Annotated in this window: 82 protein-coding genes (1 of these 82 cut by a window edge); 38 read left to right on the top strand and 44 right to left on the bottom strand. The window is 66.4% G+C overall.

From position 1 onward, the window contains the following. A partial coding sequence (locus BM115_RS27160) for a transposase (RefSeq protein ID WP_143093928.1) occupies positions 1-292 on the bottom strand: 292 nt, incomplete at its 3' end. Positions 293-382: 90 nt separating this feature from the next. Then, the gene (purM, locus tag BM115_RS21600; RefSeq protein ID WP_092298963.1) at positions 383-1435 is read right to left on the bottom strand and encodes a phosphoribosylformylglycinamidine cyclo-ligase; all 1053 of its coding nucleotides are present in this window, start codon (positions 1433-1435) and stop codon (positions 383-385) included. A gap of 184 nt (positions 1436-1619) precedes the next feature. Between purM and BM115_RS21595 the strand changes: the two genes are divergently transcribed. The 9 genes from BM115_RS21595 to BM115_RS21555 all read left to right on the top strand — a co-directional run bounded on the left by BM115_RS21595 (position 1620) and on the right by BM115_RS21555 (position 9259). After that, on the top strand, positions 1620-2690 hold the full coding sequence (locus BM115_RS21595) for an AI-2E family transporter (RefSeq protein ID WP_092298960.1): 1071 nt from the start codon (positions 1620-1622) through the stop codon (positions 2688-2690). A 51-nt stretch (positions 2691-2741) separates the two neighbouring features. Then, on the top strand, positions 2742-3449 hold the full coding sequence (gene hda, locus BM115_RS21590; protein ID WP_092298957.1) for a DnaA regulatory inactivator Hda: 708 nt from the start codon (positions 2742-2744) through the stop codon (positions 3447-3449). A gap of 105 nt (positions 3450-3554) precedes the next feature. After that, positions 3555-4229: a histidinol-phosphatase gene (locus tag BM115_RS21585; RefSeq protein ID WP_092298953.1), complete on the top strand. Its 675-nt coding sequence runs from the start codon at positions 3555-3557 to the stop codon at positions 4227-4229. Position 4230: 1 nt separating this feature from the next. Then, entirely contained in the window at positions 4231-5808 is a 1578-nt protein-coding gene (gene pcnB / locus BM115_RS21580; protein ID WP_092298950.1) for a polynucleotide adenylyltransferase PcnB, read from the top strand. Position 5809: 1 nt separating this feature from the next. Further along, the gene (gene folK, locus BM115_RS21575; RefSeq protein WP_092298947.1) at positions 5810-6328 is read left to right on the top strand and encodes a 2-amino-4-hydroxy-6-hydroxymethyldihydropteridine diphosphokinase; all 519 of its coding nucleotides are present in this window, start codon (positions 5810-5812) and stop codon (positions 6326-6328) included. A gap of 32 nt (positions 6329-6360) precedes the next feature. Beyond that, positions 6361-7002 (top strand): deoxynucleoside kinase, encoded by a 642-nt coding sequence (locus BM115_RS21570; RefSeq protein ID WP_092298944.1) that lies wholly within the window; start codon positions 6361-6363, stop codon positions 7000-7002. A 52-nt stretch (positions 7003-7054) separates the two neighbouring features. Further along, positions 7055-7876 carry a 3-methyl-2-oxobutanoate hydroxymethyltransferase gene (gene panB, locus BM115_RS21565; RefSeq protein ID WP_092298941.1) on the top strand — a complete coding sequence of 274 codons (822 nt, stop codon included), beginning with the start codon at positions 7055-7057 and terminating at the stop codon, positions 7874-7876. A 10-nt stretch (positions 7877-7886) separates the two neighbouring features. After that, positions 7887-8585, top strand: a complete 699-nt coding sequence (locus BM115_RS21560; RefSeq protein ID WP_092298938.1) for an ABC transporter permease — start codon at positions 7887-7889, stop codon at positions 8583-8585. Further along, complete coding sequence (locus BM115_RS21555) at positions 8582-9259, top strand: energy-coupling factor ABC transporter ATP-binding protein (RefSeq protein WP_092298936.1); 678 nt, start codon at positions 8582-8584, stop codon at positions 9257-9259. The genes BM115_RS21560 and BM115_RS21555 overlap by 4 nt, the downstream gene beginning before the upstream one ends. A 24-nt stretch (positions 9260-9283) precedes the next feature. Here BM115_RS21555 and BM115_RS21550 read toward each other — a convergent pair whose 3' ends face one another. From BM115_RS21550 to BM115_RS21535, 4 genes are all read right to left on the bottom strand, one after another. Further along, positions 9284-11155, bottom strand: a complete 1872-nt coding sequence (locus BM115_RS21550) for a chorismate-binding protein (protein ID WP_092298933.1) — start codon at positions 11153-11155, stop codon at positions 9284-9286. 115 nt (positions 11156-11270) lie between these two features. Continuing rightward, positions 11271-12404, bottom strand: a complete 1134-nt coding sequence (gene dnaJ, locus BM115_RS21545) for a molecular chaperone DnaJ (RefSeq protein ID WP_092298930.1) — start codon at positions 12402-12404, stop codon at positions 11271-11273. 173 nt (positions 12405-12577) lie between these two features. Then, positions 12578-14524: a molecular chaperone DnaK gene (gene dnaK, locus BM115_RS21540; RefSeq protein ID WP_092298927.1), complete on the bottom strand. Its 1947-nt coding sequence runs from the start codon at positions 14522-14524 to the stop codon at positions 12578-12580. 193 nt (positions 14525-14717) lie between these two features. After that, on the bottom strand, positions 14718-15272 hold the full coding sequence (locus BM115_RS21535) for a cob(I)yrinic acid a,c-diamide adenosyltransferase (RefSeq protein WP_092298924.1): 555 nt from the start codon (positions 15270-15272) through the stop codon (positions 14718-14720). 140 nt (positions 15273-15412) lie between these two features. On the opposite strand from BM115_RS21535, the gene BM115_RS21530 reads away from it, so the two are divergent. From BM115_RS21530 to BM115_RS21490, 9 genes are all read left to right on the top strand, one after another. Beyond that, positions 15413-16831, top strand: coding sequence for an FAD-binding oxidoreductase (locus BM115_RS21530; RefSeq protein WP_092298921.1), 1419 nt, complete (start codon positions 15413-15415; stop codon positions 16829-16831). Between the two features lie 15 nt (positions 16832-16846). Further along, positions 16847-17737, top strand: a complete 891-nt coding sequence (locus tag BM115_RS21525) for a LysR substrate-binding domain-containing protein (RefSeq protein ID WP_092298918.1) — start codon at positions 16847-16849, stop codon at positions 17735-17737. A 195-nt stretch (positions 17738-17932) separates the two neighbouring features. Beyond that, positions 17933-19441 (top strand): FAD-linked oxidase C-terminal domain-containing protein, encoded by a 1509-nt coding sequence (locus BM115_RS21520; protein ID WP_092298915.1) that lies wholly within the window; start codon positions 17933-17935, stop codon positions 19439-19441. A 60-nt stretch (positions 19442-19501) separates the two neighbouring features. After that, the gene (locus BM115_RS21515; protein WP_092298912.1) at positions 19502-20464 is read left to right on the top strand and encodes an ion transporter; all 963 of its coding nucleotides are present in this window, start codon (positions 19502-19504) and stop codon (positions 20462-20464) included. A 40-nt stretch (positions 20465-20504) separates the two neighbouring features. Next, positions 20505-21611: a glycolate oxidase subunit GlcE gene (glcE, locus tag BM115_RS21510; protein ID WP_092298909.1), complete on the top strand. Its 1107-nt coding sequence runs from the start codon at positions 20505-20507 to the stop codon at positions 21609-21611. A 28-nt stretch (positions 21612-21639) separates the two neighbouring features. Next, positions 21640-22890, top strand: a complete 1251-nt coding sequence (glcF, locus tag BM115_RS21505) for a glycolate oxidase subunit GlcF (RefSeq protein WP_092298905.1) — start codon at positions 21640-21642, stop codon at positions 22888-22890. Positions 22891-23075: 185 nt separating this feature from the next. Continuing rightward, positions 23076-23465 (top strand): CidA/LrgA family protein, encoded by a 390-nt coding sequence (locus BM115_RS21500; protein ID WP_092298902.1) that lies wholly within the window; start codon positions 23076-23078, stop codon positions 23463-23465. Continuing rightward, positions 23462-24187, top strand: coding sequence for an LrgB family protein (locus tag BM115_RS21495; RefSeq protein WP_092298899.1), 726 nt, complete (start codon positions 23462-23464; stop codon positions 24185-24187). Before BM115_RS21500 ends, BM115_RS21495 begins: the two co-directional genes overlap by 4 nt. A 112-nt stretch (positions 24188-24299) precedes the next feature. Continuing rightward, positions 24300-24992 (top strand): helix-turn-helix transcriptional regulator, encoded by a 693-nt coding sequence (locus BM115_RS21490; RefSeq protein WP_092298896.1) that lies wholly within the window; start codon positions 24300-24302, stop codon positions 24990-24992. 23 nt (positions 24993-25015) lie between these two features. On the opposite strand, the gene BM115_RS21485 is transcribed toward BM115_RS21490, so the two are convergent. The 3 genes from BM115_RS21485 to BM115_RS21475 form a co-directional block, all read right to left on the bottom strand. After that, the gene (locus tag BM115_RS21485; RefSeq protein WP_092298893.1) at positions 25016-25510 is read right to left on the bottom strand and encodes a glutathione peroxidase; all 495 of its coding nucleotides are present in this window, start codon (positions 25508-25510) and stop codon (positions 25016-25018) included. A gap of 61 nt (positions 25511-25571) precedes the next feature. Further along, positions 25572-26711, bottom strand: coding sequence for a PilT/PilU family type 4a pilus ATPase (locus BM115_RS21480; RefSeq protein WP_092298890.1), 1140 nt, complete (start codon positions 26709-26711; stop codon positions 25572-25574). A gap of 15 nt (positions 26712-26726) precedes the next feature. After that, on the bottom strand, positions 26727-27770 hold the full coding sequence (locus tag BM115_RS21475) for a type IV pilus twitching motility protein PilT (protein ID WP_092298887.1): 1044 nt from the start codon (positions 27768-27770) through the stop codon (positions 26727-26729). Between the two features lie 65 nt (positions 27771-27835). Between BM115_RS21475 and BM115_RS21470 the strand changes: the two genes are divergently transcribed. Together BM115_RS21470 and proC are read left to right on the top strand one after the other, a co-directional pair. Then, positions 27836-28525, top strand: a complete 690-nt coding sequence (locus tag BM115_RS21470; RefSeq protein ID WP_092298884.1) for a YggS family pyridoxal phosphate-dependent enzyme — start codon at positions 27836-27838, stop codon at positions 28523-28525. Between the two features lie 82 nt (positions 28526-28607). Next, entirely contained in the window at positions 28608-29438 is an 831-nt protein-coding gene (gene proC / locus BM115_RS21465) for a pyrroline-5-carboxylate reductase (protein ID WP_092298881.1), read from the top strand. A gap of 43 nt (positions 29439-29481) precedes the next feature. On the opposite strand, the gene ubiA is transcribed toward proC, so the two are convergent. The 5 genes from ubiA to recG form a co-directional block, all read right to left on the bottom strand. Beyond that, the gene (ubiA, locus tag BM115_RS21460) at positions 29482-30375 is read right to left on the bottom strand and encodes a 4-hydroxybenzoate octaprenyltransferase (RefSeq protein WP_092298878.1); all 894 of its coding nucleotides are present in this window, start codon (positions 30373-30375) and stop codon (positions 29482-29484) included. Between the two features lie 88 nt (positions 30376-30463). Further along, a complete protein-coding gene (locus tag BM115_RS21455) occupies positions 30464-30949 on the bottom strand; it encodes a Dps family protein (protein WP_092298875.1) in 486 nt (161 codons plus the stop codon). A gap of 90 nt (positions 30950-31039) precedes the next feature. Next, the gene (locus BM115_RS21450; RefSeq protein ID WP_092298872.1) at positions 31040-31234 is read right to left on the bottom strand and encodes a hypothetical protein; all 195 of its coding nucleotides are present in this window, start codon (positions 31232-31234) and stop codon (positions 31040-31042) included. A gap of 201 nt (positions 31235-31435) precedes the next feature. Then, positions 31436-32392 (bottom strand): LysR substrate-binding domain-containing protein, encoded by a 957-nt coding sequence (locus tag BM115_RS21445; protein WP_092298869.1) that lies wholly within the window; start codon positions 32390-32392, stop codon positions 31436-31438. Positions 32393-32502: 110 nt separating this feature from the next. Further along, positions 32503-34689 carry an ATP-dependent DNA helicase RecG gene (gene recG / locus BM115_RS21440; RefSeq protein ID WP_092298866.1) on the bottom strand — a complete coding sequence of 729 codons (2187 nt, stop codon included), beginning with the start codon at positions 34687-34689 and terminating at the stop codon, positions 32503-32505. Between the two features lie 151 nt (positions 34690-34840). On the opposite strand from recG, the gene queA reads away from it, so the two are divergent. The 5 genes from queA (at position 34841) to secF (ending at position 40679) form a co-directional block, all read left to right on the top strand. Beyond that, entirely contained in the window at positions 34841-35893 is a 1053-nt protein-coding gene (gene queA, locus BM115_RS21435) for a tRNA preQ1(34) S-adenosylmethionine ribosyltransferase-isomerase QueA (protein ID WP_092298863.1), read from the top strand. 15 nt (positions 35894-35908) lie between these two features. After that, the gene (tgt, locus tag BM115_RS21430) at positions 35909-37039 is read left to right on the top strand and encodes a tRNA guanosine(34) transglycosylase Tgt (protein ID WP_092298860.1); all 1131 of its coding nucleotides are present in this window, start codon (positions 35909-35911) and stop codon (positions 37037-37039) included. Positions 37040-37250: 211 nt separating this feature from the next. Continuing rightward, entirely contained in the window at positions 37251-37577 is a 327-nt protein-coding gene (yajC, locus tag BM115_RS21425) for a preprotein translocase subunit YajC (protein ID WP_092298857.1), read from the top strand. 237 nt (positions 37578-37814) lie between these two features. Then, positions 37815-39680, top strand: coding sequence for a protein translocase subunit SecD (secD, locus tag BM115_RS21420; protein WP_092298854.1), 1866 nt, complete (start codon positions 37815-37817; stop codon positions 39678-39680). 24 nt (positions 39681-39704) lie between these two features. After that, positions 39705-40679: a protein translocase subunit SecF gene (secF, locus tag BM115_RS21415; protein ID WP_092298851.1), complete on the top strand. Its 975-nt coding sequence runs from the start codon at positions 39705-39707 to the stop codon at positions 40677-40679. Between the two features lie 67 nt (positions 40680-40746). Here secF and BM115_RS21410 read toward each other — a convergent pair whose 3' ends face one another. The 8 genes from BM115_RS21410 to purB form a co-directional block, all read right to left on the bottom strand. Beyond that, positions 40747-41745, bottom strand: a complete 999-nt coding sequence (locus tag BM115_RS21410; RefSeq protein WP_092298848.1) for a response regulator — start codon at positions 41743-41745, stop codon at positions 40747-40749. Then, on the bottom strand, positions 41742-42875 hold the full coding sequence (locus tag BM115_RS21405) for a hybrid sensor histidine kinase/response regulator (protein ID WP_092298845.1): 1134 nt from the start codon (positions 42873-42875) through the stop codon (positions 41742-41744). The genes BM115_RS21410 and BM115_RS21405 overlap by 4 nt, the downstream gene beginning before the upstream one ends. A 7-nt stretch (positions 42876-42882) precedes the next feature. After that, positions 42883-44271: a sensor histidine kinase gene (locus tag BM115_RS21400; RefSeq protein ID WP_255370932.1), complete on the bottom strand. Its 1389-nt coding sequence runs from the start codon at positions 44269-44271 to the stop codon at positions 42883-42885. After that, positions 44243-45634 (bottom strand): class I SAM-dependent methyltransferase, encoded by a 1392-nt coding sequence (locus BM115_RS21395; protein WP_092298842.1) that lies wholly within the window; start codon positions 45632-45634, stop codon positions 44243-44245. Before BM115_RS21395 ends, BM115_RS21400 begins: the two co-directional genes overlap by 29 nt. 334 nt (positions 45635-45968) lie before the next feature. After that, complete coding sequence (locus BM115_RS21390) at positions 45969-46559, bottom strand: YceI family protein (protein WP_092298839.1); 591 nt, start codon at positions 46557-46559, stop codon at positions 45969-45971. A gap of 79 nt (positions 46560-46638) precedes the next feature. Beyond that, positions 46639-47214, bottom strand: coding sequence for a YceI family protein (locus BM115_RS21385; protein WP_092298836.1), 576 nt, complete (start codon positions 47212-47214; stop codon positions 46639-46641). A gap of 33 nt (positions 47215-47247) precedes the next feature. Beyond that, positions 47248-47832: a cytochrome b gene (locus BM115_RS21380; protein ID WP_092298833.1), complete on the bottom strand. Its 585-nt coding sequence runs from the start codon at positions 47830-47832 to the stop codon at positions 47248-47250. Between the two features lie 256 nt (positions 47833-48088). Further along, entirely contained in the window at positions 48089-49465 is a 1377-nt protein-coding gene (purB, locus tag BM115_RS21375) for an adenylosuccinate lyase (protein WP_092298830.1), read from the bottom strand. A 398-nt stretch (positions 49466-49863) separates the two neighbouring features. Here purB and BM115_RS21370 point away from each other — a divergent pair, with 398 nt between their 5' ends. Next, entirely contained in the window at positions 49864-50481 is a 618-nt protein-coding gene (locus BM115_RS21370) for a glutathione S-transferase C-terminal domain-containing protein (protein ID WP_092298827.1), read from the top strand. 54 nt (positions 50482-50535) lie between these two features. Here the strand turns inward: BM115_RS21370 and mnmA are convergent, their stop codons facing one another. From mnmA to BM115_RS21345, 5 genes are all read right to left on the bottom strand, one after another. Beyond that, positions 50536-51615, bottom strand: coding sequence for a tRNA 2-thiouridine(34) synthase MnmA (gene mnmA / locus BM115_RS21365; protein ID WP_092298824.1), 1080 nt, complete (start codon positions 51613-51615; stop codon positions 50536-50538). Beyond that, entirely contained in the window at positions 51612-52118 is a 507-nt protein-coding gene (locus BM115_RS21360) for an NUDIX hydrolase (protein WP_092298821.1), read from the bottom strand. Before BM115_RS21360 ends, mnmA begins: the two co-directional genes overlap by 4 nt. Then, positions 52099-53070 (bottom strand): 4-hydroxy-tetrahydrodipicolinate synthase family protein, encoded by a 972-nt coding sequence (locus BM115_RS21355; RefSeq protein WP_092298818.1) that lies wholly within the window; start codon positions 53068-53070, stop codon positions 52099-52101. The genes BM115_RS21360 and BM115_RS21355 overlap by 20 nt, the downstream gene beginning before the upstream one ends. Beyond that, positions 53057-53413 carry a hypothetical protein gene (locus tag BM115_RS21350; protein WP_092298814.1) on the bottom strand — a complete coding sequence of 119 codons (357 nt, stop codon included), beginning with the start codon at positions 53411-53413 and terminating at the stop codon, positions 53057-53059. Before BM115_RS21350 ends, BM115_RS21355 begins: the two co-directional genes overlap by 14 nt. A 131-nt stretch (positions 53414-53544) precedes the next feature. Beyond that, the gene (locus tag BM115_RS21345) at positions 53545-54303 is read right to left on the bottom strand and encodes a TorF family putative porin (protein ID WP_092298811.1); all 759 of its coding nucleotides are present in this window, start codon (positions 54301-54303) and stop codon (positions 53545-53547) included. A 345-nt stretch (positions 54304-54648) separates the two neighbouring features. Between BM115_RS21345 and BM115_RS21340 the strand changes: the two genes are divergently transcribed. The 5 genes from BM115_RS21340 to BM115_RS21320 all read left to right on the top strand — a co-directional run bounded on the left by BM115_RS21340 (position 54649) and on the right by BM115_RS21320 (position 59445). Further along, complete coding sequence (locus tag BM115_RS21340; protein WP_092298808.1) at positions 54649-55770, top strand: Re/Si-specific NAD(P)(+) transhydrogenase subunit alpha; 1122 nt, start codon at positions 54649-54651, stop codon at positions 55768-55770. A 75-nt stretch (positions 55771-55845) separates the two neighbouring features. After that, positions 55846-56211, top strand: coding sequence for an aspartate 1-decarboxylase (gene panD / locus BM115_RS21335; RefSeq protein WP_092298805.1), 366 nt, complete (start codon positions 55846-55848; stop codon positions 56209-56211). Positions 56212-56335: 124 nt separating this feature from the next. After that, positions 56336-56659 (top strand): NAD(P) transhydrogenase subunit alpha part 2, encoded by a 324-nt coding sequence (locus BM115_RS21330; RefSeq protein WP_092298993.1) that lies wholly within the window; start codon positions 56336-56338, stop codon positions 56657-56659. Next, entirely contained in the window at positions 56656-58131 is a 1476-nt protein-coding gene (locus tag BM115_RS21325) for an NAD(P)(+) transhydrogenase (Re/Si-specific) subunit beta (protein WP_092298802.1), read from the top strand. Before BM115_RS21330 ends, BM115_RS21325 begins: the two co-directional genes overlap by 4 nt. Positions 58132-58395: 264 nt before the next feature. Beyond that, on the top strand, positions 58396-59445 hold the full coding sequence (locus BM115_RS21320) for a response regulator (protein ID WP_092298799.1): 1050 nt from the start codon (positions 58396-58398) through the stop codon (positions 59443-59445). Between the two features lie 22 nt (positions 59446-59467). Here BM115_RS21320 and BM115_RS21315 read toward each other — a convergent pair whose 3' ends face one another. The 9 genes from BM115_RS21315 to BM115_RS21275 all read right to left on the bottom strand — a co-directional run bounded on the left by BM115_RS21315 (position 59468) and on the right by BM115_RS21275 (position 69297). Continuing rightward, positions 59468-60742, bottom strand: a complete 1275-nt coding sequence (locus tag BM115_RS21315; protein WP_092298796.1) for a THUMP domain-containing class I SAM-dependent RNA methyltransferase — start codon at positions 60740-60742, stop codon at positions 59468-59470. 80 nt (positions 60743-60822) lie between these two features. Beyond that, positions 60823-61428, bottom strand: coding sequence for a 2-hydroxychromene-2-carboxylate isomerase (locus BM115_RS21310; protein ID WP_092298793.1), 606 nt, complete (start codon positions 61426-61428; stop codon positions 60823-60825). Positions 61429-61476: 48 nt separating this feature from the next. Continuing rightward, on the bottom strand, positions 61477-61899 hold the full coding sequence (locus tag BM115_RS21305) for a CopD family protein (RefSeq protein WP_092298790.1): 423 nt from the start codon (positions 61897-61899) through the stop codon (positions 61477-61479). 49 nt (positions 61900-61948) lie between these two features. Further along, positions 61949-63229: a glutamate-5-semialdehyde dehydrogenase gene (locus BM115_RS21300; RefSeq protein WP_092298787.1), complete on the bottom strand. Its 1281-nt coding sequence runs from the start codon at positions 63227-63229 to the stop codon at positions 61949-61951. A gap of 100 nt (positions 63230-63329) precedes the next feature. Beyond that, positions 63330-64400, bottom strand: a complete 1071-nt coding sequence (gene holA, locus BM115_RS21295; RefSeq protein WP_092298784.1) for a DNA polymerase III subunit delta — start codon at positions 64398-64400, stop codon at positions 63330-63332. A gap of 28 nt (positions 64401-64428) precedes the next feature. Further along, positions 64429-64935: an LPS-assembly lipoprotein LptE gene (lptE, locus tag BM115_RS21290; RefSeq protein WP_092298781.1), complete on the bottom strand. Its 507-nt coding sequence runs from the start codon at positions 64933-64935 to the stop codon at positions 64429-64431. A gap of 29 nt (positions 64936-64964) precedes the next feature. Next, positions 64965-67586, bottom strand: coding sequence for a leucine--tRNA ligase (gene leuS / locus BM115_RS21285; RefSeq protein WP_092298777.1), 2622 nt, complete (start codon positions 67584-67586; stop codon positions 64965-64967). Between the two features lie 183 nt (positions 67587-67769). Continuing rightward, complete coding sequence (gene dapB, locus BM115_RS21280; protein ID WP_092298774.1) at positions 67770-68567, bottom strand: 4-hydroxy-tetrahydrodipicolinate reductase; 798 nt, start codon at positions 68565-68567, stop codon at positions 67770-67772. A 94-nt stretch (positions 68568-68661) separates the two neighbouring features. Beyond that, a complete protein-coding gene (locus BM115_RS21275; protein ID WP_092298771.1) occupies positions 68662-69297 on the bottom strand; it encodes an outer membrane protein assembly factor BamE in 636 nt (211 codons plus the stop codon). Between the two features lie 127 nt (positions 69298-69424). Here BM115_RS21275 and fur point away from each other — a divergent pair, with 127 nt between their 5' ends. Continuing rightward, a complete protein-coding gene (gene fur / locus BM115_RS21270; RefSeq protein WP_092298769.1) occupies positions 69425-69856 on the top strand; it encodes a ferric iron uptake transcriptional regulator in 432 nt (143 codons plus the stop codon). A 512-nt stretch (positions 69857-70368) separates the two neighbouring features. On the opposite strand, the gene BM115_RS21265 is transcribed toward fur, so the two are convergent. The 3 genes from BM115_RS21265 to BM115_RS21255 all read right to left on the bottom strand — a co-directional run bounded on the left by BM115_RS21265 (position 70369) and on the right by BM115_RS21255 (position 72615). Continuing rightward, complete coding sequence (locus BM115_RS21265) at positions 70369-70962, bottom strand: peptidoglycan recognition protein family protein (protein WP_092298766.1); 594 nt, start codon at positions 70960-70962, stop codon at positions 70369-70371. 9 nt (positions 70963-70971) lie between these two features. Beyond that, positions 70972-71454, bottom strand: coding sequence for an Hcp family type VI secretion system effector (locus BM115_RS21260; RefSeq protein ID WP_092298763.1), 483 nt, complete (start codon positions 71452-71454; stop codon positions 70972-70974). 162 nt (positions 71455-71616) lie between these two features. Further along, on the bottom strand, positions 71617-72615 hold the full coding sequence (locus tag BM115_RS21255) for a LysR family transcriptional regulator (RefSeq protein WP_092298761.1): 999 nt from the start codon (positions 72613-72615) through the stop codon (positions 71617-71619). A 271-nt stretch (positions 72616-72886) separates the two neighbouring features. Between BM115_RS21255 and BM115_RS21250 the strand changes: the two genes are divergently transcribed. After that, a complete protein-coding gene (locus tag BM115_RS21250) occupies positions 72887-73498 on the top strand; it encodes a flavin reductase family protein (RefSeq protein ID WP_092298758.1) in 612 nt (203 codons plus the stop codon). A 53-nt stretch (positions 73499-73551) separates the two neighbouring features. On the opposite strand, the gene gap is transcribed toward BM115_RS21250, so the two are convergent. Together gap and tkt are read right to left on the bottom strand one after the other, a co-directional pair. Beyond that, positions 73552-74550 (bottom strand): type I glyceraldehyde-3-phosphate dehydrogenase, encoded by a 999-nt coding sequence (gene gap, locus BM115_RS21245; protein WP_092298755.1) that lies wholly within the window; start codon positions 74548-74550, stop codon positions 73552-73554. Positions 74551-74632: 82 nt separating this feature from the next. Continuing rightward, positions 74633-76669, bottom strand: a complete 2037-nt coding sequence (gene tkt, locus BM115_RS21240) for a transketolase (protein ID WP_177219983.1) — start codon at positions 76667-76669, stop codon at positions 74633-74635. 130 nt (positions 76670-76799) lie between these two features. Between tkt and BM115_RS21235 the strand changes: the two genes are divergently transcribed. Genes BM115_RS21235 through BM115_RS21220 form a run of 4 tightly spaced genes read left to right on the top strand, consistent with a single transcriptional unit; the run spans position 76800 to position 79541 of the window. Continuing rightward, positions 76800-77654 (top strand): spermine/spermidine synthase domain-containing protein, encoded by an 855-nt coding sequence (locus BM115_RS21235; protein WP_177219982.1) that lies wholly within the window; start codon positions 76800-76802, stop codon positions 77652-77654. A gap of 36 nt (positions 77655-77690) precedes the next feature. Beyond that, the gene (locus tag BM115_RS21230) at positions 77691-78122 is read left to right on the top strand and encodes a VOC family protein (protein WP_092298749.1); all 432 of its coding nucleotides are present in this window, start codon (positions 77691-77693) and stop codon (positions 78120-78122) included. A gap of 7 nt (positions 78123-78129) precedes the next feature. After that, positions 78130-78882, top strand: a complete 753-nt coding sequence (locus tag BM115_RS21225; RefSeq protein WP_092298746.1) for a 16S rRNA (uracil(1498)-N(3))-methyltransferase — start codon at positions 78130-78132, stop codon at positions 78880-78882. A gap of 26 nt (positions 78883-78908) precedes the next feature. Continuing rightward, positions 78909-79541, top strand: coding sequence for a YidB family protein (locus tag BM115_RS21220; protein WP_092298743.1), 633 nt, complete (start codon positions 78909-78911; stop codon positions 79539-79541). Between the two features lie 72 nt (positions 79542-79613). On the opposite strand, the gene BM115_RS21215 is transcribed toward BM115_RS21220, so the two are convergent. The 3 genes from BM115_RS21215 to BM115_RS21205 form a co-directional block, all read right to left on the bottom strand. Continuing rightward, on the bottom strand, positions 79614-80222 hold the full coding sequence (locus tag BM115_RS21215) for a barstar family protein (protein ID WP_092298740.1): 609 nt from the start codon (positions 80220-80222) through the stop codon (positions 79614-79616). Then, complete coding sequence (locus BM115_RS21210) at positions 80219-80614, bottom strand: guanyl-specific ribonuclease (RefSeq protein WP_092298737.1); 396 nt, start codon at positions 80612-80614, stop codon at positions 80219-80221. The genes BM115_RS21215 and BM115_RS21210 overlap by 4 nt, the downstream gene beginning before the upstream one ends. A gap of 359 nt (positions 80615-80973) precedes the next feature. Next, the gene (locus BM115_RS21205; RefSeq protein ID WP_092298734.1) at positions 80974-83298 is read right to left on the bottom strand and encodes an NADP-dependent malic enzyme; all 2325 of its coding nucleotides are present in this window, start codon (positions 83296-83298) and stop codon (positions 80974-80976) included. 234 nt (positions 83299-83532) lie between these two features. Between BM115_RS21205 and thiL the strand changes: the two genes are divergently transcribed. Further along, a protein-coding gene (thiL, locus tag BM115_RS21200) for a thiamine-phosphate kinase (RefSeq protein WP_092298731.1) crosses the window boundary here: on the top strand, positions 83533-83753 show its start. Its footprint extends 757 nt past the window's final position; the window shows 221 of its 978 coding nt (coding positions 1-221); its start codon is at positions 83533-83535; its stop codon lies beyond the right edge, outside the window.

Below are 83753 nucleotides of genomic sequence, written 5' to 3'. Positions count from 1 at the left end.
GTTCCCAAATGCCAATCGCACCGAAGTTGCGAATATCGAACCATGCTGCGACTTCGCGATGCGACAACCGCTGGCTTCGCATCCGCTTCAGCACGGCAAGCTTGAACTCGGCGCTGTAGTGCGTGTACTTCCGTTTGATGCTCGCCGCGCCATGCAGGCGGTATCCCGCCACCCAGCGCCGTACTGTTCCGCTGTCTCTTTCATGGCGTTTGGCGATCTCACCATAGCCTGCCTGACCGTCCAGGTAGCTCTGGATAACTGTCAGCCTGAACTGCTCCGAGTACCGATACATGAAAACACCCCAAAAGTTGGTGTCCAACTTTTGGGGTGCAGTTCAGTTGCCATCGGGCGTTTTGCCATCCTGCGAGGGATTGGACCGCGCTCAGACCACCACGGTCTGAGCCTGGCCTTCCTCGCGTTCGCGGATTTCGCCGATCTGCCACACGGCTTCGCCAGCCGCCTGGAGGTGACGGATCGCGCGTTCGGCGTCTTCCTTCGCCACGATCACGACCATGCCGATGCCGCAGTTGAACACGCGGTGCATTTCCGCATCGGCCACGCGGCCTTGCTCCTGGAGCCACTGGAACAGCGGCGGCAGCGTCCAGGCATCCTTCTGGATCACGGCGGTGACGTTGTCGGCCAGCACGCGCGGCACGTTCTCGGTCAGGCCGCCGCCGGTGATGTGGGCCATGCCCTTGACCGGCAGCGTCTCGATCAGCGAGAGCAGCGGCTTCACGTAGATGCGCGTCGGCGCCATGATGGCGTCCTGCAGGCGCTGGCCGTGGAAGTCGGCGTTCAGGTCCGGCTTGGCCACGTCGATGATCTTGCGCACCAGCGAGTAACCGTTCGAATGCGCGCCCGACGAAGCCAGGCCCAGCACCACGTCGCCCGGGATAATCGTGCTGCCATCGATGATCTTGCGCTTTTCCACCGCGCCCACCGCGAAGCCGGCCAGGTCGTACTCGCCGTCCGGGTACATGCTCGGCATTTCGGCGGTCTCGCCGCCGATCAGCGCGCAGCCGGCCAGTTCGCAGCCATGGGCGATGCCCTGGATCACGGTAGCGGCCGTGTCCACGTCCAGCTTGCCGCAGGCGAAGTAGTCGAGGAAGAACAGCGGCTCGGCGCCCTGCACCAGGATGTCGTTGACGCTCATCGCCACCAGATCCTGGCCCACGGTGTCATGGCGGTTCAACTGGAAGGCCAGCTTGAGCTTGGTGCCCACGCCGTCCGTGCCGGACACCAGCACTGGCTCCTGGAACTTCTTCGAGAGTTCGAACAGCGCGCCGAATCCGCCGATGCCGGCCATCACGCCTTCACGCATGGTGCGCTTGGCGAACGGCTTGATGCGGTCTACCAGCGCGTCGCCGGCGTCGATGTCAACACCGGCATCGCGGTAGGAAAGGCCTGCCTGGCCGGCGTTCTGGGATGCGCTCATGAGATCCTGCTTGTCTTTGACGAGGTAAAGTGTGGATTACGGCGCCCGGCGCCACGGAGGGCGGGCGCGAGTCCGTTAGAATCGCGATTTTAACGGATACAGGCTCCCGGCTACCAGTTTCGCGGCGACACCCGGTCACCAGACCGGCCAAAGTGCCCCGCCCGGCGGTTTCCGGACCCTTTCGATGAACGCTCCCCTGCTCTCGCCAGACTCCAAACGTATCCTGATCTGGATCGTCGTGGCCGCCGGCCTGTTCGCCGCCATCGTGGCGCTGGCGCCGGTGCTCACGCCCTTCCTGTTCGCGTTCATTTTTGCGTACATTCTCACGCCGGGCGTGGACTGGCTGCAGCGCCGCCGCGTGCCGCGCTTTATCGGCGTGACGCTGATGATCGGCCTGCTGACCATTATCGTGGTGCTGCTGGTGCTGCTGCTGATCGCCGTGCTCCAGCGCGAGATCCCGCAGATCCGCGAGCAGGTGCCGCTGCTGTTGCAAAAGCTCAACAATGTGGTGTCGCCCCGCCTGGCAGAACTGGGGGTGCGCGTGCGCTTTGACTTCCCCGGCCTGCGCAACATGCTCCAGGACCGCTTCGCGGCGAGCCCGGAAGACCTGTTCCAGGTGCTGCTGAATTATGCGAAGGTGTCCGGCTCGGCCCTGATCAGCGTGTTCGGGATGCTGTTCATCATCCCCATCGTCATGTATTACCTGATGATGGACTGGCATATGGTCATGCGGCGTATCGAGCGGCTGGTGCCGCGCCGCTGGGTGCCGAAGGTGCGCGAGCTGTCGAATGAGACCGATGCGCTGCTTTCCCAGTACCTGCGCGGCCAGATCCTGGTTATGGTGATCCTTGCTGCACTTTATTCGATCGGGCTGACCATCGCCGGGTTCGAGGTGGGCGTTCCGGTGGGCGTGTTCACCGGGCTGGCCGTGTTCATCCCGTACATCGGTTTCGGGCTGGGGCTAGCGCTGGCGATCCTGGCTGCGCTGCTGCAATTCGGCAATTTGTACGGGCTGGGCGCCGTGGCCGTGGTATACGGCATCGGGCAGTTCGTGGAAAGCTTCTACCTGACGCCGCGCCTGGTGGGCGAGCGCATCGGGCTGCACCCGCTGGTGGTGATCTTCGCGCTGCTGGCATTCGGCCAGTTGTTTGGCTTCTTCGGCGTGCTGCTGGCCCTGCCGACCTGTGCGGTGCTGCTGGTCGGCGCGCGGCAGATCCGGCGCGTTTACATGGCTAGCGATCTGTATCGCAACTGATTGAAGCCCACAGAAACTGATGGAACCGAGGTAGGAAGTTACGAAAACGTCATGTCATCGCGTCATAAGCAGCTTTCGCTCGAGCTCGGCAGCCCGCCGCCGTCCACGTTCGAGAACTTTTTCGTGGCTTCGAACCGGGAGCCGGTGCAGCGCCTGCGCGAGCTGCCGGCCGCCATCGCCCAGGAACACGCCAACGACCGGCTGATCTACCTGTGGGGCGAGGTCGGCTCGGGGCGCACCCACCTGCTGCACGCAGTGTGCGACGCGGCGCTCCATACCGGCCTGAACTGCCGCTACCTGAGCCCGCACCACGCGCTCGCCGACTTCAATTTCGACCCGTCCTGCCGGCTTTACACCGTCGATGATGTGGAATTGCTCGACGAAGCGCGACAGATCGCCGTGTTTTCGCTGTATAACGAGGTGCGCGCCCACGTGCGCACCGCGCTGGTGGTGGCGGGCGGCCTGGCGCCGCGTGCCATGCCGGTACGTGAAGACCTGCGCACCCGGCTCGGCTGGGGGCTGGTCTACCAGGTGGCCTCGCTGTCCGATGACGACAAGATGGCCGCCCTGCTGCAGGCCGCGCGCGAGCGTGGCTTGCAGTTATCGCCCGAAATCCCCCACTGGCTGGTCACGCGGCATTACCGCGACATGCCCAGCCTGATGGCCCTGCTGGACGCGCTGGACACGTATTCGCTCGAGCGCAAGCGCGCGGTCACCCTGCCGCTGCTGCGCGAGATGTTTGCGGAATTCCGCGAATAAATCGCGAATCCGCGCCGAAGCTGGCACGAAATCCGCTCCCAAAATGGTCCTGGCGCGCCAAGCCGCGCCAACCGCCATGTGTACCTTAATGTAAAATCGCCGCCCATGAATCTGGCACTGTTTGACCTCGACCACACCCTGATCCCCACCGACAGCGACCACGAATGGGGCCGCTTCCTGGTCCGCATGGGCGTTGTCGACGAGGAATCCTATCGTCGCAAGAACGACGAGTTCTATGGGCAATACAAGGCGGGCACCCTGGATATCCAGGCGTTCCTGCGCTTCGCGCTGGCCCCGCTGGCTGCCAATCCGCGTGACCGGCTGGACGCCTGGCGCCAGCGCTTCATGCGCGAGGTGATCGACCCGGTCATCACCCCGCAGGCCAAGGCGCTGGTCTACAAGCACCTGGAGGCGGGCGACCTGTGCGCCGTGGTGACGGCTACCAACAGCTTCGTCACCGCGCCGATCGCCCAGGCCTTCGGCATCAAGCACCTGATCGCCACCGAGCCGGCCACGTCCGACGGCAAGCCGGAAAGCGCCTTCACGGGCGAGGTCTTCGGCGTGCCGAGCTTCCGCGAGGGCAAGATCGCCCGCGTGGAGCAGTGGCTCAAGGGCCTCGGCACCCAGTGGGAAGACTTCGGCACCACGACGTTCTATAGCGATTCCGCCAACGACCTGCCGCTGCTGGAAAAGGTCAGCGAGCCGATCGCCGCCAATCCCGACGACCGCCTGCGCAACCATGCGGCCGCGGCCGGCTGGCGCATCATGGACCTGTTCTGACGTGATCAAGAAGCTCATCAACCGGCTGCTCGGCAAGCCTGGCCCCAAGCTGCGCCGCACCGGGCGCGCCCATACGCAGCGCATCGTCAACGTGGACGAACACCAGATCGACCCCACGCTGCTCTCGCGCAACGCGGTCAAGGTCACCGCCACGCTCCAGCAGGCCGGTTTCCAGGCCTTTATCGTCGGCGGCGCCGTGCGCGACGTGCTGCTCGGCATCAAGCCGAAGGACTTCGACGTGGCGACCAACGCCACGCCCGAAGAGGTGCAGGCACTGTTCCGCCGCTCGCGCATCATCGGCCGGCGCTTCCAGATCGTGCACGTGACCTTCTACGGCGGCCGCGAGCAGGAAATCATCGAGGTCTCGACGTTCCGCGCGCTGGTGGACGCCATTGCCAGCGAGACGCTGCCCGAGGGCCGTCGCCTGAAGCGCGCCGAGCTGGACAGCAAGACGCACGCGATCGACGCCAGCGGCCGCGTGCTGCGCGACAACGTTTGGGGCTCCCAGGCCGAGGACGCCGAGCGCCGCGACTTCACGATCAACGCGATGTACTACGACCCGGCCGCGCAGACCGTGCATGACTACCATCACGGCATGGAAGACATCCGCGCGCGCACGCTGCGGATGATCGGCGACCCGGTCACGCGCTACCGCGAAGACCCGGTGCGCATGCTGCGCGTGGTGCGCTTCGCGGCCAAGACAGGTTTTTCGATCGACGAAGCGACGCGCGAGCCCATCGCCGAACTGGCCCCGCTGATCCACAACGTGCCGAGCGCGCGCCTGTTCGACGAAATGCTGAAGCTGCTGATGTCCGGGCACGCCTGGGCCTCGCTGCAGGAGCTGCGCAAGGCCGGCCTGCACAAGGGCCTGCTGCCGCTGCTGGACGTGGCGCTGGAGCAGCCGATGGGCCAGCGCTTCGTGCAGCTGGCGCTCGACAACACCGACCGCCGCGTGCAGGCCGGCAAGCCGGTGTCGCCCGGTTTCCTGTTCGCCGCGCTGCTGTGGCACCACGTGCTGCAACGCTGGAACAAGCTGCGCGACGAGGGCGAGCACGCGATTGCGGCGCTCAACACGGCCATGGACATGGTGCTGGAGAAGCAGACCGGCCAACTGGCCATCCAGCGCCGCTTTGTCACCGACATGCGCGACATCTGGGGCATGCAGCCGCGCTTCGAGAAGCGCGTGGGCCGCATGCCGTTCCGCCTGCTGGAATCGCCGCGCTTCCGTGCCGGCTATGACTTCCTGCAACTGCGCTGCGAATCGGGCGAACAGCCGGCTGAAATCGGCCAATGGTGGACCGACTTCCAGAACGCGCCGCCCGATACGCGCGAAGACATGATCGAGGCCACCCGCCAGAAGCGCGGCAAGGGTGGCTCGGGCGCCGCCGGTAGCCAGGGCGGCCAGGGTGCCGACGAGGGCGAAGGCTTCGCGGGCGTCGATGGCGAGGGCCCGGCGCGCAAGAAGCGTCGTCGGCGCGGTCCGCGGAAATCGGATAAAGTTTCTTCCCGGGGCGACACGGACGCGGCGGAGGGGGGTCAAGCCGCATCGGAGTCCGGCCGCGCCCAGCCGGAGGAATAACATGACACTTGCCTTTATCGGCATCGGCGCCAATCTCGGCGATGCCCGCCAGGCACTGAAGGACGCCATCGTGTGCCTGGCCCAGCAGGTCGGCATCACGGTATTGGCCAAGTCCTCGTTCTACCGCACCGCACCCGTCGACGCCAGCGGCGACGACTACTTCAACGCCGTGGTGAAGGTGGAGACGTCCTTCACCGCGCCGCAGCTGTTGCGCATCTGCCACCACATCGAGGACCAGTTCGGCCGCGAGCGCCCGTTTCACAACGCGCCGCGCACGCTGGACCTCGACCTGCTGCTGTTCGGCGCCGACCGGATCGACTCCGAGGCGATGACCGTGCCGCATCCACGCATCACCGAGCGCGCCTTCGTGCTGGTGCCGCTGGTGGAGCTGGACGGCGAACTGGTCATCCCGGGCCGTGGCCGCGCGGCGGACTTCCTGCCCGGCGTGCGCGACCAGCGCATCGAGAAGTTTTCCTCATGCAAATGCCCCCGCCTTCAGGAAGGCGGCACGCAGGCGTGATCCACGCCTGATCCATCGGCACCCCACGAGCCATGCTCGACCATCTGCGCCGCATCGTCGTCGAAGGGCCCGTCGGCTCCGGTAAGACCTCGCTGGCGCAGCGCCTGGCCCGCACGCTCCAGGCCGGCGAACTGCCTGACGGCGCACGCCAGAACCCCTTCCTCGAACGCTTCTACCGCGAGCCGCAGCGCTATGCACTGCCGATGCAGTTGCACTGCCTGGACCAGCGCGCCACCCAGATCCAGCAATGGCAGGCCGCGCTGCTGGCCGGCCAGCGCGTGATCGGCAATTTCCTCTACGCACGTGACCGCCTCTATGCGGCGCTGACCCTCGAAGCCGACGAACTCGCGCTCTACGACGCGCTCGCCGCCCGGCTCCAGGTGCCGGCCCAGCGCGTGGACCTGGTCATCATGCTCCAGGCCACGCCGTCGCTGCTGCGCGAGCGGATTGCGCGACGCGGCCTGCCTGGCGAGTCCGGCATCGACGAAACCTACCTCCAGCGGCTGACCGACGCCTACGGCGAACTGTTCCACCGCTACGACGAGGCGCCGGTCCTGATCGTGGACACCGCGCGCTTCAATCCGGTGGACAACGACGGCGATTTCCGTACACTACTGTCGCGCATCGAGAACATGCGGGGCCGCAAGGCCTTCCTGAATCTCGCGGCCCCCTGACCGCCCTGCCCGCCTCAGGCCCAGGCAGCCACACACCCCCACGGGCACTGCCATGAGTTACCTCCTCGACCCCTCCCGCAAGACCGTCACCATTCCCAAGCTCCAGGCCATGCGTGCCGCGGACGACAAGATCGTCATGCTGACTGCCTACGACTCGAGCTTCGCCGCACTGCTCGATTTCTGCGGCGTGGAAGTCATCCTCGTCGGCGATTCGCTCGGCAACGTAATGCAGGGCCAGCAGACCACGCTGCCCGTCACGCTGCCGCACATGGTCTATCACACCGAATGCGTGGCGCGCGGCAACCAGACCGCGCTGCTGGTTTCGGACCTGCCGTTCGGCACCTACGGCACGCCCACGCAGGCCTTCGAGAGCGCCGCCGCGCTGATGCGCGCGGGCGCGCAGATGGTGAAGCTGGAAGGCGGCGACTGGCTCGCTCCCACCGTGAAGTTCCTGGTCGAGCGCAGCATTCCGGTGTGCGCCCACATCGGCCTGACCCCGCAGTCGGTGCACGCGCTGGGCGGCTTCAAGGTGCAGGGCAAGACCGATGCCGGCGCCGCGCAGCTCAAGCGTGACGCGCTGGCGCTGCAGGCCGCCGGTGCGCAGCTGATCGTCATGGAAGCCGTGCCGGCCGCGCTGGCTGGCGAGGTCACGGCACAGCTGACGATTCCGACCATCGGCATCGGCGCCGGCGTGGACTGCTCCGGCCAGGTGCTGGTGCTGCAGGACATGCTCAATATCTATCCGGGCCGCAAGGCCAAGTTCGTGCGCAACTTCATGGACGGCCAGACCTCGATCGAGGCCGCCGTGCGCGCCTATGTCGCCGCCGTGAAGGACGGGAGCTTCCCGGCCGTCGAGCACACGTTCTCCGCCTGAGCGCGCCCACGTGGAGATCGGCACGGCCACGCTGGACGCTTTCCGCCTGCTGGGCAGCGGGGACGGCGCGCTATGGTTCATCGTCTGGACCTCGCTGATGGTGGCGGTGCTCGGCCTGGCGCTGGCTACCGTGCCGGCCATCGGCGCCGCCTACCTGATCGCCACCCATGCCTTTCCCGGCCGGCGCGTGGTGGTGGTGCTGGCGCAGGCCTTCCTGTCGTTCCCGACGGTGCTGGTTGGCCTGGTGCTCTACCTGCTGTTCACGCGGCAGGGGCCGCTGGGTAGTTTCTCCCTGCTGTTCACCCCATCCGGCATGGTCTTCGGGCAGGCCGTGATCGGCTTTCCCGTGGTGCTGGCGTTCTCGCTCGCGGCCATGCAGGCGGCGGATCCGCGCCTGCGCGAGACCGCCTGGGTGCTCGGCGCCGGCCGCTGGCGCACCTTCTTCACCGTGCTGCGCGAACTGCGTTTCGGCCTGATGGCGGCCGTGGTGGCCGGCTTCGGGCGCGTGATTGCCGAGGTGGGCTCGGCGCTGATGATCGGCGGCAATATCGAAGGCTCCACGCGCACCATCACCACGGCCATCGCGCTGGAGACCAGCAAGGGCGAGTTCGCGCAGGGCATCGCGCTCGGCATCGTGCTGGTGGCGCTGGCGCTGGCCGTCAACATCATGCTCGCCTGGCTGCAAGGCGCGGGAGGGTTCCGGCGATGACCAGCGCACTGCTGACGGTGCGGGGACTGGCGCGGCGCGTCGGCGCTCGCCAGTTGTTCGACATCCCCGAACTGGTATTCCCGCGCGCCGCCGCCGTGGCGCTGACCGGCGTGAACGGCGCGGGCAAGTCCACGCTGCTGCGGATGATGGCCGGGCTGGAGCCGGCACCGGGCGCGACCGTGGCGTGGCAAGACGAAGGCGGCAAGCACCGCGAGGCGCCGCTGACGCCGCTCCCGCCCGCGCTGCGCCAGCGCGTGGCCTATATGCACCAGCATCCCTACCTGTTCCGCACCTCGGTACGCGACAACATCGCCTATGGCCTGCGGGCCCGGGGCGTGGCGCACGACGAGATCGAGCGACGCGTGGGCGCGGCGCTGGGCTGGGCCGGCATCGTCCATGTGCAGGACACCGCGCCGGAGAAGCTGTCCGGCGGCGAAGTCCAGCGCGTGGCGCTGGCGCGAGCCAAGGTGCTGGAGCCGGAATTGCTGCTGCTCGACGAACCGACCTCCAACCTCGACGGCCACGCGCGCGAGCAGGTGATTGCGCTGATCGGGGAACTGGCGGCGGAAGGCCGCTCCGTGGTGATGGTCTGCCACGACCGGGAACTGATCAACCTGCCCGGGGTGGTCAGATGGAAACTGGGGGACGGCCGGCTCGATACGCGGCATCGGTAGGCGGCTGGCGCCTACGCTTCCTATTTAGCGCAGCCGCGCCCGCATCGTCCCGCGCAGCGCATTGGCGACGACGATGGCCTCGGCGTGCCGCACCATCTCACGCGTGACCACGGCCTGTTCGATCGGGCCGTCGATCAGTGCGTCGCCCGCTTCGAGCACCACGGCGCGCATCACGCCCGGCAGGATGTCCGCCGACAGCGGCGGCGTCAGCCAGCGCCCGCCCACCTTCACGAACACCGAACTGCGTCCGCCTTCGAGCAACTCGTCGCGCGTGTTGAAGAACAGCGCGTCGAAGCCGCCCTCGCGCTCGGCCGCCTGCCAGCCGGCATCGAACGTGGCGCGGGCGCTGGACTTGTGGCGGCGCATCGGGTCGGCCACCGGCAAGGGCGTCGCGGCCAGGTCGAGTAGCGCCACCGGCTCGGCGCGCGGCGCCAGCGGGCCGCTCGCGAAGGCCAGCGCGCCGGCCTTGTCGACGGCCATCCGCAGCCGCCAGTCGCCATCGCCCAGCCGCCCTGCCTCGGCCTGCATGGCCGCCCGCGCGGCGGGCTGGTCGAACGCGAAGCCGAACACGGCCGTGGAATGCGCCAGCCGCGTCAGATGGCGCTCGCGGTGCAGCACCACGCCATCGCGCGCGTGCATGGTCTCGAACAGCGTGAAGCCGGGATCGTGCGCAGTCAGGAAGCGCGCCTTCCAGCCGCACTCGGCGAATTCGTCGGCGGCCACGCTGTCATGGACGATGCCGCCGCCCACCCCCATCTCGCCCCGGCGCAGGCCGTCGTCACCCTGCGGCCCCAGCACCAGCGTGCGGATGGCCACGGACATGCCGAAGGCGCCGCAGGGCTGGCCATCGGCCGGCGCATCGAGCCAGCCGATGGCGCCCGTGTAGAGGCCGCGCGGCGCGGTTTCCAGTTCGGCGATGATCTGCATGGTCCGCCGCTTGGGCGCGCCGGTGATCGAGCCGCATGGGAACAGCGCCGCCATCAGCGCGCCGAAGCCGGTGCCGGGCCGCGCCGTGGCCGTCACGGTGGAGGTCATCTGCAGCACGCGGCCGAATGGCTGGACCACGAAGCGGTCGGGCACGGCCACGCTGCCGGGCTGGGCGATGCGGCCCAGGTCGTTGCGCAGCAGGTCGACGATCATCACGTTTTCGGCCCGGTTCTTGGCGTCGGCAGCCAGCCGGCGCGCGGCGCGGGCATCCTGCTCGGCGTCCCCGATGCGCGGCGCGGTGCCCTTCATCGGCCGGGTCACCAGATGCCCGGCGCCGTCGTGTTCGACGAACAGCTCGGGCGATAGCGACAGCACCCAGCCATCGCCGGGTAGCCAGGCCAGCACGCCGAACGGCACCGGCTGCGCGGCCCGCAGCGCGGCGTAGAACGTCACCGGGTCGCCGAAGGCGGAGAAGCGGAGCCGCTGCGTGAAATTCACCTGATAGGTATCGCCGGCCTCGATATAGGCGTGGATGCGCGCGATGGCGTCCGCGTAGACGGCGTGCGACGGCTCGGCGCGTACGTCCATCGCCCCGGCCGGGGAGGATTCTGCCCGCGCGGCCAGCCATGCGCCTACGGCGTCGCCGTCAAGCCGGGCCAGGTCGCGGAACCAGAGCAGTTGCAGCGCGCCGTCATGGAACGGCAGCGCATCGCCGCAATGGACCGGCGCCCCGACCATCGCCCCGCCGTACTCGTACGGCGCGAACAGCGTGGCATGCAGCCCGTGGCGCCAGCCGGCGGCCAGCAGCGCATCCAGCGTGGCGGGATCGGTGCCGGCGGGCAGGACATCGGCCTGGACAAACCCCGTATAGAGGCGCGACGCCGCCACGCCGGGTGCGGCGGCGGCATCGTCAAGCAGGACGAAGGGGTCGAAACTGGCGCTGGAGGGGGCGGGGGACGGCGGAACCACGGCAACTCGGCAGGGTGCATCAATGCCGCATTATCGCCGCGCCGGGCATGAAAAAACCGGCCACGCTGGTCACGTGGCCGGTTTCATCGTCCTGCCTGCCGGGCAATCCGGCGATTTAGCTGAAGAAGCTTTTCACCTTGTCCAGCCAGGACTGCTCCTGCGGGCTGTGGCGCGAGCCGCCCTCGTGCACCGAGCGGTCGAATTCACGCAGCATGTCCTTCTGGGCCTCGGTCAGCTTGACCGGCGTTTCCACGTTCACATGGACGTAGAGGTCGCCGGGATAGCCCGACCGCACACCCTTGATGCCCTTGCCACGCAGCCGGAACGTCTTGCCGCCCTGCGTGCCTTCCGGCACCGGGAAGCTGGCGCGGCCGCCCAGCGTCGGCACTTCCAGTTCGCCGCCCAGCGCCGCCGTGGCGAAGGAGATCGGCATCTGGCAGTGCAGGTCATCGCCATCACGCTCGAATACCTCGTGCGCCTTGATGTGCACTTCCACATACAGGTCGCCCGGGGGGCCGCCGTTGATGCCCGGCTCGCCATTGCCCGACGAGCGGATGCGCATGCCTTCGTCGATGCCGGCCGGAATCTTCACTTCCAGCGTCTTCTGCGACTTCAGCTTGCCCTGGCCATGGCACTTCACGCACGGCTTGGGGATGAACTTGCCGCTGCCGTGGCACTTCGGGCAGGTCTGCTGCATCGTGAAGAAGCCTTGCGACACACGCACCTGGCCCACGCCGTTACAGGTCGGGCAGGTTTCCACCGACGATCCCGGCTCGGCGCCATTGCCGTGGCAGTGTTCGCAGTCTTCCCAGTGCGGCACGCGGATCTGCGCCTCGTGGCCATGCGCGGCCTGCTCCAGCGAGATTTCCATGCTGTAGCGCAGGTCGGCGCCACGGTAGGCCTGCGGGCCGTTGCCGCGACGCTGGCCGCCCTGCTGGCCGAAGATGTCGCCGAAGATGTCGCCGAAGGCTTCGGCAAACCCGCCGTAGCCCTGGCCGCCGCCGAAGCCGCCAGCCATGTTCGGGTCCACGCCGGCGTGGCCATACTGGTCGTAGGCCGCCTTCTTCTCGGGGTCGGAGAGCATCTCGTACGCTTCCTTGCCCTCCTTGAACTTGTCTTCCGCTTCCTTGCTGTCCGGATTGCGGTCCGGGTGGTACTTCATCGCGAGCTTGCGATAAGCCTTCTTGATCTCTTCGTCGCTCGCGTTCTTGCCTACCCCGAGCACTTCGTAATAGTCACGTTTTGCCATGGTGGCTCTTACCTGATTGGCCTGCCCGGCAAAGAATCACCGGTCGGGCGAATAGCAAAAAAGCCGAGCGAGGTGTTCGACCACGGTTTCTCACCCTGTGTCAGAACACCATCGCCCGGCGTCGGGGCGGGAGTGGCGCTGGATGCACCTGCGCCGCTCCCGCTGATTCCCGCTTACTTCTTGTCGTTCACTTCCTTGAACTCGGCGTCCACGACGTTATCGTCCTGCGGCTGCGCCTGGGACTGCTGCTGGCCGCCCGCGGCACCGGCCGCACCGCCGGCTTCACCGGCCTTGGCCTGCATGTCGGCGTAGACCTTCTCGCCCAGCTTCTGGCTCGCTTCGGACAGCGCGTTGATCTTGGTTTCGATCTCGGCCTTGTCGCCGCCGCGTGCGGCGTCTTCCAGTTCCTTGATCGCGACTTCGATCTTTTCCTTCTCGCCGGCCTCGAGCTTGTCGCCATGCTCGATCACGGCCTTGCGGGTCGAGTGGACCAGCGCATCGGCCTGATTGCGGGCATCGGCCAGCTCACGGGCGCGCTTGTCTTCCTCGGCGTTGGCCTCGGCGTCCTTCACCATGCGCTGGATCTCGTCTTCCGACAGACCCGAGTTCGCCTTGATAGTGATGCGGTTTTCCTTGCCGGTGGCCTTGTCCTTGGCGCCCACGTGCAGGATGCCGTTGGCGTCGATGTCGAACGAGACCTCGATCTGGGGCGTGCCACGCGGCGACGGCGGAATGCCTTCCAGGTTGAACTCGCCCAGCAGCTTGTTGCCGCTGGCCATCTCGCGCTCGCCCTGGAACACCTTGATCGTCACCGCCGGCTGGTTGTCGTCGGCCGTCGAGAAGACCTGTGCGTGCTTGGTCGGGATGGTCGTGTTCTTGCTGATCATCTTGGTCATCACGCCGCCCAGCGTCTCGATGCCCAGCGACAGCGGCGTCACGTCCAGCAGCAGCACGTCGGTACGGTCGCCGGACAGCACCGAGCCCTGGATCGCGGCACCGACGGCCACGGCTTCGTCCGGGTTCACGTCCTTACGCGCTTCCTTGCCGAAGAACTCGCGCACCTGCTCCTGCACCTTGGGCATGCGGGTCATGCCGCCGACCAGGATCACGTCGTCGATATCGCCCACCTTGACGCCCGCATCCTTGATGGCGGTGCGGCACGGGTCGATCGTGCGCTTGATCAGGTCTTCCACCAGCGCTTCCAGCTTGGCGCGCGTGATCTTCAGGTTCAAGTGCTTCGGACCCGAGGCATCCGCCGTGATGTACGGCAGGTTGATCTCGGTCTGCTGCGAGCTGGACAGCTCGATCTTGGCCTTTTCAGCGGCTTCCTTCAGGCGTTGCAGCGCCAGCACGTCCTTGGACAGGTCAACGCCCTGGTCCTTCTTGAACTCGCCGATGATGTAGTCGATGATGCGCTGGTCGAAGTCCTCGCCACCGAGGAAGGTGTCGCCGTTGGTCGACAGCACTTCGAACTGCTTCTCGCCGTCCACGTCCGCGATCTCGATGATCGAGATGTCGAACGTGCCGCCGCCGAGGTCATACACGGCGATCTTGCGGTCGCCCTTCTCGTTCTTGTCCATGCCGAACGCCAGCGCGGCGGCAGTCGGCTCGTTGATGATGCGCTTGACGTCCAGGCCCGCGATGCGGCCGGCGTCCTTGGTCGCCTGACGCTGCGAGTCGTTGAAGTAAGCCGGCACGGTGATCACGGCTTCGGTCACCGGCTCGCCCAGGTAGTCCTCGGCGGTCTTCTTCATCTTGCGCAGCACTTCGGCGGACACCTGCGGCGGGGCCAGCTTCTGGTCACGCGCGCCCACCCATGCGTCGCCGTTATCGGCCTTGACGATGGCGTAGGGCATCAGGCCGATGTCCTTCTGCACTTCCTTTTCTTCGAACTTGCGGCCGATCAGGCGCTTCACGGCGTACAGCGTGTTGCGCGGATTCGTGACCGCCTGGCGCTTGGCCGGCGCGCCGACCAGGATCTCGCCATCTTCCATGTAGGCGATGATCGACGGGGTGGTGCGCGTGCCTTCGGCGTTCTCGATGACCTTCGGCGTGTTGCCTTCCAGGATCGCAACGCAGCTATTGGTGGTACCCAAGTCGATACCGATGATCTTACCCATTTGTGTTCTCTCCTATTGAGCCCTGCTTTGGCGCAGCGGCTGCAATTCAACCTGAGTGCGAAATGTGGCCGTCCGGGGGCATTTCAAGGGCAGAACCCGCAATTCCGAGTAATTTTCTCGGTTTTGCGGGGTAGCACCGTGCCTGCGTCGGGAGCGGCCAAAAAGTGGCTTATTGTTATCTTTTTTGCGGATATCAGGACTGCCGCTCGCGCTGCCAGAGCACGTCGGTGCCGCCGCCGGCCCGATTCAGCACCCGGGCGAGCACGAACAGCAGGTCCGAGAGCCGGTTCAGGTACTGGCGCGGCGCCTCGTTGAGGGCCTCGGTGGCGCCCAGCGCCACCAGCGCCCGCTCCGCCCGGCGGCACACCGTACGGCAGACGTGGGCCTGGGCGGCGGCGCGGCTGCCGCCCGGCAGGATGAACTCCGCCAGCCGGGGCAGGTTCGCGTTGTAGTGCGCCAGCCAGTCGTCCAGCTGGATCACCTGCGCTTCCTTGAGCAGCGTGTAGCCCGGAATCGACAGCTCGCCGCCCAGGTCGAACAGGTCGTGCTGGATATGGAGCAGGGCGGCGCGCACGTCATCCGGCAGGTCCGGCTCGGTCAGCAGCAGGCCGATGTGGGAATTCAGTTCGTCCACGTCGCCGATGGCGGCGATGCGCTCGCTGTTCTTGCCCGTGCGGCTGCCGTCGCCCAGCCCGGTGGTGCCGGCGTCACCGGTGCGGGTGGCGATCTTGGACAGGCGGTTACCCATGCCGGTCTCCCTCGTCTTGGTTTGAAGTGGCGCAATTATGGCCCCGAACCCGGGCTTCGGGGCGGGTTCCGGGCGCCGCGATGCGGTCCGCCGCGTGACGCGGACGGCGTAGAATGGCGAGATTCGCCGGAGACAAAAGCATGAACCACCCCACGCCCGCCGCCGCCCTGGCGCGCCGTCCCCTTCCCGTTGCCCTGGCCGAGACACTGGCCGCCCGCTTCGGCGAACGGTTTTCCACCTCGGCCGGCGTCTGCGCCCACCATGGCCGCGACGAATCCCCGTTCCCGCCCGCCGCCCCGGACGCCGTGGTCTTCGCCCACACCACCGAGGAAATCGCCGAACTGGCCAGCCTCTGCAACCAGCATGGGGTGCCGCTGATCCCCTACGGCGCCGGATCGTCGCTCGAAGGCCACCTGCTGGCCGTGGCCGGGGGCATCAGCCTGGACCTCTCCCAGATGAACCGCGTGCTGGCGGTGCATCCCGAGGACCTGACCGTGACGGTGCAGCCGGGCGTGACCCGCAAGCAGCTGAACCAGGAAATCAAGGACACCGGGCTGTTCTTCCCGATCGACCCGGGCGCCGATGCCTCGCTGGGCGGGATGTGCGCCACGCGCGCCTCCGGCACCAATGCGGTCCGCTACGGCACGATGCGCGAGAACGTGCTGGCCCTGACCGTGGTCACGGCGGACGGCCGCGTGATCCGCACCGGCACCCAGGCGCGCAAGTCGTCGGCCGGCTATGACCTGACCCGGCTGTTCGTCGGCAGCGAAGGCACGCTCGGCATCATCACCGAGGTCACCGTGCGGCTCTACCCGCAGCCGGAAGCGATCTCGGCCGCCGTGTGCGCGTTCCCGAGCATGGGCGACGCAGTGCGCGCCACGATCCAGACCATCCAGCTTGGCGTGCCGGTGGCCCGCGTGGAGTTCGTCGATGCGCTGGCCATCCGCGCGATCAACCGCCACGACAACCTCACGCTGCCGGAAACCCCGCACCTGTTCTTCGAGTTCCACGGCACCGAGGCCGGCGTGCGCGAGCAGGCCGAAACCGTGCAGCAGATTGCCGACGAGCACGGCGGCCAGGGCTTCGAATGGGCCACGCGCCCCGAAGACCGCAGCCGGCTCTGGAATGCGCGCCATACGGCCTACTTTGCGATGCTGCAGCTCAAGCCCGGCTGCAAGTCCGTGACAACCGACGTCTGCGTGCCGATTTCCCGCCTGGCCGACTGCGTGACCGAGACCGAGCGCGACCTGAACGCCTCGCAGCTGCCCTGCCCCATCGTCGGCCATGTCGGCGATGGCAACTTCCACGTGGCGATCCTGGTCGACCCGGCCAAGCCCGAGGAAATGGCCGAGGCGGAGGACATCAACCGCCGCATCGTCGAACGGGCGCTGGCCATGGGCGGCACCTGCACCGGCGAGCACGGCGTGGGGCTGCACAAGATGGGTTTCCTCGTGCAGGAGCACGGCGAGGACGCACTGGACCTGATGCGGGCGATCAAGGCGGCGCTCGATCCCAATCAGATTCTGAATCCGGGCAAGATCTTCAGCGCGGCGCGCTGACCGGGGGCCCGCGCCATGGCATCGGTGTTCCACCGCGTCCCGCCCCTGCACCTGCTGATCGCGTTCGAGGCCGCCGCGCGGCTTGGCAGCTTCGCGCGTGCGGCGGAAGAACTGTCCGTCACGCCCAGCGCGGTCTCGCACCGCATCAAGAATCTGGAGGAATTATGGGGCGACGACCTGTTCGTGCGCTCCAACGCCGCGCTGCGGCTCACCGCCGCCGGCACGCGCTACCAGCGCAATGTGCAGGACGCGCTGAAGTCCCTCAACGAACTGGCCCGCCCCGAGTACAACAAGCTGCGCACGCGGCTGCGGGTGGCCATTCCGCCGACGTTCGGCCGGCAGCACCTGGTGCCGCGCCTGCCCGAGTTCGGCGCGCTCTACCCCCATATCGACCTGGAACTGCACCTGTCCGTGCCCTTCCTCGATGTGAAGGCCGAGGACACCGATGTCGAGATCCGCTACGGCACGGGACGCTATTCGGGCCTCAAAACCACGAAACTGCTAGTCGAACCGGTGTTTCCGGCGTGCGGGCGGGAGTACTACGAGCGGGTCAACGGGCGCGCCATCGCCAAGCCAGACGACCTGCACAACCTCGTGCTGCTGCGCAGTCCGCTGGAGCCGTGGCGGCCGTGGTTCGAGACCGCCGGGCTCGACTGGCCGGAGCCCCAGACCGGCCCGCAATTCAACGATATCGGCCTGATGCTGGAAGCCATCGTCTCGAACCAGGGCGTGGGACTGGTGCGCCAGCGCATGGCGCGCCAGTGGCTGGCCGCCGGACAGATGGTCAAGCTGCTCGATGTGGAATCGGTCTCGCCGCACGGCTACTACATCGTCGAGCGCGAGCAAGCGCCGCTCCAGCCAGAGGCGCGCTACTTCGTCGACTGGCTGCTCGGGCTGGACTGGTAGCGTCCGGGCCACTAGGCTGGAGAGAGAAGCGCGCGCCAGCCGGACCGGGGCGCATGGCATGAGCAGTTTTGATCGGCTTGCCATGCCGAATTCACGTGGGCGAAGGCTCCCGTGGCAGGGGGCCTGCGCTATAGTCTGCCGTCCCGGCCGGGTGCGTGAAGCGATGCGCGGCGGCCGGCTCGTCAAGGAGTTGCCATGAACGCCCCGCAAGACGCCCACACCCTGGCCGGCGCTGCCACGCAGGCCGACGGCCCCCGCGCCGCGCTGCTGGCCGGCCTGGCCCGCATCCTCCCGCCTGCCGCCGTGCTCTGGAAGGCCGAGGACACCGTGCCGTACGAGTGCGATGGCCTGGCCGCCTACCGCCAGGTGCCCGACGCCGTGGTCCTGCCCGACACCGAGGAACAGGTCTGCGCCATCCTGCGCCTGTGCCACGAACTCGGGGTGCCGGTAGTGCCGCGCGGCTCCGGCACGAGCCTCTCGGGCGGGGCGATGCCCATCGCCGGCGGGCTGGTGCTGTCGCTGGCCAAGTTCAAGCGCATCCTCTCGGTCGATTCCTACTCGCGCACCGCCGTGGTCCAGCCCGGCGTGCGCAACCTCGCCATCTCCGAGGCCGCCGCGCCGCACAATCTCTATTACGCACCCGACCCGTCCTCGCAGATCGCCTGCTCCATCGGCGGCAACGTGGCCGAGAACTCGGGCGGCGTGCACTGCCTCAAGTACGGCCTCACCGTGCACAACGTGCTGCGCGTGCGCGCCGTGACGATGGAGGGCGATGTGGTGGTCTTCGGCTCCGAGGCGCCCGACGCGCCGGGACTGGACCTGCTGGCCACGCTGATCGGCTCCGAGGGCATGCTGGCCGTCGCCACCGAGATCACGGTCCGGCTGATTCCCAAGCCGCAGCTCGCGCAGGTCATCATGGCCAGCTTCGACGATGTGGAAAAAGGCGGCAACGCCGTGGCCGACGTGATTGCCGCCGGCATCATCCCGGCCGGCCTGGAGATGATGGACAAGCCCGCCACGGCCGCCGTGGAGGAGTTCGTCAAGGCGGGCTACGACCTCGACGCCGCCGCCATCCTGCTGTGCGAATCGGACGGCACGCCCGAGGAAGTGGCCGAGGAGATCGAGCGGATGAGCGAGGTGCTGCGCCGCTCGGGCGCCACGCGGATCACGGTGTCGCAGAGCGAGGCCGAACGGCTGCGCTTCTGGAGCGGGCGCAAGAACGCCTTCCCGGCCGCCGGGCGCATCTCGCCCGACTACTACTGCATGGACGGCACGATCCCGCGCAAGCACATCGGCACGCTGCTCAAGCGGATCGAGGCGATGGAACGCAAGTACGCCTTGCGCTGCATCAACGTCTTCCATGCCGGCGATGGCAACATGCACCCGCTGATCCTGTTCAACGGCGAGGACCTCGACGAATGGCATCGCGCCGAACTGTTCGGTGCCGACATCCTGGAGTCCTGCGTGGAACTGGGCGGCACCGTCACCGGCGAGCACGGCGTGGGCGTGGAGAAGCTGAATTCGATGTGCGTGCAGTTCTCGCCGGCCGAGCGCGATGCGTTCTTCGGCGTGAAGGCCGCCTTCGACCCGGCCCGGCTGCTGAACCCGGACAAGGCCATCCCGACGCTGGCGCGCTGCGCCGAGTACGGCAAGATGCACGTCAGGCGCGGCCTGCTGCCGCATCCGGACCTGCCGCGCTTCTGAGCGCGGGCGGGTACCGGGCGGGCCACGCGCCCCACCGCTACCCGCTCACCATCGCCACCCATGCCCAACCCCAACACCCACCAACGGGACGCCCGCCAGGAGCGCTTCCTCAACGCGCGCACCCGGCAGCGCCTGGGCCAGCCCGAAGCCGGCTGGCGCCAGCGCTGGTACACGATCATCTTCGAGGCCGACACGCGCCAGGGGCGCCTGTTCGACATCGTGCTGCTGATCGCCATCGTGACCAGCGTGGCCATCGTGATGCTGGACAGCGTGCCGTCGATCAACGCGCGCGCCGGGCTGGCGTTCACGCTGCTGGAGTGGATGTTCACGCTGCTGTTCACGGCCGAGTACGTGATGCGGCTGCTGGTGGTGCGCCGGCCGCTGCGCTACGCGTTCAGCTTCTTCGGCATCATCGACTTCATCTCGATCATCCCGACCTGGGCCGCGTTCTTCGTGCCAGAACTGGCCTTCCTGATCGACGTGCGGCTGCTGCGGCTGCTGCGCGTGTTCCGGATCCTCAAGCTCACGGTCTATTTCGAGGAAGCCCAGATCCTGGCCATGGCGCTGTCCAACAGCCGCCGCAAGATTTTCGTGTTCCTGGGCACCGTGTTCATCATCACGATCATCCTCGGCACGATCATGTACGTGGTGGAAGGCCCGCGGCACGGCTTCACCAGCATCCCGGTCAGCATGTACTGGGCCATCGTCACGCTGACCACGACCGGCTTCGGCGACATCGTGCCGCGCACGCCCATCGGGCAGTTCATCACCTCGCTGACCATCCTGCTCGGCTACGGGATCATCGCCTTCCCGACCGGCATCGTCGGCGCGGAACTGGCGGCCAGCATCATCCGGCGGCCGCTGACCACGCGCTGTTGCGAGCACTGCCTGACCGAGGGGCACGACCCCGACGCGGGCTTCTGCAAGCATTGCGGGACGGTGCTGCCTCCCTATCAGGTCGAGAACCCGACGGGGTTCGAGGATCTCGGCGGCCCCGGCAAGACGCCGCCGCGCCAGCCCTGATTCGACGACAACCCAACAAAAAACGCCAAGGGTCCCCCATATGGAAGCCACACTCGACGCCTTTCGCGATGCCATCCGCCAGGCCGGCGACAGCCGCGCCCCGCTGCGCCTGCGCGGCGGCGGCAGCAAGGACTTCTACGGCCAGGCGCTGGTCGGCACCGTGCTCGACACCCGCCCCTACGCCGGCATCGTCGACTATGACCCGGCGGAGCTGGTGGTCACGGCACGCTGCGGCACGCCGCTGGCCGAGATCGAGGCCGCGCTGGCCGAACGTCGCCAGATGCTGGCCTTCGAGGCGCCGCATTTCGCCGCGCCCGGCATCGCCACGCTGGGCGGCGCCGTGGCGGCCGGGCTGTCCGGCCCGCGCCGGCAGTCAGTGGGCGCGCTGCGCGATTTCGTGCTCGGCGTGCAGCTGATGGACGGACGCGGCGAGGTGCTGCATTTCGGCGGGCAGGTGATGAAGAACGTGGCCGGCTATGACGTCTCGCGGCTGCTGACCGGCTCGCTCGGCACGCTCGGCCTGATCCTGGAGGTCTCGCTGAAGGTGCTGCCGATACCGTTCGACGACGCCACGCTCCGCTTTGCGCTGCCGCAGGCCGAAGCCATCGAGCGCCTGAACCGCTGGGGCGGCCAGCCGCTGCCGATCGCGGCGTCGGCGTGGCAGGACGGCGTGCTTGACGTGCGGCTCTCGGGCGCCACGGCGGCCGTGCGCGCCGCGTGCGAGAAGCTGGGCGGCGATCGCGTCGAGCCCGGCGAGGCGCTCGCGCTCTGGGCCGCGCTGCGCGAGCAGTCGCACCCCTTCTTCGCCCCGGCCCACACCAAAGACCATGGCCGCGCACTGTGGCGCATCGCCGTGCCGCCCATCGCCCCGCCGCTGGACCTGCCCGGCACGCAGCTTGTGGAATGGGGCGGCGGCCAGCGCTGGTGGCTGGCGCCCGAGGGCGACCCCGCCACGGTCTCGGCCGATTCGGTGCGCGCCATCGCCCAGGCTGCCGGCGGCCACGCCACGCTGTTCCGCAACGGCGACAAGGCAGTTGGCGTGTTCACGCCGCTGTCGGCCCCGCTGGCCGCCATCCACAAGCGGCTGAAGGCCACCTTCGACCCCGCCGGCATCTTCAATCCGCAGCGCCTGTACACCGGCCTCTGAGCCGCCCACCGCCCAAGCCCCCCGAACCATGCAAACCACACTGGCCGAATTCCTGCGCAACACGCCCGAAGGCGAAGAAGCCAAGTCCATCGTCGGCAAGTGCGTGCACTGCGGCTTCTGCACCGCCACTTGCCCCACCTACCAGTTGCTCGGCGATGAGCTGGACGGCCCGCGCGGCCGCATCTACCTGATGAAGCAGATGCTCGAGGGCCAGCCCGTGACGGAAAGCACGCGGCTGCACCTGGACCGCTGCCTGACCTGCCGCAACTGCGAATCGACCTGCCCGTCCGGCGTGAAGTACGGGCGGCTGGTCGACATCGGCCGGAAGGTGGTGGATGAGCGGCTCGAGGCGCAAGGCATCCACCGCCCCGCAAAAGAGCGGATGGCGCGCTGGCTGCTGCGCGAGGGGCTGACCCGGCCGAAGCTGTTCGGCCCGGCGCTGAAGCTCGGCCAGATGATGCGTCCGATGCTGCCGGTGGCGCTGCGCAACAAGCTGCCGGCGATCACCTCGCCGACGGGGCCGTGGCCGCGCACCACGCACACCCGCAAGATGCTGCTGCTGGACGGCTGCGTGCAGCCGGCGATGTCGCCCAACATCAACGTGGCCACCGCGCGCGTGCTGGACAAGCTCGGCGTGCAACTGGTGGTGGCGAGCGAGGCCGGCTGCTGCGGCGCGATCCGCTTCCACACCGGCGACCACGACGGCGGGCTGGACAATATGCGCGCCAACATCGACGCCTGGTGGCCCTATATCGAATCCGGCGCGGAGGCCATCGTCATGACGGCCTCCGGCTGCGGCGTGATGGTGAAGGACTACGGCCACCTGCTGCGCCACGACCGCGCCTACGCGGAGCGCGCGGCACGGGTTTCGGCGATGACGCGCGACCTGTCCGAGATCCTGCCCGACTTCGCCGACGACCTGCACAAGCTGGCCGGCGCCGTGCCGCGCGAGGGCCGGCGCGTGGCTTACCATCCGCCCTGTACGCTTCAGCACGGCCAGCAGATCCGCGGCAAGGTGGAGGCGCTGCTGACCGGCCTGGGCATCGAGGTGCGGCTCTGCGCCGACAGCCACCTGTGCTGCGGCTCGGCGGGTACGTACTCGGTGCTGCAGCCGGAGTTGTCCTATCCGCTGCGCGACGACAAGCTCGCCAAGCTCCAGGCCTCCTCGCCCGATGCCATCGTCTCGGCCAATATTGGCTGCATCACGCACCTGCAAAGCGGCACCGACACGCCGGTGATGCACTGGGTGGAACTGGTGGAGCGCATGGTCTGCGCGTAGGGAGTTCTCCCCTCGCCCGCTTGTTGGAGAGGGGTCGGGGGAGAGGGATTGAGCGAACTGCGCGGTGACGCTTCGTGGATGCGCCTGCCCTCTCCCCCAGCCCTCTCCCAAAGGGAGAGGGGAGCAAAACACGGCCCGCGCCATCGGAGTACCATGTCGGCACATTTCGACCCTGATGCGCCCCCATGCTCCAGACGTTTGCCATCCTGCTGGTCTTCCAGACCGTGGGCGAGGTGATCAGCTACGCGCTGCGCCTGCCCGTGCCCGGTCCTGTGATCGGCATGCTCCTGCTCTTCGGCTGGCTGGTCTTCGACAACCGCCTGCTCCCCATCATCCAGAACACCACCAGCGAGCTGCTCAAGCACCTGTCGCTGCTGTTCGTGCCGGCCGGCGTCGGCATCATGGTCCACGCCAACCGGATTGGCGGCGAATGGATGCCGATTGTCGTCGCGCTGGTCATCTCCACCTGGCTGGCCATCGTCGTGACCGCGCTGGTCACCCGGGCGCTGATGCGCAAGCCGGCGCCGCCCCAGGCCGAAGCCGCCGAAGCTGCCGATAGCGGGGCGCAGCCATGATGTCGCCGCGTCTGAACGAGATCTGGGTCTACCTGTCGGCCAGCCCGCTGATCGGGCTCACCGCCACGCTGATCGCCTACGTCTTCGCGTTCCGGATCTACGAGCGCGCGCGGTACTCGCCGCTGGCCAACCCGGTGATGATCTCGGTGGCCATCCTCGTCACCGTGCTGACCGTGACCGGCACGCCGTACAAGACCTACTTCGACGGGGCGCAGTTCGTCCACTTCCTGCTCGGGCCGGCCACGGTGGCACTGGCGGTGCCGCTCTACACCCAGTTGCCGAAGCTGCGCGCGCACGTCTTCCCGCTGCTTTGCGGGCTGGTGGCGGGATCGCTGGTGGCCGTGGTGTCGGCGGTGGGCATCGCCTACGCGCTGGGGGCGTCGCCCGAGGTGGTGCGCTCGCTGGCGCCCAAGTCGGTCACGATCCCGATCGCCATGGGGGTGTCCGAGAAGATCGGCGGCCTGCCCTCGCTGACGGCCGTGCTGGTGATGGCCACCGGCATCATCGGCGCGGTCAGCACCACCGGCCTGCTCAACATGCTGCGCGTGCGCGACTACGTGATTCGCGGCTTCGCCACCGGCGTGGCGGCCCACGGCATCGGCACGGCGCGCGCGTTCCAGGTCAACCAGGAGGCCGGCGCCTTCGCCGCGCTGGGCATGGGCCTGAACGGCGTGCTGACCGCCATCGTGGTGCCGGTGCTGGCGGCATGGATGCCCCACTGACCGGGGCGGGTTCCCCTGCCACCCCTGACACCCTCCTGACAGTACGCTGTCAGGAGCCGGCGGGCATGATGCGCCCATCCGGCCCCCCGCCTCCTTCATTCTTCCCCAGCCCATGAGCCGCCGTGCCGACCGCCTCTTCCAGATCGTGCAGGTCCTGCGTGGCCGCCGGCTGACCACGGCGGCATTGCTGGCGCAGCGGCTGGGCGTGTCCGAGCGCACGGTCTACCGTGACATCCAGGCGCTGTCGCTGTCGGGGGTGCCTGTGGAGGGCGAGGCTGGCATCGGCTACCGGCTGCGGCCGGATTACGATGTGCCGCCGCTGATGTTCACCGCGATGGAAGTGGAAGCGATGGTCGCCGGCCTGCGCCTGCTCAAGGCCTGGGGCGGCGGCGCGCTGGCCGCGGCGGCGGATCCGGCGCTGGAGAAGCTGATGGCCGCCCTGCCGCCCCCGCGCCGCGTGGCGGCGCAGCAGAGCCGGATTTTCGCGCCCGAGTACCTCAACCATCCGGCCGTGCGCGAGGCCTTCGACACCGTGCATGGCGCCATTGGCGCGCAACGGCTGCTGCGGCTCGACTATATCGATGCCCAGCAGCGCGTCACCGAGCGCGTGGTGCAGCCGCTGGGGCTGTTCTTCTGGGGCAATGTCTGGCTGCTGGCGGCGTGGTGCACGGCGCGGTCCGACTATCGCAGCTTCCGGCTGGACCGCTGCCGCACCATCGAGATCCTCGACGAGCAATTCCACGAGACGCCGGACCGCTCGCTCAACGGCTTCCTGCGCGCGGTGCAGTCCGATATGCCGGGCTGAGGCAGTCAGGCCCGGCTGACCCATCAGGCTGCCGGATCGCTCAGCAGCGTCTCGATATCCGCGCGGATGTCCTCGGGCTTGGTCGTCGGTGCGTAGCGCTTGAAGACCGTGCCATCGCGGCGCAGCAGGAACTTGGTGAAGTTCCACTTGATGCCCTGGGTGCCGAGCACGCCGGGCTTTTCGGAGGTCAGCCACTTGTAGAGCGGATGGGCACCGGCGCCGTTGACCTCGATCTTCTCGAACATCGGAAACTTGACCTGGAAGCGCGTCTCGCAGAACTGGCCGATCTGCGCCGCGTCGCCCGGCTCCTGCTTGCCGAACTGGTTGCAGGGGAAGCCGAGCACCGCCAGGCCGCGCGGCTCGTAGGCCTCGTGCAGCGCCTCCAGCCCGGCGTACTGGGGCGTGAAGCCGCACTCGCTGGCCGTGTTGACGATCAGCAGCACCTTGCCGTGGAAATCGGCCAGCGGCACCGGCTGGCCGGACAGGGACTTCGCTTCGAACTGGTAGACGTTGCTCATGGCGGCTCCGGAGAATGCATTGCAGACAACCGCGAGCATACCGCGCCCGCCGGTCGTCCGATCAAATGACGTTCAGGTGCTCGGTGCCGGCACCCAGGTCGGCGTCGCGGTGGCGGGCGCTGTGGAGCTTGATCATCAGGCGCAGGTCATTCAGCGAGTCGGCGTTCTTGAGCGCGTCCTCGTAGGCGATCTTCTCTTCCTCGTACAGTTCGAACAACGCCTGGTCGAAGGAGATCATGCCCTGCTCACGGGACTTCTTGATAACTTCCTTGAGCTCGTGGATCTCGCCCTTGAAGATCAGGTCGGCCACCAGCGGCGTTCCGATCATGATCTCCACGGCCGGCACGCGGCCCTTGCGGCCGGCGCGCGGCAGCAGCCGCTGCGAGATCATCGCCTTGAGGTTCAGCGACAGGTCGATCAGCAGCTGCTGGCGCTTCTCCTCGGGGAAGAAGTTGATGATCCGGTCGATGGCCTGGTTGGCGTTGTTGGCGTGCAGCGTGGCCAGGCACAGGTGGCCCGTCTCGGCGTACTGCATCGCGTATTCCATGGTGTCGCGGTCGCGGATTTCGCCGATCAGGATCACATCCGGCGCCTGGCGCAGGGTGTTCTTCAGCGCCACGTGCCACGACTCGGTGTCGATGCCGACCTCGCGCTGCGTGACGACGCAGTTCTGGTGCGCGTGCACGTACTCGATCGGGTCCTCGATCGTGATGATGTGGCCGTACGAGTGCGCGTTGCGGTGGTCGAGCATGGCCGCCAGCGAGGTGGACTTGCCCGAGCCCGTGGCGCCGGTCACGATTACCAGCCCGCGCTTGGCCATGACGATCTCATGGAGCGACGTGGGCAGGTCCAGGTCTTCCACCGACGGAATGCGCGTGTTGATCGTCCGCACCACCATGCCGGCCTTGCCCTGCTGGATGAAGGCCGAGACGCGGAAGCGCCCGGCGTTCGGCGCGGTAATCGCGAAGTTGCACTCGCGGCTTTCGTCGAATTCCTTCACCTGGCGCTCGTTCATGATCGAACGGACCAGGCCCAGCGCCTGCGCCGGGTTGAGCGGCTGCTGCGAGACGGGCGTGATCTTGCCGTCCACCTTGATGGCCGGCGGGAATTCGGACGTGATGAACAGGTCCGAGCCGCGGTTGTTGACCATCAGCTCCAGCAGGTCGTTGATGTACTTCGCGGCGGATTCGCGGTCGAGCATGGCGTCGGCCTCCCCTTAGCCCATGAAGGCGTCGGGATTCTTGGCAATCGCCCGCGCGTCGTTGTAGTTGATCATGCCGCGCTTGATCAGGTCGCTCAGGCACTGGTCGAGCGTCTGCATGCCCATACCGCTCGACGTCTGCATCATCGAGTACATCTGCGCGATCTTGTTCTCGCGGATCAGGTGGCGGATGGCGGGCGTGGCGATCATGATCTCGTGCGCCGCGGTCCGGCCGTTGCCGTCGCGCGTCTTGAGCAGCGTCTGGGAGATCACGGCCTCGAGCGATTCCGACAGCATGGTCCGCACCATGTCCTTTTCCTCGGGCGGGAACACGTCCACGACCCGGTCGATGGTCTTGGCGGCGGAACTCGTGTGCAGCGTGGCGAAGACCAGGTGGCCGGTTTCGGCGGCGGTCAGCGCCAGCCGGATGGTTTCCAGGTCACGCAATTCGCCCACCAGGATCACATCCGGATCCTCACGCAGCGCCGAGCGCAGCGCGTTCGAGAACGAATGCGTGTGCGGGCCCAGTTCGCGCTGGTTGATCAGGCTTTTCTTGGAGGTGTGGACGAATTCGATCGGGTCTTCCACCGTGAGGATGTGACCCATGTCGTTGTCGTTGCGGTGATCGACCATGGCCGCCAGCGTGGTCGACTTGCCCGAGCCGGTCGGCCCGGTCACGAGCACGAGACCGCGTGGCTTGATGCAGAGGTCCGCGAACACGGCCGGTGCATGGAGGTCATCGAGCGTCAGGACTTTCGACGGAATGGTCCGGAACACGGCGGCGGAGCCGCGCTGCGTGGTGTAGGCATTGACCCGGAACCGTGACAGGCCGGCAATCTCGAACGAGAAGTCGACCTCGAGGCGTTCTTCGTAGCTCTTGCGCTGAACGTCGCTCATGATGTCGTACACCATGGCGTGGACGTCCTTGTGGCCCATGGCCGCCACGTTGATCCGCCGCATATCCCCGTGAATACGCACCATCGGCGGCATGTCTGCCGAGAGGTGGAGATCGGATGCCTTGTTCTTGACCGCAAAAGCCAATAGCTGCGCGATGTCCATCTATAATGACCCCACCCTAATATACGACTTGTTGTTGTGTACTTCTTTGGTATGTCCGCCGGATTATGTCTGTAATCGCCGCCAACTTGCAAGCCGTGCTAAATGACATCGCGGCGGCTGCACAACAAGCCGGCAGGGACCCGTCCGCGGTCACCCTGCTGGCCGTCTCCAAGACCGTCGCGCCGGCCACCGTGCGGGCGGCTTTCCAGGCCGGGCAGGCCGCTTTCGGGGAAAACTACGTCCAGGAAGGCCTCGACAAGATCGCCGCCCTGGCCGACCTGCGCGACCGGATCGCCTGGCATTTCATCGGCCCGCTGCAAAGTAACAAGACCCGGCCGGTGGCCGAGCAGTTCGACTGGGTCCACGCCATCGACCGGCTGAAGATCGCCGAGCGGCTGTCGGCCCAGCGGCCGGTGGGCATGGCGCCGCTCCAGGTCTGCATCCAGGTCAATATCAGCGAAGAGGCCAGCAAGAGCGGCGTGGCGCCGGCCGAGGTACTGCCGCTGGCGCAGGCCATCGCCGCCCTGCCGAACCTGCGGCTGCGCGGGCTGATGGCGATTCCGGCGCCGGCCGACGACCCGGAGGCCCAGCGCCGGCCGTTCGCGGCGCTGCGCGGGTTGCTTGATCAACTCCGGCAATCCGGTCTACACGTAGACACGCTCTCGATGGGCATGTCCGCGGACATGGGCGCGGCCATCACCGAGGGCGCCACACTGGTGCGCATCGGCACCGCGATTTTCGGCGCGCGCGCCTGACGGCGCAGCGCCCCCCCCCACCCACAAGAACGCCGGGCGACACGCATCGACCCGGCAACATTCGGAAAAGACAAGGAAAGACATGCTCGATACGCTCACCTTCGGCTTCCTCGGCGGCGGCAACATGGCCTCCGCCCTGATCGGCGGCCTGGTGGCCCGCGGCGTGCCCGCGCGCGCCATTTGCGTCATCGATCCGTCGGACGATGCCCGCCAGCGGCTGGAACAGACGCTCGGCGTCCGGACCCAGGCCGCGCCGGACGCCCGCTTCGGCGCCAGCCACGTCATCGTGCTGGCGGTCAAGCCGCAGCAGTTCCGCGACGCCGTGGCGCCGCTCGTGCCGCATCTGGGCGCCAGCCAGGGCAATCTGATCATCAGCGTGGCGGCCGGCATCCGGCTCCAGGACATGGGCCGCTGGCTGGGCACGTCGCGCCTGGTGCGGGCGATGCCGAACACGCCGGCGCTGGCCGGCATGGGCATGACCGGCCTGGCCGCCGCGCCGGGCCTGAGCAAGGCGGACCGCGCCATCGCCACGGCTGTGGCGCAAGCCGTGGGCCAGTGCGTCTGGGTCGATGACGACAACCAGATCGACGCCGTGACGGCCCTCTCGGGCAGCGGCCCGGCCTACGTCTTCTACTTCATCGAAGCCATGGAGCGCGCGGCGAAGGAGATGGGCCTGACCGCCGAACAGGGCCGCCAGCTGGGCGTGGAGACGTTCCGGGGCGCGGCCGCGCTAGCTGCCGAGTCGTCGGAGCCGGTGTCCCTGCTGCGCGAGCGCGTGACATCGAAGGGCGGCACGACCTACGCGGCGCTGACGTCGATGGACGCGGACAAGATGCAGGACGCCTTCGTCCGCGCCATGCACGCGGCGGCGGCCCGGGGCCGCGAGATGGGCGCCGAGTTCGGCAAGGACTGAGGAATAGTCCGGGCGGGAGTCCGGACCAACGCTGAACGGCCGCTTACTTCAGCCAGTAGGCGAGCGCCGTTCCTGCGAACACCACCCCGCCCAGCCAGTTGTTGTGCCGGAACGCCGCGAAGCACTTCATGCGGTCGCGGTCACGGATCAGCGTGTAGTGGTAGCCGGCCAGACCGGCCGCCCCCACCAGCCCGGCGTAATACGGCCAGCCCAGCCCCAGCAGCGCGCCAGCCCAGGCCATCAGGCCCAGGAAGCCGGCGTAGCAGAGCATGATCGCTGCCACGTCGAAGCGACCGAAGGTGATCGCCGAGGTCTTGATGCCGATCAGCAGGTCGTCGTCACGGTCGACCATCGCATAGGCGGTGTCGTAGGCCACGGACCAGAAGACGTTGGCCAGCAGCATCAGCCACGCCACGGGGGGCACCTCCCCCTGCACCGCCGCGAACGCCATCGGAATCCCAAACCCGAAGGCAATGCCGAGGTAGGCCTGCGGAATCGCGAAGAATCGCTTGAAGAACGGATAGGTGCCGGCTACCACGGCCGCCACCACGGCCAGCGCCTTGGTCAGCCCGTTCAGCGGCAGGATCAGCGCGAACGCCGCCAGCGCCAGCACGGCGGCCACCACCAGCGCCTCCCAGCCGGCGATGTAGCCAGCGGTCAGCGGCCGCTCCTTGGTGCGCTTCACATGCTTGTCGAAGTCGCGGTCGGCCCAGTCGTTCATGGCGCAGCCCGACGAGCGCATCAGGAACGTGCCGACGAAGAAAATCCAGAAAATACCCCAGGCGGGCGGCCCTTCGGCAGCCATCCACAGCGCCCACAGCGTGGGCCACAGCAGCAGCAGGGTACCGATGGGCTTGTCGATCCGCACCAGCCGCGCGTAGAGCGCGAGGCGTCCGGGACGGCGGGGTTGCGGCGGGGCGGCGGAATGTTCGGACATGGGGACTGCGTTCACTTCTGGCGAGACAAAACAAAAAACGCGTCGCGGCGTGGATAGCCGTGACGCGTTGTGCGCTGGTCAGACAGACTCAGGCCAGCATCGCGCGCAGCATCCACGCGGTCTTTTCGTGCGTCTGCATGCGCTGGGTCAGCAGGTCGGCCGAGGGCTCGTCGCCCGCTGCATCGATGGCCGGGAACAGCGAGCGCGCGGTGCGCACCACGGCTTCCTGGCCTTCCACCAGCTTGCGGATCATCTCGGTCGCGTCGGGCACGCCTTCTTCCTCGGCGATCGACGACAGCTTCGCGTACTCCTTGTACGTGCCCGGTGCCGGGTAGCCCAGCGCGCGGATCCGCTCGGCGATGGCGTCCACGGCCAGCGCCAGCTCGGTGTACTGCGTCTCGAACATCGTATGCAGCGTGTTGAACATCGGCCCCGTCACGTTCCAGTGGAAGTTGTGGGTCTTGAGGTAGAGGGTGTAGGTATCCGCCAGCAGCTTGGACAGGCCTTCCGCAATCTTCTTGCGGTCCTTGTCGGACATGCCGATGTTCACGCTCATCTCATTCTTCTTTGCCATGGTCGTTCAGCTCCGTTTGTAGCCACGAGGAATCCAGCCCACGCCATTCAGATTGTCGGGGGGCAGTCGGCGGCCATTATCGCATTAGCTTTATGTGCCGAGGAAGGCAAAACCCTGCGCCGCGTGGAAGAACATCGCCATCGCGCCCAGCGCCACGATGGCCATGCCGATCTCCTTGCGCACCACCTTGCGGCGCAGGCGGCTGGCTTCCTCGGTGCGCGGACCCTCGTCGGCGGCCGTGCGCAGTTGCTGGAATTCGGTCACGAACAGGTCGAGCATCGTCATGGTGTTTCTCCGCTTCAGTCGGTGGATGCCCCGCAGGCGGGGTGTCGATGAGTGAAGTATAGGAAAATCTATCGAACTTCACATTCGATAATATCAACCTATTGCATAGCGATTGGCTATGTCTCAATGCGGCGCAAACAAAAACGGCAGGGAAGCGCCCCTGCCGTGATCGATGTCGACGTGGATGTCGTGAGAATCCGCTCAGGCGGCCACCGCTTCCACGGACGCCGCGTCGCCAATCCGGCTCACGCCGGCCAGGTCGCACGCCGCCACCGCATTGGCCAGCGCCTCCATGGCGGGCAGGCGCGTGAAGCTCTTGCGCCACGCCAGCACCACGCGGCGGTCCGGCACCGGATCGGCGAAGGGCACGTAGGCGAGCATGTCGTTGCGCGGCTTCAGGTCGGGCACCGAGGTGCGCGGCAGCACGGTAATGCCCACGCCGCTGGCCACCATATGGCGAATCGTCTCAAGCGACGACCCTTCGAAGGTCTTCTGGATGCCGTCGGCGGCCTGCGAGAAGCGCGACAGCTCCGGGCACACGCCCAGCACGTGGTCGCGGAAGCAGTGCCCGCTGCCCAGCAGCAGCATGGTCTGCTGCTTGAGTTCGTCCGGATCGACACTGCGCTGCTCGGCCAGTTGATGGCCGCGCGGCACGGCCACCACGAAGGGCTCGTCGTACAGCGGGCGCACGGTCAGGCCCGAATCCGGGAACGGCTCGGCCATGATCGCGCAGTCGATCTCGCCCTGCTTGAGCAGTTCGATCAGCTTGTTCGTATAGTTTTCCTGCAGCATCAGCGGCATCTGCGGCACCGTGCCGATCATCTGCTTGACCAGCATCGGCAACAGGTACGGCCCGATCGTATAGATCACGCCCACGCGCAGCGGCCCGGCCAGCGGGTCCTTGCCCTGCTTGGCGATCTCGCGGATGGCCATGGTCTGCTCCAGCACGCGCTGGGCCTGGGCCACGATCTGCTCGCCAATGGCCGTCACCGACACCTCGGAGGTGCCGCGCTCGAAGATCTGCACGGTCAGCTCGTCTTCCAGCTTCTTGATGGCCACCGACAGCGTCGGCTGCGAAACGAAGCACGCCTCGGCCGCCCGGCCGAAATGGCGCTCGCGCGCCACGGCGACGATGTACTTGAGTTCGGTGAGCGTCATGACTTATCAGGTTCGGTTAGGCGATAGATTTTAACTTCGATTGCGCCTTCTGTCAGATCGGCACTGTAATGTATCGTCTTAGGCACATATAAGGCTTGTCTTATGCGCCGTCACGCCTTCAAAAAGTGCTCCCGCCCCCCCAGCCAGCGCAGAAGATGCGCTTCCACGGCCTCGGGGAAGCGCGCCAGCATCAGTTCGGCAGCTTCCTGGGCATAGTCCACCAGCCAGGCATCGGTGTTGAGGTCGGCAAAGCGCAGCATGGCCTCGCCCGACTGGCGCGCGCCCAGGAATTCGCCGGGGCCGCGGATCTGGAGGTCGCGCCGGGCGATCTCGAAGCCATCGGTGGTCTCACGCATCGTGGCCAGCCGCTCGCGCGCCGTGGGCGAGAGCGGCGCCTGATACATCAGCAGGCAGACCGATTCCGCGCTGCCCCGCCCCACGCGCCCGCGCAGCTGGTGCAGCTGGGCCAGGCCGAAGCGCTCGGCATGCTCGATCACCATCAGCGAGGCGTTCGGCACATCCACCCCCACCTCGATCACCGTGGTCGCCACCAGCACCTGGAGCCGGTTGGCACTGAAATCGCCCATGACCGCAGCCTTCTCGGCGGGCGGCAGGCGGCCGTGGACCAGCCCCACGCGCAGGTCCGGCAGCGCGGCGATTAGCGTTTCATACGTCTCGACTGCAGTCTGTAGCTGGAGCGCCTCCGATTCCTCGATCAGCGGGCACACCCAGTAGACCTGGCGGCCCTCGGCGGCGGCGTGGTGCACGCGTTCGATCACCTCGTCGCGCCGCGCGTCGTTGACGAGCCGGGTCACGATTGGCGTGCGGCCCGGCGGCAGTTCGTCGATCACGGACACATCGAGGTCGGCGTAGTAGGTCATGGCCAGCGTGCGCGGGATCGGCGTGGCCGACATCATCAGTTGATGCGGAACCTTGTCCGGCGCGGCTTTCGTGTCCGCCTCCCCCGCCTTGCCGCGCAGCGCCAGCCGCTGCGCCACGCCGAAGCGGTGCTGTTCATCGACCACGGACAGCCCGAGCCGCGCAAAGCGCACGGTGTCCTGGATCAGCGCGTGGGTGCCGATGACCAGCTGCGCCTCGCCCGATTCCACGCGCGCAGCGGCCTCGCGCTTCTCCTTCGCCTTGAGGCTGCCGGCCAGCCAGACCACGGGCACGCCCAGCGGCTCCAGCCACGCGGAAAGCTTGCGGAAGTGTTGCTCGGCGAGGATTTCAGTGGGTGCCATCAGGGCGGCCTGATAACCGGCGTCGATGGCCTGGCAGGCGGCCAGCGCGGCCACGATGGTCTTGCCGCTGCCCACGTCGCCCTGGAGCAGGCGGTGCATCGGGTGCGGGCGCGTCATGTCGGCGGCAATCTCCTCCACCACGCGCTCCTGCGCCCCGGTCAGCCGGAACGGCAGCGCGGCCAGGAAGCGCGTGAGCAGCCCGTCCGCGTGGCGCGGCATCGACGGCGCGTTCTTCTCGCGCCGCGCGGCCTGCGAGCGCCGCAGCGAGATCTGCTGGGCCAGCAATTCGTCGAATTTGATCCGCTGCCAGGCCGGGTGCGAGCGGTCCGCCAGCGCGGCCTCGCTCTCCTGCGGCGGCGGGTTGTGCAGCAGGCGCAGGCAATCGGCCAGCGGCGCCAGCTTTAGCTGGGCAACCGGGCCCTGCAGCACGGCCTGCGGCAGCGTCTCGGGCATCGGCGTGCGGGACATCGCCCCGCCAATCGCCTTGCGCAGATAGGCTTGCGAGATGCCGGCCGTGGCGGGATAGACCGGGGTCAGGCGGTCTGGCAGGGCCTCGCCGGGCACCACGGGGCGCACCTGCGGGTGGACCATCTCGGCGCCGAAGAAGCCGCCGCGGATCTCGCCGCGCACGCGCAGGCGCACGCCTTCGGCCATCTGCTTGGTCTGGCTGCCATAGAAATTGAGAAAGCGGAGCGTCAGCTCGCCGGTGTCGTCGGCGATCTTGACCACCAGCTGGCGGCGCGGCCGGAAGGTAACCTCGTTCGAGATGACCTCGCCCTCCACCTGCGCGGCCAGGCCCATGCCGGCGCGGCGGATGGCCTCGCCGATGGTTTCCAGCGCGGTTTCGTCCTCGTAGCGCATGGGCAGGTGCAGCACGAGGTCCACCGGGCGGCGCAGCCCCAGCTTGGCCAGGCGGGCCACGGCCGACGACGGCTTGGCCGGCGCGGCCGGCTTGCCCTTCGGGGCGCGCTCGACGGACGTGTCGTTGCGGTCGCTGGGTTCGCTGTTTTCGCTATCGTCGCGACGGTCGAGGGAGTCGGTGGCGGTGCCTGGCATCAGCGCGTGAATATGGGCGGTAAACGGGGGACTGGCCGATGCGCGGACGTCCCAAGCCTTACAATGTCGGATTCGCCGATTGTACCCATGCCTGTGACGACGCCCCAACCCGGTGCCGCCACCCGCTTGCCGTGCCCGCTATTCTGAAGCAATGTTGACGCTATCCGACTTCGATTTTCCCCTGCCGCCCGAGCTGATCGCGCAATCCGCCCTGCCCGACCGCAGCGCCAGCCGCCTGCTCGTGGTGGAGCGGACCGCGCCGGAAGACCGTGCCGACGCCGTGCGCTTGGTCGACCGCGCGTTCAGCGACATCCTGGACTACCTCGGTCCCAACGACCTGCTGGTCTTCAACGACACCCGCGTGATCAAGGCGCGCTTCTTCGGCCAGAAGCCGAGCGGCGGCCGGGTAGAGGTGCTGGTGGAGCGCGTGGTCGACAGCCATACGGTGCTGGCGCAGGTGCGCGCGTCGAAAACGCCCGTTGAGGGCAGCCAACTGCACTTGGCCGACGATGCCTTCGCCGTGACGGCGGGGCCGCGCGTCGACCAGTTCTTCACGCTGCGCTTTCCCGCGCCCGCGCTGGACCTGATCGAGCAATACGGCCGCCTGCCGCTGCCGCCCTACATCACGCACGATCCCGACGCCTACGACGAAACCCGTTACCAGACCGTCTATGCCCGCAACCCGGGCGCCGTGGCGGCGCCGACGGCCGGGCTCCATTTCGACGACGCGCTGTTCGCGCGGCTCGATGCCAAGGGCGTGCGCCGCGCGTTCCTGACGCTGCACGTGGGCGCCGGCACGTTCCAGCCGGTGCGGACGGAGAACCTCGCCGAACACAAGATGCACGCGGAGTGGTACGCCATCACGCCCGAACTGGCCGAGGCGGTGCGCGAGACCCGCGCGCGCGGCGGCCGGGTGATCGCCGTGGGCACCACCTCGCTGCGCGCGCTCGAATCCGCCGCGGCGGCGGACGGCACGCTGGCCCCGCACAGCGGCGACACCGACATCTTCATCACGCCGGGGTACCGCTTCCGGCTGGTCGATGCCCTGATCACCAACTTCCACCTGCCCAAGTCCACGCTGCTGATGCTGGTCTCGGCGCTGGCCGGCGTGGAGGCCATCCGCGCCACCTATCGCCACGCCGTGGATCAACGCTACCGCTTCTTCAGCTACGGCGACGCCATGCTGTTGACCCGCCTGGACTGACCTGAGACCCGCCAAATGCTCGATTTCGAACTGCTGACCACCGATGGCAACGCCCGCCGCGGCCGCGTCACCCTGAACCACGGCGTCGTGGAGACGCCCATCTTCATGCCCGTGGGCACCTATGGCTCGGTCAAGGCCATGTCGCCGCTCGAACTGAACGAGATCGGCGCGCAGATCATCCTCGGCAACACCTTCCACCTGTGGCTGCGCCCCGGGCTGGACGTGGTGGAGGCGCATGAGGGCCTGCATCGCTTTGTCGGCTGGGACAAGCCCATCCTGACCGATTCAGGCGGTTTTCAGGTGTTTTCACTCGGAGAACTACGCAAGATCACCGAAGATGGGGTCACGTTCGCGTCGCCGGTGAATGGCGACAAGCTGTTCCTGTCGCCCGAGATCTCGATGCAGATCCAGCGCACGCTGAACTCGGACATCGTCATGCAGTTCGATGAGTGCACGCCTTATGAGATCGATGGCCGCCCCGCCACGCACGACGAGGCCGCGCGCTCGATGCGCATGAGCCTGCGCTGGGCCAAGCGCTCGCGCGACGAGTTCGAGCGGCTGGACAACCCGAACGCGCTGTTCGGCATCGTCCAGGGCGGCATGTTCGAGGATCTGCGCGACGAGTCGCTGGCCGGGCTGTCCGAGTTGGACTTCCACGGCTACGCCATCGGCGGGCTGTCCGTGGGCGAGCCCAAGGAAGACATGATGCGCGTGCTGGAACACGTGGGCCCCCGCCTGCCGGCCAACAAGCCGCACTACCTGATGGGCGTGGGCACGCCGGAAGACCTGGTGGCCGGCGTGGCCTCGGGCGTGGACATGTTCGACTGCGTGATGCCGACCCGCAACGCCCGCAACGGCTGGCTGTTCACCCGCTTTGGCGACGTGAAAATCCGCAACGCGGCCCACCGCAACGACCCGCGCCCGCTGGACGAGACCTGCGGCTGCTACACCTGCCGCAATTTCTCGCGCGCCTACCTGCACCACCTGCACCGCGTGGGCGAAATCCTCGGCGCGCGCCTGAACACGATCCACAACCTCTATTACTACCTGGAACTGATGCGCGAGATGCGCACGGCTATCGAGGAGCACCGCTTCGAGCCGTTCCGGCGCCAGTTCGCCGAGCACCGCGCGCGCGGGACCAAGTAGGCGCCGCTTGAGAATGTTCTGAAAACCAGACAACCGAATGAACTTCGGGCGGTGGCATGGTCGAATGTTGGCGGGTGTCTGCAACGTCTGGAAAAGGACGTGCAAATCACCCCGAACAAACCCGCAATTCGAACCTAGAATGCTCTGGCGGGACAAACACGGGTGATAGAATGCCCGATTCCCTGATTGACCTTTGTGACGGAGAAGTAACGTGCTGATTTCCAACGCTTTTGCCCAGACTGCCAGCGCCGGTGGCGCGGCGGGTGGCCTGATGAGCTTCCTGCCCATCATCCTGATGTTTGCGGTGCTGTGGTTCATCATGATCCGCCCGCAAATGAAGCGCCAGAAGGAAGCCAAGGCGATGATGGAAGCGCTGGCCAAGAATGACGAAGTCGTCACCGCCGGCGGCATCCTGGGCCGCGTGGTCAAGGTCAACGAGCAATACGTGGTAGTGGAAATCTCCGAAGGCACCGAAGTCACCGTGCAGAAGAATGCCGTGACCACGGTGCTGCCGAAGGGCTCGCTGAAGTCGCTCTGACCGGGCCCGCCGGGCGCCACGCATGCGGCGCCTGAACCCGCCTGATTTTCCCGGCATGTTCGTCAGCACGGCTGTTCATCTTGCCGTGCGCATGCCCCAGCAGCCGCCTGAACCAGCCCGCGGGTCCATACCAGACCCGGCCAGGGCTGCCAGGCGGCTGTTTGCCAACCGGTCCGGCCGGATCGGCGCGCCCCCCGCGCGCCCGTCGGCCACGCCAACCGCAATGACTGGCCAGAGATGAATCGTTATCCGCTTTGGAAGTACATCGTGATCCTGGTGGCCCTGGCCATCGGCATCATCTACACCCTGCCGAACTTCTTCGGCGAGGCCCCGGCCGTGCAGGTCTCGTCCGCCAAGGCCACCGTCAAGGTCGACCTGTCCATGCAGAAGCGCGTGGAAGAGGTGCTGGCGCAGAGTCAGCTCCAGCCTGACGGCGTGTTCTTCGACGTGTCCGGCCAGTCCGGCTCGGTCAAGGCGCGTTTCCGCACCACGGACGAGCAGCTCAAGGCCAAGGATGCGCTGACCCGGGCGCTGAACCCGGATCCGGCCGACCCGACCTACGTGGTGGCGCTGAACCTGCTGTCCGGTTCGCCGCGCTGGCTGACCGCGATGCACGCGCTGCCAATGTACCTGGGCCTGGATTTGCGCGGTGGCGTGCACTTCCTGCTCCAGGTGGACATGAAGGGCGCGGTGGACAAGAAGCTGGACAGCCTGTCCGGCGATGCCCGCACCCTGCTCCGTGACAAGAACATCCGCCATGGCGGCATCGACCGCGATGGCGCCCGCCTGATCGTGCGCTTCGGCAGCGCCGCCGATGGCGACCGCGCGCGCGCCGTGCTGGCCGACAGCCTGCGGGAACTGTCGTTCACGATGGACGGCAACAACGTGGTCGGCACGTTCACCGACGCAGCCCGCAAGGCCGTGCAGGACGCCGCCGTCAAGCAGAACATCACCACGCTGCACAACCGCGTGAACGAACTCGGCGTGGCCGAGCCGGTGATCCAGCAACAGGGCGCGGACCGCATCGTGGTGCAGCTGCCCGGCGTGCAGGACACCGCCAAGGCCAAGGACATCATCGGCCGCACGGCCACGCTGGAGGCCCGCCTGGCCGACAACGACGCGCCGCGCAACCCGCGTCCGGGCGACCCGGTGCCGTTCGGCAGCGAGCTGTTCACCCAGGGCAACGGCGCGCCGGTGGTCCTCAAGAAGCAGGTGATTTTCACCGGCGACCGCATCGAATCCGCCTCGGCCGGCTTCGACCAGAACCAGCGCCCGTCCGTCAACATCAAGCTCGACGCCCAGGGCGGCCGCGTGCTGCGTGACGTGTCGCGCGAGAACATCGGCAAGCCGATGGGCATCGTGCTGTTCGAGAAGGGCAAAGGTGAAGTCCTGACCGTGGCGACGATCCAGTCGGAACTGGGTTCGAGCTTCCAGATCACGGGCTCGTACTCGACCGAGGCGGCCAATGACCTGGCGCTGCTGCTGCGCGCCGGCTCGCTGGCGGCTCCGATGGACATCATCGAGGAACGCACGATCGGCCCGTCGCTGGGCGCGGACAACATCCAGAAGGGCTTCGACTCCGTGGCCTATGGCTTCGGCGCCATCGCCGTGTTCATGGTGCTGTACTACATGCTGTTCGGCATGTTCTCGGTGGCCGCGCTGGGCGTGAACCTGCTGCTGCTGATTGCCGTGCTGTCGATGCTGCAGGCTACGCTGACGCTGCCGGGCATCGCCGCTATCGCGCTGGTGCTGGGCATGGCCATCGACGCCAACGTGCTGATCAACGAGCGTATCCGCGAGGAGCTGCGCTCGGGGGCCTCGCCGCAGATGGCCATCGCGGTCGGTTTCGACCGCGCGTGGGCCACCATCCTGGACTCCAACGTGACCACCCTGATCGCCGGCCTCGCGCTGCTGGCCTTCGGTTCGGGCCCGGTGCGCGGCTTCGCGGTGGTGCACTGCCTGGGCATCCTGACCTCGATGTTCTCGGCGGTGTTCTTCAACCGCGGCCTGGTCAACCTCTGGTACGGCCGCAAGAAGAAGCTCCAGAGCGTGGCCATCGGCCAGATCTGGAAGCCGGACACCGAAACGCCGGTCGCCAAGTAAGCACGGACACATCAGGACAACATCATGGAATTTTTCCGCATCAAGCGCGACATTCCGTTCATGAAGCACGCGTTGGTCTTCAACGTGATTTCCTTCCTGACGTTTGCCGCGGCTGTCTTCTTCCTCTGGCAGAAGGGCCTGCACCTGTCGATCGAGTTCACCGGCGGTACGGTGATGGAGGTGACCTACTCGCAGGCGGCCGACCTTGAGAAGATTCGGGGACAGGTCGGCAAGCTCGGCTACACCGACGTGCAGGTGCAGAACTTTGGCACCTCGCGCGACATCATGATCCGTCTGCCGCTGCAGAAGGGTCCGGACGGCAAGCCGGTGACCTCGGCCCAGCAGAGCGAGCAGGTCATGGGCGCGCTGCAGGCCGCCACGCCGGACGTGAAGCTCCAGCGCGTGGAGTTCGTCGGCCCGCAGGTGGGCAAGGAACTGGCCACGGATGGCCTGCTGGCGCTGCTGTGCGTGGTGGCCGGCATCGTGATCTACCTGTCGTTCCGCTTCGAGTGGAAGTTCGCGGTGGCGGGCATCATCGCCAACCTGCACGACATCGTGATCATCCTGGGCTTCTTCGCGTTCTTCCAGTGGGAATTCTCGCTGTCGGTGCTCGCGGCGGTGCTGGCGGTGCTGGGTTACTCGGTCAACGAGTCGGTCGTGATCTTCGACCGGATTCGCGAAAACTTCCGCAAGTACCGCAAGATGACCACGCACGAGGTCATCGACAACGCGATCACCAGCACGATGTCGCGGACCATCATCACGCACGGTTCGACCGAAATGATGGTGCTGTCGATGTTCTTCTTCGGCGGCCCGACGCTCCATTACTTCGCGCTGGCCCTGACGGTGGGTATCCTGTTCGGTATCTATTCGTCGGTGTTCGTGGCTGCGGCGCTGGCGATGTGGCTGGGCGTGAAGCGCGAGGACCTGATCAAGGGCGAGAAGAAGCCCGGCGATACCAACGACCGCAACGACCCGAACTTCGGCGCGCAGGCCTGACGGCTGCTGGCACGCTGGAAACGAAAAAGGCGCCCGAGGGCGCCTTTTTCGTTGCTATGCCGCAGGCTTAGTCCGACAGCTGCTCGATCCACACCGCGAGGCGGTCCGAAGCGAACGTCTCGGTCCGCACGCCGGCGCGTGCCGAGATGGCATCGGCCTCGCGCTGCAACTTCAGCGCGCCACCGGCTTCCTCGATCCATAGCAGAACGGCCAGCCAGTCGGCGTGCCCGGCCGAAACCACCTCGCCCACCGGGTTGCCAACGAACTCGCCGAGCGCCGACGGGGCCAGCCAGGTCACAGTATCGCCGTCGCGCCGCACGGCGCCGTCGCCCAGCGTTTCGGCGAGGACCGCCACCGCGTCGGCGGCACCCTTCCCGGCCAGACGACCTCGCAATTCGATGAGCCGCTTGCCCACTGCGTGGCCGAACGTGCCGCTGCGCTGGCTCTCCGCGCCGACCAGATCGGCGTAGTCCAGGCGTTGCCAGTCAGGTTCCGCGTTGCGCGCGCCAGCCAGCGAGGTGCCGGCGAGATAGGTTTCCACCGGCTGGAAGCGGCCCGGGCCGATCAGGCTCGCGCACAACGCCTGCACCATGCCGACGCGCGTGGCCACGGTCTGCTTTTGCAGCACCGACAGCTTCTCGCGCAGCAATTGGTCACGCTCCTTGCGCAGCCCGGCCAGCTCCAGCGCCTGCTTCAGCTCCATGCGCAGCGCGGTGATATCCCACGGCTTCTTGATATAGCGATGGATCTGGCCCTGGTTCACCGCTTCCACGGTCTGGTCCAGTTCCGAATAGGCCGTGGTCAGGATGCGCACAATGTGCGGGTAGCGCTCGCGCGCGTAGCGCAGCAGTTCATTGCCATACTCGCCCGGCATGCGCTGGTCCGAAACCAGCACGGCGAGGCTATCGGCATGGGCGTCGAGCAGGGCCTTGCCCTCCTCCACCGAGCCGCCGGTTACCACCGGAGCCAGCTGGCCAATGGCGCGCTGGAAGTATTTGACGGCCGTGGCCTCGTCATCGACGAACAGAATCGCCGGGGGTGCCTGCGTAGTATTCAGTTCGCTCATCGATCACTCCTGTGCATACGATTCTTGAAATTTGGGAAATCGAGGGTAACGGTGGTGCCGGCCCCGGTTGCCGAGGCAATGCGGATGCCGCCGCCGAACGACTGCATCACGCGGTTGCAGAAAATCATGCCGAGGCCGCTGCCGCCGGCCGCCGCGTGCGTCGTGACCGGGTCCACAAGCAGCCGGTCCATCACTTCCGGGGGAATGCCGGGACCATTGTCAGCAATACGGATCTCGGGGCGCTCGCCAGCCACCACCACGAAGCGCAATGCCGGCGTGGGCACGTCGCCCAGCGCCCGCAGCGCGTTGCTCATGACGGACGACAGCACCAGCGCCACGCAATTCGGCAGCGTCGGCACCGGAAAATCGCCATGCAGCTCAACTTGCACCCAGTCACGTTGGTTATCGGCAAAAGGATAGGTATCCAGTAGCGATGCCACCAGCGCGCCCGCGCTGACCTCCTGCCCAACACCCGGCTTGGGCGCCACCGTGCCCGCGCTGCTGCGCACGGACTGCAGGAACGACGACAGCACTGCCAGGCAATACTGGGCGTTGTCATGCATCGCACCGGCCGCATGGCCGATCTCGGCGTTGCGCTGCGGGCTGTACTCGCCCGCCACGCGCGAGCCGATGCCGCGCGCGAAGTTGGCGATGGCCGCCAGCGGGGTGTTCAGCTCATGGGCCAGGAACGCCAGCGTCTCGTCGATGGCCATCAGGCGCTGCTGACGGACCGCGCGTTCCCGGTGGCGCTCGCCGGCCAGCCGCAGCACGTCGCGGATCTCGGCCACGGCCAGCGGCTTTTCCAGGATGCGGAAGACCTCGCCGCTGTTCACGGTCTTCAGCAGCATGTCCTTGTCGGCATAGGCCGTCACGAGCAGGCGGACGATATGCGGGTATTCCTGCGCCACCTGGCGCAGCAAATCACCGCCATCACGCCCCGGCATGCGGAAATCGGTTACTAGAATGGAAATCTGCGCGTGATGTGCGTGCAGCACCGCCATGGCGGCATCGGCGCTGGTGGCCGACAGCACCTCATATTCGTTGCCGACGGCCCGCGCGAAGTATTTGCACGCCATCTCTTCGTCATCGACGTAGAGCACGGTCGGGCGCGGCTGGCTGGTATCGCTCATTGCCCCCTCACTCCGCGCGCGGCAGGTCGAAGCTGAACGCGGCCCACTGGCCCAGTTCGCTCTCGGCAAACAGCACGCCGCCGTGGCGCTCGACAACCGCGTAGCTGATCGACAGCCCGAGGCCAAGCCCCTGGCCCACCTCGCGGGTGGTGAAGAACGGCTCGAACACGCGCGCGAGATGCTCCGGCGCGATGCCCGGCCCGTTGTCGCGTACGGCCACGTGCATCCGCCCATCGGTCCACTTCACCGTGGTGTGGATGGCAGGCTGCTGCGTACCGGCCTTTCGCATGGCCAGCGCGGCATTCGAGAAAAGGTTGATCAGCACGCCGATAATGGCCGCTTCGTCGCCCATCACCAGCGTATCGTCGGGCAATTCGCGCGTGACCTTTACGCCGCGCAACTCGTGCGCGGTCAGCCGGACCGATGAGTCGAGCGCCTTCTCGAACAGGAACGGGGTGCCCTCCACCTCGGCCCCCGGCTTGCGGTAGGCGAATGTCTTCAGGTCGGAGACGATATGCTGGATGCGCTGCATGCCCTGCTTGGCATCGACCAGGCATTCCTCGAGGCCCGGCTCGTTCTTGGTGACCGGTTCCTCCATGGCCACCTCGATCGCCATCAGGCAGAAGTTCACCGGATTGTTGACTTCGTGCAGCAACCCCGCCGCCAGCGTACCGATGGCCGCCATCTTCTCCTGCTGGAGCATCTGGCCCTTGATATCGACCAGCTTGCGGTTGATGACCTCGAGTTCGGTGTTCTTGTCAGCCACTTCGGCCTTCAGGCGGAACAGCATGAAGCGCGCCCGTTCATTAAAGAACGTGTACACGCCACTGGCCGCCGCGGCAAAGAGCAGGAACAGCGAATTGACGATGAAAGTGCCCATCGGCTCGACGCCGCCCGAGTGCAGCAAACACGCCGCGGCGTAGAGCAGGTACGAGAGCACGCCGAAGACGAGGTTCTGCCAGAGCCCGAACGGCAGCGCGATACCCGAGGCGAAGATCGCCAGGTTCAGGCCCACGTAGTACGGCGACTCCACGCCTTCGGTCTGCGAGATCATCCACGCGATCATGACCTGCGGCAGCAGCAGCCACGACATCGTCAGCCACGGCGCGAAGCGGCGGCCGGCGTTGCTGTACAGCGCGACGATCACCCCGGCGATCAGCAGCGACACCACGATCCGCGCCACGGCGAATGGCAGCTGCTTGTCCGGATACTGGCCGTAGTCGAGCCCTACGCCCAGCAGCACCAGTACGATGGCCGTGTAGGCGCCGCCCCGGCTGAACGCCAGGCGGAAGTCGGCCAGTTCGGACTGGTAGCCGGCGTACAGCTCGTTGCCACGCGCGGCCGGGGCGGACGGCGCCGCCTCGGCGTCACTGGATAGCGGCTTCGGCGAAGACATTGACGCCGGTTTCATCGACATAGAGTCGGTGGGCATTCGAGTTCTCCGGCAGCAGCGAGGCCATACTGGCCTCGTCGCGGTAGATCAGGTACCACTCCAGCAGGTGCTCCATCCCGAACTTCTCGGGGTTGTCGGAGTGGACATTCGTAACCAGCAGGTTGCCGCCCGGGCGCGTGCGCGAGGCGAAATAGGTCAGCAGCCGCGCGCAGACCTTGTCCGACAGGTAGTCGAACAGCCCGGCGCAGTACACGGCGTCGAACGTACGCGTGGTGGGGTCGTCGGGCGAGATGCGGCGCTTGAGCAGGTCATGCACCGACTGGTGGACCATGTCGACGGACACCTTGTGCCCGGCCGAAGCCGCCGAGCGCTCGATGGAACTGCGCGTGTAAGCGAGCGTTTCCTCGCTGAAATCCACGAGCTGGAACGACAGCAGTTCCGGATTCGGATACTCGCGCACGAAGCGCTGGATCTCGAACGCCGGCCCGCAGCCCACGTTCAGCACGCGGAACGGCCGGCCTTCGGCGCGCGCGCGCTCGGCCTGGCGGGTCAGGTAATCGACCAGCAGGTCGATCCGGTTGCGGTGCGCGGTGGCCACCGCCGCCTTCAGAAACGCTGTGTTGACGATCTGGAAGTACGTGGTCGGCCCCTGTTGCGGGTCGCTCAGGATCTGGTTGACCATCTCGTAGTCGCCGGCATAGCCGAGCGGCTTCGTAAATGTCCGATAGACGAACGGGGCTCGCAGCAGCAGCGGGTGCAGGGCCGCCTGGGCGTAGGTACGGTGCACCGGGGCGATCTCGGGGTCCACCTGCTGGGCCTCGCCCTCGAGCCAGTCCAGGTAGACCTTGACCTTGCCCATCAGCGGCACGGCCAGCTCGTAGAACACGTCCTCGCGCAGGCGCCCCTCGGTCTTCGGCAGCGACTCGGTCAGGTCCACCTGCTCGACCCAGCGCGACACCTCCGAGAGATACGCGCGCATCTCGTTGACCACGATCTGGTAGTCGCGGCGGATATTGAAACGGGTGTCCCAGTCCTGCACGAAGAGCTCGGCTTCGCGCGCGACCGATTTCGGTGCGTCGTTGACGTCGGTCAGCTCGCGCCATTCGTCGATCAGCGTCAGGGAGACCACGGCGGTCAGGCCGGTATTCACCAGGCTCATGACCACGGCCTTGCCGAGGTAGGCGTTCTTCGCCCCCATCCGCACGCTCAGCTCACTGAGCACCTCGCTGACCTGAACGATCGAGTAAGGATTGTAGATTTCCATCACCAGCGACTTGCGCTGGAGATTGATGATCGTGCCCCGCACCTGCTCGCCCTGCGAGTTGCGGAAGCTAACTACCGGATCGATTTGCGTTTTGGAGTACACGGTATCGCGCCAGGGAAATCCAGGGAACGCTGCGGGCCGGGGCACCCGAAGGGGCCGGCCGGGTACAGCTCAGGCAAGAAGCTTGCGGCGGGGATACCGGAATCAGGGAATGCAGCCAATACTCATAACAATGCGCGTGACCGGTTATGGGGCAGACGCACGCCAGGAATGGCAGGCGCGGCGCCCCCGAAGGTGGGACTGCGGCGAGCCATTGTACTGTGGCTGTCGGAAACCATACAACATTGCTTCCGCGCCATGAAGAGGGGTATCGGCAGGAACGAAAAAAAGGGCCGGCGTGTTGCCGGCCCTTCGCGTCTTGTAACAAACGCCTGACTTAGTCCGCCTTGACGGCTTCCACCTGGATCGCCAGCTTGACGTCCTGTTTGAAACCGTACTTCGCGCCGTAGTCGATGCCGAAGTCCGCGCGGTTGAACTGGCCCACCGCATCGGCGCCGCATGCCTCGCGCTTGAGCATCGGGTGTTCGATGCACTTGAACTGGCGGATTTCCAGCTTCACCGGCTTGGACACGCCGCGCAGCGTCAGCACGCCATCCACTTCGGTCGGCACGTCGCCCTTGAACTTCGAGAACTTGCCCTTGTACGTGGCTTCCGGGAAGGCCTGCACGTCGAACATTTCCGGGCCCTTGGCATGCTCGTTCAGCTTGGCGTTGCCGAAGTCGATCGACGACGGGTCGATCTTGATCTCGACCGTGCCGGCCTTGGCCGCGCGGTCCAGCGTGACCACGCCGGTCGACTTGTCGAACTTGCCGCGCCAGTTGGACAGGCCACCCAGGTGGTCGGCCTCGAAGCTCGGGTAGGTGTGGGTCGGGTCCACGTTGTAGGTCACGGCATTGGCCATGGCGGCGCCGGCGGCCAGCGTGGCGGAGGCAGCGGCAACAGCCGCGAACAGGGTGCGCATCTTCATGTCTAGGTCTCCCGTCAAAAGGTTGGAGAGGAAAGTCGAAATACAGCGAGGAAATCGATGGGCGGGCACGCGGCCTGCCTCAGCCCTTCTTCGCCGGGGTTACGATGTGGAACTTGATCTGCACGTCGTCGGCCACCACGGAAGTGTCCTTCCATTCGCCGTCGCCGATATTGAACACGGTGCGCTTGATCGGCAGCACACCGTCGAACACCTGCCCTGCCGCGTCCTGCTTGTACGTGGCAGGCACCACCACGTCCAGGGTCTTGCCCTTGATGGTCAGCTTGCCAGTCACATCGTACTTGCCCGCCGCGCCGGCCTTGATGGCGGTGGACTGGAACACGGCCTTGGGATACTTGGCAGCGTCGAACCAGTCCTTGCCCTTGACCTCCTTGGTGGTCTCGGCATCGCCGATCTCGAAGCTCGACACGTCGATTTCCACCTTGGCGGACGACGTGGCCAGCTTGGCCGGGTCGAAATCGACCGTTGCGTCGAATTTCTTGAACTTGCCTTCCATCGGCACGCCGATCTGCCGCGCCGTGGCGGTGACGGTGCTCTTGGCTGTGTCGATCTGCGCCCAGGCCAGGTTGGCGGCAAGGCCGGCCGTGGCCAGCGCGGCGGCCACGACGATGGCGCCAGGACGGGTCATGCGTTTCATCGGTGCACTCCTCTCAGGAAAATACGATGTCATTCAGCGCAGGAACGGAATCATCCGGGCGAGCGTGCCGTCGCGGTCGATCACCTGGTGCTTGATGGCGGCGGCCGCGTGCAGCAGCACGATACCTGCCATCAGGTAGTTGAGCCAGGCGTGGGCGGCCTGCAGGATCGGCTTGAGCGTGGTATTGGCCTCGATCAGTACCGGCATCTTCCAGAGACCCAGGTAGACCACCGGCACGCCGGCCGATAGGCTATAGAAGTAGCCGGTCAGCGGCACCACGATAATCAGCACATACAGCAGATGGTGCGCGGCGGCGGCGGCGCGGGCCTGCCAGGCCGGCGTGCCGGCCGCCACGGGCGGTGCGGCGTGGGCAGCGCGCCACAGCACGCGCAGCACGGCCACGGCGAAGATCGTCACGCCGAGCCATTTATGCCACGAGAAGAGCTTGAGCTTGGTCGGCGTCAGGCCCGGAATGCCGGTCATGTACAGGCCTAGCCCGAACGCCGCGAAAATGCCGAACGCGATCAGCCAGTGCAGGCCGATAGCGGTCGCCGTGTAGCCATTGGCACCATTGCCGCCGCGACTGCGCGCGACGCTGTGCACCCCGTATGAAGTCATGTCTGTGAATCCCTTCGATTTTTCTTATAGCGATCGTCCGGACCGGCCATCGGCCAGCGGGGGCTTGTGTCGCCCTACCCTGCTGGCAGGAATTCTCGCATTATTGGCATTCGTCCGTGCGCTATGAGATGCGGAACTTCATGAAGTCGTTCAAATGATTTGATGTGACGCATTGCCGCAGGGGCGAAAAAAAGGGCCAGCGCAACGCCAGCCCTTCTTCCTCATCGCTTCAGACCCTTCCGGGTCCCCTGCGCCCTTAGATCTTGTTCGCCAGTTCCACGGCCTTGCCGATGTAGCTGGCCGGCGTCATGTCCAGCAGCAGTTGCTTGGCATCGTCCGGAATCGCCAGGCCCGACACGAAGGTCTGCAGCGCCTCGCGCGAGATGCCCTTGCCGCGCGTCAGCTCCTTGAGCTGTTCGTACGGGTTCGGCACGCCAAAGCGGCGCATCACGGTCTGCACCGGCTCGGCCAGCACTTCCCAGCAGTTGTCGAGGTCTTCGTTCAGGCGTTCCGGATTGGTTTCCAGCTTGCCCAGGCCGCGCAGGCAGGCCTCGTAGGCCAGCAGGCTGTAGCCGAACGCCACGCCCATGTTGCGCAGCACGGTGGAGTCCGTCAGGTCACGCTGCCAGCGCGAAACCGGCAGCTTTTCCGAAAGGTGGCGCAGCACGGCGTTGGCCAGGCCGAGGTTGCCTTCCGAGTTCTCGAAGTCGATCGGATTGACCTTGTGCGGCATCGTCGACGAGCCGATCTCGCCGGCCTTGGTCCGCTGCTTGAAGTAGCCCAGCGAGATATAGCCCCACACGTCCCGGTTCAGGTCCAGCAGGATCGTGTTGGCGCGCGCGATGGCGTCGAACAGCTCGGCCATGTAGTCGTGCGGCTCGATCTGGATGGTGTACGGGTTAAAGCTCAGGCCCAGGCGCGACTCGATCACCTGCTTCGAGAACGCTTCCCAGTCGAACGTCGGGTAGGCCGACAGGTGGGCGTTGTAGTTACCCACCGCGCCATTCATCTTGCCGAGCAGTTCCACGCGCTGGATGCGCTCGATGGCGCGCGCCAGGCGGGCGGCCACGTTGGCCATTTCCTTGCCCAGCGTGGTCGGGCTGGCCGGCTGGCCGTGCGTGCGCGACAGCATCGGCTGGGTAGCGTTGGCCTTGGCCAGTTCCACCAGGCGGGCCTGCACGCGCTGGAGCGTGGGCACCAGCACGCCGTCACGGGCGCCCTTGAGCATCATGCCGTGCGAGGTGTTGTTGATGTCTTCCGAGGTGCAGGCGAAGTGGATGAACTCGCTCGCGGCCTCCAGCTCGGCGTTGCCCTTGACCTGTTCCTTGAGCCAGTACTCCACGGCCTTGACGTCGTGGTTGGTCACGGCCTCGATGTCCTTGATGCGGGCGGCGTCGGCTTCGGTGAAGTTCTCCACCAGTGCCTGCAGCTTCGCCTCGGAATCGGCCGAGAACTTCGGCACGTCCGGCAGGCCGGCCTGGGCCAGGGCGATCAGCCAGTTGACCTCGACCTTCACGCGATTACGCATGAAGGCCGCCTCGGAGAGCCACTCGCGCAGCGCGTCGGCCTTGGCGGCATAACGGCCATCGATGGGAGACAGTGCGGTGAGCGGCGAAAGGGATGGGGTGGACATGCTGGCAACCGGGAGAAAGAGGGAAGACGGGTTTCCGCGGGGGCGCGGTAACCATGCGAAGACTGGCGAGGCGGGCGGCTTCAAGCGACCGATGCGCCGCACGGGGCGAGCCGCCGGGCGCGCCATCGGACCTGCCGCCGGCACGCCACAAAGGGCTGGCCGGCATCGCGCAACGCGGGATTTTACCATCGCCCACCGCGCCTGTGCGGCGCGCCATGGGTCAGGCGACACAGAGCGTGCGAAGCGCCGCATTGACACGGCATCCGCGGGCCGGCGCGGGTATACTCGCGCTCGCCGTTCCAGTAGCCTGTTATGAAGTCCATCGACATGCCGCCCGCCAGGGCGCCATGGCAGCCACAGAGCGCCGATGCACTTCATAACAAGCTCAAGGGGAGAACATGAAGCTGTATGCGTCCCACACCAGCCCGTACGCGCGCAAGGTGCGCGTCGTGCTGGCGGAAAAGAAGGTCGACTACCAGATGATCGAGGAGAACGTCTGGTCGCCCGCGACCATCATCGGCCAGTTCAACCCGCTCGGCAAGGTGCCCTGCCTGGTCATGGAGGATGGCGGCGCGGTCTTCGATTCGCGCGTGATCGCCGAATACGCCGATACGCTGTCGCCAGTCGGCCGCCTGATTCCGCAAGGCAGCCGCGAGCGCCTCGAAGTGCGCTGCTGGGAAGCCCTGGCCGATGGCCTGCTCGACGCCGCGCTGCTGGTCCGCCTGGAAACCACCCAGCGCGAAGAGGGCCAGCGCAGCGAATCATGGGTCAAGCGCCAGCGGACCAAGATCGACGCCGCACTGGGCGCGATGTCTTCCGGCCTGGGCGACCGCCCGTGGTGCACCGGCATCCATTTCACCCTGGCCGATGTGGCCGTGGGCTGCGCGCTGGCCTATCTGGATTTCCGTTTCCCGGACATCGCCTGGCGCGAGCAGTACCCGAACCTCGCCGCGTTCCAGGAAAAGATCGAGAAGCGCCAGTCGTTCATCGACACCGCCCCGCCTTCGGCGGGTTGAGCGGTAGATTGGGCACGCCGGCGCCTCCGTGCGCCGATGTGCCTCATCAGACAATTACTGGATGATGCCGCCGCCCAGGCAGACGTCGCCGTCGTAGAGAACGGCCGACTGCCCCGGCGTCACCGCCCACTGCGCTTCGGCGAAGGCCAGCTTCAGCGCCTCGCCGTTGGCCGCTTCCACGCGGCAGGCCGCATCGCTCTGGCGATAGCGCGTCTTGGCCGCCATCTCGGCGCCGGCCGCAGGTGGCTCACCCGCCACCCAGGACAGGTCCGCCGCTTCCAGCACCGGCGTCAGCAGCCACGGATGGTCGTGCCCCTGCACCACGTAGAGCGTGTTGGCGGCCATGTCCTTGCGCGCCACGTACCAGGCGTCGCCGCTGCCTTCGCGGCTGCCGCCCAGGCCAATGCCCTTGCGCTGGCCCAGCGTATAGAACGCCAGCCCGATGTGCTCCCCCACCACCTTGCCCTCGGGCGTCTTCATCGGCCCCGGCTTGGTCGGCAGGTAGCGATTGAGGAAGTCGCGGAACGGCCGTTCACCGATAAAACAGATCCCGGTCGAATCCTTCTTCTTCGCGTTCGGCAGGCCGATTTCGGCGGCAATCTCGCGCACGCGCGTCTTCGGCATCTCGCCCAGCGGGAACAGCGTGCGCGACAGCTGCGCCTGGTTCAGCCGGTGCAGGAAGTAGCTCTGGTCCTTGGTGTGGTCGAACGCCTTGAGCAGCTCGAAGCGCCCGTTGTCCGCCTGCCGCACGCGCGCATAGTGGCCCGTGGCGATGGTCTCGGCGCCGAGCGACATCGCGTGGTCCAGGAACGCCTTGAACTTGATCTCGGCATTGCAGAGCACGTCCGGATTGGGCGTGCGCCCGGCCGAGTATTCGCGCAGGAAATCGGCGAACACGCGGTCCTTGTACTCGGCGGCGAAGTTCACCGCCTCCACGTCCACGCCGATCAGGTCGGCCACGGACACCACGTCGAGCCAGTCCTCGCGCGTGGAGCAGTATTCGCTGTCGTCATCGTCCTCCCAGTTCTTCATGAACAGGCCGATGACTTCGTACCCCTGCTGCTTGAGCAGCCACGCGGTGACCGACGAATCGACCCCGCCCGACATACCCACCACCACCCGCTTGCCGCTCACGATGCGTCTCCGGTGCTGACCGCCACGCTTGTGGGATGCGTATAAAGCACATCCAGCGCGAAGCGCTTGCCGGCGAGGTAATCGTTCACGCAGGCCATCAGCAACGGGGTGCGATGGCGCTCGGGGCAGGCGCGCAGTTCCTCGGCGGTCATCCACAGCGTGCGGATGATGCCGGTATCGAGCTGGCGGCCTTCATCGAGCGTGCCGAGGTCGCCCGTGAAGGCGAAGCGGATATAGGTGGTGTCGCCCTGGTCGCGCGAGGAGAGCCCCCGGCTCATATAGCAGCCGATCAGCGCGCGCGGCTCGAAGGTGTGGGCGGTTTCCTCGAGGGTCTCGCGCACGACGGCGCGGATCAGGCTCTCGCCCGCTTCCAGGTGGCCGGCCGGCTGGTTCAGCCGCAGGCCGTCGCGCGTTTCCTCTTCAACCAACAGGAAGCGGCCGCCGCGTTCGATGACAGCGGCAACTGTGACGCTGGCGTTCCATTCACGTGACATGATGCACATTTTTTAAGCAATCCGGCATTTTACCGGTTGCTGTCGGAATGTGCAGGGATGAAGGCGGAAAGGGCGGAAACACCGCGGGCGGCAGCAGGGCCATGGCCGCTTCCAGGCGGGCCGTCAGCGCGCGCGTGGCCGGCGTGAGCGGCTGGCGCACCTCGGCGCGGGCCAGGCCTGCCAGCGCCAGCGCGGCCTTGACCGGCGCGGGGTTCGGCTCGGCGAACATCAGGTCGATCAGCGGCGAGAGCTGGCGGAACAGCGCGCGCGCCGCTTCGTCGCAGCCGGTGCGGGCCAGTTGCAGCAGCCGGACGAACAAGTCCGGGCGGATATGGGCGGCAGCCGGCACCACGCCTGCGCCGTCGGCCAGCAGGTGGTCGAGCATGGCGGCATCCTCGCCGCAGAACACGCGCAGGGCATCCTGCCCGGCCAACGCGCGCAGCCCGGTGCGGTCGCATTCCTTGATCGCCACGACCTGCGGATGGTCGGCCAGCCGCAGTGCCAGCGCGGGGGAAATCGTGGAGCCGGTGCGCTTCGGCACGTTGTAGAGCATCAGCGGGCGCGCCGTCTGGCTGGCCACGCGGCGCACGTGCCAGGCGATGCCCTCGTCCGACACGCGCAGGTAGTACGGCGGCGGGACGAGGTAGCCGGCGAGGTCGAATCGATCCAGCGTGCGCACCTGCTCGCAGACCGAGCGCGTGTCCACGCCGCCCACGCCCGCCATGACCGGCATGCGGCCCTGCGCCACCTCAAGCACGGCTGCGGTGACCATCAGCCGCTCTGCCTCGGTCAGCAGGCCGCCCTCGCCCGTCGTGCCGAGCACGATCAGGCCATCCACACCGGCGCCAGCATAGTGCGCGGCCAGTTGCTGGGCGGCGCGCAGGTCGGGCGCGCCGTGGCGCAGCGGCGTGACCAGCGGCAGCCACAGGCCATCGCCGATGACCGAATCAGTGCGCGGCATGATCGCTCCCCAGCATCGTCGTGATGCCGAACTCGGCGGCCGGCAGCGCGGTCATGATGGCGTGCATGGCGGCGTCGCGGCCGGCGCGCTCCACTTCCACATGGAGCGTGGTTTCCCCGTGCCGATGGTCCACCTCCACCACATACACACGGGCGAGCTTGCCGATGGCCACGTGCAGCGTCTGGCGCAGCATGAAGACCTGCGCCGAGGCCACCGCCAGGCGCAGGCGGATCCAGTGGCCATCGCTGGCGGCGGAGGCTGGCAGGGCGTCACGCCCGGCGCGGCGGCGCGGGACGGTGGCAAAGGCAACGGCGAGGCTCGAGGACTGTCGCGACTGTCGCATTACGCTTGAATCCGCGCGGGGCGGATCGTCTGTGGAACATGGCTCCATGCTAGGGAGCGGCGTCTCAAATTGATGCAGCAATCGCGGCGCCGGGTATCAACAACGCATCAACGCCGCGTCGTCGAACCCGGTCAGAACGTCTTTGTGATGGACGCGAGCGCGGTCGCCTTGCCCATGTAGCGGCCATGCGAATTCGTATAAGTGCCACGCTTGGCGTTGGTGTCGAGGTAGGCTACGGCCACGCTCAGGCCCTTGCCGAAGTCCTTGGTCACGCCGATTTTCCAGTCGGTATACGAGGCGTCGCTGAGGTTCTTCACGCCCTGGTAGCCCACGTGCGCGTTGACCGTCAGGTCCCACACATTGAGCGGCACGTTGGCCGTGAGGTCGATGTAGTAGCTGTTCTTGGTGTCGCCAAATCCGAACAGGTTGGTCAGCGCGTGCGAGTACTTGAGGAACACTGGGCCGTAGCCGATGCCGGCATAGACCTCGGTGGTGTAGGGACGCGTGAAGCCACTCGGATAATCGCCAGGGTAGTAGTACTCGAGCACGCCGAGGTCATAGTTGAATTCGGCGTCGGCCAGCTTGAACGTGTTGCGGAAGCCGCCGTAGAAATCCATCTCCACCGGGGCGGAGACTTCCGCGTTGCTGTCCGAAAGCCAGCTGATGCTTGAGTTCCAGTTGCCGAGGTAGAGCCCGCTCGCGTGGGTGTAGTCGAACCCGCCCTGGATGGCCGGGCGGCGGTCGGACTGCATCAGGCCCCGGTAGCGGTATTCGCTGGCCAGCGTGACATTGGCGGTGAAGGTGTGGGGCGAGGCTTCCGCCTCCTGGGCGAGCGCGGTGGCGCACGGGGCGGCAAGGAGGACGAGGGCGGTAAGGCGGGTAGCGATCATGGATGCTGGATGCGTAACGGGTGTTTGGAGGCGCCCTTCCCCGAAAAAGAGGGAAAGCGGCGTACCCGTCACGATACGGAGCGGCGCATCAAATCGGCATCAAGATTGGGCGCCCCGGCAACATGTTCGAATCAAGAGGGAATCCTGCCTGCATTAAACGAGTCGTTTCATGCGTCGCAAAAATGAGTCGTGGCGACCGCACAAATCGTCGACCGGGCAGTCACCACCGAACGTAAGTTTCGGGTAAGCTGCGCAAAAATTGGTGCGCCGCGCCGCGGTGGACCAACGGGCCAGGACGTCAGCCCGCCCAATCAGATACGACGCCAGCTAAAGGAGAAATTGACGATGCATATCGGCATCCCGCAGGAAACGCGGGCAGGCGAGGCACGCGTCGCCGCCACCCCGGAGACCATCAAGAAGTACGTTGCCCAAGGGCATCAGGTCACGGTGCAGGCTGGCGCAGGCGTACGCGCCAGCATTCCCGACGCGGCGTTCGAAGCCGCCGGCGCACGGATCGGCACGGCTGCCGATGCCTTCGGCGCCGAGCTGGTGCTGAAGGTGCGGGCACCGGACGATGCCGAGCGCGCCCAGATCAAGCCGGGCGCCGTGCTGGTGGGCATGCTCAATCCCTTCGATATCGAGAACAACGCGCGCATGGCCAGTGCGGCCATCACCGCGTTCGCGCTCGAGGCCGCGCCGCGCACCACGCGCGCGCAGAGCATGGACGTGCTGTCGTCGCAGGCCAACATCGCCGGCTACAAGGCCGTGCTGGTGGCCGCGCACCACTACCAGCGCTTCATGCCGATGCTGATGACGGCCGCCGGCACGGTGAAGGCCGCGCGCGTGCTGATCCTTGGCGCCGGCGTGGCCGGTCTCCAGGCGATTGCCACGGCCAAGCGGCTGGGCGCCGTGATCGAGGCCTCGGACGTCCGCCCCGCCGTAAAAGAGCAGATCGAGTCGCTTGGCGCCAAATTTCTCGACGTACCGTTCGAGACCGACGAGGAACGCGAGATCGCCCAGGGCGTGGGCGGCTACGCCCGTCCCATGCCGGCCGACTGGATGCGCCGCCAGGCGGAACTGGTGCACCAGCGCGCCACGCAGGCCGACATCGTCATCACCACCGCGCTGATCCCGGGCCGCAAGGCGCCCGTGCTGCTGCAGGAAGACACTGTCAAGCAGATGAAGCCCGGCTCGGTAGTGGTCGACCTGGCCGCCGCCCAGGGCGGCAACTGCCCGCTGACCGTGGCCGACGAGGTCGTGGAACGCCACGGCGTGGTCCTGATCGGCTACACCAACCTGGCCGGCATGGTCGCCGCGGACGCCTCGGCGCTCTACGCGCGCAACGTGCTCGACTTCCTCAAGCTGATCGTCGACAAGGATGCGCGCTACACGCTCAACCTTGAGGACGACATCGTCGCCGCCTGCCTGATGTGCAAGGACGGCCAGCTCGTCAGGCAGGCCGCCTAGATTCCCAACCGGAGCCGCCACGCCAGGACACACCGGCGGACGGCCCACCCAGCCTCAACCAAGGACGTATCACCCATGCAACGCAACATGCTCCGCGCCAAGCTCCACCGTGTCACCGTGACGCAGGCGGACCTCCATTACGAGGGATCGTGCGGCATCGACGAGAATCTTCTCGACGCTGCCGACATGAAGGAGTTCGAAAAGATCGAGCTGTACAACGTACAGAACGGCGAGCGCTTCTCCACGTACATCATCAAGGGTGCACGCGGTAGCGGCGAGATCTCGCTGAACGGCGCCGCCGCGCGCCGCGCGCACCTGGGCGACCACCTGATCATCTGCACCTACGCACCGATGAGCGACGAGGAAGTGAAGACCTATAAGCCCAAGGTCATCCTGGTGGACGAGAAGAACCGCATCAAGGAAATCAAGAAGATCGACTGATCTTTCTGGATTTTTTTGCGATAGCCGCGCCCGGGGCGAGCCGCCCGGCGCGGTGGCGGTGCCGGCCCTGCAGTCCCACATCGATACGAAGCACGAAGAATTCGAAAGCAACGAGGAGAAGTCGATGGAGATGGTGAACCACACGGTGATCAACCTGATCATCTTTGTGCTGGCAATCTACGTGGGATACCACGTGGTCTGGACGGTAACGCCGGCCCTGCACACCCCGCTGATGGCCGTGACCAATGCGATTTCGGCCATCATCATCGTCGGCGCCATGCTGGCGGCCGGCCTCACGGAAGGCAGCGTGGGCCGCATCATGGGCACGCTGGCGGTGGCGCTGGCGGCCGTCAATGTGTTCGGCGGCTTCCTCGTGACCCAGCGCATGCTGGAGATGTTCAAGAAGAAGGAACCGAAGAAGCTGGCTGGCAAGGAGGGGGCACGATGACCGGACTCGTCAGCATGAACCTCGTCACGCTGCTGTACCTCGTGGCCTCGGTCTGCTTCATCCAGGCGCTCAAGGGCCTGTCCCACCCCGCTTCGGCCCGCAAGGGCAACACCTTCGGCATGATCGGCATGGCCATCGCCGTGGTGACCACGCTGGCGCTGATCGTCAAGCTCAAGGAGGAGTTCCTGGCGGCGGGCACGGCCCAGTCGTCGGTGGGCACGGGCCTGGCGCTGATCTTCGGCGCGCTGGTCGTCGGTGGCGGCATCGGCGCCTATGTGGCGCGCAAGGTCGAGATGACCAAGATGCCGGAACTGGTGGCGGCGATGCACTCGCTGATCGGTCTCGCGGCGGTGTTCATCGCCGTGGCCGCCGTGGCGGAGCCGGCTGCGTTCGGCATCGCGCCGGCTGGCTCGCACCTGATTCCCACCGGCAACCGGATCGAACTGTTCATCGGCTGCTTCGTCGGCGCCATCACGTTCTCGGGCTCGGTGATCGCCTTCGGCAAGCTGGCGGGGCGCTACAAGTTCCGGCTGTTCCAGGGCGCCCCGGTGGTGTTCCCGGGCCAGCACTGGCTGAACCTGCTGCTGGCCGTGGCGATGTTCGGCTTCGGCATCATCTTCTTCCTATCGCAGGCGTGGCTGCCGTTCCTAATCATGCTGGCGCTGGCCTTCGTGCTGGGCGTGCTGATCATCATCCCGATCGGCGGCGCGGACATGCCTGTGGTGGTCTCGATGCTGAACTCGTACTCGGGCTGGGCGGCGGCGGGCATCGGCTTCTCGCTGAACAATCCGATGCTGATCATCGCCGGCTCGCTGGTCGGCTCGTCCGGTGCCATCCTCTCGTACATCATGTGCAAGGCGATGAACCGCTCGTTCTTCAACGTGATTCTGGGCGGCTTCGGCGGCGACGCGGCGGCAGCCGGCCCGGCCGGCGCGCAGGCCCAGCGCAACGTGAAGTCCGGCTCGGCCGACGACGCCGCGTTCCTGATGGGCAATGCCGAAACCGTGATCATCGTGCCCGGCTACGGCCTGGCGGTGGCCCGTGCTCAGCATGCACTTAAAGAATTGACCGAGAAGCTGCACGACAAGGGCGTGATCGTAAAGTACGCGATCCACCCCGTGGCGGGCCGCATGCCGGGCCATATGAACGTGCTGCTGGCGGAAGCCGAGGTGCCGTACGACCAGGTCTTCGAGATGGAGGACATCAACAGCGAGTTCGGGCAGGCCGACGTTGTGCTGGTGCTGGGCGCCAACGACGTGGTCAACCCGGCCGCCAAGACCGATCCGAAGTCGCCCATCGCCGGCATGCCGATCCTGGAGGCGTACAAGGCCAAGACCATCATCGTGAACAAGCGCTCGATGGCGGCCGGGTACGCGGGCCTGGACAACGAGCTGTTCTATATGGACAAGACCATGATGGTGTTCGGCGATGCCAAGAAGGTGGTCGAGGACATGTTCAAGGCCGTGGAATAAGGCCGGACACCGCGGAACGCAAATCCGAATCGGAATCGGAATCCGACTGACAATCAGGCCGGAAACCCTCGGTGATTAAAGCGGCGTGAAGACCTGAAATCAACGAAATCGAAGACATGCGGCCGGCAACCAACGCCGGCCGTTTGCTTTTGGCCTCCTTTGGTGCGGCAACATTGCGTGGACCCATCCGCGCGCTATACTGGCTTGCCACGGCCCCCAAACCCTCGCTCTTCATTCGCTGCCGGCCGCAGCGTAGATCGCACCATGACATTCAGCCCGCATGACAGGAACCTGTCGGTCTTCCATCACCCCGTCCTGACGGTGCTGGTGGACGACAGCAAATCGTTTATCGACAGCCTGGCATTCCAGATGGACGCGTCGCGCGCCGTGGTGAGCTTCACCGACCCGCGCGAGGCACTGACATGGATCCGCGAAGCCTATGCCACCCGGCATCCGGCCTTCCTGCCCGTGCGCGTGACCCACGACGACCTGACCTTCCTGAGCGAGCGGCGCACCGTGCAACTCGACGTGGACCGCATCTATCGCCAGGTCCACGACATCCATCGCTTCATGCAGCCCGGGGTGATCGTGGTGGACTACTCGATGCCGCAGATGGATGGCCTCGAGTTCTGCCAGGCGCTGCAGGACCTGCCGTGCAAGACCATCCTGCTGACCGGCACCGCCGACGAAAGCATTGCGGTGCAAGGCTTCAACCATGGGCTGATCGACCGCTATGTGAAGAAGCACGATCCGAACATGGTGGCGCGGCTCGACCAGGAAATCGACGCACTCCAGCAACAGTATTTCGCGGCAATCTCGCGCACGCTGCGCGACCTGCTCACGCGGCACTCGTACGCGTTCCTGTCCGATCCGGTGATGGCCGACCGCGTGCGCCAGACCGCCGCGCGCTATGGCTTCGTCGAGTACTACCTGTATCCGAATCCGGTGGGCATCCTGCTGCTGACGGCGCAGGGACATGCCACGCTGATGGTGATCGAGACGCGCGCCGGGCTGATGAGCCAGGTGGAGTCGGCCGAAGCCTACGAGGCGCCGGCCACGCTGATCGAAGGGCTGCGGGAGGGCCGCATCGTGCCGTTCTTCTGGCCCGGCAACGGCATGTACACGCCGGCGTGCGCCGACTGGGAGCAATACTGCCTGCCGGCCGAGCGGTGCGAAGGGCGCGAGGAATATTTCTACGCGCTGTTCGACCTGCCGCGCCACCTGCTCCAGGAGCCGGTGGTGAGCCTGCAGGGGTTCCTGAGCGATTTCGCCCGCAACCCCGAGGCGCTGACGGGCCGGAACAAGCAGGCATAAGCCTGACCGTCCCGCATCCCCCTTATTCCTTCGGCGCTTCCCCGCCTTCCTTGCGGTTGCCGCCGCGCACCATGTCGAAGCGGAACAGCCGGCATTCGATATTGCCGTTGTAGAGCGGCGTGCGGCGCGATTCCTTGAGCCGCAGGCGCTTCGGCATACTCAGGTCGCCCGTGAACACCCACGCCTGCCAGCCCGCGAAGTGTTGCTTCAAGGTGGTAGCGAAGGCGCTGGCGAACTGGTTCGCGGCGGCCTCCTCGGCCTCGTCGCGCGGGGCCTCGGGCAGTGCGCCCCGGCGCTGCTCGCCGCGCACGGCAATCCGCTCGCCATAGGGCGGATTCATCAGCATCACGCCCGGCGTGGCGAACGGTGGCTGCACAAAGCGCGCATCCACCTGCTTCAGGGGCACCTCGCCCGGCAGCCCGGCGCGCTGCCAGTTGGCGTCCGCCATGGTCAGCATGTCCGTGGAAATGTCCGATCCGGCGATCTCCAGCGCCGCCACGCCCTTGGCCGCCGCCTCCTTGGCGCGTTGCGCATCGGCGCGCAGGGCCTGCCAGGCCTTGTTGTCCATGCCCTTGAGCCATTCGAACGCGAAGGTCCGCGCCCCGCCCGGCGGGAGGCCCAGCGCCACCTGCGCCGCCTCCACCAGGAACGTGCCGCTGCCGCACATCGGATCAAAGAACGGGCGGTCGGTCTGGCCCTGCACCCATCCCGCCAGCCGCAGGATGCCGGCGGCGAGGTTTTCCTTGAGCGGCGCCTCGCCCTTCTCCATGCGCCAGCCGCGCTTGAACAGCGGCTCGCCGGTGGTGTCGAGGTAGAGCGTGCAGTCGAACTCGGTCAAATGCGCATAAATCCGCACATCCGGGCTGACCGTATCGACGCTGGGACGGTCGCCGAGCGCCTCGCGCATGGCATCGCAAACACCGTCCTTCACGCGCAGCGCGGTGAAGTTCAGGCTGTGCAGCGGTGACTTGTGCGCGGTGATGTCCACCCGCAGCGACTCATCCGGCGAAAACCACTGATCCCAGCGTTGCTGGCGGGCCAGCGCGTAGACATCGTCCTCATGCCGGTAGCCGCGCTGCGCCACGCGCAGCAGCACGCGGCTGGCGATGCGCGAGTGCAGGTTGACGGCATAGGCCGCCGCCATCTCGCCCGAGAACGGCACGCCGCCCGGCACCTCGCGATGCACCTGGAACGGCGCGGCGGCCACCACGGCCGGATACTGGGCGATTTCCCGCAGTTCCTCGGCAAGGGCGGATTCCAGGCCACGCGGGCAGGGAGCAAAGAAGGCTTGGGTCATGGGAAGAGCATCCTGCAAACAAAAACGTCCGCCGTGGCGGACGGGAGTGAGACTAGCGTAGCGGACCGCGCGGCGGACCGCTAGTCGGCGGCCAGGGCGCGGTCCAGGAAATCGAGGCGGTCCTGGCCCCAGTACGGCTGGCCATCCAGCACGAACCACGGGGCGCCGTACACGTTGGCGGAGAGCGCGTCCTGCGTATTCTGCGCGTAGGCGGCCTGCACGGCCTGACCCTCGCTGGCCTTGAGCAGATTGGCGCCGTCCAGGCCGGCCTCGTCCGCGATCAGCGCCAGCGTGGCCGCATCGGCGATATTGCGCTGGTCCGCCCACACGCCCCGGCAGATGGCGCCGGTCAACTCCAGCGCGCGCGCCGTGCCGTGCGCCAGTTGCGCGGCGATGATCAGCCGGGCGGCGGCATCGCCGGACACCGGGAAGAACGTCGGATGCAGATGCATCGGCATGTTCAGGAACTGGCTCCAACGCTCGAGTTCCACCAGCCGGTATGCCTGGCGCTGCGGCGGACGCTGCGCCAGCGGCACGCCGCCGGACACCGCGAACACCTTGCCAAGATCCACCGGCTTCAGCAGCACCTGGGCGTTATGGCGGTTGGCGATGTCGACGAAGCGGGCATGTCCGAGGTAGGTAAACGGGGACTGCGGCGCCAGGAAGTACTCGACCTGCTTGCTCATCATGACCTCATGTAAGGCTTTGGGGGAGAACGCTGAATCGTAGATCGCTTAAAACGGCTTCACGACCACGAGGATCACGATAGCCAGCAGCACCAGCACCGGCACTTCGTTGAACCATCGATAGAACGTGTGCGAGCGCGCATTGGCGCTCCGCTCGAACTTGCGCAACAGCACGCCGCAGCCGTGGTGGTAGCCGATCAGCACCAGCACCAGCGCCAGCTTGGCGTGCATCCAGCCCTGCCCCGTGCCGCGTCCGATGCCATAGCCGAGGTACAGCCACAGCCCGAACACCACGGCCGGCACGGCCAGCATGGTCATGAACCGGAACAGCTTGCGCGCCATCAGCAGCAGCCGCTGCACGCCGGCCGGATCGGTCTCCATCGCCAGGTTGACGAAGATGCGCGGCAGGTAGAACAGCCCCGCGAACCACGACACGACAAAGACGATATGGAACGACTTGACCCAGAGCATTGGTGGTGGACGTTGTTTTGGCGTATTTAAGAAGCGTGGCCGGCAATCCTCAGGTCCGGATTTCCCCGTGCCCGAATACGACGTATTTCAACGAAGTCAGCCCCTCCAGCCCGACCGGGCCGCGTGCGTGGAGCTTGTCGTTGGAAATGCCGATCTCCGCGCCCAGGCCGTATTCGAAACCATCGGCGAAGCGCGTGGAGGCGTTGATCATCACGCTGGCCGAATCCACCTCGCGCAGGAATCGCATGCCGGCGGTGTAGTTCTCGGTGATGATCGAATCGGTGTGGGCCGAGCCATAGGTATTGATATGGTCGATGGCCGCGTCGAGCCCGTCCACGGTGCGGATGGCCAGCACCGGCGCCAGGTATTCGAGGCGCCAGTCCTCCTCGGTGGCATCGACCAGCTTGCCGAAGCCGGCCGCTTCCAGCGTGGCGCGCGTGGCGGCGCAGACGCGCAGCTCCACGCCTTTCTCCTGATAGATGCTGGCCAACGGCGGCAGCACGGCGGCGGCGATGTCGCGCGACACCAGCAGCGTTTCCATCGTGTTGCACGGCGCGTAGCGCTGCGTCTTGGCGTTGTCGGCCACGCGGATGGCCTTGTCCAGGTCCGCATCGGTGTCGATGTAGACGTGGCAGATGCCGTCCAGGTGCTTGATCATCGGCACGCGGGCCTCTTCCATCAGGCGCGCGATCAGGCTCTTGCCGCCGCGCGGCACGATCACGTCGACATATTCCGTCATCGTGATCAGCCGGCCCACGGCGGCGCGGTCGGTGGTCTCGATGACCTGCACGGCCTCGGCCGGCAGCCCGGCCGACGAAAGCCCTTCCGCCACCAGCGCGGCCAGTGCCGTGTTCGACTCGATGGCTTCGGAGCCGCCGCGCAGGATCGTGGCGTTGCCGGACTTCAGGCACAGTGCCGCGGCGTCGATGGTCACGTTCGGGCGCGACTCATAGATGATGCCGATCACGCCCAGCGGTACGCGCATCTGGCCGACCTGGATGCCGGTCGGGCGGAACTTCATATTGGTGATCTCGCCGATCGGGTCCGCCAGCGCGGCGATCTGCTCCAGCCCGGCCGCCATCGTGTCGATGGCCTTGTCGGACAGCGTCAGGCGGTCCACGAACGCGGCGTCCTGGCCGTTGGCCCGGGCACGCTCCACATCGCGCGCATTCACGGCCTTGAGCTTGTCGGCATCCCGGCGGATGGCGGCGGCGATGGTCAGCAGCGCGCGGTTCTTGTCGGCCGTGGTGGCCCGCGCCATCGCGCGCGACGCCGCGCGGGCCTGCTGGCCAACGCGGTCCATGTAAGCGTTGAGATCGAACTCGGTCATGATGGTGTCCAGGCGTTCCTGGCTCGACTGCGTAGTAGTGTCTCGGGGGCCCGGGGGCCGGTGTCGTGCGGGTAGGTCAGGCGACCGGTCGATCGGAAACTCAGGCCGGGCGCGCGATCATCAGCGCCAGTTGCAGCAGGCCATCCCATGGCTCGGCCGGGAGGCTGCCGCCCAGGCCGCCTGCGCCTGGCAGGTCGGACAGGCCCTTGACCTGCCGGTCCAGCCGGGCGGCCATGGCCAGCGCGGCTTCCAGCTGCGGCAGCGCCAACCGCTGCGCGGCCTGCGGCACCAGCCGCTCGCGTGGGCCCCAGACGCGCAATTCGCGCATCAGCACGCCCGCCGGCTTGCCGGCCGCCAGCCCTTGCCGGACTTTGGATAATACGCGAATTTCCTCGGTCAGCGCCCAGAGCACCAGCACCGTGGCCTCGCCCTCGCCGCGCAGCCCTTCGAGCATGCGCGTGAGGCGCGGCACGTCGCCGCCGAGCATCGCCTCGGACAGCTTGAAGACGTCGTAACGGGCCACATTGAGCACCGCGTCGTGCACCTGGTCGAAGGTAAGCACGCCGGGCGGGTACAGCAGGCCGAGCTTCTGGATTTCCTGGTGGGCGGCGAGCAGGTTGCCTTCCACCTTGTCGGCGATGAACTGGAGCGCCCGGCGCCCGGCCTCGCCCGGTTCCACGCGCTGCTGCTGCAATCCCAGCCGCTCGCCAACCCAGGCCGGCAGCCGCGTGCGGTCCACGGCATCGACCTTGATCGAGACCCCGGCGGACTCCAGCGCCTGGAACCACGCCGACTTGGACGTCGCGAAATCAAGCCGGGGCAGCGTGACGAGCATCACCACGTCCGGCGACGGCTGGGCCGCCACGGCGCGCAGCGCCTCGCCGCCATCCTTGCCGGGCTTGCCGGTCGGGATCCGCAATTCCACGATTTTCCGGTCGCCGAACAGCGACATCGACTGCTGGGCCTCGACCAGTTGGCTCCAGTGAAAGCCGCGCTCGGCCACGAGCACGTCCCGCTCGGAAAAACCGGCCTCGCGCGCGGTGCGGCGCAGCCGGTCTACCGCTTCGAGCACCAGCAGGTGTTCGTCGCCATGCACGACGTACAGCGGCGCCATGCCCTTGGCCTGGGCCTGCTTCAGGTGCGCGTCGAGTCCGTCGAGCTTCAGTTGCATCGCGGTGCGGGGCGGAGTCTAGCCGCTCTCAGATGGCCTTGACCGAGGCCAGGCGGCGCATCAGCTGCTGGACGATATCGCGCTGCATGTCGCGATAGAGCTGCTGCTCCTCGTAGTCCTTGGCCAGCGTGTTGGCTTCGTTGTAGGTCAGGTCGCGGGTCAGGACCAGTTGCGACGGCGGAATCAGTTCCTTGCCGGCCGGGTCGCGCAGGCGGAAGCTGAACCGCTGCGTCAACCGGTATTCGCGCACCACGCCCTCGGTCGTGATCGACAGGATCGACTTGCCGCGGGTGTCACCCAGCACATCGAGAATCGCGTCGGCTTCCTTCAGATCATCGACGATCTGCGTGTCCGAGCCATTGCGGATGTTGCGGCGCAGGTCCGATCCCATCAGCGAATTGGCCGGAAGCCCAATATAGAGTCGCTTGAACGCGAAGTCGGCGTTGCCGCGCATGTGAAAGCCGCAGCCGGCCAGCAAGCCGGCTGCCGCCATCGCGGCCAGCACCCTGCGACGTCCTGTGTTGATTCCGTCCATGCTTCGCAATTCCCTTGTTTCCGGGCGCCTCAGAGCACCACGTTGACGAGTCGGCCCGGCACAACCACGATCTTCTTGGGCGCGGCGCCGGCGGCGAACTTCGCCACAATCTCGCTCGCGGCGGCCGTGGCCTCGATGGCGGCGCGATCGGCATCGGCCGGCACCGTCAGGCTGCCACGGACCTTGCCGTTCACCTGGAGCACCAGTTCGATCTCGCTACGCACCAGCGCGGCTTCGTCCACCTGCGGCCAGGCGGCGTCCAGCAGGTCGCCGCCCTGCTCGGCGTAGCCCAGCTCCTGCCACAGCGCGTGCGTAACGTGCGGCACCACCGGGTACAGCACGCGCAGCAGGATGCCGAAGCCCTCGCGGCGCGCGGCCGGCGAGGCGCCCTTAGCGTCTTCCAGCGCGTTCAGCATCTTCATCGTGGCCGAGACCACGGTGTTGTACTGGATGCGCTGATAATCGTAATTCGCTTGCTTCAACACGCCGTGCAGGTCGCGGCGCAGCGCGGCGTCATCGGCCGTGAACGCCGTGCCGGCGCCGTCACGAATCGCCTGCGCGTTGGCATGGGCGAAGTTCCACACGCGGCGCAGGAAGCGCGACGCGCCTTCCACGCCCGAACCGCTCCACTCGAGCTGCTGCTCGGGCGGCGCGGCGAACATGACGAACAGGCGCGCCGTGTCGGCGCCGTACTGGTCGATCAGCGCCTGCGGATCGATGCCGTTGTTCTTCGACTTCGACATCTTCTCCACGCCGCCGATCACCACCGGCTGGCCGTCCGCCTTCAGCGTGGCACCCAGCGGGCGGCCGCGCTCGTCGGTCCGCACGTCCACCTCGGCCGGGTTGTACCAGTGCTTCTTGCCCGAGGCGTCCTCGCGGTAATAGGTCTCGTTGAGCACCATCCCCTGCGTCAGCAGGTTCGTGAACGGCTCGCTGAACTTGACCAGGCCCATATCGCGCATGACCTTGGTCCAGAAGCGGGCGTACAGCAAATGCAGGATCGCGTGCTCGATGCCGCCGATGTACTGGTCCATCGGCATCCAGTAGTCGTTGCGGGCGTCGACCATCGTCGGGGCGTCCGGGCACGTGTAGCGCATGTAGTACCAGCACGAGTCGATGAACGTATCCATCGTGTCCGTCTCGCGGCGCGCGGGCTTGCCGCAGGACGGGCACGTGCAGTTCAGGAAGCGCGGGTCCTTGTTCAGCGGATTGCCGGTGCCGTCCGGCACGAGGTCTTCCGGCAGCACCACGGGCAGGTCCTGCTCGGGCACCGGCACCACGCCGCAGGCATCGCAATGGATCAACGGGATCGGCGTGCCCCAGTAGCGCTGGCGCGAGATGCCCCAGTCGCGCAGGCGCCAGGTCACCTTCTTCTCGCCCAGGCCCTTGGCGGCGAGGTCGGCCGCGATGGCGTCCACGGCGGCCTGATAGCCCAGGCCATCGTACTTGCCGCTGTGGACCAGCTTGCCGGCTTCCTTGTCGCCGTACCATTCCTGCCACGCTTCGGTGGAGAACGGCTGGGCCTTGACGTCCACCACCTGCCGGATCGCCAGCTGGTACTTGTTCGCGAACGCGAAGTCGCGCTCGTCGTGCGCCGGCACGCCCATCACGGCGCCGTCGCCGTAGCTCATCAGCACATAGTTGCCGACCCAGACGTCCACCGGCTCGCCGGTCAGCGGGTGCTCGACCTGGAGCCCGGTCGGCATGCCCTTCTTCTCCATGGTCGCCATGTCGGCTTCCATGACCGAACCATGCTTGCATTCGTCGATGAAGGCGGCCAGCGTCGGGTTGTTCGCCGCGGCCAGGGTAGCCAGCGGGTGCTCGGCGGCCACGGCGCAGAACGTCACGCCCATGATCGTGTCGGCACGGGTCGTGAACACGTACAGCTTGCCGTCATTGACGAGCTTGCCGTCCGAGCCCGAAATCTTGTGCGGGAACGCGAAGCGCACGCCGGTGCTCTTGCCGATCCAGTTCTGCTGCATGACCTTGACGCGCTCGGGCCAGCCCAGCGCATCCAGATCACCGAGCAACTCGTCCGCATAATCGGTAATCCGCAGGTAATACATCGGAATTTCGCGCTTTTCCACCACCGCGCCCGAGCGCCAGCCGCGCCCGTCGATGACCTGCTCGTTCGCCAGCACGGTCTGGTCCACGGGGTCCCAGTTGACCGTGCCGGTCTTGCGGTAGGCGATGCCCTTTTCCAGCATCTTCAGGAACAGCCACTGGTTCCAGCGGTAGTAGTCCGGGCTGCAGGTTGCCACCTCGCGCGACCAGTCGATCGCCAGGCCCATCGACTGCATCTGCTTCTTCATGTAAGCGATGTTGTCGTAGGTCCAGGCGGCTGGCGCCACGTGGTTGTTCAGCGCGGCGTTCTCGGCCGGCATGCCGAACGCGTCCCAGCCCATCGGCATCAGCACGTTGTGGCCGTTCATGCGCAGGTAGCGCGCCATTACGTCGTTGATCGTGTAGTTCCGCACGTGACCCATGTGCAGCTTGCCCGACGGGTACGGCAGCATCGAGCAGGCGTAGAACTTCGACTTCTCCTTCCCGTCGGGACCCACAGCGTGCTCGGCCACCTTGTAGGCTTCGGTGGCCTGCCAGTGCTGCTGGGCGGCTTGTTCAACGGCGGAAGGAAGATATTTGTCTTGCATGTTTGGTACGACGGATCAGGACGTCGGATCGGGGACGGCGTTCCGCGCGCACCTGGGGTGCCGGGCGGACCGATTTGCGAAAGAGCCGATTATAACCGTGGCGGACACCCGCCACGGACGGCGAAAAGTCTGAAAATGGCCACGCGGCGGGCCATTTTCGGCAATTTTTGGCGTGTGCCGGGCTTACTTCAGGCCCAGCACGTCCTGCATGTCGAACAGGCCGGCCGGCTTGTCGGCCAGGAAGCGCGCCGCGCGCACGGCGCCATCGGCGTACGACTGGCGGCTCGACGACTTGTGGCTGATCTCGATGCGCTCGCCAATGCCGGCGAACATCACGGTGTGATCGCCGACGATATCGCCGCCGCGCACGGTGGCAAAGCCGATGCTGTTGGCGTCGCGCGGGCCGGTATGGCCTTCGCGGGCGTAGACGGCGCAATCGTCCAGGCTGCGGCCCAGCGCGCCGGCAACCACCTCGCCCATGGCCAGCGCCGTGCCCGATGGCGCGTCCACTTTATGACGATGGTGGGCTTCGATGATCTCGATGTCATAGCCGGTCGAAAGTAGCTTTGCCGCCACTTCCAGCAGCTTGAAGGTGGCGTTCACCCCCACGCTCATGTTCGCGGCGAAGACGATGGCGATCGACTTGGCAGCGTCCGCCAGCGCCTGCTTGCCGGCGGCGTCGAAGCCCGTGGTGCCGATCACCATCTTCTTGCCGAGCCGGCGCGCCGCCGCCACGTGGGCCAGCGTGCCTTCGGGGCGCGTAAAGTCGATCAGGCAGTCGGCGGCGCCGAGCACGGCGTCCACATCGGACGAAATCGTCACACCCGTGGCGCGGCCCAGGAATAGCCCGGCATCCTGGCCCAGCGCGGCGGCGCCGGGCACGTCGAGCGCGCCGGTCAGCGTCACGCCGTCGGTATTCAGCACATGTTCGATGAGCATGCGGCCCATGCGGCCGGAAGCGCCTGCGATTGCAATATTCATGGTGTTTGTGCGATGTCGGGGAAGGGGCGCCGCCCGGCCGGGGCGGCGAGGCGGCATGGCATCCGGGCGCGGCCCGCAACGGGCCGCGTGCCGGTCAGCTTGCCGGTTTGGCGGACGTGTCGGGCGTGGGCGTGGCTGGCGGGGTGGCCGGAGCCGGGGCGGCTTCGGGGGCCGGCGCGGCGGTCGGCGGCACGGGGGCGGCACTATCGGCAGCGCCTGCCGGTGCGGCCGGTGCCGGCGTGGCCGGGGCGTCAGCCGGTGCGCTGCTCGAACTCGTCACGATCTTGCCCGGCGTCTGGTTGCGCAGGGCTGCCTTCATCCCGTCGATTTCGGCGATCAGCTCATATTCGGACGGCAGTTCGTCCCCGCCAAACTTGACCAGCTTGTCGCCATCGAAGAACACCGTGTAGCGGCGCTGCTGCACGACTGGCGTGCTGCCGCGGCGGAACGAGAACACGTAATCCCAGCGATTGCCGTGGAAAACGTCGGTCAAGAGCGGCGTGCCCAGCAGGAAGCGGACCTGATCGCGCGTCATGCCTTCGCGCAGTTGCGACGCCGCCTCGCGCGAGACGAAATTGCCCTGTACGATATTGATACGATACGGCGTGATGGCGTCGGCCACCTTGCGCGACGTGCTGTCATAGGCCGAGCAGGCGCCGGCCAGCACGGCGGCCGCCAGCAGGGAAGACACCAGCGGCAGGCGCATGGCGGTCGTACGGAATGAACGCATGGATCTCGCTTTCAGACGGGAAAGGATAGTGCCGGGTCCGGTACAGGCCGTGGCACCGGGGCGACTTTTGTCGCCAAAACCCTTATGATTCAACTATCCAGACATTGTACTCTAGGGAGTCACGCCTATGCCGAGTCCGGCGGACCTCAAAAACATCGGCCTGAAGGCGACCGTCCCCCGCCTCAAGATCCTCGAGATCTTCCAGACCAGTGAACAGCGCCACCTGAGCGCCGAAGACGTGTACCGCATCCTGCTCAACGAGCACATGGATATCGGTCTCGCCACGGTATATCGCGTCCTGACCCAATTCGAGCAGGCGGGTCTGCTGTCGCGCAACAACTTCGAATCAGGCAAGGCGATCTTCGAACTCAACGAAGGCAAGCACCATGATCACCTGGTGTGCCTCGATTGCGGCCGGGTCGAGGAATTCTTCGACTCCGACATCGAGCAACGCCAGCAAAGCATTGCGCGCGAGCGCGGCTTTGCACTGCAGGAACACGCATTGTCGCTGTACGGCAACTGCACCAAGAACGACTGTCCCCACAGACCCAAACGATAAGCCGCCGCGGGCCACGGCCCAGCGAGCAGGCAACAAAAACCGGCGCCTCGGCGCCGGTTTTTTTATTTGGGAGGCTAGATCGAGTCGTTGCCCCCTCGCCTCCCCTCGGCCGCGCTATTGCTCCGGCCCATCGTACATGCCTCGAAATGGGTCGCTCCACCCATTTTTCTCGTGATATAGCACGACCCGCCCGCTTAGGTTCCACGTCAACTCGGCGATGCCACTGGACGTCAGGATCCACCGCCCCGCATTTCCGTCGGAAAATTCCACAGAGCCTTTCGCATGGCACGGAGAATAGAATTTATTAGTCGACCAGAATCCGTCAACTGGATAAGCTCTTGAGAAATACGCCCGGATCTGAGAAGCGGTTGGCTTAAACGCTTTGCAGGCCTCCTCGGCAACCCCCTCTATATCGCTCAGGCCGACGCTCTCCACAACGACCTTCTTAACATCTCTAGCGTAAGAATGAGTTGCTAGCCCACTCAAGAGACATAGCGCTAGTGCGGCGTTTCTCAGTCCTGCCATTTCGCCGACCTCGCTTCCGACGGCTTTTTGTAGGATATGTCGGGGTGCTTGTGCACTTCGCGCATCGACACTCCCAACGTTTCGGCGAGCTCCCTGACTAGCCAACGCAACGATCTATTTTGCGCTTCGTTGACGGCCTCATATCCCTCGACTTTACCGATTTCCCGGCCAACGATTTCAATTCCGATTGAGTCATTGTTGCCCGGATATCGCGCTGGAGACTCTTTCTTGTGCTCATACGCGGAGAGCTTCTTGATCCCCTTGATTCTCTGCGCATCCCGAAATTCGGCAGGCGCACACTGGCTGGTTTCCAGGCAGCGTGATTTAAGCCAGCCAACATGGTTGGTACGCTTATACACGGATGCGGTCTGGTATATCGTCCCATCCTTGTCGATCAGAAAATGCGCGCCATGCGCTCCCGCCTTCTGATAATGCGCGAACGTACTGCCCGATGTGGAAGAGTTCGTTTGGTGGACCACTATCCCGTTGACCTTGAGCATGGGGGTTCTCTCCAATCCTGGAAAGATCTTCACCTTGACCCGCTCGGCGTCAACGATGCCGCTCTTCGATATAAGCAACATGACCTCTCCTCAAATCACCGCATTGGCCTTGACGTCATACCCCACCCCTACCGTCCCCGCACTGCCGCCGCTCGCGTTCTGCACGACGTACTCCTGCCGGAATCGCGAAAACGACAGCGCCACGCGCTCCCTCGGCACGCGCATGGTGTTGTAGTAGACGGGAGCCACCTGCGTGACCAGCACGTCCTCCATCGTCATCTTCAGATATTCGAGTGGTGATCCGCCCGCCTTCCTCATGACGAGGATGGCGCGGGCAATATGCTTGCCGGTGAGGCAGTACTGGACAAGATTGGGCGAGGCCCGATCCGTATAGTGGTCAAACGTCAGATCCTCGACGGCGCACTTGCCGGCGCCGCCCCCGCTGCCTGCGTGCATGTTTGCGGGTTGCCTGACGGACCACGCCCACTCGAGCACTTCGATATCACCGGTATGCGTCGCGTCGATGGACTCGCCCGCGATGCCGCTGAGGTTCAAGAAAATGTCCTGCGCCATTCATTGCTCCCTGGGTTGGTTGCGAATGGCGACGCTAGCAGGGCATCACCTGGCCGGATATGAGACATGTCCGAAACTGCTGGCACTTTGCGATGGCACAAATAAAAACGACTCGGGCGCACAAGGCGCCCGAGTCGTTTAACTGCTTGCTGCAGAGTCCGATTACGGCTGCGGAATATCCTGATCCTGTTCTTCCACCACGCGCAGGCCGCGCGGGGTGACGGCCTGGACGCCGACGAACTCGGCTACCACTTGCCGGAACAGGCCACGCGCCCATACCAGCATGGGGTGCGTGTTGCGGCTGCGGTGCCAGAACATGTTCAGGCCCAGCAGCGTGTTGAGTTCAGCTGGTAGCGGGAAAGCCTTGAGGCCGTAGGTCTCGCAGGCCATGTCCTTGGTCAGCGCGTTGACCGTGAAGATCATGTCGGTCTGGGCAGCCAGTTCGGCCTGAGCACGCCACGAATGTACCGTCAGCGTCGCATTCCGCTTGAGGCCTCGTTGCTGCAGGGCGTAATCGAGCGGAATCAGCGACGGAGCCGGACGGCCGGCGCCGCCCGAGTGCGCCATGAAGATATGGCTGCAATCGAGGTATTGCTCAAGCGTCAAATCGGTCTTGAGCAGCGGGTGGTCCTTGCGGGCGCAAACCCAGAGGTTCAACGACGTCACCATCTCCTCGACGATCTCCGGATGCCGGGTCGGGAATGGCGAAAATGCGAGGTCCAGCTCGTTGGCGCGCATCGAAGCGACGTCCGATTCCCACGAATGGGATTCGACCAGCCGGATGTGCAGTTCCGGCGCCATCTGCTTGATACGGAGAATGAAACGATTGAAGACCGTGTCGCCCAGTTCGGCGGCAAAGCCGATATTCAAGGTGCCGGTCGCGATAGCCGGGTCGAAGTCGTCGACTTCACCTTCATTGATGGACGACCAGAGATCCAGCATGTCGCGGATCTTGGGGCCCAGTTCCAGCGCGCGCGGCGTCGGCGTCAGGCCGTGAGGCACGCGGATAAAAAGAGGATCGTCGAAGATCTCGCGCAGGCGGCCAAGCGAATGCGAGACCGCAGGTGCGGTCATATGCATCTTTTCCGCCACATATGTGGCGTTTCGCTTGCTCAGCAGCTCGGTGAAAATCACCAGCAGCTTGGTATCCACATTCACCATGATCAGGCCCGGTTGTTATGCCCACGCTTAGATGGCCCCACCACTTTCACTGGCTGCACATCAGAGTTCAACAGATTCTTCCGAGTGTAAGAGAAAAAAACTACCGGGAAAAGCAAATTCATCATTTCTCGCACTACGAGGGCTCGGATTGGGCGGGATTTGACTGGATAGCGACAGATAATGTCAAAAGACGCCCCGGTAGCCTTTGCGCCGACGGCGTATAGTGAGCGGAAGCCCGCATCTTTCACTCAGAATCGTCCGATTTCGCGCCATGACGTCCCACCGCCTTCCCGTCGAACTCGCCAAAGCCTACCGGCTGCTCAACCATGGCCCGACCGTGCTGGTCAGCGCCGCGCATGGCGGCCAGCGCAACATCATGGCGGCGGCCTGGGCCATGCCGCTGGACTTCGCACCGCCGAAGGTGGCCGTGGTGCTCGACAAAGCCACGTGGACGCGCCAACTGCTCGAGGCCAGCGGTGAATTCGCGCTGCACGTGCCGACGGTGAGCCAGGTGGATGTCACGCAAGCCCTCGGCTCCAGTTCTGGCCTGGCCATCTCCGAGCAGCAAGGGATCGACAAGTTCGCCGCCTACGGACTGCAGACTTTCCAGGGCGATGTCGTCGGTGCGCCGTTGCTCGAGGGCTGTGCCGCGTGGCTCGAATGCCGGCTGCTGCCGGAACCTGCCATCCAGGCCGGCTATGACCTGTTCCTCGGCGAAGTGGTGGCCGCGCATGCCGACGGCCGCGTGTTCAGCGAGGGCCGCTGGCACTTTGCCGGCCACGATGCACTGCGCACCATCCACCATGTGGCCGGCGGCCATTTCATTGTCGATGGCGACGGCGTCGACGCCCAGCCGCTACCGCCACTCGCCTCGCAGCCATAAAAAAACGCGCCCGAAGGCGCGTTTTTTATCGTACTTCGTCCAGCCTGCGACGATTACTTGGCCACCACGCGTGCCATTTCCAGGCACTTGTTCGAATAGCCCCACTCGTTGTCGTACCAGCTCACGACCTTGATGAAGGTGCCATCCAGCGCGATGCCGGCTTCGGCGTCGAAGATCGAGGTGCGCGCGTCGCCACGGAAATCCGTCGCCACGACCTTGTCTTCGGTGTAGCCCAGCACGCCCTTCAGCGCGCCCTGGCTCTGTGCCTTCATTTCGGCGCAGATTTCATCGTAAGTTGCCGACTTTTCGAGTTCGACGGTCAGGTCGACCACGGACACATCCGAGGTCGGCACGCGGAACGACATGCCGGTCAGCTTCTTGTTCAGCTGCGGAATCACCACGCCCACGGCCTTGGCAGCGCCAGTCGACGAAGGGATGATGTTTTCCAGGATGCCGCGGCCACCGCGCCAGTCCTTGTTCGACGGGCCGTCGACGGTCTTCTGCGTTGCCGTGGCGGCGTGCACCGTGGTCATCAGGCCGCGCTTGATGCCCCACTTGTCGTTCAGCACCTTGGCCACCGGGGCCAGGCAGTTCGTCGTGCAGCTGGCGTTCGAGATGATCGCCTCGCCCTTGTACGAGGCGTGGTTCACGCCGTACACGAACATCGGAGTGTCGTCCTTCGACGGCGCCGACATGATCACCTTCTTCGCGCCCGCGTCGATGTGCTTCTGTGCGCCTTCCTTGGTCAGGAAGATGCCGGTCGATTCGATGACCACGTCCGCGCCCACCTCGCCCCACTTCAGCTCGGCCGGGTCCTTCACGGCGGTCAGGCGGATCTTCTTGCCGTTCACGACCAGCGTGTTGCCGTCCACGGCCACTTCGCCGTCAAAGCGGCCATGCACCGAGTCGTACTTGAGCATATAGGCCAGGTAATCGGGCTCGAGCAGGTCGTTGATGGCGACCACTTCAACGTCCTTGAAGTTGGCCACGGCGGCACGGAACACCATGCGCCCGATGCGGCCGAAGCCGTTGATGCCGATCTTGATGGTCATGTCTATCTCCTAGAGTGCGATCGATGAAAGCGGGGCCGGCGCCGCAACCGGCGCGTCGCACCGGCTGCCGCGCGGGCGGGAATTACTGGGCGAGCGTGGCGCGCACGGTATCGGCGACGTTTTCCACCGTGAAGCCGAAGTGCTTGAACAGCACGCCGGCCGGGGCGGATTCGCCGAAGGTGTCGATGCCGACCACCGCCTGGACCTGGTACTTCCACCAGAAGTCGCTGACGCCGGCCTCCACTGCCACGCGCGGCACGCCAGCCGGCAGCACGCTGACCTTGTAGGCGGCGTCCTGCTTGTCGAACACGGTCGTCGCCGGCACCGATACCACGCGCACGTGCACGCCATCGGCAGCCAGCTGCTCGGCGGCGCCCACGGCCAGGCCCACTTCGGAGCCCGTGGCCAGGATCACCGCGTCCGGACGCTTGGTGCGCGGGTTGGTGCCATCGCGCAGCACATAGCCGCCGCGTGCGATATTGGCGCGCGTGACGTCATCGCGGCGCTGGAACGGCAGGTTCTGGCGGCTGAAGATCAGGCAGCTCGGGCCGTTCTCGCGGCGGATCGCCTCGGCCCAGGCCACGGCGGTCTCGGTGGTGTCGGCGGTACGCCAGACATCCATGTTCGGAATCAGGCGCAGGCTGGCCACGTGCTCGATCGACTGGTGGGTCGGGCCGTCTTCGCCCAGGCCGATGGAATCGTGCGTGAACACGAACAGCGAGCGGATCCGCATCAGCGCGGCCATGCGCAGCGCGTTGCGGCTGTAGTCCGAGAAAGTCAGGAACGTGGCGCCGTAGGGGATGTAGCCGCCATGCAGCGTGATGCCGTTCATGATGGCGCTCATGCCGAACTCGCGCACACCGTAGTTGATGTGGTTGCCCCAGGCGTCCACGCGCACGGCCTGGCTGCCCGACCAGTTGGTCAGGTTCGAGCCGGTCAGGTCGGCCGAGCCGCCCAGGAATTCGGGCAGCACCGGGCCGAAGGCCTCGATGGTGTTCTGGCTGGCCTTGCGCGTGGCGATCGTTTCGGCCTTTTCCTCGCACTTGGCGATGAAGGCGTCCACGGCGGCGTCGAACGCGCCCGGCAGCTCGCCGCGCATGCGGCGCGTGAATTCGCCGGCTTCATACGGATGCACTTCGGCGTACGACTCGAACAGCGCGTTCCAGGCGCGCTCCAGCGCGTTGCCGTTGGTCTTGGCGTCCCAGGCGGTGTAGGCGTCCTGCGGGAGTTCGAACGGGGCGTGCGTCCAGCCCAGCGCCTCGCGCGTGGCCAGCACTTCGGCGCCGCCCAGCGGGGCGCCGTGCACGTCGTGGCCGCCTTGCTTGTTCGGGGCACCCTTGCCGATGATCGTACGGCAGCAGATCAGGGTCGGCTTGTCGCTGGCCTTGGCCTGCGCGATGGCGTTGTCCACGGCCACCACGTCATGGCCGTCCACGCCACGAATCACGTTCCAGCCGTAGGCTTCGAAGCGCTTCGGGGTGTCGTCGGCGAACCAGTGCACCACGTCGCCGTCGATCGAGATGCCGTTGTCATCCCACATCGCAATCAGCTTGTTCAGCTTGAGCGTGCCGGCCAGCGAGCAGGCTTCGTGGCTGATGCCTTCCATCAGGCAGCCATCGCCCAGGAACACATAGGTGTGATGGTTGACGATGTCGTAGCCGGGGCGGTTGAATTCCTCGCCCAGCAGGCGCTCGGCCAGCGCCATGCCCACCGCGTTGGTGATGCCCTGGCCCAGCGGGCCGGTGGTGGTTTCCACGCCCGGCGTGATGCCGTACTCGGGGTGGCCGGCGGTCTTGCTGTGCAGTTGTCGGAAGTTGCGCAGTTCCTCGATCGGCAGGTCGTAGCCGGTCAGGTGCAGCAGCGCGTAGACCAGCATCGAGCCGTGGCCGTTGGACAGCACGAAGCGGTCGCGGTCGGGCCAGTGCGGGTTCGTGGGGTTATGCTTCAGGTGCCGGCCCCAGAGCGCCACGGCGATATCCGCCATGCCCATCGGTGCACCGGGGTGACCGGAATTGGCTTGCTGGACGGCGTCCATGGCAAGCACGCGGATGGCGTCCGCCATCAATTTGGCGGGCTGCGAGGCGAAAGGGCTGGTGGCGGGATGGGCGAGGGCAGACATGCGGCGAGAACCTGAGCGCGGGAAAACCGCAATTTTAGCAGAAGCAGAGGGTATTTCCGGACGCCCGGGCACGGCTCGAAGGGGTCGTCAAAGCTGGACCGAATGGCTGGCACCCGGCGTAGGCGCCACATTGGGCGATATCCATGTGGTTGCGGCGTCACGTTCCGCCCATCAACAGATCGAAATTGGCGACAGCGCCCAATTTGGCCGCATCTTCCGGCTCGATGGCCGCGTGATGAGCACCGAAGCGGACGCCTGGATCCAGCATGAATTGATGGTCCATCCCATGGCCGCGGCGCACGGCAGCCCGCGCAGTGCGCTGGTGGTGGGCGGCGGTGACGGCGGCTCGGCCTTCGAACTGCTGCGCATTCCCACGATCCGCGAGGTGCTGGTGGCCGAACTGGACGCCGAGGTGGTCCGCCTGGCGCGCGAATGGCTGCCGGGCATCCATCAGGGCGCCCTGAGTGCGCCCGGCAAGCCCGACGATCCGCGCCTGCACATCGCCATCGGCGACGCGCTCGGGCTGATGGAAGCCTTCGGCCGCGCCGGCCGGCGCTTCGACCTGATCGTCTTCGATCTGACCGAAGCCGACGATGGCAGCCCGGCCACCGCCCTCTTCTCCCTCCACGGCCTGCAGGCCGCGCGCCGCTGCCTGGCGCCGGGCGGGGCGATGTCGATCCACCTCGGCCCGCCGCTGCACCGGCCCGACACAGCCCGGCTGCTGCTGGCGCGCCTGCGCGAACTATTCGCCCATGTGGCGCCGCTCGCCACGTTCATCCCGGCCTACGGCGCGCTGTGGGGGATCGCGCTGACCAGCGACGCACTCGACATCGCCGCCTGCCCCGCGAGCCAGATCGCCGCGCGCCTGCGCCAGTGGCAGCTTGCGTCCGCGCTGCGCTGCTACCACGCCGATCTCCATCCGACGCTGTTCACGCACCCGCGCCATCTGCAGGCGATCTTCGACAGCGCCGGCGGCTCCAAGTAACATGCACCGGAAACGCCTGCCCATCCGGAGACCATCATGCCCAGACCGTCCAACACGCCCTGGCTGACCCCGTACCTCACGGTGGCCAGTGGTCGCGCCGCGCTCGACTTCTACAGCCGCGCGTTCGGCTTCACCGCCGGCCATGTGCTCGACGAAAACGGCGTGCCGACCCACGCCGAGATGCACTACCAGGGCGAACTCGTGGTCATGTTCGCGCCTGAAGGCGCCTGGGGCAGCACCGCCCGCACGCCGCGCTCGCTCGGCGTGGAGGCCCCGCAGACCTTCTATGTCTACTGTGGCGACGTGGACGCCATCTACGCCCAGGCCCTCGCCGCCGGCGCCATCAGCGTGATGCCGCCCGCCGACCAGTTCTGGGGCGACCGCTACTGCATGGTCGAAGACCCGGATGGCTACCGCTGGGGCTTCGCCACCCGCCTCGACCCGGCCAAGGCGCCCGCCAACTCCTGACTGACTGATGCCCCCTCGCTTTTTCATTGACTCGGCACTGACTGCCGATGCCGTGCTCGACTTGCCCGACGCCGTGGTGCGTCACATCCAGGTGCTGCGCCTCGCCCCGGGCGACGCCATCACGCTGTTCGACGGCCGCGGCGGCAGCCACGCGGCCACGCTGGCGGACATCGGCAAGCGGCACGCCACCGCGCAGGTGGCCGGCCACGACCCGGCCGAGGCCGAACTGCCCTACCGCGTGACGCTGGCGCAGGGGCTGGCCGGCGGCGACAAGATGGACTGGCTGATCGAGAAAGCCGTCGAACTCGGCGTCACCGAGATCCAGCCCCTGCAGGCTGCGCGCTCGGTCGTGCGGCTGTCGGGCGACCGCGCCGCGCGCCGCCAGGCGCACTGGCAGGCCCTTGTGCAGGCCGCGTGCGAGCAATGCGGACGGAACCGCTTGCCGGACGTGGCGCCGCTGGCTACCTTGGAAGCGTGGCTGGCGGCATCGGCCCAACCGGCTGGAGGTGCGCCGCGGCTGCTGCTTTCGCCACGCGCGTCGGCGTCGCTGCCCGAGTTGGCCGCCGCGCACCGCGATGCCTGGCGCGAACAGGGCGTAACGCTGGTGATCGGCCCCGAAGGCGGGCTATCTCCCGAGGAAGAGGCGGCGGCGATCCGCGCCGGATTCACGGGCGTGTCGCTGGGGCCGCGCATCCTTCGTACCGAAACCGCCGGGCTGACCTGCCTGGCGGCCCTGAACGCCGTACTTGGCGGATTCTGACCTTCCAAACTCCAAAGGAGTCGATGATGGGACTACTCGATAGCGTGCTGGGCGGCGTGCTCGGCCAACTGGGCGGGCAACGCGAAGATGGCCAGCCCGGCGGGGGCGGCATGAATCCGAAGCTGATGATCGCGCTCGGCCTGCTGGCCATGATGGCGATGCGCAACAAGACACAGGGCGCCGATGGCAGCGTGGCGCCGGCCGACGCGAGCGATCCGGGCGCGGCGGGCGGGCTTGGCGGACTGGGTGGACTTGGAGGATTGGGCGGGATGCTCGGGGGCATGCTCGGGGGCGGCAGTGCGCCGGCGCCCGGCGGTATGGACCTCGGCTCGCTGCTCGGCGGCCTGCTGGGCGGCCAGGGCGAGGCCACCGGCAGCGCGCAGGCGATGGGTGCGGCCACGGGCGGCATCGGCGCGCTCCGCGACATGCTCTCGCAGGCCGGTCTCGGCCAGCAGGTGGATTCGTGGATTGGCGGCGGCGCCAACGAGCCGGTCAGCCCGGCGGACCTGAGCGGCGCACTCGGCGGCAGCGGCGCGCTGCAATCGCTGGCGGAAACCACGGGCATGTCGCAGGACGACGTGGCGGCCAGCCTCAGCGAGGGCCTGCCCGAGCTGATCGACCGGCTCACGCCGAACGGCCAGTTGCCGCCATCGGCCTGACCTGCCCCGTCCGAACCTGCAAAAAGAAAATGCCCGCTGCAACAGCGGGCATTTCTTATTCAGCAGGCGGCTTCAGGCGAACGAGTAGAACACCCGGAACTGGACCTTGCGCTCGGCCCAGAACTCGGCCGCGTCGCGGAAGACGTCGAGCAGCACCTCACGCCCCTCCTTGTCGAATTTCTGCGCAATCGGCAGTCCTTCCAGCACGATCACGAAGCCCGGCTGCGGGCCGGCCTTGTGGATCATGTCCGTCAGGCAATCAGACAGCGCATCGAAATTCTTGCCGAAATGCTTCGGGAAGGTGAATTCCGTGGCAATCGTCTCAAGGATCTCCGCCTTGCTCGCGCAATGGGCGCAATTGGCGTACAGGAAATGCTGGTTCAGCGCGGCGGCCGCGTGGGCCAGCTCAGGCACGCGGAACGCGCGAATCGACTGGACGATGTTCGGACGCACCGTCTTGAACAGGTTCATGGCTCCCTCGCTGGTGCCGTCGTCGGCCCAGGTCACCATGGCGGGCGCGCATGCGGGCGGAAGTCTGTGCGTGAGCTCCTGTCGGGGCATCATGAGCACGTTGTCATAAAGGTTCTGGGCCTGATGGTGGGCCCGTTGCCAGCCATCTCCGGCGCCGCGCTCCTCGCGGGCGGCAAGGGCGTCGCCCAATCCGAAAATGTCAGTCATCATTTGGTTATCCGTTTGAAACTGTTGTAGTGGTCTTCCGTGTAATAGCAGTCGTTGGCGGCGCGCTGATCCCCACCACAAACGATCCGCCTGGCTCCCCGATTCCGGCTTTTGGTGTTGCTGTTCTTGACGGTGTATTCGCGGTAATACCCGCGCGGCTGCTGCGGCAGGATGCGTTCGTAATTACCGAACCGCGAACCATCCTTGTCGAACGGAAACGGCCCGCCGGACTCGATGCGCTCCAGTGTCTGGCGCGCATCGTTGGGCAACTGCTGCGTGGCGATGGTTCCCGCCATGCCGTCGATGCTGGCGCCCAGATCCTGCGTCGCCTGCCGAGCCACCGCAACCTGCGCACCGGTGGCGATGGCCACCGACAGCGCCGCGCCCGCCAACACATGGCCCAGGCGTCGTGCCAGGCTCAGGGACTGCCAAAGTGACTGCCGCTGCGTCTGGTTCGGGGAAATCCTGGATCCCACGTTATCGAAATATTGGTTGGACGGTCATTCCGGCGCGCGAAACCTGCTCGCGGGCACCGGCGCGCCCGGGACGAGCGCCTGCATTCAAAGGCGTAAGGTTACGCGCATGTCCACCAATAATCAATCCCTGCGCGCCGCCGCGCCGGAAATCTTCAATTGTTTCAATATGTTATTTGGATGTGGGCGCATACTAACCTTGCATACGATGCCCCGAACGGCTGCATGAAAAAAGCCGGGCGAACCCGGCTTTCCTGATACCGCGTGGCAAATACCCGACTTCAGCGCTTGGCCGCCGCATCCACCACGACCAGCGAGGTCATGTTGACGATACGCCGCACCGTGGCCGACGGCGTCAGGATGTGCACCGGCTCCTTCACGCCGAGCAGGATCGGGCCGATGGCCACGTTATTGCCCGCCGCCACCTTGAGCAGGTTGTACGAGATGTTGGCTGCGTCGATATTCGGGCACACCAGCAGGTTGGCCTCGCCCACCAGCGCGCCGTCCGGCACCAGCGAATCACGCAGCTTCTGGTCGAGCGCGCTGTCGCCGTGCATCTCGCCATCCACCTCGAGTTCCGGTGCGCGTTCGCGCAGGATGGCGAGCGTATCGCGCATCTTGCGTGCCGAAGGCGCCTCGGACGTACCGAAGTTCGAATGCGACAGCAGGCCCACCTTCGGCTCGATACCGAAGCGCTTGAGTTCTTCCGCCGCCATCATCGTGATCTCGGCCAGTTCCTCGGCGGTCGGGTCGATGTTGACGTGGGTGTCCACCAGGAAGATCTGGCGGCCCGGCAGGACCAGCCCGTTCATGGCCGCGTAGACCTTGTTCGTGCCGCCCAGCACCTGGTCGATGTAGCGCAGGTGCGCGGCCGTGGTGCTGACCGTGCCGCAGATCATGCCATCGGCCTCGCCCTTCTTGACCAGCATGGCGCCGATCAGCGTCGTACGGCGGCGCATCTCCAGCTTGGCGTACTGCTGGGTGATGCCCTCGCGCGCCATCATCTTGTAGTAGCTTTCCGAATAATCCCGGAAACGCTCGTCGTGCTCGGGGTTGACCACGGTGAAGTCCACGCCCATGCGCAGACGCAGGCCGAAGCGCTCGATGCGGTGCGTCAGCACGGCCGGACGACCGATCAGGATCGGGTTGGCCAGCTTTTCGTCGACGATGACCTGCACTGCGCGCAGCACGCGCTCTTCCTCGCCCTCGGCGAAGACGATGCGCTTCTTCTCCATCTCGACCTTGCGCGCTGCCGCGTAGATCGGCTTCATCAGCGTGCCCGAGTGGTACACGAACTGCTGGAGCTGGAGGCGGTAGGCGTCCATGTCCTCGATCGGACGCGCGGCCACGCCGGACTTGGCGGCGGCCTCGGCCACGGCCGGGGCGATCTTGACGATCAGGCGCGGATCGAACGGCTTCGGGATCAGGTATTCCGGACCGAAGGACAGGTCCTGGATGCCGTAGGCCGTCGCCACGATGTCGCTCTGTTCCTGGCGCGCCAGTTCGGCCACGGCGTGCGCGGCGGCCACTTCCATTTCACGCGTGATCGTCGTGGCGCCGCAATCGAGCGCGCCGCGGAAGATGAACGGGAAGCAGAGGACGTTGTTGACCTGGTTCGGGTAGTCGGTACGGCCCGTGGCGATCACGGCGTCCGGACGCACTTCCTTGACCAGCTCCGGCATGATTTCCGGATTCGGATTGGCGAGTGCCAGCACCAGCGGCTTGTCGGCCATGCGCTGGACCATGTCCTGCTTCAGCACGCCGGCAGCGGACAGGCCCAGGAAGATGTCGGCGCCATCGATGACTTCGGCCAGCTTGCGCTTGTCGGTCTTCTGCGAGAAACGCGCCTTTTCCGGGTCCATCAGCTCGGTACGGCCTTCGTAGACCACGCCGACCAGATCGGTCACCCAGATGTTTTCGATGGGCAGGCCCAGGTCCACCAGCAGGTCCAGGCAGGCCAGCGCGGCCGCGCCGGCGCCCGAGGCGACCAGCTTGACCTCGGAGATGTCCTTGCCCACCACCTTCAGGCCGTTGATGACCGCCGCGCCCACCACGATGGCGGTGCCGTGCTGGTCGTCGTGGAAGACGGGAATCTTCATCCGCTCACGCAGCGTGCGCTCCACGTAGAAGCATTCCGGCGCCTTGATGTCCTCAAGGTTGATGCCGCCGAAGGTCGGCTCGAGCGAGGCGATGATATCGACCAGCTTCTGCGGGTCTTTTTCGTCGATCTCGATGTCAAACACATCGATACCGGCGAATTTCTTGAACAGGCCGGCCTTGCCTTCCATGACCGGCTTCGAGGCTGCGGCGCCGATGTCGCCCAGGCCCAGCACGGCCGTGCCGTTGGTGATCACGGCAACGAGGTTGCCACGCGCGGTGTAGCGGAAGGAATTGGCCGGATCGGCAACGATCTCCTCGCAAGCGGCGGCAACACCTGGCGAATAGGCCAGGGCCAGGTCGCGCTGGTTCGAGAGCGGCTTGGTCGGGGTGACGGAGATCTTGCCCGGGGTCGGAAACTCGTGATACTCGAGCGCGGCCTTGCGCAGCGCCTCACGCTGCTGTTGTTTCAGATCGTCTTGGGACGGGGACTGCTGAGGACTGGTCATCTGCGCATCTTCCGATCGGTGGAGCCGCACTGAAATTCGCGGAAAACCGAGCGGGCCGGCTCCACGTACCCGCTGTCTCTGCTTTTTGAACTGCGCATTTTATATTGTGAAATATTATTTCACAATAAGCGTTTTGCGCGGGGCAGCTTTGCGTTTCGGTACAATATGCCGCATGCCGAAGGGCTTGACCACCGGTAATCTCCCACGGCTTTTTTCGCCAAACGCCCATCCCCCATGCCGGACCCCGCCAGCGCCCCGCTTTCCGAATTCGACCTGATCCGCCAGTTCTTCACCCGCCCGGTCCACAAGGCCGCGTTGGGCGTAGGCGACGATTGCGCGCTGATCGAGGGCCGTCCGGGCCATCAACTGGCCATTAGCACCGACATGCTGGTCAGCGGCCGCCATTTCTTCCCCGATGTGCCCCCGCGTGCGCTCGGCCACAAGGCATTGGCGGT

The sequence above is a fragment of the Cupriavidus sp. OV096 genome (assembly GCF_900115455.1).
Lineage (GTDB): Bacteria > Pseudomonadota > Gammaproteobacteria > Burkholderiales > Burkholderiaceae > Cupriavidus.
This window is presented reverse-complemented; position numbering and strand designations above follow the sequence as displayed.

Excerpts from the sequence above, each read along its gene's own strand:
- purM (WP_092298963.1), bottom strand. The coding sequence starts at position 1,435 with ATGAGCGCATCCCAGAACGCCGGCCAGGCAGGCCTTTCCTACCGCGAT.
- BM115_RS21595 (WP_092298960.1), top strand. The coding sequence starts at position 1,620 with ATGAACGCTCCCCTGCTCTCGCCAGACTCCAAACGTATCCTGATCTGG.
- hda (WP_092298957.1), top strand. The coding sequence starts at position 2,742 with ATGTCATCGCGTCATAAGCAGCTTTCGCTCGAGCTCGGCAGCCCGCCG.
- BM115_RS21585 (WP_092298953.1), top strand. The coding sequence starts at position 3,555 with ATGAATCTGGCACTGTTTGACCTCGACCACACCCTGATCCCCACCGAC.
- folK (WP_092298947.1), top strand. The coding sequence starts at position 5,810 with ATGACACTTGCCTTTATCGGCATCGGCGCCAATCTCGGCGATGCCCGC.
- BM115_RS21570 (WP_092298944.1), top strand. The coding sequence starts at position 6,361 with ATGCTCGACCATCTGCGCCGCATCGTCGTCGAAGGGCCCGTCGGCTCC.
- panB (WP_092298941.1), top strand. The coding sequence starts at position 7,055 with ATGAGTTACCTCCTCGACCCCTCCCGCAAGACCGTCACCATTCCCAAG.
- BM115_RS21555 (WP_092298936.1), top strand. The coding sequence starts at position 8,582 with ATGACCAGCGCACTGCTGACGGTGCGGGGACTGGCGCGGCGCGTCGGC.
- dnaJ (WP_092298930.1), bottom strand. The coding sequence starts at position 12,404 with ATGGCAAAACGTGACTATTACGAAGTGCTCGGGGTAGGCAAGAACGCG.
- dnaK (WP_092298927.1), bottom strand. The coding sequence starts at position 14,524 with ATGGGTAAGATCATCGGTATCGACTTGGGTACCACCAATAGCTGCGTT.
- BM115_RS21535 (WP_092298924.1), bottom strand. The coding sequence starts at position 15,272 with ATGGGTAACCGCCTGTCCAAGATCGCCACCCGCACCGGTGACGCCGGC.
- BM115_RS21530 (WP_092298921.1), top strand. The coding sequence starts at position 15,413 with ATGAACCACCCCACGCCCGCCGCCGCCCTGGCGCGCCGTCCCCTTCCC.
- BM115_RS21525 (WP_092298918.1), top strand. The coding sequence starts at position 16,847 with ATGGCATCGGTGTTCCACCGCGTCCCGCCCCTGCACCTGCTGATCGCG.
- BM115_RS21520 (WP_092298915.1), top strand. The coding sequence starts at position 17,933 with ATGAACGCCCCGCAAGACGCCCACACCCTGGCCGGCGCTGCCACGCAG.
- BM115_RS21515 (WP_092298912.1), top strand. The coding sequence starts at position 19,502 with ATGCCCAACCCCAACACCCACCAACGGGACGCCCGCCAGGAGCGCTTC.
- glcE (WP_092298909.1), top strand. The coding sequence starts at position 20,505 with ATGGAAGCCACACTCGACGCCTTTCGCGATGCCATCCGCCAGGCCGGC.
- glcF (WP_092298905.1), top strand. The coding sequence starts at position 21,640 with ATGCAAACCACACTGGCCGAATTCCTGCGCAACACGCCCGAAGGCGAA.
- BM115_RS21500 (WP_092298902.1), top strand. The coding sequence starts at position 23,076 with ATGCTCCAGACGTTTGCCATCCTGCTGGTCTTCCAGACCGTGGGCGAG.
- BM115_RS21495 (WP_092298899.1), top strand. The coding sequence starts at position 23,462 with ATGATGTCGCCGCGTCTGAACGAGATCTGGGTCTACCTGTCGGCCAGC.
- BM115_RS21490 (WP_092298896.1), top strand. The coding sequence starts at position 24,300 with ATGAGCCGCCGTGCCGACCGCCTCTTCCAGATCGTGCAGGTCCTGCGT.
- BM115_RS21485 (WP_092298893.1), bottom strand. The coding sequence starts at position 25,510 with ATGAGCAACGTCTACCAGTTCGAAGCGAAGTCCCTGTCCGGCCAGCCG.
- BM115_RS21480 (WP_092298890.1), bottom strand. The coding sequence starts at position 26,711 with ATGCTCGACCGCGAATCCGCCGCGAAGTACATCAACGACCTGCTGGAG.
- BM115_RS21475 (WP_092298887.1), bottom strand. The coding sequence starts at position 27,770 with ATGGACATCGCGCAGCTATTGGCTTTTGCGGTCAAGAACAAGGCATCC.
- BM115_RS21470 (WP_092298884.1), top strand. The coding sequence starts at position 27,836 with ATGTCTGTAATCGCCGCCAACTTGCAAGCCGTGCTAAATGACATCGCG.
- proC (WP_092298881.1), top strand. The coding sequence starts at position 28,608 with ATGCTCGATACGCTCACCTTCGGCTTCCTCGGCGGCGGCAACATGGCC.
- ubiA (WP_092298878.1), bottom strand. The coding sequence starts at position 30,375 with ATGTCCGAACATTCCGCCGCCCCGCCGCAACCCCGCCGTCCCGGACGC.
- BM115_RS21455 (WP_092298875.1), bottom strand. The coding sequence starts at position 30,949 with ATGGCAAAGAAGAATGAGATGAGCGTGAACATCGGCATGTCCGACAAG.
- BM115_RS21450 (WP_092298872.1), bottom strand. The coding sequence starts at position 31,234 with ATGACGATGCTCGACCTGTTCGTGACCGAATTCCAGCAACTGCGCACG.
- BM115_RS21445 (WP_092298869.1), bottom strand. The coding sequence starts at position 32,392 with ATGACGCTCACCGAACTCAAGTACATCGTCGCCGTGGCGCGCGAGCGC.
- recG (WP_092298866.1), bottom strand. The coding sequence starts at position 34,689 with ATGCCAGGCACCGCCACCGACTCCCTCGACCGTCGCGACGATAGCGAA.
- queA (WP_092298863.1), top strand. The coding sequence starts at position 34,841 with ATGTTGACGCTATCCGACTTCGATTTTCCCCTGCCGCCCGAGCTGATC.
- tgt (WP_092298860.1), top strand. The coding sequence starts at position 35,909 with ATGCTCGATTTCGAACTGCTGACCACCGATGGCAACGCCCGCCGCGGC.
- secD (WP_092298854.1), top strand. The coding sequence starts at position 37,815 with ATGAATCGTTATCCGCTTTGGAAGTACATCGTGATCCTGGTGGCCCTG.
- secF (WP_092298851.1), top strand. The coding sequence starts at position 39,705 with ATGGAATTTTTCCGCATCAAGCGCGACATTCCGTTCATGAAGCACGCG.
- BM115_RS21410 (WP_092298848.1), bottom strand. The coding sequence starts at position 41,745 with ATGAGCGAACTGAATACTACGCAGGCACCCCCGGCGATTCTGTTCGTC.
- BM115_RS21405 (WP_092298845.1), bottom strand. The coding sequence starts at position 42,875 with ATGAGCGATACCAGCCAGCCGCGCCCGACCGTGCTCTACGTCGATGAC.
- BM115_RS21400 (WP_255370932.1), bottom strand. The coding sequence starts at position 44,271 with ATGTCTTCGCCGAAGCCGCTATCCAGTGACGCCGAGGCGGCGCCGTCC.
- BM115_RS21390 (WP_092298839.1), bottom strand. The coding sequence starts at position 46,559 with ATGAAGATGCGCACCCTGTTCGCGGCTGTTGCCGCTGCCTCCGCCACG.
- BM115_RS21385 (WP_092298836.1), bottom strand. The coding sequence starts at position 47,214 with ATGAAACGCATGACCCGTCCTGGCGCCATCGTCGTGGCCGCCGCGCTG.
- BM115_RS21380 (WP_092298833.1), bottom strand. The coding sequence starts at position 47,832 with ATGACTTCATACGGGGTGCACAGCGTCGCGCGCAGTCGCGGCGGCAAT.
- purB (WP_092298830.1), bottom strand. The coding sequence starts at position 49,465 with ATGTCCACCCCATCCCTTTCGCCGCTCACCGCACTGTCTCCCATCGAT.
- BM115_RS21370 (WP_092298827.1), top strand. The coding sequence starts at position 49,864 with ATGAAGCTGTATGCGTCCCACACCAGCCCGTACGCGCGCAAGGTGCGC.
- BM115_RS21360 (WP_092298821.1), bottom strand. The coding sequence starts at position 52,118 with ATGTGCATCATGTCACGTGAATGGAACGCCAGCGTCACAGTTGCCGCT.
- BM115_RS21355 (WP_092298818.1), bottom strand. The coding sequence starts at position 53,070 with ATGCCGCGCACTGATTCGGTCATCGGCGATGGCCTGTGGCTGCCGCTG.
- BM115_RS21350 (WP_092298814.1), bottom strand. The coding sequence starts at position 53,413 with ATGCGACAGTCGCGACAGTCCTCGAGCCTCGCCGTTGCCTTTGCCACC.
- BM115_RS21345 (WP_092298811.1), bottom strand. The coding sequence starts at position 54,303 with ATGATCGCTACCCGCCTTACCGCCCTCGTCCTCCTTGCCGCCCCGTGC.
- BM115_RS21340 (WP_092298808.1), top strand. The coding sequence starts at position 54,649 with ATGCATATCGGCATCCCGCAGGAAACGCGGGCAGGCGAGGCACGCGTC.
- panD (WP_092298805.1), top strand. The coding sequence starts at position 55,846 with ATGCAACGCAACATGCTCCGCGCCAAGCTCCACCGTGTCACCGTGACG.
- BM115_RS21330 (WP_092298993.1), top strand. The coding sequence starts at position 56,336 with ATGGAGATGGTGAACCACACGGTGATCAACCTGATCATCTTTGTGCTG.
- BM115_RS21325 (WP_092298802.1), top strand. The coding sequence starts at position 56,656 with ATGACCGGACTCGTCAGCATGAACCTCGTCACGCTGCTGTACCTCGTG.
- BM115_RS21320 (WP_092298799.1), top strand. The coding sequence starts at position 58,396 with ATGACATTCAGCCCGCATGACAGGAACCTGTCGGTCTTCCATCACCCC.
- BM115_RS21315 (WP_092298796.1), bottom strand. The coding sequence starts at position 60,742 with ATGACCCAAGCCTTCTTTGCTCCCTGCCCGCGTGGCCTGGAATCCGCC.
- BM115_RS21310 (WP_092298793.1), bottom strand. The coding sequence starts at position 61,428 with ATGAGCAAGCAGGTCGAGTACTTCCTGGCGCCGCAGTCCCCGTTTACC.
- BM115_RS21305 (WP_092298790.1), bottom strand. The coding sequence starts at position 61,899 with ATGCTCTGGGTCAAGTCGTTCCATATCGTCTTTGTCGTGTCGTGGTTC.
- BM115_RS21300 (WP_092298787.1), bottom strand. The coding sequence starts at position 63,229 with ATGACCGAGTTCGATCTCAACGCTTACATGGACCGCGTTGGCCAGCAG.
- holA (WP_092298784.1), bottom strand. The coding sequence starts at position 64,400 with ATGCAACTGAAGCTCGACGGACTCGACGCGCACCTGAAGCAGGCCCAG.
- lptE (WP_092298781.1), bottom strand. The coding sequence starts at position 64,935 with ATGGACGGAATCAACACAGGACGTCGCAGGGTGCTGGCCGCGATGGCG.
- leuS (WP_092298777.1), bottom strand. The coding sequence starts at position 67,586 with ATGCAAGACAAATATCTTCCTTCCGCCGTTGAACAAGCCGCCCAGCAG.
- dapB (WP_092298774.1), bottom strand. The coding sequence starts at position 68,567 with ATGAATATTGCAATCGCAGGCGCTTCCGGCCGCATGGGCCGCATGCTC.
- BM115_RS21275 (WP_092298771.1), bottom strand. The coding sequence starts at position 69,297 with ATGCGTTCATTCCGTACGACCGCCATGCGCCTGCCGCTGGTGTCTTCC.
- fur (WP_092298769.1), top strand. The coding sequence starts at position 69,425 with ATGCCGAGTCCGGCGGACCTCAAAAACATCGGCCTGAAGGCGACCGTC.
- BM115_RS21265 (WP_092298766.1), bottom strand. The coding sequence starts at position 70,962 with ATGTTGCTTATATCGAAGAGCGGCATCGTTGACGCCGAGCGGGTCAAG.
- BM115_RS21260 (WP_092298763.1), bottom strand. The coding sequence starts at position 71,454 with ATGGCGCAGGACATTTTCTTGAACCTCAGCGGCATCGCGGGCGAGTCC.
- BM115_RS21255 (WP_092298761.1), bottom strand. The coding sequence starts at position 72,615 with ATGGTGAATGTGGATACCAAGCTGCTGGTGATTTTCACCGAGCTGCTG.
- BM115_RS21250 (WP_092298758.1), top strand. The coding sequence starts at position 72,887 with ATGACGTCCCACCGCCTTCCCGTCGAACTCGCCAAAGCCTACCGGCTG.
- gap (WP_092298755.1), bottom strand. The coding sequence starts at position 74,550 with ATGACCATCAAGATCGGCATCAACGGCTTCGGCCGCATCGGGCGCATG.
- tkt (WP_177219983.1), bottom strand. The coding sequence starts at position 76,669 with ATGTCTGCCCTCGCCCATCCCGCCACCAGCCCTTTCGCCTCGCAGCCC.
- BM115_RS21230 (WP_092298749.1), top strand. The coding sequence starts at position 77,691 with ATGCCCAGACCGTCCAACACGCCCTGGCTGACCCCGTACCTCACGGTG.
- BM115_RS21225 (WP_092298746.1), top strand. The coding sequence starts at position 78,130 with ATGCCCCCTCGCTTTTTCATTGACTCGGCACTGACTGCCGATGCCGTG.
- BM115_RS21220 (WP_092298743.1), top strand. The coding sequence starts at position 78,909 with ATGGGACTACTCGATAGCGTGCTGGGCGGCGTGCTCGGCCAACTGGGC.
- BM115_RS21215 (WP_092298740.1), bottom strand. The coding sequence starts at position 80,222 with ATGATGACTGACATTTTCGGATTGGGCGACGCCCTTGCCGCCCGCGAG.
- BM115_RS21205 (WP_092298734.1), bottom strand. The coding sequence starts at position 83,298 with ATGACCAGTCCTCAGCAGTCCCCGTCCCAAGACGATCTGAAACAACAG.